General features: G+C 42.7%; 99 protein-coding genes and 2 tRNA genes (2 of these 101 cut by a window edge). 3 read left to right on the forward strand and 98 right to left on the reverse strand.

Annotation, left to right across the window (positions count from 1 at the left end; genetic code table 11):
* On the forward strand, positions 1 to 527 hold the 3' end of the coding sequence (locus HNQ46_RS06690) for a tyrosine-type recombinase/integrase (RefSeq protein WP_183684005.1). It extends 550 nt beyond the left edge of the window; the window shows 527 of its 1,077 coding nt (coding positions 551–1,077); its start codon lies beyond the left edge, outside the window; it ends in the stop codon at positions 525 to 527.
* A 27-nt stretch (positions 528 to 554) separates the two neighbouring features.
* On the opposite strand, the gene HNQ46_RS06695 is transcribed toward HNQ46_RS06690, so the two are convergent.
* The 71 genes from HNQ46_RS06695 to HNQ46_RS07045 all read right to left on the reverse strand — a co-directional run bounded on the left by HNQ46_RS06695 (position 555) and on the right by HNQ46_RS07045 (position 82,772).
* A complete protein-coding gene (locus HNQ46_RS06695; protein ID WP_183684006.1) occupies positions 555 to 962 on the reverse strand; it encodes a hypothetical protein in 408 nt (135 codons plus the stop codon).
* 50 nt (positions 963 to 1,012) lie between these two features.
* Positions 1,013 to 1,714 (reverse strand): transcriptional repressor LexA, encoded by a 702-nt coding sequence (lexA, locus tag HNQ46_RS06700; RefSeq protein WP_183684007.1) that lies wholly within the window; start codon positions 1,712 to 1,714, stop codon positions 1,013 to 1,015.
* Between the two features lie 256 nt (positions 1,715 to 1,970).
* Positions 1,971 to 3,392, reverse strand: coding sequence for a peptide MFS transporter (locus tag HNQ46_RS06705; RefSeq protein WP_007156128.1), 1,422 nt, complete (start codon positions 3,390 to 3,392; stop codon positions 1,971 to 1,973).
* 243 nt (positions 3,393 to 3,635) lie between these two features.
* Positions 3,636 to 5,432 (reverse strand): oligoendopeptidase F, encoded by a 1,797-nt coding sequence (pepF, locus tag HNQ46_RS06710; RefSeq protein WP_183684008.1) that lies wholly within the window; start codon positions 5,430 to 5,432, stop codon positions 3,636 to 3,638.
* A 13-nt stretch (positions 5,433 to 5,445) separates the two neighbouring features.
* On the reverse strand, positions 5,446 to 5,775 hold the full coding sequence (gene rsfS, locus HNQ46_RS06715) for a ribosome silencing factor (protein WP_183684009.1): 330 nt from the start codon (positions 5,773 to 5,775) through the stop codon (positions 5,446 to 5,448).
* On the reverse strand, positions 5,776 to 6,369 hold the full coding sequence (yqeK, locus tag HNQ46_RS06720; RefSeq protein ID WP_183684010.1) for a bis(5'-nucleosyl)-tetraphosphatase (symmetrical) YqeK: 594 nt from the start codon (positions 6,367 to 6,369) through the stop codon (positions 5,776 to 5,778).
* A 134-nt stretch (positions 6,370 to 6,503) separates the two neighbouring features.
* Positions 6,504 to 7,109, reverse strand: a complete 606-nt coding sequence (gene nadD, locus HNQ46_RS06725; RefSeq protein ID WP_183684011.1) for a nicotinate (nicotinamide) nucleotide adenylyltransferase — start codon at positions 7,107 to 7,109, stop codon at positions 6,504 to 6,506.
* Complete coding sequence (locus tag HNQ46_RS06730; RefSeq protein ID WP_007156121.1) at positions 7,106 to 7,411, reverse strand: YhbY family RNA-binding protein; 306 nt, start codon at positions 7,409 to 7,411, stop codon at positions 7,106 to 7,108. Before HNQ46_RS06730 ends, nadD begins: the two co-directional genes overlap by 4 nt.
* Positions 7,408 to 8,712 (reverse strand): GTPase ObgE, encoded by a 1,305-nt coding sequence (gene obgE / locus HNQ46_RS06735; protein WP_183684012.1) that lies wholly within the window; start codon positions 8,710 to 8,712, stop codon positions 7,408 to 7,410. The genes HNQ46_RS06730 and obgE overlap by 4 nt, the downstream gene beginning before the upstream one ends.
* A gap of 107 nt (positions 8,713 to 8,819) precedes the next feature.
* Positions 8,820 to 9,077 (reverse strand): 50S ribosomal protein L27, encoded by a 258-nt coding sequence (gene rpmA / locus HNQ46_RS06740; protein ID WP_007156119.1) that lies wholly within the window; start codon positions 9,075 to 9,077, stop codon positions 8,820 to 8,822.
* 26 nt (positions 9,078 to 9,103) lie between these two features.
* Positions 9,104 to 9,409, reverse strand: coding sequence for a 50S ribosomal protein L21 (gene rplU / locus HNQ46_RS06745; protein ID WP_007156118.1), 306 nt, complete (start codon positions 9,407 to 9,409; stop codon positions 9,104 to 9,106).
* A 113-nt stretch (positions 9,410 to 9,522) separates the two neighbouring features.
* On the reverse strand, positions 9,523 to 11,499 hold the full coding sequence (locus tag HNQ46_RS06750; protein WP_183684013.1) for a C40 family peptidase: 1,977 nt from the start codon (positions 11,497 to 11,499) through the stop codon (positions 9,523 to 9,525).
* A 34-nt stretch (positions 11,500 to 11,533) separates the two neighbouring features.
* Positions 11,534 to 12,445 carry an RluA family pseudouridine synthase gene (locus HNQ46_RS06755; RefSeq protein WP_183684014.1) on the reverse strand — a complete coding sequence of 304 codons (912 nt, stop codon included), beginning with the start codon at positions 12,443 to 12,445 and terminating at the stop codon, positions 11,534 to 11,536.
* Positions 12,442 to 12,945 (reverse strand): signal peptidase II, encoded by a 504-nt coding sequence (gene lspA, locus HNQ46_RS06760; protein ID WP_183684015.1) that lies wholly within the window; start codon positions 12,943 to 12,945, stop codon positions 12,442 to 12,444. Before lspA ends, HNQ46_RS06755 begins: the two co-directional genes overlap by 4 nt.
* Positions 12,942 to 14,030 (reverse strand): 3-dehydroquinate synthase, encoded by a 1,089-nt coding sequence (aroB, locus tag HNQ46_RS06765; protein ID WP_183684016.1) that lies wholly within the window; start codon positions 14,028 to 14,030, stop codon positions 12,942 to 12,944. The genes lspA and aroB overlap by 4 nt, the downstream gene beginning before the upstream one ends.
* A gap of 125 nt (positions 14,031 to 14,155) precedes the next feature.
* A complete protein-coding gene (locus HNQ46_RS06770) occupies positions 14,156 to 14,671 on the reverse strand; it encodes a cell division protein SepF (protein ID WP_243155874.1) in 516 nt (171 codons plus the stop codon).
* A 131-nt stretch (positions 14,672 to 14,802) separates the two neighbouring features.
* The gene (locus HNQ46_RS06775) at positions 14,803 to 16,179 is read right to left on the reverse strand and encodes an HlyD family efflux transporter periplasmic adaptor subunit (protein ID WP_183684017.1); all 1,377 of its coding nucleotides are present in this window, start codon (positions 16,177 to 16,179) and stop codon (positions 14,803 to 14,805) included.
* Positions 16,180 to 16,181: 2 nt separating this feature from the next.
* Positions 16,182 to 16,601 carry a twitching motility protein PilT gene (locus HNQ46_RS06780; protein ID WP_183684018.1) on the reverse strand — a complete coding sequence of 140 codons (420 nt, stop codon included), beginning with the start codon at positions 16,599 to 16,601 and terminating at the stop codon, positions 16,182 to 16,184.
* Between the two features lie 80 nt (positions 16,602 to 16,681).
* A complete protein-coding gene (locus HNQ46_RS06785) occupies positions 16,682 to 17,689 on the reverse strand; it encodes a D-alanyl-D-alanine carboxypeptidase family protein (protein ID WP_207719998.1) in 1,008 nt (335 codons plus the stop codon).
* Positions 17,682 to 18,074 (reverse strand): methylglyoxal synthase, encoded by a 393-nt coding sequence (locus tag HNQ46_RS06790; protein ID WP_040648314.1) that lies wholly within the window; start codon positions 18,072 to 18,074, stop codon positions 17,682 to 17,684. The genes HNQ46_RS06785 and HNQ46_RS06790 overlap by 8 nt, the downstream gene beginning before the upstream one ends.
* A 10-nt stretch (positions 18,075 to 18,084) precedes the next feature.
* Positions 18,085 to 19,224: an FtsW/RodA/SpoVE family cell cycle protein gene (locus HNQ46_RS06795; RefSeq protein WP_183684019.1), complete on the reverse strand. Its 1,140-nt coding sequence runs from the start codon at positions 19,222 to 19,224 to the stop codon at positions 18,085 to 18,087.
* A gap of 14 nt (positions 19,225 to 19,238) precedes the next feature.
* Entirely contained in the window at positions 19,239 to 22,109 is a 2,871-nt protein-coding gene (locus tag HNQ46_RS06800) for a penicillin-binding transpeptidase domain-containing protein (protein ID WP_183684020.1), read from the reverse strand.
* On the reverse strand, positions 22,106 to 22,597 hold the full coding sequence (gene mreD, locus HNQ46_RS06805) for a rod shape-determining protein MreD (protein WP_040648512.1): 492 nt from the start codon (positions 22,595 to 22,597) through the stop codon (positions 22,106 to 22,108). Before mreD ends, HNQ46_RS06800 begins: the two co-directional genes overlap by 4 nt.
* Before the next feature lie 31 nt (positions 22,598 to 22,628).
* Positions 22,629 to 23,489: a rod shape-determining protein MreC gene (mreC, locus tag HNQ46_RS06810; protein WP_183684021.1), complete on the reverse strand. Its 861-nt coding sequence runs from the start codon at positions 23,487 to 23,489 to the stop codon at positions 22,629 to 22,631.
* A complete protein-coding gene (radC, locus tag HNQ46_RS06815; RefSeq protein ID WP_183684022.1) occupies positions 23,489 to 24,178 on the reverse strand; it encodes a RadC family protein in 690 nt (229 codons plus the stop codon). The genes mreC and radC overlap by 1 nt, the downstream gene beginning before the upstream one ends.
* Positions 24,179 to 24,354: 176 nt before the next feature.
* Positions 24,355 to 25,644, reverse strand: coding sequence for a methionine gamma-lyase family protein (locus tag HNQ46_RS06820; RefSeq protein ID WP_183684023.1), 1,290 nt, complete (start codon positions 25,642 to 25,644; stop codon positions 24,355 to 24,357).
* A complete protein-coding gene (gene miaA, locus HNQ46_RS06825) occupies positions 25,596 to 26,570 on the reverse strand; it encodes a tRNA (adenosine(37)-N6)-dimethylallyltransferase MiaA (RefSeq protein WP_183684024.1) in 975 nt (324 codons plus the stop codon). The genes HNQ46_RS06820 and miaA overlap by 49 nt, the downstream gene beginning before the upstream one ends.
* The gene (gene mutL / locus HNQ46_RS06830) at positions 26,571 to 28,676 is read right to left on the reverse strand and encodes a DNA mismatch repair endonuclease MutL (protein WP_183684025.1); all 2,106 of its coding nucleotides are present in this window, start codon (positions 28,674 to 28,676) and stop codon (positions 26,571 to 26,573) included.
* A complete protein-coding gene (gene mutS, locus HNQ46_RS06835; protein ID WP_183684026.1) occupies positions 28,673 to 31,318 on the reverse strand; it encodes a DNA mismatch repair protein MutS in 2,646 nt (881 codons plus the stop codon). Before mutS ends, mutL begins: the two co-directional genes overlap by 4 nt.
* Positions 31,318 to 32,751, reverse strand: a complete 1,434-nt coding sequence (miaB, locus tag HNQ46_RS06840; RefSeq protein WP_183684027.1) for a tRNA (N6-isopentenyl adenosine(37)-C2)-methylthiotransferase MiaB — start codon at positions 32,749 to 32,751, stop codon at positions 31,318 to 31,320. Before miaB ends, mutS begins: the two co-directional genes overlap by 1 nt.
* An 83-nt stretch (positions 32,752 to 32,834) precedes the next feature.
* Positions 32,835 to 34,436, reverse strand: coding sequence for an NAD(P)/FAD-dependent oxidoreductase (locus HNQ46_RS06845; protein ID WP_183684028.1), 1,602 nt, complete (start codon positions 34,434 to 34,436; stop codon positions 32,835 to 32,837).
* On the reverse strand, positions 34,429 to 35,799 hold the full coding sequence (locus tag HNQ46_RS06850) for an aminoacetone oxidase family FAD-binding enzyme (protein ID WP_183684029.1): 1,371 nt from the start codon (positions 35,797 to 35,799) through the stop codon (positions 34,429 to 34,431). The genes HNQ46_RS06845 and HNQ46_RS06850 overlap by 8 nt, the downstream gene beginning before the upstream one ends.
* 76 nt (positions 35,800 to 35,875) lie before the next feature.
* On the reverse strand, positions 35,876 to 37,555 hold the full coding sequence (locus HNQ46_RS06855) for a putative polysaccharide biosynthesis protein (RefSeq protein WP_183684030.1): 1,680 nt from the start codon (positions 37,553 to 37,555) through the stop codon (positions 35,876 to 35,878).
* Positions 37,552 to 38,049: an rRNA maturation RNase YbeY gene (gene ybeY, locus HNQ46_RS06860; protein ID WP_183684031.1), complete on the reverse strand. Its 498-nt coding sequence runs from the start codon at positions 38,047 to 38,049 to the stop codon at positions 37,552 to 37,554. Before ybeY ends, HNQ46_RS06855 begins: the two co-directional genes overlap by 4 nt.
* Positions 37,961 to 39,022: a PhoH family protein gene (locus HNQ46_RS06865; RefSeq protein ID WP_007156090.1), complete on the reverse strand. Its 1,062-nt coding sequence runs from the start codon at positions 39,020 to 39,022 to the stop codon at positions 37,961 to 37,963. Before HNQ46_RS06865 ends, ybeY begins: the two co-directional genes overlap by 89 nt.
* Before the next feature lie 69 nt (positions 39,023 to 39,091).
* Positions 39,092 to 39,268: a 30S ribosomal protein S21 gene (gene rpsU / locus HNQ46_RS06870; RefSeq protein WP_005539624.1), complete on the reverse strand. Its 177-nt coding sequence runs from the start codon at positions 39,266 to 39,268 to the stop codon at positions 39,092 to 39,094.
* 113 nt (positions 39,269 to 39,381) lie between these two features.
* Positions 39,382 to 42,027: an alanine--tRNA ligase gene (alaS, locus tag HNQ46_RS06875; protein WP_183684032.1), complete on the reverse strand. Its 2,646-nt coding sequence runs from the start codon at positions 42,025 to 42,027 to the stop codon at positions 39,382 to 39,384.
* Positions 42,028 to 42,162: 135 nt separating this feature from the next.
* Entirely contained in the window at positions 42,163 to 43,077 is a 915-nt protein-coding gene (locus HNQ46_RS06880; RefSeq protein ID WP_183684033.1) for an alpha/beta hydrolase, read from the reverse strand.
* Positions 43,078 to 43,102: 25 nt separating this feature from the next.
* Positions 43,103 to 43,660: a hypothetical protein gene (locus tag HNQ46_RS06885; RefSeq protein ID WP_183684034.1), complete on the reverse strand. Its 558-nt coding sequence runs from the start codon at positions 43,658 to 43,660 to the stop codon at positions 43,103 to 43,105.
* A 2-nt stretch (positions 43,661 to 43,662) separates the two neighbouring features.
* Positions 43,663 to 44,376 carry an ABC transporter ATP-binding protein gene (locus tag HNQ46_RS06890; protein ID WP_183684035.1) on the reverse strand — a complete coding sequence of 238 codons (714 nt, stop codon included), beginning with the start codon at positions 44,374 to 44,376 and terminating at the stop codon, positions 43,663 to 43,665.
* 2 nt (positions 44,377 to 44,378) lie between these two features.
* Positions 44,379 to 45,137 (reverse strand): ABC transporter ATP-binding protein, encoded by a 759-nt coding sequence (locus HNQ46_RS06895; protein WP_183684036.1) that lies wholly within the window; start codon positions 45,135 to 45,137, stop codon positions 44,379 to 44,381.
* The gene (locus HNQ46_RS06900) at positions 45,134 to 46,192 is read right to left on the reverse strand and encodes a branched-chain amino acid ABC transporter permease (RefSeq protein WP_183684037.1); all 1,059 of its coding nucleotides are present in this window, start codon (positions 46,190 to 46,192) and stop codon (positions 45,134 to 45,136) included. The genes HNQ46_RS06895 and HNQ46_RS06900 overlap by 4 nt, the downstream gene beginning before the upstream one ends.
* A 1-nt stretch (position 46,193) precedes the next feature.
* Complete coding sequence (locus HNQ46_RS06905; protein ID WP_183684038.1) at positions 46,194 to 47,075, reverse strand: branched-chain amino acid ABC transporter permease; 882 nt, start codon at positions 47,073 to 47,075, stop codon at positions 46,194 to 46,196.
* 166 nt (positions 47,076 to 47,241) lie between these two features.
* Positions 47,242 to 48,447, reverse strand: a complete 1,206-nt coding sequence (locus tag HNQ46_RS06910; protein ID WP_183684039.1) for an ABC transporter substrate-binding protein — start codon at positions 48,445 to 48,447, stop codon at positions 47,242 to 47,244.
* 144 nt (positions 48,448 to 48,591) lie between these two features.
* A complete protein-coding gene (locus tag HNQ46_RS06915) occupies positions 48,592 to 49,596 on the reverse strand; it encodes an NAD(P)H-dependent glycerol-3-phosphate dehydrogenase (protein WP_183684040.1) in 1,005 nt (334 codons plus the stop codon).
* Positions 49,597 to 49,687: 91 nt separating this feature from the next.
* Positions 49,688 to 50,335 carry a glycerol-3-phosphate 1-O-acyltransferase PlsY gene (gene plsY / locus HNQ46_RS06920; protein WP_183684041.1) on the reverse strand — a complete coding sequence of 216 codons (648 nt, stop codon included), beginning with the start codon at positions 50,333 to 50,335 and terminating at the stop codon, positions 49,688 to 49,690.
* Positions 50,336 to 50,340: 5 nt separating this feature from the next.
* Positions 50,341 to 51,663: a ribosome biogenesis GTPase Der gene (der, locus tag HNQ46_RS06925; protein ID WP_007156078.1), complete on the reverse strand. Its 1,323-nt coding sequence runs from the start codon at positions 51,661 to 51,663 to the stop codon at positions 50,341 to 50,343.
* Positions 51,664 to 51,845: 182 nt separating this feature from the next.
* Complete coding sequence (gene nifJ / locus HNQ46_RS06930) at positions 51,846 to 55,382, reverse strand: pyruvate:ferredoxin (flavodoxin) oxidoreductase (protein ID WP_183684042.1); 3,537 nt, start codon at positions 55,380 to 55,382, stop codon at positions 51,846 to 51,848.
* 211 nt (positions 55,383 to 55,593) lie between these two features.
* On the reverse strand, positions 55,594 to 57,507 hold the full coding sequence (locus HNQ46_RS06935; RefSeq protein WP_183684043.1) for a VanW family protein: 1,914 nt from the start codon (positions 57,505 to 57,507) through the stop codon (positions 55,594 to 55,596).
* A gap of 229 nt (positions 57,508 to 57,736) precedes the next feature.
* Positions 57,737 to 60,151 (reverse strand): leucine--tRNA ligase, encoded by a 2,415-nt coding sequence (gene leuS, locus HNQ46_RS06940; RefSeq protein ID WP_183684044.1) that lies wholly within the window; start codon positions 60,149 to 60,151, stop codon positions 57,737 to 57,739.
* Between the two features lie 47 nt (positions 60,152 to 60,198).
* Entirely contained in the window at positions 60,199 to 62,196 is a 1,998-nt protein-coding gene (gene selB, locus HNQ46_RS06945) for a selenocysteine-specific translation elongation factor (protein ID WP_183684045.1), read from the reverse strand.
* 663 nt (positions 62,197 to 62,859) lie between these two features.
* Positions 62,860 to 63,330 carry a glycine/sarcosine/betaine reductase component B subunit gene (locus HNQ46_RS06950; protein WP_183684046.1) on the reverse strand — a complete coding sequence of 157 codons (471 nt, stop codon included), beginning with the start codon at positions 63,328 to 63,330 and terminating at the stop codon, positions 62,860 to 62,862.
* A gap of 12 nt (positions 63,331 to 63,342) precedes the next feature.
* Positions 63,343 to 64,119, reverse strand: a complete 777-nt coding sequence (gene prdD, locus HNQ46_RS06955) for a proline reductase cluster protein PrdD (RefSeq protein ID WP_243155876.1) — start codon at positions 64,117 to 64,119, stop codon at positions 63,343 to 63,345.
* Positions 64,120 to 64,184: 65 nt separating this feature from the next.
* Positions 64,185 to 64,910 (reverse strand): D-proline reductase (dithiol) protein PrdB, encoded by a 726-nt coding sequence (gene prdB / locus HNQ46_RS06960; protein ID WP_083793702.1) that lies wholly within the window; start codon positions 64,908 to 64,910, stop codon positions 64,185 to 64,187.
* A gap of 36 nt (positions 64,911 to 64,946) precedes the next feature.
* Positions 64,947 to 65,192, reverse strand: a complete 246-nt coding sequence (locus HNQ46_RS06965; RefSeq protein WP_007156068.1) for a CBO2463/CBO2479 domain-containing protein — start codon at positions 65,190 to 65,192, stop codon at positions 64,947 to 64,949.
* Between the two features lie 2 nt (positions 65,193 to 65,194).
* On the reverse strand, positions 65,195 to 67,060 hold the full coding sequence (gene prdA / locus HNQ46_RS06970) for a D-proline reductase (dithiol) proprotein PrdA (protein WP_183684047.1): 1,866 nt from the start codon (positions 67,058 to 67,060) through the stop codon (positions 65,195 to 65,197).
* Between the two features lie 15 nt (positions 67,061 to 67,075).
* The gene (gene prdC / locus HNQ46_RS06975) at positions 67,076 to 68,548 is read right to left on the reverse strand and encodes a proline reductase-associated electron transfer protein PrdC (RefSeq protein WP_183684090.1); all 1,473 of its coding nucleotides are present in this window, start codon (positions 68,546 to 68,548) and stop codon (positions 67,076 to 67,078) included.
* Positions 68,549 to 68,781: 233 nt separating this feature from the next.
* On the reverse strand, positions 68,782 to 70,695 hold the full coding sequence (gene uvrC / locus HNQ46_RS06980; protein WP_183684048.1) for an excinuclease ABC subunit UvrC: 1,914 nt from the start codon (positions 70,693 to 70,695) through the stop codon (positions 68,782 to 68,784).
* Positions 70,688 to 71,995 (reverse strand): putative glycoside hydrolase, encoded by a 1,308-nt coding sequence (locus HNQ46_RS06985; RefSeq protein WP_183684049.1) that lies wholly within the window; start codon positions 71,993 to 71,995, stop codon positions 70,688 to 70,690. Before HNQ46_RS06985 ends, uvrC begins: the two co-directional genes overlap by 8 nt.
* A gap of 425 nt (positions 71,996 to 72,420) precedes the next feature.
* Positions 72,421 to 73,632 carry an FprA family A-type flavoprotein gene (locus tag HNQ46_RS06990; protein ID WP_183684050.1) on the reverse strand — a complete coding sequence of 404 codons (1,212 nt, stop codon included), beginning with the start codon at positions 73,630 to 73,632 and terminating at the stop codon, positions 72,421 to 72,423.
* A gap of 3 nt (positions 73,633 to 73,635) precedes the next feature.
* Positions 73,636 to 73,800 carry a rubredoxin gene (rd, locus tag HNQ46_RS06995; protein ID WP_183684051.1) on the reverse strand — a complete coding sequence of 55 codons (165 nt, stop codon included), beginning with the start codon at positions 73,798 to 73,800 and terminating at the stop codon, positions 73,636 to 73,638.
* 233 nt (positions 73,801 to 74,033) lie between these two features.
* On the reverse strand, positions 74,034 to 74,216 hold the full coding sequence (gene rpmF, locus HNQ46_RS07000) for a 50S ribosomal protein L32 (protein WP_183684052.1): 183 nt from the start codon (positions 74,214 to 74,216) through the stop codon (positions 74,034 to 74,036).
* A 144-nt stretch (positions 74,217 to 74,360) separates the two neighbouring features.
* The gene (locus tag HNQ46_RS07005) at positions 74,361 to 75,557 is read right to left on the reverse strand and encodes an acetate kinase (RefSeq protein ID WP_183684053.1); all 1,197 of its coding nucleotides are present in this window, start codon (positions 75,555 to 75,557) and stop codon (positions 74,361 to 74,363) included.
* A 15-nt stretch (positions 75,558 to 75,572) separates the two neighbouring features.
* A complete protein-coding gene (gene pta, locus HNQ46_RS07010; protein WP_183684054.1) occupies positions 75,573 to 76,583 on the reverse strand; it encodes a phosphate acetyltransferase in 1,011 nt (336 codons plus the stop codon).
* A gap of 141 nt (positions 76,584 to 76,724) precedes the next feature.
* Positions 76,725 to 77,057 carry a cyclic-di-AMP receptor gene (locus tag HNQ46_RS07015; protein WP_007156056.1) on the reverse strand — a complete coding sequence of 111 codons (333 nt, stop codon included), beginning with the start codon at positions 77,055 to 77,057 and terminating at the stop codon, positions 76,725 to 76,727.
* Between the two features lie 30 nt (positions 77,058 to 77,087).
* Positions 77,088 to 78,224, reverse strand: coding sequence for a tRNA(Met) cytidine acetate ligase (locus HNQ46_RS07020; RefSeq protein ID WP_183684055.1), 1,137 nt, complete (start codon positions 78,222 to 78,224; stop codon positions 77,088 to 77,090).
* Between the two features lie 2 nt (positions 78,225 to 78,226).
* Positions 78,227 to 79,003, reverse strand: a complete 777-nt coding sequence (locus HNQ46_RS07025; protein ID WP_183684056.1) for an MBL fold metallo-hydrolase — start codon at positions 79,001 to 79,003, stop codon at positions 78,227 to 78,229.
* A complete protein-coding gene (gene coaE / locus HNQ46_RS07030) occupies positions 78,972 to 79,574 on the reverse strand; it encodes a dephospho-CoA kinase (RefSeq protein WP_183684057.1) in 603 nt (200 codons plus the stop codon). Before coaE ends, HNQ46_RS07025 begins: the two co-directional genes overlap by 32 nt.
* Complete coding sequence (locus HNQ46_RS07035; RefSeq protein ID WP_183684058.1) at positions 79,553 to 79,819, reverse strand: hypothetical protein; 267 nt, start codon at positions 79,817 to 79,819, stop codon at positions 79,553 to 79,555. The genes coaE and HNQ46_RS07035 overlap by 22 nt, the downstream gene beginning before the upstream one ends.
* On the reverse strand, positions 79,820 to 82,426 hold the full coding sequence (gene polA, locus HNQ46_RS07040; protein ID WP_183684059.1) for a DNA polymerase I: 2,607 nt from the start codon (positions 82,424 to 82,426) through the stop codon (positions 79,820 to 79,822).
* Positions 82,427 to 82,436: 10 nt separating this feature from the next.
* Positions 82,437 to 82,772, reverse strand: a complete 336-nt coding sequence (locus HNQ46_RS07045) for a zf-HC2 domain-containing protein (protein WP_007156050.1) — start codon at positions 82,770 to 82,772, stop codon at positions 82,437 to 82,439.
* Between the two features lie 69 nt (positions 82,773 to 82,841).
* On the opposite strand from HNQ46_RS07045, the gene HNQ46_RS07050 reads away from it, so the two are divergent.
* Positions 82,842 to 82,920, forward strand: a tRNA-Leu gene (locus HNQ46_RS07050).
* A 141-nt stretch (positions 82,921 to 83,061) separates the two neighbouring features.
* Here HNQ46_RS07050 and upp read toward each other — a convergent pair.
* From upp to rpsB, 27 genes are all read right to left on the reverse strand, one after another.
* Complete coding sequence (gene upp, locus HNQ46_RS07055) at positions 83,062 to 83,703, reverse strand: uracil phosphoribosyltransferase (RefSeq protein ID WP_183684060.1); 642 nt, start codon at positions 83,701 to 83,703, stop codon at positions 83,062 to 83,064.
* A 173-nt stretch (positions 83,704 to 83,876) separates the two neighbouring features.
* The gene (locus HNQ46_RS07060) at positions 83,877 to 84,551 is read right to left on the reverse strand and encodes an LbetaH domain-containing protein (protein ID WP_183684091.1); all 675 of its coding nucleotides are present in this window, start codon (positions 84,549 to 84,551) and stop codon (positions 83,877 to 83,879) included.
* A gap of 88 nt (positions 84,552 to 84,639) precedes the next feature.
* A complete protein-coding gene (locus tag HNQ46_RS07065; RefSeq protein WP_183684061.1) occupies positions 84,640 to 86,652 on the reverse strand; it encodes a DNA topoisomerase in 2,013 nt (670 codons plus the stop codon).
* 39 nt (positions 86,653 to 86,691) lie between these two features.
* Positions 86,692 to 87,744, reverse strand: a complete 1,053-nt coding sequence (locus HNQ46_RS07070; protein ID WP_183684062.1) for an aldose epimerase family protein — start codon at positions 87,742 to 87,744, stop codon at positions 86,692 to 86,694.
* A 68-nt stretch (positions 87,745 to 87,812) separates the two neighbouring features.
* Positions 87,813 to 88,895 (reverse strand): aspartate-semialdehyde dehydrogenase, encoded by a 1,083-nt coding sequence (gene asd / locus HNQ46_RS07075; protein ID WP_183684063.1) that lies wholly within the window; start codon positions 88,893 to 88,895, stop codon positions 87,813 to 87,815.
* Between the two features lie 70 nt (positions 88,896 to 88,965).
* On the reverse strand, positions 88,966 to 91,200 hold the full coding sequence (locus HNQ46_RS07080; RefSeq protein WP_183684064.1) for a DNA gyrase/topoisomerase IV subunit A: 2,235 nt from the start codon (positions 91,198 to 91,200) through the stop codon (positions 88,966 to 88,968).
* Positions 91,201 to 91,221: 21 nt separating this feature from the next.
* The gene (locus tag HNQ46_RS07085; protein ID WP_183684065.1) at positions 91,222 to 93,150 is read right to left on the reverse strand and encodes a DNA gyrase/topoisomerase IV subunit B; all 1,929 of its coding nucleotides are present in this window, start codon (positions 93,148 to 93,150) and stop codon (positions 91,222 to 91,224) included.
* Between the two features lie 82 nt (positions 93,151 to 93,232).
* Positions 93,233 to 94,774: a UDP-glucose--hexose-1-phosphate uridylyltransferase gene (locus tag HNQ46_RS07090; RefSeq protein WP_183684066.1), complete on the reverse strand. Its 1,542-nt coding sequence runs from the start codon at positions 94,772 to 94,774 to the stop codon at positions 93,233 to 93,235.
* A 6-nt stretch (positions 94,775 to 94,780) separates the two neighbouring features.
* Positions 94,781 to 95,800, reverse strand: coding sequence for a UDP-glucose 4-epimerase GalE (gene galE / locus HNQ46_RS07095; protein WP_183684067.1), 1,020 nt, complete (start codon positions 95,798 to 95,800; stop codon positions 94,781 to 94,783).
* Positions 95,801 to 95,809: 9 nt separating this feature from the next.
* Entirely contained in the window at positions 95,810 to 96,988 is a 1,179-nt protein-coding gene (locus HNQ46_RS07100; RefSeq protein ID WP_183684068.1) for a galactokinase, read from the reverse strand.
* Entirely contained in the window at positions 96,985 to 97,695 is a 711-nt protein-coding gene (locus HNQ46_RS07105; RefSeq protein ID WP_183684069.1) for a sce7726 family protein, read from the reverse strand. The genes HNQ46_RS07100 and HNQ46_RS07105 overlap by 4 nt, the downstream gene beginning before the upstream one ends.
* Positions 97,685 to 99,214: a hypothetical protein gene (locus HNQ46_RS07110; protein ID WP_183684070.1), complete on the reverse strand. Its 1,530-nt coding sequence runs from the start codon at positions 99,212 to 99,214 to the stop codon at positions 97,685 to 97,687. The genes HNQ46_RS07105 and HNQ46_RS07110 overlap by 11 nt, the downstream gene beginning before the upstream one ends.
* Positions 99,215 to 99,250: 36 nt before the next feature.
* Positions 99,251 to 100,591, reverse strand: coding sequence for a L,D-transpeptidase family protein (locus HNQ46_RS07115; protein WP_183684071.1), 1,341 nt, complete (start codon positions 100,589 to 100,591; stop codon positions 99,251 to 99,253).
* A 12-nt stretch (positions 100,592 to 100,603) separates the two neighbouring features.
* Positions 100,604 to 101,353, reverse strand: coding sequence for a tRNA pseudouridine(38-40) synthase TruA (gene truA / locus HNQ46_RS07120; RefSeq protein WP_183684072.1), 750 nt, complete (start codon positions 101,351 to 101,353; stop codon positions 100,604 to 100,606).
* A 9-nt stretch (positions 101,354 to 101,362) separates the two neighbouring features.
* Entirely contained in the window at positions 101,363 to 102,274 is a 912-nt protein-coding gene (locus tag HNQ46_RS07125; protein WP_183684073.1) for a selenium metabolism-associated LysR family transcriptional regulator, read from the reverse strand.
* A gap of 45 nt (positions 102,275 to 102,319) precedes the next feature.
* Positions 102,320 to 103,360, reverse strand: a complete 1,041-nt coding sequence (gene selD / locus HNQ46_RS07130; protein ID WP_183684074.1) for a selenide, water dikinase SelD — start codon at positions 103,358 to 103,360, stop codon at positions 102,320 to 102,322.
* Between the two features lie 88 nt (positions 103,361 to 103,448).
* A complete protein-coding gene (locus HNQ46_RS07135; RefSeq protein WP_183684075.1) occupies positions 103,449 to 104,714 on the reverse strand; it encodes a glycosyltransferase family 4 protein in 1,266 nt (421 codons plus the stop codon).
* 63 nt (positions 104,715 to 104,777) lie between these two features.
* Positions 104,778 to 104,875, reverse strand: a tRNA-Sec gene (locus tag HNQ46_RS07140).
* Between the two features lie 136 nt (positions 104,876 to 105,011).
* Entirely contained in the window at positions 105,012 to 105,248 is a 237-nt protein-coding gene (locus HNQ46_RS07145; RefSeq protein ID WP_007156031.1) for a DUF3343 domain-containing protein, read from the reverse strand.
* Positions 105,248 to 105,829: a sulfurtransferase-like selenium metabolism protein YedF gene (gene yedF, locus HNQ46_RS07150; protein ID WP_183684076.1), complete on the reverse strand. Its 582-nt coding sequence runs from the start codon at positions 105,827 to 105,829 to the stop codon at positions 105,248 to 105,250. The genes HNQ46_RS07145 and yedF overlap by 1 nt, the downstream gene beginning before the upstream one ends.
* Before the next feature lie 113 nt (positions 105,830 to 105,942).
* Entirely contained in the window at positions 105,943 to 107,082 is a 1,140-nt protein-coding gene (locus HNQ46_RS07155) for an aminotransferase class V-fold PLP-dependent enzyme (RefSeq protein ID WP_183684077.1), read from the reverse strand.
* Positions 107,079 to 108,164 (reverse strand): ABC transporter ATP-binding protein, encoded by a 1,086-nt coding sequence (locus HNQ46_RS07160; protein WP_183684078.1) that lies wholly within the window; start codon positions 108,162 to 108,164, stop codon positions 107,079 to 107,081. The genes HNQ46_RS07155 and HNQ46_RS07160 overlap by 4 nt, the downstream gene beginning before the upstream one ends.
* A 1-nt stretch (position 108,165) precedes the next feature.
* Entirely contained in the window at positions 108,166 to 109,677 is a 1,512-nt protein-coding gene (locus HNQ46_RS07165) for an ABC transporter permease (protein WP_330604559.1), read from the reverse strand.
* Positions 109,678 to 109,849: 172 nt separating this feature from the next.
* The gene (locus HNQ46_RS07170) at positions 109,850 to 110,956 is read right to left on the reverse strand and encodes an ABC transporter substrate-binding protein (RefSeq protein ID WP_183684080.1); all 1,107 of its coding nucleotides are present in this window, start codon (positions 110,954 to 110,956) and stop codon (positions 109,850 to 109,852) included.
* Between the two features lie 539 nt (positions 110,957 to 111,495).
* Positions 111,496 to 112,659, reverse strand: a complete 1,164-nt coding sequence (locus tag HNQ46_RS07175; protein WP_183684081.1) for a M20 family metallopeptidase — start codon at positions 112,657 to 112,659, stop codon at positions 111,496 to 111,498.
* Positions 112,660 to 112,889: 230 nt separating this feature from the next.
* Positions 112,890 to 113,822, reverse strand: a complete 933-nt coding sequence (tsf, locus tag HNQ46_RS07180) for a translation elongation factor Ts (protein ID WP_183684082.1) — start codon at positions 113,820 to 113,822, stop codon at positions 112,890 to 112,892.
* Between the two features lie 77 nt (positions 113,823 to 113,899).
* The gene (rpsB, locus tag HNQ46_RS07185; RefSeq protein ID WP_007156023.1) at positions 113,900 to 114,643 is read right to left on the reverse strand and encodes a 30S ribosomal protein S2; all 744 of its coding nucleotides are present in this window, start codon (positions 114,641 to 114,643) and stop codon (positions 113,900 to 113,902) included.
* A 370-nt stretch (positions 114,644 to 115,013) separates the two neighbouring features.
* Between rpsB and HNQ46_RS07190 the strand changes: the two genes are divergently transcribed.
* On the forward strand, positions 115,014 to 115,343 hold the 5' portion of the coding sequence (locus HNQ46_RS07190; protein WP_183684083.1) for a hypothetical protein. It continues 57 nt past the right edge of the window; only the first 330 of its 387 coding nucleotides appear in the window; its start codon is at positions 115,014 to 115,016; its stop codon lies off the right edge, out of view.

The following is a 115,343-nucleotide window of genomic DNA, read 5'->3' on the forward strand; positions in this document are numbered from 1 at the left end:
ATGAGAAGAATCAAGTCAGAGACCTGGCTATGATGCAGTTAATGCTGGGAACCGGAATCCGTGTGTCGGAATGCGTAGGTTTAAATTGCTCCGATGTAGATTTCCAAAATAATGCCATTCGTATCCATAGAAAGGGAGGCAAGGAGGTTTCCATCTACTTTTCCGACGAGGTGGAACAAGGCTTACGGGCTTATATGGAGGAAAGAAAGAGTAAAATTCCGGCTGCCGGACACGAAAATGCTTTATTCCTATCCTTACAAAATAAAAGAATGTCTGTTCGAACCGTAGAACTGATGGTAAAAAAATATGCGCAAAAGGTTACCCCTCTTAAGCATATTACTCCACATAAATTACGAAGTAGCTATGGTACCAATCTATACCAGGAAACCGGAGATATCTATCTTGTTGCGGATGTACTGGGACACAGTGACGTAAATACTACCAAGAAGCATTATGCAGCTTTGGAAGAAGAAAGACGCCGCAGTGTCAGAAACTTGGTAAGACTCAGAAAAGAAGAAGGGGAATAAGAACGGAGTAAGATTGAAAAGGGAAGGCTAAAAAAAAGCCTTCTCTTCTTCTGTCCAACGTCCTTCTTCTTTATACTTCTTCACTCTTCTTTGATAAGAACGTAGAGGGAGTCCGGAATACAAAGCTGTTTCTTTACTGTTATGCTCTTTACGATACAGATAAACGGCTCCTATGCTCTTATGAGTACCGTATTCCCGTTTTTTACCGGCATCTCTCTTCATATGCTTTAGAGATAATTCCAGGCTGCAGGAACATTGCTTGTCATCCTTTAAACTTCCCAGGCGCAGTTTAATCCCTTGTTTTTCCAGTTGGCCATTCAGCTGTGTGAATTCTTTCTGTAGTTTCTGAAACTCTTCTTCTCCGGCTTTACAGCTGATGGAAAAGCTTTCTTTTATAAATTGACCGATGCCCGGTTCGGACCATTTTTCCAGCATTTTATTCCTCAAAAACGACAATATTAATTTAGTCGCATCTATTTATCAGTTTATAGTCCAACACGAATCAGCCCAATCGCCTTTCCTAAAATCTGACAGTCATTTACAATAATATCTTCCATAGTATCATTCTCCGGCTGTAGACGAATATATCCTTTTTCTTTGTAGAAACGCTTAACCGTAGCACTATCTTCTACCAAAGCCACTACCACTTCACCGTCACTGCAGGTATTTTGCTTTGCAACCATCAGATAGTCTCCATCAAAAATTCCTACATTAATCATGGAGTCTCCCTTTACCTTCAGAATAAAGGTTTCCTGATTCGGTAAAATCTCTGTGGGCAGGGGGAAATGGTCGCTAACGTTCTCTTCGGCAAAGATAGGGGTACCGGCGGCTACGGTACCGATTACCGGTACAGACACCATCTCCTTCATCGTTTCTTCTACTTCCGGAGTTTTTGTAGCAGAGATATCCTTTGTCTTATTGCTTTTAGGAGCTTTTCCGCTATGGCTTTTGTCCAAGATCTCTATGGCTCTGGGATGCGAAGGATCCTTACGAATCAATCCTGCCTGCTCAAGATCATTTAAATAACTAAAAACACTGGAAGTGGACTTTAAGCCGACCTCTGTGCAAATATCTCTAACAGAAGGAGGATAGTTTCTAATCTGAACACATTCTTTTATGTAGTTGTAAATGGCTAATTGCTTCTCTGTTAAATTATCTTTATTTGGTACTTTTCTTGGTCTTCCCATCCTGGCCTCTTTTCTTAGAATTTAAAACTTAGAAAAAGTATAGCATATTCTTTCTTTTTATGCAAACATTTGTACGAAAAAATCTCCGATGTTTCTTGACTTATAGAAGTCTTTGAAATATCGGAGATTTCTTATTCTTAACGAGTATCGCACGCGTAGTGTGCGATATCTCGTTTCACACTATAGTATTCCATACAAGCATTAAGCTTGATACGAATGACGCTTCACTGAGAGATGAAAAGAGTCATTTTTAAAGCTATTCTGCAGTCTCTGTAGCTGTTTCCTCTGAACTTAACTTATCTACAGCAATAAGCTTCTCGATAAAGGGCATAATCACCAACATAACTACACCACTGATGAGAAGGGCTGCACCTAAGATATTCAGAATCTTTCCATATCCCCAAACCTTAGTTACAGCCACCAGATATCCGGAAGCAATACCGGAGAAGGTGTAGGTTAAATACCATACGCTCATAGCTAAGGAGGAGAAACGCTCCGGAGTCAGCTTATTAAATAAAGCCATACCTACAGGAGATACCAAAAGCTCTCCCACTGTTAATACGGTATAAGCCACAAGCATATACCAAAGATCCATCTTTACAGTCTTATCCAATACACCATGTAAGGTATTGAAACCGATTAAAATAATATAGAAAGCAAGACCTGTAATAATCATTCCCACAGCCATCTTTAAGCTTACAGGAGGATCCAATTTCTTCTGAGAAAGAGTCATCCAAAGATTTCCAAGAAGCGGAGCAAGAATGATACATAAAATTCCGTTAAAGGAAATCAACCATACTACAGGCACATGGAAGCCGCCTACATTAAGGTTAACATAATCATTTGCCAGGGTATTAATGGTATAAGAAGTCTGGAAGTACACTGTCCAGTAAACGGTTACCAGGATGAAAATAATACCCATTCCTACCAAACGTGTTTTCTCTACCGGACTAAACTTGAACTCTACCTTCTGCTTCTCTTCTTTGTTAGCGCCCTTTGCGTTTGCAGGGTGCTTTCCTACCTCTCCCAACCACTTTGGAATTAAAACAAGGAAAATCAGGAATACGATAAACATACCGATGGCAACCATCAGGTAAGCATACTTATAACCGTATTTAACAATATTCCCCTCTGCATCCTTAACAGCCATCCAGTGGTCTGTAAGAAGTCCTCCGAAAATCGGTCCAAAGAAGCTTCCGATATTTACCGCCATATAGAAGATACCGTAAGCTGCATCCTTTCGGGCATGCTCTTTATTAGAGTAGAGCATACCTACAATGGCTGTTAAGTTGTTGTTCATAAAAGCCATGGAGCACATGTTAATCACGATACCAACAATAATCATGGGAACATGGGGGGTAAAGAAGAAGAAAATGGCATAGGCAACACTCTGTAAGAAGAATGCCATAATCATCGCTTTCTGCATACCCAGAAAACGGTCTGTAATAATGGAGCCTAAGAGTGGCAGCACGGAACCGAAAGCTCCGGCGATGGAAATGATTAGTCCTGCTTGTTTATCGCTTAAACCAAGACCGCCCATTGCTACAGAATAGGTGTAGAAAAAAATAGTAATACCGGATACCGCATACTTCAAATAGCTGGAACCGGCCATACCAATGCAGGCTAACCAAAGCCCTTTAGGATGATGGAATTTCTCTTTCTTTTGAACTTCCTCCATACTGTCCTCCTTCAAAATAAAAATGTTTGTTACTTGTCAATTCTATAACAAAATTGGACAAATCGCAAGTAGAGCCTTAAATAGAAGCTTATTTATAGGTAATTATTATTGCAAAAATTTCCCACTATACAAAAAAAGGAGAAGAAACTGTAAAAATTAAAATAGTTTTCTAAGCAATATAGGTCTGAAAACTTCTATATTTTAATTTTTTACAGTAACTTCCCCTGTAAAGATCGTGGGAAATTATGCTTTATGATATAAGTCTCTCATTTCCTGAACGATGCTATGGAACATACTGATGGCATCCACCATGGGCTTTTCCGTGGAAAGATCCACTCCTGCAAGCTGTAATAAGGATACCGGATCATTGGTACAACCGCTGGACAGGAACTTCTTGTATTGCTCCAGTGCCCCCTCTTCCTTGGCTAAAATTCTTTTGGCAATAGCACAGGATACGGCAAAGCTTGTAGCATACTGGTATACGTAGAAGTTATAGTAAAAATGAGGGATTCTGCTCCACTCTACGGAAATCAGATCATCAATCTTCATATCCGGACCAAAGTAATAGCTATTCAAATCATGATAGACCTTCTCCAAGCTATCTGCAGTGATGGCCTCTCCTGCTTCTAACATAGAAGCGGCTTTGCGCTCAAACTCGGAAAGCATAGTTTGTCTAAAGAAGGTTCCTTTAAAGCTCTCCAGGAAATGGTTGTAAAGATAAAGCTTCTCTTCCTTGTTTTTTGCCTGTTCCATCAGATAATATAACAGCAGCACTTCATTGGTGGTGGAAGCTACTTCCGCAACAAAAAGCTTGTATTGAGAATTCAGGAATCCCTGCTTTTGCTCAGAATAATAGGAATGCATAGCATGTCCCAGCTCATGGGCTAAGGTAAAGAGATCATCCATGGTGCCTTGATAGCTCATAAGAATAAAGGGATGGACACCGAAAACAGGGTTACAATAAGCTCCCACACGTTTTCCGTCATTTTCCTTGGCATCAATCCAATATTCGGAATAAGCTTTTTTCAAAAGCTCCTGATAGTCCTCTCCCAAAGGCTTGAGACCCTTTAAAATCACTTCCTTGGCTTCCTCAAAATCAATATGGTATTCGTAATCCTTTACCATGGGAGCGTAGACGTCATACATGGAAAGGTCTTCTAAGCCAAGCATTTCCTTTCGAAGAGATACATAATCATGGAAGGCGGAAATCTTCTTGTGAACGGCAGAAATCAAATGCTCCCAAACCTTTTCCGAAACATCCACTTCTCCTACGGAAGCGGCAAAGGCTGTAGGATAATTTCTGGCTTTGGCAAAGAAATACTGTTGCTTCAGTTGTGCATCAAACAAAGCGGCAAAGGTGTTTCTATGCTCCTGATAAACCTTGTAAAAAGCTTCATAGACTGCTTTACGTAATGCTCGGTTATTGCCGGTCTGTAAGGGAACAAAACGGGCATTACTGACGGGAATTTCTTCCCCGTTCATTTCTACGGAAGGAAATTGAAGATCGGCATTTTGCAGCATGGAAAATGCCTGATAAGGACCACTGGCCATGGACTGAGCCGATGCCAAAAGCTTTTCGGCATTCTTATCCAAAGTATGCTCTTTTAATCTTCTAACGTCCTTAATATAAACGGAATACTTCTCCAGTTCCCTACATTCTGTAAATGCTCTATCTAGATATTCCGAAGACAAGGAAAGAATCTCCGGATCGAAAAATGCCAATTTCTCTCCGTTTCGAACCTCTACAGCCATTGCTCTTTGATTTAAGCTTAAGGCTTCCTGATCTTTGGTATCCACATCGCTTTTCATCATGCTGTAAGCCAAAAAGTGGCTGGATAATAAGGACAATGCCTCTTTCTTCTTCAAAGCCTTCAATAAAACTTCTGGAGAACTGCCGAGACGTCCCTCATAGGAAGCAATTTCTGTTGCTTTCTCTTCGGATTCCGCCAATGCCTTTAAAAATGTTTCGTCATTGGCATATAAATCATCAAAGTGCCAAACTTCTTCTCTACTTAGCTCCTGTCTTTTTACACTTTTCATGCTATAGCCTTTCTTATAATTCTACTCTCTTGGCATCAGACCAGATTTTTTCCAGGTTGTAAAAGGATCTGGTTTCCTTGTCAAAAAGATGCACGATAACGTCCTTATAATCTAAAAGAATCCAGCCGGAGCTGCTCTCTCCCTCTGCTTTACGGTTATCCAAATGAACGGTTTCTTCCAAAGCATCCTTCAGGGCGTCCAGCTGTCTTACATTATCTGCAGAAACTAGCACAAAATAATCCGATAACACGGAAATTTCGGAAATGTCCAGAATAATTATGTCACTTCCTTTTTTCTCGTCTAAAACAGATACAATTTTTTTACATAAGTCCAAAGATTCCATTTATACCTCCTTTTTCTCTTGATAGTATGCTAACGCATCCAGGGATAAAGAGCAACAATGCTGTCCTTTTTCTTTTACATAGGCAATACTTGCTTCCAAACAGAGCATTACCGCCAAATCCAAATCTTTAAAGGCAATTTCCCGAATAGCTGTTAAGTCCTCCCGATTCCCTCTTCTTACCTCAATATAATCAGCCAAATATACAATCTTTTCCAGAGTGGTCATCGCCGGTTTTCCCAGAGTATGGTAGTAAATGGCGGAGAGTATTTCTTCATTATCGATTTGAAAATGTTTTTTGGCATAACAGGCACCGTAAATACCGTGAAGAACCTGTGGCGCCTCCAAATACTCGGGAAGCAGAGGGATATGATCTCTTTGACAAGCTTCCAATAATTCTTTTTTACCCATGTATTTCGCGCAATCATGGCAAAGCCCTGCAAGCTCCGCCTTTTGGAGATCCACCCCGTGGGCCATAGCCAGACAAATGCTGGTAAAGGCAACACTTAGAGAATGTTCATATCGCTCCTTCTTTAAATGCTCCTGTAAATGCTTTCGAATTTCTTCGATTTTCTGCATAAATTCTTTTTCTTCCATGATTCCTCTTTGATATTGATATCCTCTTCGATAAAGATATCCTCTTCGATAAAGATATCCTCTTCGATAAAGATATCCTCTTCGATAAAAGATATCCTTTTCGATAGAGATATATCTCTATATGATCTCCTTCTTCAACGGTAGAAGCCCTTTTTTAATATGTACTCTTCCACCGACTTAGGAAGCATTCCATGGATGGACTTTCCTTCTTTCAGCCGATTCCGAATCTCCGTACTGGAAAGATCGATAGCCGGCATGGAAAACAACTTACAATGTAAAGAAAATTCTTTCTCCAAAGCTTCCTTTTCCTTTTGGAATGTTGATAACGCCATCTCCCCGTTTCGATTGGCAATATAAAAATCCACTAGTTTCCCAAGTTCTGCAATCTTATGCCAGGAACGAAGGGTTAAAAACTGATCGGTACCGATTAATAGACTATAAGATTCTGTCGGATTCTGTCGTAGCAGTTCTCTTACCGTATCGAAGGTGTAAGAATTTCCCTCCCGTTCCCCCTCAATGGGAGAGAAAGCAAAATCCGGACAATTTTCAATAGCCAGTTCCAAAAGCTTCAGCCTATCGGAAAAGGGAAGTAAAGACTTCTGCTCTTTGTGATAGGGGGTGCCGGTGGGAATAAAAAGAACCTTGGAAAAATGACTGCTTTCCATGGCGGCTTCCGCCATTTTTAAATGTCCGTAATGCACCGGATTAAAGCTTCCCCCTAAAATGGCTATGGGTTTCATAGAGAGAATTTCCTGTCTTTTTCTTCTTTTGCCGGCTTGTATAAAACAATCATACGACCGATAATCTGTACCAGCTCCGTTCCGGAACGCTCTGCAATGGTGTTTCCCAGTTCCCGTAAATCATCAATACAATTTTTTAAAACATGAATCTTCATTAACTCATGCTTTTCCATATATTCCCTTACCGCTTCAATAAATTCAGGAGTAATGGAATTCTTTCCCAAAGAAAGGGTTGGTTCTATCTTCTGTGCAGCTCCTTTTAAAGCGGAACGCATTTTACTGTCTTTGATGTAGGATTTCATTCCTCGTCCTCCGTGTCATAATATTCAAATTCGTGGGTATAAATCTTGATGGTATCTCCTTCTTTTAGGCCCATTTTCTTTAATTCTTTAATAATACCCTGCTCTACCATAAAACGCTGGAAGAAAAGGAAGCCCTTCTCCGCTTCCAGGTTGGTATAGCCCAGCATCTTCTCCATTTTTGGACCTTCCACGACAAAAACACCCTCTTCCGGATGATCATAGCTGATAGCCAGCATTTCTACCGCACCAAGATTGTCCAGATCAACTTCGCTTTCATAGACTACAGCCTGCTCTTTATTTTCCTCCAATAGCTCCCAGGTTTTCTCTAATATCGGTAAAATTCCTTGATTGGAAGCTGCGGAAAGACGGAAAAAGGGAAGCTTATGCTCTGTACAATACTTCTCCAAAAGGACCAGATTCTCTTCCTGCTCCTCGCTTTGTACCAGCTCTATCTTGTTAGCAGCCACAATCATAGGCTTACGGAGAATTTCCTCATCATATTCTTCACATTCCTTTTGAATTTGTAAAAAATCCTCCAGAGGCTTTCGGCCTTCCGTTCCTGCGGCATCCACCATATGAATTAAAACTCTGGAACGATGAATATGACGAAGGAATTGAAAACCCAGCCCGACACCGGAGGAGGCACCTTCTATAATGCCCGGAATATCCGCCATAACAAAGCTTCTGTCTCCCTTTAAATTCACCACACCAAGGTGGGGATTCAAGGTAGTGAAATGATAGTTGGCAATTTCCGGTCTGGCATTACTGCACATGGAAAGTAAGGTGGACTTTCCCACATTGGGATAGCCCACTAATCCCACATCCGCGATTACCCGTAATTCCATACGCAGAGTAATCTCTCTGGCTTCTTCTCCCGGCTGAGCAAACTTCGGTGCCTGCATGGCGGGGGTGGCAAAATGCATATTGCCCAGGCCTCCTTTACCGCCCTTTAATAAGATCATTCGCTGATTCTCTCCGCTCATATCCGCAATCAGCTTACCGGTCTCCTCATCCTTTAAGAGTGTTCCTTCCGGAACCTTTAAGATAAGATCCTTGCCGTTCTTTCCATGCATCTTTCTGCCGTCTCCCTCCTGTCCGGGTTCTGCGGCATATTTTGTTTTATGACGGAAGGGTTCCAGGCTGTTCAGCCCCTTGTCCACTTCTACAATAATGTCTCCACCCTTTCCGCCGTCTCCACCGTCCGGGCCTCCTGCAGGAACAAACAATTCTCTACGAAAGGATACATGGCCGTTGCCACCTTTTCCGCTTTTAACATAAATTTTTGCAATATCTGCAAACATGAATACTCCTTTTTCTAAAAAGAAGCAGGACGATTTCCTGCAAAATATTTTTTCCTTTACTATAGGAAAACCCCACGCCGGATAACCAGCATGGGGTTAATGTTTCCTTATGCCTTTGGAAGTACAGATACTTGCTTGCGATCTCTTCCTAGACGGCCAAATTTAACGACTCCGTCCACCTTTGCAAATAAGGTGAAATCATTTCCCAAGCCTACATTCAGACCTGGATGAATTCTGGTTCCGTTCTGCTTGTACAGAATGTTTCCAGCCTTAACGAACTGACCATCTGCTCTCTTTTGACCAAGTCTTTTCGACTCGGAATCTCTACCGTTTTTGGTAGAGCCCATACCCTTATGATGAGCCATGTAATTTACCTATCCTTTCCTAAAAATTAACCGATCTTGTCAATTTTTACTTCTGTAAAAAGCTGTCTGTGACCATTCTTCTTGTGGTATCCGGACTTTCTCTTGTAACGGTAAACGATAACCTTCTTACCCTTACCATTCTGAAGAACAGTTCCGCTAACCTTTGCATTGGCAACAGTAGGTGTACCAATCTTCAAAGAACCGTCATTGAGAAGAAGAACCTGATCAAAAGTAATCTTTGCTCCCTCTTCTACTTCCAACTTCTCCACACGGATTACATCGCCTTCACTGACTTTGTACTGCTTTCCGCCACTTACAATTACTGCGTACATTAGGAATCCTCCTATAAAAATTTACTCGCTAGCTATGGTGAGACATGCTTCTTAAACCTCGCTAGGCGGCATCTAGGTTACTTTACAGTAAACTGCCTTCTTCGTCAAGCTTTTTATGGCAAAATACTGCGATAATAAGGATAATTTGCCTGTACTTCATCTACGGAAATATTTCCGGCTGTACCGTTTTCATGGACTGCCAGCATCTTTCCGTCCTTTGTCCACTTAATAAAGACCACAACATGGCTTTCTCCGCTGGGTTGGATAATCAAATCACCCGCTTTTAATTCACTCCGTTTGATTTTCTGGCCTTTTCCGATTAATTCCTGGGTGCTGGAAGCAAAATCCAAGCTTCTGTCCACACTGGACCAGTAAGCCCATTGTACAAAGCCGGAGCAATCTAAGCCCTTTCGATTTCTTCCTTTATAGTCCGAAGAAGAAATGGTGGCTCCGAAGTGGTTTCCTTCCAAGCCCTTTACCCCGGCTTTCCCTCCGTAAAAATAGGGAACCTTTCCCACCGATGATAAGGCAAAATGAATCAAAGCCTTTCTTTCCTCACTAAGATCCTTCGGTAAATCCTTCATATAAGAAGATATTTCTTCCTCCGTAAGAGGAGACTTCTTTTCTACGGAAGAGATACTGAGACCGTAGTCTTTAAACCAGTCCTGTTCCTTCAAACGCTTTACAGCAGCAATGGTATAGTCATTCCAGCCATGCCAACGACTTCCCGGTTTTTGATCCTGTTCCTCCAAATCCTTAATAGAATCCAGTTGAATATTTCTGAGTCCGTTTTCATCATCGAAACCGACTACAGTGATTTTAATGGTTAAATCCACGTGTCCGGGACAATAATTTTTGGGTAATTTTTTCTGATCTTGAATACTGCTTGCTTTCTGCTCTGCCTTTGTTCCCGTTGTTTCTTTTGTGACTTTACTTTCCTTCGGCAGATTTGAGGCACTTAGTTCTGCATGTAGGGAGGTGCTGTTCTCCTTATTTTCACTAGACTTTTCTGCCTGCTCCGGCAGTGCTTTGGATTCGGAGCTACTCTCTCCCGCTTCTCCGGCAGTGCTCTTTTGGTTGTTCTCCTGATTTGATTTTGTTTCCTGGGTTTGCTTACTTTCTTGTGCTTGTTTACTTCCCTGTGCCTGTTTACTCTCCTTTGTAGCGTTTGTGTCCTGATTTGCTTTGCTGTCAGTCACTGTTTCGGAGGGCTTTTCTGAAGTACTTTCCGCCTTGCTTTCTTCGCTTGCTTTTGTTTCTCCGCCCGGGGGAGCATCGGTATTGGCGGCCTCTTCCGCCAGCATTTCCTCCTTGGCATCCTTATGAATACAGCCCTGGTCGTAATAGACCGGACCGATGCTTATGCTATAGGAATGAGACTTTGTATATAGCTCATTAACAATGGCACGAAAACGCTCTTCGTCCAGATAATTATGCTGATAGGTATAGACACTGGCCATAGCCAAAATATCCTTTACATTACTGGATTCCTGGATTTCCTTTCCGTCTCCGTTATAGTATCTATAATGGATATTTTTAAAATAAGGGATTGCCCAGCTATTTTTTTGCTCCGGAGATTGGCCGGCTGCCTGAGGATTGTAACTTCCCAGAATAGCGGAACGCTTCAGTCCCAAAAGCTTTGCAGTATGTTCCGGGGTGTCTCCTGTACTATCGTAGATTTTGGCCAGGTCCGCACTTTCCCTTTCCATCAGTTCCTGATAAATCCTCCCCCCAACAGAGTCCAGGGGATTTCCGTCCTGGCGGATATCCACAAGATTATACCGGTCAATAAAGGGACGAGGATTTATAAATTCGTCTTCCTTACGCTCCGTATGAATAGTATTGGTCCATTTTCCTTTCTGCATTACACTACTGCTGGTAATGTCGTCCCTTAGAAGGCTGTCACTGCTCTTGTGTAAAGCATTTTGTCTGTCATGCATTTTTGGGGCGTATACGATGGAGAGGCATAAGATCATAAACAAAGAAAGAAAGAAGAGCAAAAAACTTTCCTTCTTCTTGCTCTTCAAAAATATCTTAGCTTTTTCTATAGCCGGTTTCCATTTTCCTTTTTTCTTTCTACTCTTTGACAAGTGTTTTCCTCTACTTTTTCTTAAATTGAAGTTTTTATTTTTTTCTCAGCTTTTCCAATAAAGCTTGAAAATCCGCAGGATAAGGAGCCGAAAATTCCATATATTCCCCGGTTCTGGGATGCCGGAACCCCAGTATCATGGCATGTAAGGCCTGTCCGGAAATCCCATCCTTTCTGTTTTTCAGTCCGTATACCGGATCTCCCAAAAGGGGATGGCCTATGCTCTTCATGTGCACACGGATCTGATGGGTACGACCGGTTTCCAAACGGCACTCTACCAGAGTAGAGTCGGAAAAACGTTCCAAAACCTTATAATGGGTTACCGCCTCCTTACCGTGTTTGTATGATATGGCTTGTTTTTTTCTATCTTTTTCATCCCGACCTATAGGCGCGGAAATGATGCCATCTTCCTCTTTGATTTTTCCAAAAACCAAGGCATGATAGCGTCTTGTGATACTATGCTCCTCTAATTGCTTCGCAAGACTTTGGTGACTTAAGTCATTTTTACAGATTAAAAGGAGACCTGTGGTGTCCTTATCAATGCGATGGACGATTCCGGGACGATTCACGCCGTTAATGGAGGAAAGAGATGAGCCTGCATGGGCTAACACGGCATTTACCAATGTACCGCTGTAATGTCCCGCTGCAGGATGGACCACCATTCCCCTTTCTTTATTGACCACCAAAAGATCATCGTCTTCGTAGACGATATCCAAGGGAATAGCTTCCGGAAGGACCTCCGGATCCTTTTGTTCGGGAATATCAAAGTCTATCCGGTCTCCCGCCTTTACCTTTAGAGAGGCCTTGGCTTTTTCTCCGTTAACAGAAACACAGCCCTCCTGAATACATTTTCCCAGATAGGAACGACTGAAATCATGATCTTTCTGTTCAGACAAATATTTATCCAGACGTTGTCCTTCTTTTTCCTTTGCAACTTCCCAAATCATTTCTTCTCCTTCAAGAAGGAAAACTCCTCTTCTTTATAGTAAAAGAAGAATAAAAACAGAAGGAAAAAACAAGCCCCGGTTACATAGATGTCTGCAAGATTGAAGACGGGAAAATCAATGGGACGAAAATAAATGAAATCCACTACATAGGCTTGTCTTTGTCGATCAATACAATTTCCGATAGCTCCGGAAAAAACCAAGAGAAGGGAAAAAAGAAAGGGCAGATACCTTTTTTTTATCGGCGTTTTGTGAAAAATAATCAGGACGCCTGCCAGCACAATAATCGTAATAAGCAGGAAAATGATTTGTTGACCGTGAAGGATGCCAAAGGCTGCTCCGGCATTTTCCACATAGAGTAAGGAGAGAATATTGGGAATCAGTTGTATTTCTTTTCCGCTCTTTAAATATTCCACTGCCAATGCCTTGGTCCACTGGTCCAGAAAAATCAACAGGGCACTGCACAGGAAGAAAACAATCCATGATGTTCCTTTTTTACTCATACTTCCTCACTTCTCATATACTGCTTCAATACCGCTTCAATGCGCTCTTTACTGATATCCTCTTCAATATAAGGACTGCAAAGATGATGGAGCAAAACAAATTGGAGATGCTGATTTTTTTGTTTTTTATCCTTGGATAAGGCTTCAAAAATATCTTCATGCTTTAAAGCCTTGCAATGGGTTTCCAAGCCCATATCTTCCATCAGCTCCTGTACCTTTAAAATATCTTCTTTAGCAATATTTTTGCATAGAGACAGTGCCATAAGGCTTCCGAAGGCCACACATTGCCCATGACTATAGGAAAAATCCGCAACCTTTTCAATGGCATGTCCTAAGCTGTGTCCGAAGTTTAAAAACTTTCTGTCCCCATGCTCATAGGGATCTTTTTCTACAAAATATTTCTTGATACGATTACTTTGATAAATCGTCTCCAAGAGAATTTCAGGATTCCTCTCCTGCAAAGCTTCTTTATGCTCCAGGAGGTAAGGCAGATATTTTTCGTTATGAATTAAAGCATGCTTAATGATTTCTCCCATGCCGGAAGCATACTGTACCTTCGGTAAAGATAAAAGACAATGCATGGAGGAATACACCAGCTTAGGCATATGAAAGGCACCGATTAAATTCTTATAATGATAAAAATCAACACCGGTCTTTCCGCCGATGGAAGAATCCACCTGGGCTAAAAGCGTGGTGGGAATCTGAATAAAATCAATTCCCCGGAGATAGCTGGCAGAGGCGAAGCCGGTCATATCTCCTACCACTCCTCCACCCAGGGCAATCATCATGTCCTTTCTTTCCAATTCCATATCCAATGCAGCCTGATAGATTTTTTGGATATGCTCTAAATCTTTAAACTCTTCTCCTGCCGGAAGTACACATACGCTTATAGCGGAAAAAGAGTCCTCTATGGTATTTTTTAAATCCTCCAAAAAAAGTTTGGCAACCTGGTCGTCAGTAACAATCAGTGCTTTTTTCTTTTTGGAAGATACAGAGTTTAAACGCTCCGGTAATGCCGAAAAATCCTTTTCTAAAAAGATACTGTAGATTAATGAATCTTCCTGATAAATGTCTAACTTTCTCATGCCAATTCTTCCCCTTAATCTATTACTTAAAAACAAATAAGAATATTAAAGCTTTCCGAGCTTGACAGAAATCCCGGAAAGACAAAAAAAGGCATACCCCATAGGATATGCCTTAATAAACGAGATTACATATTCAGATGAATGCCGTTATACTCTGCGTTAGAGGAGAATACACTTCCTGCAAAGTCACCGGATAATTCCACATCCTCTGGGCCAGCGATGAAAATATAAGTGGAAATCTTCTTGATATCTCCGCCAATGGCATATACTGTTCCGGAAACAATATCAATAATTCGCTGAGCAATTTCAGTATGAAGGCCTTCCATATTCAATAAAACAGAGGTGCCATCCAAAAGATAATCACTGACGTTGATTGCATCTCCCAAAGAGCTGGGCTTCATCATAACAACCTGCATACTGGCTGATTTAGGCTCTACCTTTTCTTTGGACTTACCAAACAATCGAATCTTTGGTTCAGCCGACTCTTCCTCTTCTCTTCTAGAGAAGAAAGAGCTTCTCTTTGGTGCTGCTTCCTCTTCTTCCTCGTACTCGTCCTCAAAATCATAATCCTGATCTAAGTCATCGTACTCATCTTCACGATCCAAATTCATTTTCTTCATTAAATTGCTAAAAAAGCTCATATCGATCTCCCAATTTGGTCTAATTAAACAAGATTATTTTACTCAATTTTAAGATATTGTCAAGCTTAAAAAATATCAATTTTCCTGAATATTTTAAGACTGAAATTCAGTTCCCGGATAAAAGCGCAGGATCAATAGATAATCTGCCCATCCGTGACCATATTTCCCTGTAAAACAATATGGTCATAAACGGAAATGCCGTTTTTACTGTGGGAATCTACTATCAGATAATCATCATTTTTTTCTATCACCTGAATAGGATGGAAAATTGCATAGCCTCGATTAATATCATAGACACCTTCCAGTGCTTTCCTTGGTCCAACCACAAAGGAAGCATTTCCCGACTCCTTTACCAGAACATTTCCGCTTTGGATATCCTGGGCCGAGGGGTTGGTTTCAATTTTTAAATAGCAATATTGATCATCTGTCATATAAATATCGGTAGAAAGAAATTCTCTACTGCCATCAGCTTTTTGACGATAAAAACCGCTACTCTTATCCGGTCCCTGCCTTAAAAATTCCTTTGGGACAATATAAAAGTCTTTATTGACTACAGAAGAAAGCGGAATCTTTAATCCGCTTTCTTCCTTTTCCTGCATGGAGAAGGTCACAAAGCGGGAATCCAGAAAGTAGTCCAAATAATCGTCCAGCTTAATATCCCCATAGATTTTGCCGTCTTCTCCTCGATATAGAGAAAAGCTTCCCTGCAAATCCATGGAATTTACCGGAAAATGAATATTTACCGTAGTGGTATTTTCCATCTTCTTGGCATCTCCTTCCTCCAAAGGAAATAAAATTTCCCATTGGGAGGAGGTAATTATTTTATATAAAGGATTGCCGGCTTCTACACGAACGCCGTTTTGGGCATAGTTTACAGAGCTTTGGGCATTTTGCAGAATCTCCGCCGTAAGTTTTTCTTTTTGAAAGTCCTCATAACCGTCAATGGTATAAGAGACAATACCGGCTTCTTCCGCATCCATCACGGTATAGGAAATCCCTAACTGGGAAAGAGCCTTTTGTACCGTATTTTCTCCCTCTTCCGTATTAAATAAGAGAGTGTTTTGAAGACTGCCCTGAAGGGTATACAGCCCGGTAAACTGATTGTTTTGAAAGCTGCCTGCAAAGTCCTGAAGACGAAGGCGAATATCTTCTATCTGTTGCTGCGTAAATTCTCCTAAAAGTTCGGGGTGTTCCTGTAAATACTTCTCCAGATTTCCGGTTTCGTCAATAAAGTACAGCTCTCCTCCCTTACTGACTCTTCTTCCGTCCGCTACGGAAAAATGCACATAACCGGACTCTTTGGCGGAATAGCTTTTTTCTTCCCGAATGATCAATCCGGTATACTGTTTTTCTCTCACGAGACTACCCTCTCCCACTTCATAAAAACGAAGGCTTTGTCTTCGGCTGTAGGAAAATACACTAAAAAGAATATAGAGAGCAATAATCACAAAGATTATTCCCTCTATATTCCACATGCTATTCTTTTTGCTCTTTCTTGAACTTGGCATAGTTACAGTGCAATCGCAATATGGTCTCTTAATTCAAGTGGAACATCTTCTTTGTCCATGGACAAACTGCTGATGATGTTAATCTTGTATTTTTCGGACAAAGCATCCAATTTACGTACACAGTCTCCGATAGGCTTTCCTTCCAGACTGGCCAGCTTTAAAAAACTATCTAAAATCAAATATTCCAAATCATGATCCTGAGAAATAATTCCACTGATAAAGCCGACAAACTCATCCTCCGACTCCAACTGGAATTCATTGACATTAATCAAACGTACCTTGTTGTTAAGCTCATACATATGCTGAGAGGAGCGATCCAAAAAATCCACCGTTCCCTTTGCTTCCGTAACGGCTTTGTTCGCCCGATCAATGAGCTGTTTTGTCTTTCCTTTTCCTCTTTGTCCTACAATAAACTGAACCATATGCATTCCTCCTTTAATTCTGAACAAGAAACGATAGCCTATGCTACAATGCCCTGCTTTTTATAAAAAGTATAGACTATTCATGAAATCTTATCAAGTAAGTTTGTCATATTCTCATATAGATTCTCTTTATTTGTCCCCTTCATTACAACAGAATAATAGGGGATAGCAGTGGAAGCTTTGTCCACAGTTAAGGCTAAGCAATAGCCTGCTTTTTTGGTGGTTCCTGTTTTTGCCGCCAAGATTTCCAAACCGTCGGGAAGCTCCTTCTCTCCGGTAGAATATAAATTTGTTGCCTTCCATACCTGGGACTTGGAAATACCGTTTTTATCTTTGTATTGTACCTGAATTTCTTTTGTGGCCAGAATTTCCCGTAAGCTGTCATATTTCATGCATTCTTTTAAAATGAGGTAGATATCATAGGGAGAAGTATAATGATTATCATCCGGCAAACCGTGGGGATTGGTAAAATGGCTGGAAAGGCAACCTAGTTCCAAAGCTTTCTCATTCATCCTGTCTACAAAAGCGGAAACAGAACCTGCCGTAGCCTCTGCCACAGCGACAGCTGCATCATTTCCGGAGGGGAGAAGCATACCGTATAAGAGATTTCTGATGCTAAGACTCTCTCCAACCTGTAAAAATGCAGTGGAAGAACCTGCTTCTTTGATTACGGAGGAGCCGGAAACCACAAATTCCTGATCTAGATTTTCCACGGAAGATACACAAACCAGAGCAGTCATTAATTTGGTGATGCTGGCGGGATAAGTTCTGTCATAGGGATGATTAAAGGAGATAGCCCGATCCCCTTCCTTACCGTCTTCTTCCACCAAAAGAAAATATTCCGCGTCCATATCCTGGATTTGCGCGCTTGTATCTGAAGGAATAGCCAAATCCTTGGCAAAGCTTTTGGTGCTGTTCTGAATATCCTCTTCCACGGTAATGGAAGATAATCTTTGTATACTTTGTTCTTCCTGAAAGGCCTTTTCCAGCTTCGGTTTACAGGAGCTAAGGCAAAGAGGAAAAATACACAGCAAAAGAAAGGCTTTTTTCCTTCTTAAAAAAGTACTCAAAGCCTTTCTTCTAGCCAATATTCCTCCACTCTAACTCACCACGTTCCAGAGCGTGAATTAATAATTCTCCTGTTGCCAGATTTGTGGCAATAGGAATATTGTAAATATCGCATAATCTGACTACGGAATTTACTTCCGGTTCCGTATCCCTTACCGGAGAGGGATCTCTTAAGAAAATTACCATATCCAAATTTCCCTGTTCAATCTGAGATGCCAGTTGTCTGGCTCCTCCGGTTTCTCCCGGGAGAAACTTATGGATTTTCAGATTGGTAACTTCCTCTACCAAAGTGCCTGTAGTTCCGGTTGCATATAATTCATGTCTAGTCAGGATACCTCTGTAAGCAATACAGAAATTTTGCATGAGCTTCTTCTTGGAATCATGCGCAATTAAACCTACCTTCATCTCTACCCTCCTACGTCTTCCTTTGTAAAGCAACATTTAAGACTATTCCGAAACCAAAGTATACGGACAGCAGGGAACTAACGCCTCGCGAAAAAAAGGGAAGTGTAATTCCGGTATTCGGAAACAGTCCGGTTGCCACCGCGATATTTGTATAGGTCTGAAATCCGATCCAGGCCATAACGCCTACACATATTAGCCGACCACTTAAGGTTTTTGCTCTATAGGCTATTATAAGACATTCTAAGATAATCAACAAGAAGATTATAATAATTATTAAAGATCCTCGAAAGCCTAATTCTTCTCCGATTACCGCGAAAATGAAGTCATTATCCTCCTCAACCAGAAAGTTTCCGTTTTTCACGGAGAAGATGGAATTATTAAAAAGTCCCTTTCCGTTAAACATTCCGGAGCCTATGGCCATAATGGACCACATTTGTTGGTAATAATCATTGCTGTTTTCTGAAGGATTTAAAAAGGTCAAAATTCTTTGTACCTGATAGCCCTGTAAAATGGGAATCTTATCATAGAGCCCTGAGGAAAAAAGGTAGAAAAGAAGACCCAAAACTACCACTACCACTCCTAAAAAGGCAAAAATCCATTTTAATTTCAGGGGAGAAGCAAAGGTCATGGCGGCAACGATGACCGTCATAATAATGGTTGTGGATAGATTCGGCTGAATCATGACAAGTCCCACGGGAATGGAAAAGTAAAGTGCTTCCATTAATAAGGCATGAGGGTGATTGATATCCTCCTTCAGCTTCTGCAGGTAATCCGCAAAGAATAGAATCAATCCCACCTTTACGAACTCCGAGGGCTGTACCTTTCCCAAGACCGGAACGGTAATCCATCTGGTAGCACCGTGTCCGGAAGCTGTTCCGTAGATTTTAACACCGGCTAAAATCAGGACGGAGAGAACATAAATCCAGGGAGACCATTTACAAATCTTCCGGTAATCAATTAAAGAGATTCCCACACACATGGCCAGTCCTACAAAGGAGCCGAGAATCTGTCGTACCACAAGGGGATCCTTAAAGCTTTCCGCCGATGTTGCAGAGCGGACGATAAAGATTCCGATGGTATTTAAGGCAATCATGTATAGGACAAGCCGAAAATCATATTGCTTAAAGTCATAATCTAATTTCCACTTCATATCATCTCTTTCTCTTAGTCACTGACATTGACCAATAAAATGGAGCTGGCATCTCTTTGTAAAATGGTATCCATACTGAGTTTTCCGAAACAATAGTCATAAACCATATTGGCCAGACTGGCTGCGTTACCGGAGGAATATCCAAAGGGAATAGTTACCGTAACGGAGATTTGAGGATCTTCATAAGGAGCATAGGAAACGAACACCGCATGGTTACCTCTATCCTCTCTTTCCTGTGCAGTTCCGGTTTTACCGGCAACGGTGATGTTTTGTCCCAAGAATACATTCTTGGCCACACCCTCGGTAATGATCTTTCGGAGACCTTCATGGACCGCATTCCAGGTGCTGTCCGCATAATCCAAATGTCTCAATAGAGATGCGCCCACCTCTTCCACTGTCTTTCCCTTGGGGTCTGCAATCTTATCTACGATGGAAAGATTGTAAAGATTTCCTCCATTGGCAACAGCAGTGATGTACTTTGCCAGCTGTGCCGTGTTAAAGGCATGGTTTCCCTGTCCAATAGCGGAACGTTCCGGATCATAGTCGGAAATTCTGGGTTCAGCTTCATCCAATTCAATACCGGACTTTTCGTTTAAGCCAAAGTCGCTTGCATATTTCCGGATTCTTTCCATTCCCAGTTCCGCATTGTAATTTCCCTCTGCATCCGTTGCCAAACGATGTCCTAAATCCGCAAAGAAATAGTTACAGGAATTTTTGATACCATCCACCAAGGTTTCATTTCCGTGGTGGGAAGGCCAAATCCAGCAACGAATATTCGGTGTAACTTCCTCATATTTACCGGTACAGTCAATGACAGTGCTTAAATCCAATACCTTTTCTTCCAAGGAAGCAATGGAGCTAATGGGCTTAAAGGAGGAACCGGGAGCCAACTGGGTTTGGGTTGCACCGTTAAGCAGCGGTAAGGATAAGTCTTCATTACATTTTTTTAAATAAGCGGCATCATTAATCCGATTGTTGTCAAAGCCGGGATAGCTGACCAAAGCACGAACCTTTCCGGTCTTTACATCCGTCACCACCACGGAACCGTTACAGGGATCCAGAGCGAACTGTGCCGGAGTAAGCTGCAGCTTTCTGATTTTGTCAATCAGGAAGGTATAGGCAAAATGACTGTCTCCCCGGGCTAAAGCATCATAGGAAGCGGCATCCTGGGGCAATACGTTTTGTTCAAAAAGAGCCATCAAAAGAAGATTGCCTCTTATTTTTTGATTTGCGATAGCGTACTTGTATAGCAGCTTTTCGAATCCGGAATCCTCTCGTAAAAAGCTCATGATTTTGTTGACAAAGAGCTGATAAATCTGTGTACTGTCCGAATATTCTTCCGATAAGTCCAGCTTGGTCGTGTCAATCCATCCCTCTTCTATTCCTTTTTTAATAAAATCATGGAGGGATATGCTGTCGCTTTTCCAAGACGCCAGGGCCTGGGAGGCTTTAAATCGGGAGTCCTCAGGATTTACGATTCCGCCTTCTTTTCCTAATAGGTAATCGTAGATATAAACCATATAGCCCTGCATTTCCTGGGGAAGAGCGGATAATTCTCCGCCGCTATCCTGCATAAGGACAGCTTCCACTTGAGAAAGCACGGCCTCTTTATTTTCCTGAAAGAGAGACCCGATCTGCTTTTCTGCATTTCCGGCATCCTCTGCGGTAAAATGCTCTTTATTCAGGACATTGTTATTAATGAGCTGGTAATAAGCGTCCTTTACGGGAATCATCAGCTGGGACTGCTTCAAAGCACTTTGGTCCAGCTCATTCTGCTCCGTAATCTTGGATGCCAAAATTCCGGCTAATTCCTGTTCCAAAAGATGGTATATGGAAATCTGGTCGTTAGCGGAAATGGTGGTATAAATATCATTTCCCGCTCCGGGCTTTTCCTCGGAGATCACTTCCATAATACTTCCCACGTTGTTCAGATACATTTCCTTGTATCCTTTTTTTCCTTTTAAGACAAGATCCTCACTCTTTTCCAGTCCCCAAACGCCGACCACATCATTTACCGCATAGGAGCTGTCCAGCTTTTGTAAATCCGCCAGCTGATTTTCCTGTACCTGACCGGTATATCCTACGATATGGGAAAGGTAAGGGGCATAATTGTATTTTCGAACAGAGACATTTTCAATATCCACGCCGGGGAGATCATACTTGGATTCCAGAATCTCCGCCATACATTCCCGGGAAACATTGTCCACAATGGTGGTGCTCATATAACGCTGATAGGAGGTCAGTCTAAGGGTATAAATAATACCGATCATATCCAGGGTAGTTTCATCCGACAAAGTAATGGGCTTCCCGTCCTCATCCGTAAGCTTGCTAAAGTTATATAATTTTTTTGCCTGTAAGAAGCATTGCTCAGCGGTACTGTTGGCTTCCTTTTCACTTAATTTCTCCGGCGTTTTTCGGAAAACATTGGCAATGAGGCGTCGTCTGTCCTGATCGCTTGTGGTGGTATAGACAAAGCTTCCGTCTTCCTGCTTTTGTACTTTAAACTGACTTTTAACGGGATATTGATACTTTTCAATAATTTCCGCCAGCTTTTTTAACATTAAATTTCGTTTATTGATTCCGGCACTGGTTCCTGAGAAGCTTCCGGTTTCCGCAATCGTTATGTTGTATTGTAATTCATTGTAAGCCAAAAGCTTTCCGTCTTTATCGTAAATATTTCCTCTGGTTCCGGGAATCACCAAATCCTGTCTGGTGTTTTTTTGGTATTCCTGCAAATAATCATTTCCATGCAATATCTGCAGACGAAAAAGATGCAGTGTTAAAACGGAAAATAAAAGAAAAAAAACAATGGATAATGCAAAGAGTCTGGAGGAAAACAGGCGGTTTAGCATTTCTTTGAGAAAACCAAATAACTCTTTCATCATAAGACTTTTTCCTCCAATTTCTTGCTGGCACTAAAGAAAAAACGATATAAAACTACGGTAAGTAAAAAGGAAAATACAATAGAGGGAAGGACAATATGCAGGGCATAATAAGGAATGTTCCCCTTTCCCCGAACGGCAAAACGGAAAATATAAATATACAGATGATAAATAAGACCGCTGACTACACAAAGAAACAATGGTAGGGTAATGTACTCTTCGTAATAATAATGATGAAAATATCCATTACCATAACCGATTAAAACAAAAATCAGGGAATAGAAACCAAAGGGGCCGGAATAAAACAAATCCATTAAAAGTCCGGCACAAAGTCCATAAAACATTCCCGGTAAAGAGCCATAATAAAAACCGAAGGAAAAGCAGAGGATCAAAAGCAGGTTAGGGCTTGCGGACAAAAAGGGAAGCAGGGGAAATACACTGGTTTGCAATAAAAATGCCAGAATCAAAAGGGCAAAGTAAAACATTGCCATGATTCTTTTTGCGCTTGCCTTTCCTACTTTCTTATTCTGCAAGGTCCTTACTCTCCTTTTGAAAACGATCGTCTTTTCGCTCTTTCAGCACCAAGACTTCCCTTAAATCCGTAAAATCCGCGGCAGGAATCAGATAGCCGTTTTTCATTAAACGCTTTTCATCCTCTTCTATACCGATGGCATAGCCTACCAAAATGCCGGGAAGAAATTTAGAAGAAATATTGGAGGTGACAATACGATCTCCATCCTGAATTACCGCTTCTTTCTTCATATTGGTAATTCTGAGTCTTCCCTCTTCAAAAAGCTGTAAATCGCCGGCCACGATACAGGTATCACTGGACTGAATTCCCATGCAGGAAACTCTGGACTCATCATCTATGATGGAACGTACGGTGGCATAATTCAGGCCTACATCCGTAACAATCCCTACCAGGCCGCCCTTGGCCATAACATTTTGATCTACCATAATGCCGTCCTTGGAGCCCTTGTCAATACGGAAGACTTGGAACCAGTTTTCCGAGTCCTTGGCAATGACTCTGGCGGCTACTTTATCATATTGTAAATATTGCTGATCCAAAGAATATAAATCCCGCAGGCGTTTTAATTCTTCATCATTCTGCTTTAGGATATTGTTTTCTTCTGTTAATAAATCAATTTTTGCCGTAAGCTTCTCATTTTCCGCTTCAGCTTCCAAAAGGGTTTTATACTTTTCCCAACGGGAATATAGCTTATAGCCTACATAATTCACACCGGACTGTATAGGAACCAAAACGGTTCCTACAGCATTCCGAAGAGGATTCATAAAGCCATCCTTAACAGACGACAAGACGATCATCATAATGCATAAGACCGTTAAGAGTATAAAAATATATTGATTTTTCTTCTGCTCCACTATATTTTCCCCTGTTCCTTAAAACTGTAATATTGATTATCTCCGATAATAATGTGATCCATTAAGTGTATTCCCAGATACTCTCCCGCCTTATAGATTTCTTCCGTAGCCCGTTCATCCTCTCTGGAGGGGTGAGGATCCCCGGAGGGATGATTATGCACCAAAATAAAACAAACGGAAGCTGCCCTAAGAGCCTCCATAAAGATTTCCCTTCCGGAAAGAATGGATGCATTAGAGCTACCTTTGGACAAAAGAAAATCCTTTAGCAGTTGAGCTTTTGTGTCCAAAAATAAGACATGAACCTCCTCATGGGCCAAATGCCTTAATTCCTCTTTGAAATACTGAAGCACAGAGCCGGGAGCACGAAAGGAAAGTACTTCCTCCCGAATTTTTCTGTTCCAAATTCTTTTGGCCAGTTCTCCCACAGCCTGTAGCTCTATGGCCTTGCTTAGTCCTACTCCTTTAATGCTTTGCAGTTCTTCCAGACTATACTGCATAAGCCCCACCAAGCCGTCGTAAACCGGACTCAGATGCAAAACCTTATCAGCAAGCCTCAAAACACTTTCTTCCTTTGTTCCGGTTCGTAGAATTACAGCCAGTAGCTCCTCATCCCTTAAAGCGGAAACGCCTAAACGAAGCGCCTTTTCTCTGGGCAATTCCTGCCCGGATTCTTTTAGTGTTAAATGCATATTTTCCTCCTATCCGGAGGAGTCTACAGAGGATTCTATTTTAACACGCTTTCCCCTTTAGGAGCAAAAACTTTTCTTAAGCTTTGGCTATTTTTATTCTTTCAAAAGTAAAGCCTTTATTCTGAACAAGCGGCATAAGGGACACTTGAGATTTCTCGTAAGATTTACTTGGGTATTTATTCCTTTGGAATTTTTACAAGTCCTGCCTTAAAAATATTATCCAGAGCCTTGATCACACCGAATTTTCCGTGGGCAAAGGTCAGACCGCCCTGAAAATATACGGAATAGGGCTCTCTTAGGGGGGCATCTGCGGATAATTCAATGCTGGAGCCGGAAATAAAGGCCCCTGCAGCCATGACCACCGGATCTTCATAGCCCGGCATATCCCAGGGTTCCGGGCGAACAAAGGAATCTACCGGAGAAGCTTCTTGAATTCCTCTACAAAAAGCCAGCAAAGCTTCTCCATTGCCCATACGAATTTCCTGAATAATATCGTTTCTTGGACTGTCCGCTTTAGGGTGACAGGAATAGCCCAGGGATTCAAAAAGACTTGCAGCAAATATCGCACTTTTTTCCGCTGAAGCGGTAACAGTAGGTGCCAGGAAAAAGCCTTGGAAGAAATCCTTGTTACAGTGTAAGGAAGGGCCAAGCTCCTTTCCTAAGCCGGGAGCAGTCAGTCGCACCGCTGCCCTTTCAATACATTCTTTGCTTCCGGCAATATAGCCTCCGATGGGAGCCAGTCCTCCGCCGGGGTTTTTAATGAGGGATCCTACCACCATATCGGCTCCGTAGTCACTGGGCTCTTCCGTGCATACAAATTCACCATAGCAGTTATCCACCATGCAGATCAAATCCTTCTTACAGCCCTTGATAAAGCGAATCAAGTCTCCAATTTCCTTAGGACTGAAGCTCTTTCTATCGCTATAGCCCTTGGAACGTTGAATTTCCACCAATCTGGTTTTTTCGGAAATGGCATTTTTAATGCCCTCATAATCAAAGGAACCATCCGGCAGTAAAGCGACCTCTTTGTAGCTCACACCAAATTCCTTCAAGGAGCCTAGGGAGTCTCTGATTCCGATAACCTCGTCCAAGGTGTCGTAGGGCTTACCTACCGGAGATAAAATTTCATCTCCCGGACGAAGGTTTCCCTGCAGGGCTATAGCCAAAGCATGGGTTCCGCAGACAATCTGGGAACGAACCAAGGCATCCTCCGTATGAAAATAATTGGCATAAACCTCTTCCAAGGCATCTCTTCCAATATCGTTGTAGCCGTAGCCGGTGCTTCCTAGCAAATGGGCCTCTGAAACCTTTGCCTTTTGCAGAGCCTGTAAAACCTTTAATTGGTTGATTTCCGCAATTTCATCAATATCTTTGAAACGGCCCTCCAGATTTTTTAATATTTTTTCACTATAGGCAATTACTTCCGGAGAAATGCCCATTTCTTCATAGATTCTTTGATAATCCATTCTATTCTTTCCTCCTTACCCTCTGCAAATTCCTCCTCAGAGAGGAAAATGGTATTTTTCTCTCTTCTAAACCAGGTCATCTGCCTTTTGGCATAGTTTCTGGAATGCTGCTGAATTTTTTCGATACACTCATCTTCTGTGTATCGTCCCTCTAAATAAGCAAAAACCTCCTTATAGCCTATAGCATTACAGCCCGGCATATTTTCCCGATAGCCCTGCTCATAAAGCGCCTGAACCTCTTGAAACAAGCCCTCTTCCTTCATTTGCAGAACACGGTCATGGATACCCTGATACAATTTCTCCCGTTCTCTACACAATACTATAAATAGAGCATCATAGAGAGATTCTTTTTTTTGCTCTTCCTGATTATGTTGGGAAATGGGACTTTTATGCAGATAGTAATATTCCAAGGCACGGATGATTCTCTGCTTGTTGTTTTCATGGATAGCCTTTGCCGCTTCCGGATCTACTTGGGACAGCTCCTGGTGAAGAGGAATCGTCCCTTCTCTCTCCAGCCTGTCCGTAAGCTCCCTTCGGATTCTATCCTTTTCTTCCTGATTCTCCTCCTGAAAGTCTATATCATAGAGCATGGCTTGAATATAGAATCCGGTTCCCCCCACCAAAATGGGAAGTTTTTCTCTACTGTAAAGCTCGGCAATTTTTTCCCTTGCCATCCTTTGAAATAGGCTGGCATCATAATTCTCAGAAGGATTAAGGATATCCAGAAGATGGTGGGGAATTCCCTGCTTCTCTTCTTCTTTCACCTTACCGGAACCGATATCCAGTCCTTTGTAAACCTGAACAGAGTCAGCGGAAATACATTCTCCGTCCAAAGCCTTGGCTAAGGCGATGGAGGTACCGGTTTTTCCTACCGCAGTAGGACCTGCCAAAATCAATAAGGGTTTATGTTTTTCCCAAAGATTCATTTACACAATCCTCTTAAACATTTTTTCCAAATCCTGCTTTTTGAAGGCCACTATTGTAGGCCGGCCATGGGGGCAGGCATAAGGATTTTCCAAGGTAAAAAGCTTCTGTACCAAAGCCTCTGCCTCCTGAAAGCTAAGGAGCTGATTCCCCTTTACAGATGCCTTGCAGGACATGGACGCAATTTTATTATAGACGCTCTCCGCTTCGGAAAGATTCCCTTCTTCTGCAAGTGCATCCAGAATTTCATGGAAAAGCATTTCCGCATCCAAAGACGGAAAGTCCGCAGGGATTCCTTCTAAGGCATATCGCTTCTCTTCTTCCTTTCGGATTCTATAGCCAAGATGGGTAAAATAGTCCTTGGTCTTTTCATAGAGCTCTTCCTCTTTCGCATTAAAGACCATGGTTTTAGGAAGGATTCCCTGACTGATTCCCGGCTTTTCCAGGTAATTCTTTCGCATTTTTTCAAAGTTCACCTTCTCATGGGCAGCATGCTGGTCCATAATAAAGAGTTCCTTTTGAAATTCTATCAACCAGTAAGTCTGAAAAACCTGCCCAATCAGGCGGAATTCCCTTTCTCCCTCTTCGGAGAAAAAGGAAGTAGAAAATAGACTTTCCTGTTCTGCTGATGGGAGATTTTCCGATTCGGTGAAAAGCTGCTCTTCCTTTGGGATAGTATTCTCTTCCTTTGGGATAGTATTCTCTTCCTTTTCAGAAGCCTTTTCTTCTTCCTCTAAACGAATCCCCTTTGTTAAGTCAAACTCTTCATAAATAAGCTTCTCTTCCCTTGTTTCTGCTTTCTGCTGATTCAGCTCCGGAACTTCTATTCTAAACGGAGCCTTTTCTGAAGCCTCTCCTATAGGGTACCTTTGATTTACAGCTTCAGCTTTTTCTTTCTCTTGCTCTTTTATTGCAGAAATCTGTTCGGCACTTTGCTTATCGTTTTGATCACTTCTAACTGCTTCTTCGGGAATATCATTTTTATTCTCTTTTTTCTCCTCTTTTTTCTCCCAAAGCTGACTGGAAGGGGAAAGAAATGTCGTACTCTTCTCCTCCTTCTCCTTTTGGAAAAGGGAAAGGGGACTATGGTCAATCAAGTCTGCCTTGGATAAAGTCTTGCTTACACAGTCAAAGAGTGCCTGATAAATTTTTTCTCGATTCTGAAAACGCACCTCCAGCTTTTGTGGATGCACATTCACATCCACAAGATTGGGGCTTAGGTGTAAAAAGACGATGGCAAAGGGAAACTTATGCTGCATCAAAAAGGGTTTATAGGCGTCCTCCAAGGCTCTACTTAGTAAAGAATCCCGCACAAAACGACCATTCACGAAGAAAATTTCATATTGCCTGTTGGAACGGGTAAGGCTTGGCTTTCCCAAAAGCCCCTCAATATGCAGGGTAGCCAATCCTGTTAGGCTGGATGGATAATAGGATTCCTTTATTTCCAGGCTATCCTTGGCAAAGCTCTTTCCGTAAATACCGAATACCACATCGGAAAGCTTCCCTCCTCCCAGGGTTTGGAATCGACTTTTTCCATCCTTTACAAAATGAAAAGAAATGCCCGGATTGGCTAGAGCCAGCTTTTCCACCATTTCCTCAACCCTACTGGCTTCCGTGCTTTCACTTAATAAAAACTTTTTTCTGGCAGGCACATTGTAGAAAAGATCCCGCACTAATATACTGGTACCGTCCATTCCCCCTACTTCTTCTACCGGAGAGAAGCTACCTCCCTCCACAAGAATTCTGTGGGCAAGAAAATCTTCCTGCCTTTTGCTGATACATTCTACCTTAGCCACGGAGGCAATAGAAGCCAAGGCCTCTCCACGGAAGCCGAAGCTTAAAATCTCTTCCAAGTCTTTGGGATTTTGGATCTTACTGGTGGCATGGGGCATAAAGGCCCTCTCCAAATCCTCAGAAAAGATTCCCTCTCCGTTATCACTTACCCGAAGAAAGCTGATTCCGCCCCCCTTAATCTCTATGGATATTGCCGTAGCTTTAGCATCCAAAGCATTTTCCACCAGCTCTTTTACGATACTGCTGGGACGCTCCACCACTTCTCCTGCGGCAATTTGATTGATGCACTCCTGGCTTAATAGGTGAATTTTCAACGAAGTTTCTCCTTTAAACTAAACAACAGATTGATGGCTTCCAAGGGACTCATGCTTTCAAAGGAATCATTTCGAATACAGTCTAAAACTTCTTTTTCTTCCTTTCTTAGCTCTGAAGCAAAATTTTTCCTTCCTCTTTCTTCGAGTTTTAAGGTTTTTTCCGGAAAATCCTCTACAAATTTTTCTTCCGGGGCCTCTTCAAAATCTAAATGCTGAAGACGAAGGTCCTTTTCATTTAAGAAGCTGGAGATTTCTCTGGCTCTGTCCAATACGGGCGCCGGAACACCCGCTAGCTTGGCCACATCAATACCATAACTTTCGTCTGCCCCTCCCGGCATAATCTTACGAAGGAACTGTATTTCCCCCTGCTCCTTGGATACCGCTATACAGTAGTTCTTCACATTTTCCAGCTTCCCCTCTAGTACACTTAACTCATGATAGTGGGTGGCAAAGAGGGTTTTGGCTTTGATTTCCCTGGCAAGATATTCCACCACTGCCCAGGCTATGGAAAGGCCGTCAAAGGTGGAGGTACCTCTTCCGATTTCATCCAAAATCAACAGAGAATTTTCTGTAGCATTTCGTAAAATATTGGAAACCTCACTCATTTCCACCATAAAGGTGGATTGACCGGAGGCCAAATCATCGGAAGCTCCCACTCTGGTAAAGATTCTGTCGCAGATAGGAATATCCGCCTGCTTTGCCGGCACAAAGGAGCCGATGGAAGCCATCAGAACGATTAAGGCAACTTGTCGCATATAAGTGGATTTTCCTGCCATATTGGGACCGGTTATAATCGCTATTTTTTCCTCTTTGCCAAGACTTGCATCATTGGGGACAAAGCTTTGGTCCTGTAAAAGTTTTTCCACCACCGGATGACGACCATCCACAATTGTTAAATTACCTTCTTCATTGATTTTTGGACGAACATACTGCTCCTGCATAGCTACCTTGGAAAGAGAAAGGCAGGCATCCAAAAAGGCAATTTCCTTGGCGGTTTTTTGCATTCTCCCAAGCTCCCGGGAAAGCTCTTCCCGCAAATTTACAAAGAGACTGTATTCCAGCTGCTGTAAATTTTCAGCCGCTCCCAAGATTTTATTCTGTAAATCCTGTAATTCTACGGTTGTGTATCGTTCCGCCTGGGCCAAAGTCTGTCTTCTAATAAAATAGTCGGGGATTTCCCCCTGATAGGACTTGGAGATTTCAAAGCAGTAGCCGAAAATACGGTTATATTTGATTTTCAGATTTTTAATTCCGCTTTTTTCTCTTTCCTGCTCTTCCAGCCGGTTCAGCCATTCTTTCCCATGCTCCCCCGCTTCCCGGAAAAGTCGCACCTCTTCATGGAAGGAAGACTTAATGATTCCTCCCTCCTTAATGCTAAGGGGGGGATCCTCTTCAATACATTCATCAATCCTGGTATAAAGCTCCTCCAGTGCATCCATTTTCTGTCCTAAGCCCTGTAAAAGCTTTCCGGAAAAGGAGCTTAAAGTTCTTTTTATCACCGGCAGGAATTGTAAAGAGGATTTTAAAGCCAGCATATCTCTGGCATTGGCGGAGGAAATGCTGATTTTCCCAATCAGTCTTTCCATATCGTAGATGGAATCCAGATATTCTCTAAGCTCTTCTCCGTCAATATAACGCTGACAAAGCTCTTCTATACAATCTAAACGCTCCTCCATTTTCTTTCTTTCCCGAAGCGGTCGTTCCAGAAAATGGCGAAGCATACGACTTCCCATGGCGGTATGGGTTTTGTCCAGTACCCAAAGCAGGCTTCCTCGCTTTTTCTTGTCTCTAAGGGTTTCCCAAAGCTCCAGATTTCTCTGGGTGGAAAGGTCCAAAAGCATATAGTCTTCCCGATGAAAGCGCTCTATATGCCGAATATGGGATAAAATATTCTTCTGGGTATCATAAAGATAGCGTAGGCAGGCACCTAAAGCCCTTCTTTCCAAAGGGGCATGCTCTAGCCCTAAGCCGGGGATGGAAGAAGAAAAATGGGAAGAAAGAATCTTATCCGCCTCTTCCTTTCCAAAATAATCCTTCTCCTTTTCTGTAATGCTTAAGCTAAAGCGACTGTCCAAGGCAGAGCTTAATTCTTTATCCTCTAAAAAGCCTATGGGACAGAGAATCTCCTTTGGGGAAAAACGGGAGATTTCATCCAGAAACTCCTTGTTATCGGAAACACTTAAACTGTATAGCTCTCCGGTACTGATATCCACGGTAGCAAGACCGATGCCGCTGTTTCCCGGATAAATAGCGGAAAGATAGTTATTTTTTCCTTCCTCTAAAGCAGTTTCCTCGGTCTGGGTTCCGGGAGTAATCACTCGGATAATCTCCCGTTTTACCAGTCCTTTAGCAAGCTTTGGATCCTCTACCTGTTCTCCTATGGCGACCTTAAAGCCCTGGGAAACCAATTTACTGACATAGGAATCCGCCGCATGATAAGGAATTCCGCACATGGGGGCCCTTTCCTCCAGACCGCAATCCTTCCCTGTAAGCACCAAATCCAAAGCCTTGGAGGCTTTGATAGCATCCTCAAAGAACATTTCATAAAAATCTCCAATGCGGTAAAAGAGTAGGGCATCAGGTACCTCCTTCTTGCTCTCCAAATATTGCCGCATCATAGGGGATAATTTTGCTTCATCCATTAAAGAACACTCCCATAGTAATAAAAGCCCATAGATTTATCCAAACGAACCGGAACAATTTCTCCGATTAAGCGCTCTCCACCTTCAAAGTGAACCAGCACATTGTTGCTCAGTCTTCCGGTCAGCATATTCTCGGACTCTTTGTCCTTTTCTTCCACTAAAACTTCCATGACCTTACCCAGGTCTCTTCCTTCTCTCTCCTCGGAATGAAGACGAATATGCTCTAAAAGACGCTGGAAACGCTCCTTTACCACATCCTCAGGAACTGCCTCCCACTTAGCGGCCGGAGTTCCCGTACGCTTGGAATACTGGAAGGTAAAGGCGGAATCAAACTTGGAGTAGGCAACCACCTCCATGGTATCCTGAAAATCCTCTTCCGTCTCCCCGGGGAAACCTACAATAATGTCTGTCGTTAGGCTCACATCCGGCAAAACTTCTCTTATCTTTTTCACCAAAGCCATATAGGATTCTTTACTGTAATGCCGGTTCATCCTCTTTAAAATAGCCGTAGAGCCGGATTGTAGGGGCAGGTGAATATGATTGCAAATGTTTTCATTTTCCTTCATAACCTGTAAAAGCTCATCGGAAAAATCCTTGGGATTAGGGGTCATGAAACGGAGTCGCTTAAGACCGGGAAGCTTTGCAATTTTTGCCAAAAGCTCCGGAAAGGAACATTCCTCCTTCTTGTCCAAGCCATAGGAATTCACATTTTGCCCAAGGAGCATGATTTCTTTTACGCCGTCGGCAACCAATGCCTCACATTCTTTCAAAATTTCCTGAGAATCTCTGGACTTTTCTCTTCCTCTCACGTAGGGCACAATACAATAAGTACAGAAATTATTGCAGCCAAAGCTGATATTTACGGCTGCTCTAAAGCTATATTTCCTCTTGGAGGGAAGATTTTCCACGATTTCCGCACTATCCTCCAAAAGCTCTACCTTCTTCTCCTTGGAGAGCATGGTTTCTAAAAGATACTCTGCCAGCTTATAGATATTGTGGGTACCGAAAATCAGATGCACATAGGGATATTTTCTCTGAATGGTTTCCACCTCATCCTTTTCCTGCATCATACAACCGGTAATTCCAATGATTAAGTCCTTATTTCTTTGATAGAGATGCTTAAGCTGTCCGATACGACCATAAAGCTTTTGATTGGCATTCTCCCGGACGGTACAGGTGGTAAAGAGGATTACATCCGCTTCCTCTTCCTTCTCCGTAATGCTATAGCCTGCTTCCTGTAAAATTCCCTGAAGCTTTTCTCCGTCCTTGGCAGACATCTGGCAACCGATGACGGTCACCATGGCCTTGGCCTCATAGCCCTCTCCCTTTTTTACATCCAACAGGGCTTTGATTTGTTCTATAAAGTAAAACTGGCGCTCCGGCTCATTGGCAGGTGCGTTTTCCAATATTTCCGTAAATAACTTGTTTCCCACAATTCCCTCACATTTCTATTTTTGTAGCATAGCTAGATAGCTAGTTTTATATCTGTATAAGAATATAATATGGCAAGGCTATATTATTTCCCTAAGGAACGGATATAGGCCTCTGCCACCTTCATGCCGTCCATGGCGGCACTCATAATTCCTCCGGCATAGCCGGCGCCCTCTCCACAAGGGTAAATCTCCTTCTCCATACAGCGGAGTTCTTCATCCCTTAAAATTCTAAGGGGAGAAGAGGTTCTGCTCTCCACGCCGTAAATCAGGGTATTTCCCTTGGAAAAGCCCCTCATCTTTCCTTCAAAGGCTTCCATGGATTCAATAAAATCCTCCTTGATATTGCCAAGCTTTGGATAGTTTTCAAAGTGGAATAGAGGGCTTAAATCACATTCCTTGCTCTGCCCCTTCAGCATAAGTTCTAAATTCTCCGCATCACTAGCGACATTTTTAATTTTGTCGTATCTGCTGTAGGGCACTCTTCCCTTACCAAGTTGAAAAGCCTTCTCTTCCCAGTATTCCTGCAAAGCAATTCCGGCAAGGGGATTATTTACTCCCCCGTATTCCTCTTTTTTTATCGTGAATATGATGGCGGAGTTGGCATAGCCGCTGTCTCTTTTGCTATAGCTCATACCGTTCACACAAAGTCGTCCCTCCTCCGAAGAAGAGTTTACCACATATCCTCCCGGACACATACAGAAGCTGTAAAAAGAACGATGCTTTGCCTGATGACTGATTTTATAGGCGGAGGCTCCCAGCTTTTCTCTTAATTCCTCGGGAATCTCACCGTATAACGCGGCATCGATATCCCTTTGGCTATGCTGAACTCTAAAGCCCATGGCAAAATCCTTAGCCACAATGGGATAAGAAAGGGCGTAAAGCTCCCGAAAGCTGTCTCTTGCGCTATGGCCGATGGCGATAATTAAGGGGTGCCTTTCCTCCTTTTGAAAATGATACTGCTGTCCGAAGTGGATTTCTCCCCCAAGACTCTCTATTTCCTTTCTAATGGAGGAAACAATGGAAATCAGGGCATCCGTTCCCACATGGGGTTTGGCATCATAGAGGATTTCTTCCTTGGCACCATGCCGGATAAATTCCTGAAGAACAAAACGGGAGCGACCATGTTGATCCTTTACCAGGGTATTCAGCTTTCCGTCAGAAAAAGTTCCTGCTCCTCCTTCCCCAAATTGGGGATTAGATTCCTTGATTAAAATCCCCTTCTCCCATAGGGCTTCCACATCCTTTGCTCTTTCCTCCACAGCCTTTCCCCTTTCATAAACAATGGGGCGACAGCCGGCTTTGGCCAAGAGTAGACTTGCAAAGATTCCTGCCGGTCCAAAGCCCACCACGATGGGACGATGCTCTTCCGACTGAAAGAAATCCTCCACAGCCTTTCCTTGAATCCTATCAGGACACTTAGGCTCCTGATACAGAACAGGAGTAAAGCTTTGAATATCTTTATTTTTCAGTTTGGCAAGGAGCTTCTTCTCGGAAACTCCCCTTAGCTCCACTGAAACCGTATAAACATAAAAGAGCTGGGACTTTTTTCTGGCATCCAAAGAACGGCGAAGAATCTGATAGGAAGAAATCTCCTCCTTTTTCAGCTTTAGGCACTTCGCAATGGCCGGTAGAAGGGCATCCTCTTCCTTCTCTATAGCTAATTTCAACTGTCCGATTTTAATCATTTTTCTTCCCCATGGCTCTTCCCGCCAAAATTCCCGATCCAAAGGCAAAATGAAGATTATAGCCTCCACAAATGCCGTCCACATCCAAGACTTCCCCGGCAAAGTATAAATCCGGATTCTTTTTACTTTGAAATTCCGGAATGAAAATTTCCGATATATTCACCCCTCCTGCCGTACATTGGGCTCTTTGAAAATCTCCGATTCTTTCCGGATGAAAAGGAAAATGCAGGCAAAGCTGACATAGTTCCAATATTTTTTGATCCGAAATATCCTGAATCTTTTGCTTTAGAGGAAAGGCTGTCCTTTCGTAAAGCACTAGACTCAGTTTTTCCGGAAATAGTCCAAGCAAAAAGGCTTCTCCTCTCTCCTCTTCCAAAAGCTCTTTTCTTTTAAGAAAATAGTTTTTGGCCTCCTCCTCTTCAAATTTCGGAAGGAAGGACAGTTCCAAAGAAAACTTTGCTTTTTCTTCCAAAAGCCTATGCACCAGGCGACTCATTTGAAAAACAATAATACCGGATATCCCGTAATCCGTGCATTGCAGTTCTCCCTCATCCTGAAAAACTAAATCCTGCTCCTTATAAAGCCCGGCCCTCACATCCACTCTGACACCGGACCAAAGCTTAACATAGTCTTCCTTGGTATAGATGGGGACAAGGCTGGGGAAAAGAGGAGAAACCGTATGGGATAAAGTTTTCGCAAAACCATAGCCCTCACCGGAAGCTCCAAGAGCTTCCATGGCCAGTCCTCCGCTGGCAATTAAAAGCTTCCTCCCTTGTAGAGAAAACTCTTTTTCTTCCCATTCCATTTTTTCTTTTTTATTCTTTTCCTTTTTTCTGTTTTTTTCTTTACTTCCGGAGACAAGAGTATAGTCGGAAAAATGATCCTTGTGAAAGGAAGAATCATCTCCTCTCTTAGGCAGAAGCTTTTTTCCTTTTAAGAAAAAGCCCTCTTTCTCAGTCCAAGAAATTGCTTCAACCCTATGTTGCAGACAGATTTCTACGCCTAGCTTGTAAAGAGCGTTTTCCAGGCATTGCACCAGACTCTTTGCCTGGTCGGAATAGGGATAGACATAGTCGCCTCTGAATTTTGGGTATATTCCCAAGGATTTAAAATACTCTAAGGAATCCTTGCTATCAAACTGTGCTAAAAAGGGAGGAATGCATTCCGGATGATTGCTGCGATAGGCAGAAATCGGCATAGAAAGATTGGTAAAATTGGCTCTTCCGTTTCCGGTCTGACTTAACTTCTTACCAAGGCAAGATTGTTTTTCCACTAAAAGAACCGACTTTGCACCGGCTCTTTTTGCTTCTATGGCAGCCACCATACCGGCAGCTCCTCCTCCCACAATGATACAATCCTTCATATTGCCCCTATTCTTTTCTATATCCTTTGATTATATTTCATCTTTTTAATTTTAAGCTTATTTATAGTTTTCGATTTTAATCCTTGATAAATCTCTTTAAACGTCCCCCCATAGGCATTTCATCCAGGTCTTCTTTGGAAAAGGCATTCATCTTCAGAAGACTTCCAAAGTAGAGAACCACCGCAACGAAAATCGCCGGAAGTAAAGACAGGGCGGAACCGATTCTTCCCTTCCCAAGCTTCTCCGGAAGAAGGAAATGAATCAAGAAATAGCAGCCAAATGCAAAAATTCCCATAATGAGAGAAGCTAAAATAGGATATCCTATGGTTTTTCCCCAGTCTATTACGCATCTGGTATGGCGTTTTATAGCGGCCTGATTTAAGATGCACATCATGATGGCAAAAAGGATATTGGAAACAACTACTCCGTAGATGCCTGTTTTTCCATATAAGAGAAGTAACAAACTGGCCAAATGAAATACCAAAGAAATGACGGAATGCTTAAGAGGCAGATTCAGATGTCCCAATCCCTGTAAAATGGCATTACTGATGGTGGACAGAGAATAGAACAAGACCGCTAAGGCTCCGATTCTGGTCACATTAATCAAAAGCATTACATTTTTTCCGGGGAAAAGCATTCTGCATAGAGGCTCCGCCAAAATACACATCCCCACCGTACAGGGCACGGCAATCAGCATACTGAAGCGAATACTGGTCTGGATTTGTCCAAGGGTCTTTTTCCGATCATGGGAAGCAACTGCCGCAGTAAGACTGGGAATCAAAGAGGAGGATAAGGCATTGGCCAAGGCCACGGGAATATTAAAGAGAATATGATATTCCCCGAAAATTCCCCACTCCATTACAATCCGCTTGGTGGGAATCTGAAGCTTAGTCATAATGCTGGAATAAAAATAATCATCTAAAACGGAGGAAATATTGTATACCGTACTGGAAATCAGGATAGGAACCATAGTTGAAAACAACAATAAGGCGGAGCGCTCGTAGCTTTCCACCATACTGCTATCCTTCTTGGCTCTCTTTCTAAGTCTTGGTCTTTGATAGGAATAAAGCATCAAAAAGAACAGCAGGGCAATAAAAGCTCCCACACCGGTTCCGATAGCTCCTCCCATAGCACCGAATGCATAGGAATACTCCGTGTTATTGTATAGCAAATTGGCTTCTTTTCCCTTAGCGAAAAGAAGGTATGCCATTAAAACGGAAAAAACGGCATTGGCAATCTGTTCCAGGATTTGAGAAATAGCTGTAGGAATCATATTTCCCATGCCCTGAAAGTACCCGCGCAAAAGTCCGAGATAGGCCATAATCCAAACGGTTGGAGCCAAGGCCCTAAGGGCATAAGAAGCAAAGGGCTTTTTCAAGGCTCCGGCTATGGCATCCGCCCCGAAGAAGAGCACAAAAGCCATAACTGCTCCCATAATGGAAGCATAAACAAAAGAAACCCTTAAAACTCTTTCCGTATTTTTAAAACGTTTCGCCGCCAAATTCTGAGAAATCAGCTTGGAAATGGCAATGGGCATGGAATAACTGGATAAAATCAGGAGTAGGGTATAAATAGAAAAGGCTGAGGTATAATAACCATTTCCCTCATCGGAAATAATTGCGGAAAGTGGAATTCGGTAAACCATGCCGATAAGGCGAACCAGAATTCCGGCAACTGCAAGAAGAGATCCCTGCAGAACAAAATTATTTCCGCTTGATCTTCTTTTTGTGGAGACTTGTCTTCTGCCTTCTCTCATCGGTAATATCCTCTATTCTCTAATATCTCTTCCTGCTTCTGCTCCATCTCTTTACGTTCCTCTTCCTCCATGTGATCATAGGAGAAAAGGTGTAATAGGGAATGTGCAACTAAAAAGGCAAGCTCTCGCTCCAAAGAATGGCCGTAGCTCTCCGCCTGTTCCTTTACCTTGTCCCAGTTTAGGACAATATCTCCCAGCATCAGCTCTCCGGTTTCCGGATCAAAATTCCCCCATTCCTCTTCCAAGCTTTCAGGAAAGCTTCCCGGAGGATCTAAAGACAATAAAGGAAAAGACAGAACATCCGTTGCATAATCAATTCCTCTTTGGCTTAGATTTAATTCCCGCATCTCCTCTGACTCTATAAAGCTTACGGAGAGGGAAACATCATAGGGACAGGAAACATAATCAAGACTTTCCTCCACGATATCCTGAATGATTTTTTCGTAATCCAGACTTGTTTGTTCCTTCACTTCCCACTGAATGTCTATTTGCATATTTATCCTTCTTTTTTCTTTCTTCGTCCTTTTCGTAGGCATTAACGATTCTTTGCACTAAGGGGTGACGAACCACGTCTTCACTGGTAAGGGTGGAAAATGCTATTCCCTCCACATTTTTTAAAACATGGATAGCATCCTCCAAACCGGATTTCTTTCCTTCTTCCAAATCCTTCTGGGTTAAATCTCCGGTAACCACCACCTTGGAGCCGAAGCCTATTCTGGTTAAGAACATCTTCATCTGCGCAGGAGTGGTATTCTGGGCTTCATCCAGGATAATATAGGCATTATCCAAGGTTCTACCACGCATATAGGCCAAGGGAGCAACTTCGATAAGGCCCTTCTCCGCATTGGCCAGATATTGTTCCGGTCCCATAATCTGGTACAGAGCATCATATAAAGGACGAAGATAGGGATCCACCTTGGACTGTAAATCTCCCGGTAAAAATCCAAGCTTCTCTCCCGCCTCTATAGCAGGTCTTGTCAGGATAATTCGGGAAACCTCCTCTTCACGAAAGGCGGAAATAGCCATAGCCATGGCCAGATAGGTTTTTCCGGTTCCCGCAGGACCGATGCCAAAGGTAATCATATTTTTCCGTATGGCATCCACATAGGCCTTTTGCCCTAAAGTCTTAGGCTTTACAGGTTTTCCCAAAGCGGTTCTTGCCAGTAAATCCTCATCCAAATGCAGGAGAGCATCTCCCTTTCCTTCCTTAACCGTCAAGGAAATGGCATAGTTTACATTTTGCTCATTAATGGCAGTCCCCTTTTGAGATAACTTCAAAAGGGAAAGAAGCACTTCCTTAGCTTTATTTGCAGCGTCTTCTTCCCCTATGATTTTCAATAATCCGTCCCGGTCAATAATACTGACTTGAAACTGTTTTTGAATTTTATTTAAATTTTGATCCATCTGTCCCAGAATGTTCATTTCATGTTCCAGAGGAATATCTAATAGTAATTCTCTTTCCGCCATGGGACTCCTTTTTTGAAAGAAAATAGCCCTAATTCATTGCTGAATCAGGGCTAACATCTAAGCTATAAATTAGTTGAACTTACGCTTTCTAGCCGCTTCAGACTTCTTCTTACGTCTTACTGATGGCTTCTCGTAATGCTCTCTCTTACGAATTTCTTGCTGGATTCCTGCCTTAGCACAGTTTCTTTTGAATCTGCGTAAAGCACTGTCCAAAGACTCGTTTTCTTTTACGATGACATTTGACATGCGATACCCCAAACCTCCCTTCGGGCACAAACTAGTGTATATTATAGCACCAATATTTCATTCGTCAATGCTTTTTTTAGAACTATAGCTATTTTTTAACTATAGCTTTCTTCTTATCCAAGCTGTTTCTTCATGCTCTCCAAGGACTGCTTTAAAGCTTCCTCCAGCTTTGCGCTGTCCTTGCCGCCGGCCTGAGCCATCTGAGGCTTACCGCCTCCCCCACCCCCAAGGATAGGCGCAATCTCTTTAATCAGATTTCCGGCATGAGCACCAAGCTTTACTGCACCGTCACTGGCTGTGGCCATAAGAATCGGCTTTCCGTCTTCTACAGAGGCCAGGAGGATAAAGGCATTCTTATGCTTATCCTTTAAGCTGTCTCCCAGATTTCTCAGAGCATTTCTGTCCATACCCGGAATATTGGTGGCAATCAGAGAACAATCCTTGTATTCTACCACTGCCAAGTCTTCCACTTCCGCATTGGCCAGCTTCGCCTTTAACTGCTCGCACTGGGAACGGCTTTCCTTTAATTCTTTCTCTAAACTCTCTACCCTGGCCAATAAGTGCTCCGGATCTGCCTTTAATTTTCCGCTAAGACTCTTTAACAGTTCCTCCTCATGGTGGAAGTAATCAAAGAGGTTCTGGGAGGTAATGGCTTCAATTCTTCTGACTCCGGCAGCAACACCCTGCTCGGAAAGAATCTTAAAGGCCTGGATGGAGGAGGAATTCTCTACATGGGTTCCACCGCAAAGCTCAATAGAGAAATCGCCTACGGAAACCACTCTTACGGTGTCACCGTACTTTTCTCCGAATAATGCGGTAGCGCCGGATTTTTTAGCTTCCTCAATGGGCATTTCCCGTGTAAGCACCACGTCAGCTCTGGCAATTTCTTCATTAACCAAATTCTCAACCTTCTCAAGCTCTTCTTTGGTCAAGGCGGTAAAGTGGGTAAAGTCAAAACGAAGTCGCTTGTCATCATAGTAAGCTCCCGCCTGCTCCACATGACTGCCCAGAGTTTCCTTCAGAGCCTTTTGTAAAAGGTGGGTAGCGGTGTGGTTTCTTGCGGTCAGGGCACGCTTTTTAGCATCTACGACTAATCTTACGGAATCGCCTACGGAAAAACCTCCCTGCTCTACTGTTCCCAGGTGAGCCAGTTTTCCCCCCTGTAAGTGAATAGTCTCTTCCACTATGAATACGGATGTACCGGAACAAATCTTTCCCTGATCTCCCTGTTGTCCACCCATGGTTCCATAGAAGGGGCTACGGTCGGTGATTACTGCGGCACGGTTTCCTGCTTCCACGGAAGGACGAATTTCATCCTCATCTCCGTTATCTGCAAGATATACAAGAGCAGTAATCTTTCCTTCACATTCCAGCTGCTCATAGCCCACAAACTCTGTCTGTAAGGAAGCTTCAAGATTCTGATAAACGTCATCTCTTCCCATATAGTTGGTGCTTTTTCTTGCCGCCCTTGCGGTTTCTCTTTGCACCTTCATAGCCTGCTGGAAAGCCTCTTCATCTACGGTAATACCGCTGTCTTCCAGAATTTCCTTGGTTAAATCCAGAGGGAAACCGTAGGTGTCATAGAGACGGAAGGCATCTTCTCCGGAAAGAAGCTTCTCTCCATTTTTCTGTAAGTCTTCCTTTAAGCCCTGTAAAATAGCAAGACCGTTATCAATAGTCTTGTTGAAACGATCTTCTTCCTCAGAAATAACCCGAAGAATCATATCCTTCTTCTCGGAAAGCTCGGGATATCCGTCAGAGGACAAGGCAATAGCCTTTTCGGAAAGCTTGGATAAACTTCCTGCAGGAATTCCCAGAATACGTCCATGTCTTGCCGCTCTTCTTAAAAGTCTACGGAAAACATAGCCTCTTCCCTCATTGGAAGGCATAATACCGTCGGAAGCCATAAAGGTACAGCTCTTTACATGGTCTGCAATAATACGGAAGGAAACATCTGCTGTTTTATCTTCCAAATATTTTTTTCCGGAAAGACGCTCAATCTCTGTCATCATGGCCTGGTTGGTATCCACATCAAACAAAGAAGGTACATCCTGGCAAACTACCGCAAGACGCTCCAGTCCCATTCCGGTATCAATGTTCTTCTGAATGAGGTCGGTGTAATTTCCTTTGCCGTCATTGTTAAACTGAGAGAATACCACGTTCCATACCTCTAAGAAACGATCGCCCTCTCCTCCCATTACATCCTCAGGACCTGTACCGTACTTCTCTCCACGGTCGTAGTAAATCTCGGAACAGGGACCACAGGGTCCAACACCGTGCTCCCAGAAATTATCTTTCTTGCCAAAGCGGTAGATGCGATCCGCAGGAATGCCGATTTCCTCATTCCATACCTTGAAAGCCTCTTCGTCCTCCAAGTAAATACTGGGATAAAGACGATCCTTCTCAAGACCTACTCTCTCTGTCAAAAATTCCCAGGCAAAATGTAAGGCCTCGGACTTAAAGTAATCTCCGAAGGAGAAATTGCCCAGCATCTCAAAGAAGGTACCGTGTCTTGCGGTCTTTCCGATATTCTCAATATCTCCCGTACGGATACACTTCTGACAGGTAGCCACTCTTCTCTTAGGCGGAATTTCCTGACCGGTAAAATAAGGCTTTAAAGGTGCCATTCCTGAGTTGATTAACAATAAGCTATTATCATTATGGGGAACCAAGGAAAAGCTTTTCATTACCAAATGTTCCTTCTCCTGAAAATAGGCTAAAAACATTTTTCTTAATTCGTTAACACCATATTTCTTCATACAATCTCCCTTTATGCAGTATAGAAATTTTGAAATCCCCTTACTAAGCACGGCAAAATCAGTAAGGTACTCATAAAGCAAGAAGGCCTGCAATACCTTCTCCACACAATCTTCCAAATTATACAGTACTTAGGGCTAGGAGGCAAGGGAGGACAAAAAGTCTTTCAGCTTTTCTGTATAGAGGCTTTTGTTTACAAAAACCGATTCCGCATGACCTGCCTTTGGTACCAACAACAAATCTCTCTTTCCCTTGGTAGCTTCATACAATCTTTCACTATTTGCCGGCAAAATGTATTGGTCAGCTGCTCCATGGATAAAAAGGATAGGCACCTGATTTTTTGCCAAAGAGTCGATGGGGCGCATGGCGGAAATAGGAATACCGAAACGAAGCTTGGCATATTGGTTCATGACCGGGCCGATAGCTGTTGGAATGTGACTGTATCGCCAGATTACCTCCAAAACATTTTCAATATCGGAAAAACCGCAGTCAGCTACAGCGAAGGAAACATTTTGTACATCTTTCAATGAGGCAATTGTTGTGGCAGCTCCAAGAGATTCTCCATGCAAGCCAATCTCCGCATTCCTTCCCAGTTTTGCCTGAAAAAAATGTACTATTTCCGCCAAATCCTTTCCTTCCCTCACACTGTAGCTGCAAAAAGTCCTTCTATTTGCTCCATGCCCTCGTAAATCATAAATAATACAATTATAGCCTAAGGAAAGATAGATAGAGGCATACTTTAAACTTCCATATCGAGTATCATAATGACCATGACTTATAATAACATATTTAGAAGAAGGGGTCGGGTTCTTTAAAATTTCTCCATGGAGCACATAAGAATCATAGCTTTTAACAGTAAACTCTTCTTTTTGCAAACCATTATAAAAGGAAGTATCATAATGTTCGCTTTGCCATTCCATAGACTCTTCCAGGCTTTGTCCTTCACCGTAGAATATATTTTTGCCAAGCATAGAGACAAAAGCTAAAAATAAAATTAAAATACTGATAAAAATCACAGCAAGGATAGATATATTAATATTTTTAATTATCATAATTTGCTCCTTTTAATGAAAAGGACTAGCCGTCCTGATCTTCAAAAATCTTCTCCAATAAAACAGAACACCTAGCCTTTGTCAGCTGAATATATTTTTTTAAGTAGTCGATATTTTCCTCTACACCGGTTTTCTCCATGCTTAGCTCTTTTTTACTCTCCATGCTTCTTTGACTCAAAAACACACTTTGCTCGGCAAAAAAGTTTTCCCGCTCATTTCCGGTGATATTTCTGCTGTAATAGCTTACCAGACGCTGCATTTCTTTATCGTAGAGTTCTCCGATTTTTTCATATCGTCTTCGCAGAGAGAGGTTTTTCTGCCAGCTTTCATCCTCTTCTATCTGATTCAATAGCTGAAATTCATTTTGAAAACGAAGATAGCTGTCGGAATCCGGCTCCTCCTCATCCTCTTCACTGGGAAGCAGGGAAAGGGGCTCTTGAACTTCTTCTCTGCTATTCCTGTTCTCCTCATAGCTTTTTAGAGCATTTTTCCAATGCCTGTGCAGGCCAAAGCTGACAAGGCTCAGAAATAGGAAAAGAAGCAATAAAATCTTAAGATAAGCCATAAATTGTTTTCTGGGCATAATTATTCCGATAAATAAGCCGCTCTTACCTGAGGATCGGAAAGTAAGTCTCCGGCTTTTCCTTCTAATCGAATGTTTCCGGTTTCCAATACATAAGCTCTGTCTGCAATCATTAAAGCCTTGTTGGCATTTTGCTCTACCAGGAGTACGGTCACCCCTGACTCATGAATCTTTTGAATAATATCAAAGATTTCGTTTACGTAAATGGGAGAAAGGCCCATGGATGGTTCATCCAGTAAAATCATCTCCGGCTTGGACATCAGGGCTCTTCCCATGGCCAGCATCTGCTGTTCTCCTCCGGAAAGGGTTCCGGCTACCTGATTTTTTCTTTCCAAAAGACGGGGAAAATGATGATAGATCATATTCAGACTTTCTTCAATTTCCTTTGAGTCCTTTCTGGTGTAGGCACCCAGCATCAGATTTTGATATACCGTAAGACTGGCAAAAACTCTTCTCCCCTCCGGAACATGGGCAAGTCCCTTGGAAACCAGCTTATATCCGGGAAGCTTGCTGACATTTTCCCCTCTATAAATGATTTCTCCCTGGGAATGGGGAATTAAGCCGGTAATCGTTTGCAGGGTACTGGTCTTTCCGGCGCCGTTGGCCCCGATTAAGGTTACGATTTCTCCTTTGTTCACATGGAAATCCAAGCCTTTAATGGCATGGATCATCCCATAATGTACATGAAGATTCTTTACCTCTAAAATTTGTTCCATAATTACTCTCCTAAATAAGCCTTGATAACCTTTTCGTCATGCAACACTTCCTGGGTCTTCCCTTCTGTAAGGACTTGCCCGAAGTTCAGTACGGTAAGGCGATCACAGATGCCGGATACCAGCTTCATATCATGTTCAATCAATAAAATGGTCATATCAAAACGATCTCGAACCAGTCTTATAGTGTCCATCAGTTCTTCCGTTTCATTGGGATTCATTCCCGCTGCAGGCTCATCCAATAAAAGTAAGGAAGGATTGGTTGCCAAAGCTCTTGCAATTTCCAGCTTTCTTTGTTTTCCGTAGGGAAGATTTCCCGCTAAGTCCAAAGCATGCTCTTCCAGGTGAAAAACAGAAAGTAAATCCAGAGCTCTATCCGACATTTCTTTTTCTTTTTGAAAATACCGGGGCAGTCTAAAAATCCCTTCAATAAAAGAATAGGAATTTTCCTGGAAAAATCCTGCTTTTACATTGTCCAATACTGTCAGCTTATCGAATAATCGGATATTCTGAAAGGTTCTGGCAATTCCCTTTTTGTTAATCTCAATACAGGAGCTCCCTACAATATTTTCCCCATTTAAAAGAATTTCTCCTGTGTTGGGCTGGTAAACTCCGGTAAGCAGGTTAAATACTGTGGTTTTCCCTGCACCGTTAGGTCCGATTAAACCGTACAACTCTTTTTTCTCAATAGAGATATGGAACTGATCTACCGCCTTCAGACCTCCAAAGGAAATGCCTAAGGCATTCACTTCTAAAAGACTCATGCATTCACCTCCTTACGGAACAAACGATGAAGAATATTCTCCCGAAAAGCAATAAAGCCGGGGGCGGAAGTAAATAGCATCATCACAATCAAAACAACGGCATAAATCAACATTCTGTAGTCATTTAAGGAACGAAGAAGTTCAGGAAGCAGAGTAAGAACAACAGCGGCCAAGATAGAGCCGCGCATATTGCCTATTCCGCCTAAAACTACAAATACCAGAATCATAATAGACTGATTGTATCCAAAGTTTTTTGGCAAAGCTTGTAAAGAGCTTAAATTATGGGCATACAGTACTCCGGCAATTCCCGCGATGGCCGCAGAAATCGTAAAGCAAAGCAACTTCAGTTTTGAAGCGGGTAACGCAATACTCTCCGCCGCAATACGATTATCTCGAATTGCCATAACCGCTCTTCCCGTTCTGGAATGAATAAAATGCTGAATAAAGAGCATAGAAAGTAAAAGAAGAATTATCCCTACAGTAAAATTACTATATTTCGGCGTACCGGTAATTCCCTGTGCGCCTTTAATGATCCACTTTCCCCCTTCTCCCAAAGCAACAGCTGTACCGTCCTTTAAGGAAAAATGCCAACCATTCTTATCCACCCCAAAATACAGAGCATTAATAATGTTTTTGATAATTTCTCCGAAAGCCAAAGTTACGATGGCTAAATAGTCTCCTTTCAGTCTTAAAACCGGAATACCGATTAAAAAGCCGAAGAACCCGGCTGAAATAGCACCAATGCACAGGGCGATAAAGAAAATAAGCATAGGAGGAAGAGAGCTTCCCTTTAAAAGCATGGAACAGCTGGCGGAGAAGAAGGCTCCTACGCACATAAAGCCCGCATGTCCCAGAGACAATTCTCCGGAAATACCCACCACAAGGTTTAGGCTTATGGCCAAAATAGAATAAATACACAGAGGAACCAAAAGTCCCTTCATCAGGGAACTTACGGAACCGGATTTTAGGAATAGCTGAACAACAAAGTACAGGATAAGAATGACTCCGTAATTCAAAAAAATATCTTTGATTTTGTTCTTTTGTACATTCTTCATCTTACACCTTCTCCATAATCTTCTTTCCTAAAATTCCGCTTGGTTTAATGAGTAATACAATAATTAATACAGAAAAAACAATAGCATCCGACAATTTGGAAGAAATATAGGCCTTGGACAGATTTTCCAATACGCCAAGTAATATTCCGCCGATAAATGCTCCGGGAATAGAACCGATTCCTCCCAATACGGCAGCAACAAAGGCCTTAATGCCGGGCATGGCTCCTGTTGTTGGGGTAAGGGTAGGATAGGCAGAGCAAAGAAGGATTCCGGCCACACTGGCTAAAGCGGAACCAATAGCAAAGGTAAGGGCAATGGTACCATTTACATTTACTCCCATCAAAGTGGCTGCACCCTTGTCCTCGGATACCGCCAGCATAGCCTGTCCTGCCCTGGTTTTATGGATGAACAATAATAAAACAACGGCAACTAAAATTCCCACCAAAATGGTGACCATAGTTTCTCCGGAAATGACCAGCTGTCCTCCCGCCAGCTTTAATGCAGGAAGCTTTACAAAGGACTGAAAGCTTTTCGGATTTGCTCCGAAAAGCAATAAAGCAAGATTTTGTAAAAGATAAGACACACCGATGGCGGTAATCAGTACAGCCAAAGAATTCGCTGAACGAAGGGGCTTATAAGCTACCCTTTCCACTAAAACGCCAAGAGCGGTACAGATTGCCATACTAAAAAGAATAGATAAGGGAATACCAAGTCCCATCTGGTTAAAAGCGAGAAAAGCGGCATAGCCTCCCACCATCAAAATATCTCCATGGGCAAAATTCAGCATTTTTGCAATGCCGTAAACCATGGTATAACCTAGGGCAATGATGGCATACACCGAGCCCAAACTGATTCCGTTTAAAAGATAGGAAATAAAACTCATCTTTTTCTCACTTTCTCTTGATGTAAATAGAAAGGGCAAGCCTCAGCATTGCCCTTTCCATAATTCTTACCGGTGGCCCAGGCGAAGCCTTTGACTTCCGGTGTATAACGACTTCTTAACTAAAGATTCAGGCATGGCCTGTAATCTCCCATTTATAAGACAATCATTATTCGGCAGATACGTAAGCTCCGTCCTTGATAATGACAGCCTTAGGCTCCTTATCCACGTCTCCGGCCTCATTCCACTTCATGCCGGTACCGGTAAGTCCATCCAGGCTAATCTCTGTCATAGCCTTCTCCATTGCAGTACCTAAATCGGAAACACTCTGATCAGGAGTTAAGCCGGCCTTCTCTACAGCTGCCTTAATAGCATATACTGCGTCATAAGCATCCGCTGCGAACTGAATCGGAGTCTCCTTATACTTTTCTTTGTAGTTCTTTACAAAGTTAACGGTTAAATCATCCTTTGCATCGGCAGCAAAGGGAGTTAAAAGCATCAGACCTTCTGCCAGAGAAACATCAAAGTTCTCCACGTTTAAGATACCGTCCATACCGTCACATCCGAAGAAGGTCGGCTTGAAGCCCATGGTATTGGCCTGAGTAAGTACTAAAGCAGCCTCACTGTAGTAGAAGGGTAAGAATACCAGCTCAGCACCGGAATCCTTCATCTTCTGCAGCTGTGTGGAGAAGTCCTTGTTGGAATCAGCGGTAAACTGCTCATCCGCAACAACTTCCAATCCCTGCTTAGGCGCTTCTGCAACAAAGGAATCATGAATTCCGGAAGAATATACGTCAGAAGAATCATAAATAATTCCAATCTTCTTGCCTAAATTATGGCTTCCGATGTACTCTGCAGACTTTGTTCCCTGTGCAGGATCGGAAAAGCATACTCGGAATACATTCTTAGGAGCGGTAACCTCCACTGCGGATCCGGAGGGAGAAAGAAGAAACATATTGTCCCCTTCCGCTTCCGTTCCTACTGCGATAGCAGGAGCACTTGTGGTCGGTCCTACAAGGAACTGCATTCCCCAGTCCTTTAAGCTGTTGTATGCATTGATAGCCTTTTCCTGATCATGCTCATCGTCAGCCTTCTTGTATTCAATCTGGTATCCGTTGATTCCGCCATTTGCGTTAATCTCATCAATAGCAATTTCCGCACCGTTTACTACGGCATTACCATATACTGCAGCGCCGCCGGTTAAAGGTCCCTGTCCTCCGATTTTCCAAGTTAATCCGCTCTTCTCGGCTCCGGAGCTTTCTGCATTTGCCTTAGATTCCGCTTCTGTAGCTTTCTTCTCTCCGCTTGCGCCTCCGCAGGCTACTAAAGATGCTGCCATTAATGCGGCCAAAACCATAGATAATTGTTTTTTCATGTTAATCCTCCCTTATTTCACTATCAGTAAAATACTTTCCGTATTATAGGGAGAAGTTCTTTTCTTGTCAATTCTTTTTATAACAATTTAACATAAAAAAAGAGGTAGATATAACTAAAAGTAATACCTACCATGAATAATATACTATGGGAAGCTAACTCCCGGACTTTCCGCCCGACTATCCCTAAGCATAAGATCCATTACAGCCTGCTTCGGGTTCTTTCCCTCAAATAATACCCTGTTTACTTCATGGACTATGGGCAGGTCTACACCATACTTTGCGCCTAAAGCCAGAGCAGCCTTGGCTGCGTATACCCCTTCTACCACCTGTCCCACTTCCTTCATAGCTTCTTCATAGCTTAATCCTTCGCCAATCAAGAAGCCTGCCTTACGATTTCTGGAATGCTTGGAGGCACAGGTTACAATCAGATCGCCGATTCCGGAAAGCCCGGCAAAGGTCTCCAAATGCCCTCCCATAGCCTGTCCCAGCCTTGCAATCTCTGCTATACCTCTGGTAATCAGTGCAGCCTTGGTATTGTCTCCGTAGCCTAAACCGTCTGCAATTCCGGCCGCTAATGCAATGACATTCTTTAATGCGGCACCGATTTCCACTCCCAGAACATCCTTATTGATATAAACGCGAAAGCTGTCAGATTGGAAAGTTTTTTGTATGGTTTTCGCACAGCTTTCTTCTGCTGCAGCACATACAATAGTGGTAGGCAGGAAACGGGATACTTCCTCCGCATGGGAAGGGCCCGAAAGAACCGCCACAGGATTTTCCGGAAAAATCTCTTCCAATATCTGGGACATGGTCAGTAAGGTCTTTTCTTCTATCCCCTTGGATACCGTTAGAAGAATTTGATCTTTTTGAATATAGTCCTTTACCTGCTCTCCTACAGATCGGGTAAACAAAGAAGGCACCGCAAAAATGACCATTTCCTTATCCTTTAGTGCCCTTTCCAAAGAGGAGGTGATTTCGATATCTTCAGCAAAACTTGTACCCGGAAGATTCTTCGGTTCTCGGGTTTTTTTCAGTTCTGCTTCCTCCTCTTTAGAATAGGTCCATAAGCTTAAGCTGTGATTGTTTTTTCTTAGCGTTATGGCTAAGGCGGAACCCCAGGTTCCGATACCCAGAATAGCAATCTTCATGAAGACTCCTTTGTATGAAAATGAAATTTTATATTGAGAAATCCTTATTCAAGAAAAAAACTTAATCTTACAAGTTACTCTTTCCGCTTTTCTATTTATTCTTGCCAAATTTATTTTCCGTACCATTCATTAATCGTTTCATATTTTCCCTATGCTGAAACAAACAAAGTAAGGCCAAAAATAGACTTAATCCGCACATCGGCAGATAAATAGCTTCCGAAAACGGAAAAAGAATTCCTGATTTTCCCATAAGAAGCACGGATAAAAAGAAGACAAAAACGGAAAGAACAGAGCCTAAGCTGACATATTTCGTTGTTAAAACAATCAGGATAAAAAAGCATAAAAGTTCCAGGGTATATAAGGGAGCCAAAGCAATCAACAAAGCACCGGTGCAAGCCACACCTTTACCTCCCTTTACCCCGGGGAGGATAGGGAAATTATGTCCCAGAATGGCTCCAATACCGGTAAGCATTAAAATCAAGGTTTTCTGATCTTCATTTGCCGGCTTCCAAAATAAAATCATCAGAAATATAGGAACCATACATTTCGCAATATCCATTAAAAGAACCGTGATGCCGGCTCTTTTCCCCAAGGTTCGTAAAACATTGGTACTTCCCGGATTGCCTGAGCCCTGATGATAAATATCTACTCCCTGAGATTTCGCATAGAGATACCCATTGGGTATATTTCCGAAAATATAGCCCAGGATAAAGCAAACACAAAGTTGAACTATACTCATGACAATTAATCTTCTCCTCTTTCCCGGATAATAAAGCGAATAGGGGTTCCTCTAAAGCCGAAATTTTCCCGAATTTGATTTTCAATATATCTGGTATAGGAAAAATGCATCAACTCCCTGTCATTAACAAAGATTACAAAGGTGGGAGGCGCAACGGAAGCCTGGGTAATATAGAAAAGCTTTAATCTCTTTCCCTTATCGGAGGGGGGCTGTTTCATGGCTGTTGCTCTTGCCAGAATTTCATTTAAAACACCGGTTTTAATCCGCATTACCTGATTGTCGTGAATCATATTCACCAATTCATAAATCTTATGAATTCTCTGTCCGGTTTCCGCAGAAATAAAGAGATACTCCGCATAGTCCATGTAAGCAAATTTCTCTTTCAGTTGCTTTGTAAATTCCTGCATGGTTTTATCGTTCTTCTCCACCAAATCCCACTTATTAACGGCAATAATAACACCCTTTCCGGATTCATGGGCAATACCGGCAATGCGGGTATCCCCATCGGTAATTCCCTCTACGGCATCAATCAAAACTATACAAATATCAGCCCTGTCCACTGCGGCAACGGTTCGGATCACAGAATATCGCTCAATATCTTCCGTTACCTTACCCTTTCTTCTCAGACCGGCGGTATCAATAAAGATATAGGGTGTACCGTTATAGGTCACTTCCGTATCAATAGCATCTCTGGTGGTGCCGGCTATATCCGATACAATGACACGATTTTCCCCTAAAAGCTTATTGGTTAAAGAGCTTTTTCCCACATTGGGCTTTCCGATAAGCGCAATTTTTAAGGTACCGTCCTCTTCCTCTTCCAGTCCCTCCTTCGGAAAATGCTTTACGACCTCATCCAGAAGATCACCAAGACCTAAGTGGTTGGCGGCGGATACCGGGAATGGCTCTCCCAGTCCCAGCTGGTAGAACTCATAAATATCATTACCATACTTTTTGATGCTATCCACCTTGTTTACACAAAGAACAATAGGCTTCTTGGAACGGCGAAGCATCTCCGCCACCTCATAATCCGCATCCACCACACCGGACTTCACATCGGTAACAAAAATAATCACATCCGCAGTTTCAATAGCCAATTCCGCTTGAGAACGCATCTGCTTTAACAAGACATCATCGGAAATCGGCTCGATACCTCCGGTATCCACCATGGTAAAATAATAATTCAACCAGTTTCCCTCCGCATAAATACGGTCTCTGGTTACTCCCGGAGTATCCTGAACAATGGAAATCTGCTTTCCGGCAATCGTATTAAAAAGGGTGGACTTTCCCACATTCGGTCTTCCGACCACTGCTACTATAACTTTTCTCAATTTGCCCCTCCCATAAATTCCTACAACAAATGGAGATATTTTACCATTTTTTCTCCTATAAGAAAAGAGGAAAGGCCTAAGCCTCTCCTCTTTTTATACTTCCTCTATGCCGTATACAATAAACAACATTTTATTTCCGGCAAGCTTCTTCGGCAAAAGCTAAAATTCTTGCCTTCTGTACATTAGTTATTGTACAGATCAACCATCTTCTTCAGCTTCTCATAACGCTCTCTAGCTTCCTGCTCGTTCTGCAGATCTAAAGCCTTTGCGCGCTCCGGATTCTTAAGGGAAAGAGATAAGTAACGAACTTCGCCCTTTAAGAATTCCTGATAAGATTCGAAGTTAGGCTCCTTGGAATTCAAGGTAAACTTCTTGTCTCCACCAAGTGGGTTGTAAATGAAGTTGTTCCAATATCCGGCCTCTACAGCCAGCTTCTCTTCTGTCTGTGCCTTAGCCATGCCCTTCTTAATACCATGGTTGATACATGGAGAATAAGCGATGATTAAGGATGGTCCCGGATAAGCCTCAGCCTCGGAAATTGCCTTAACAGTCTGGGCCATATCAGCACCCATAGCAATATGTGCTACATATACATAGCCGTAGGACATAGCAATTCCTGCAAGATCCTTCTTCTTAGTCTCCTTACCGCCGGCAGCAAACTGTGCTACTGCACCGGTAGGAGTAGCCTTGGAAGACTGTCCACCTGTGTTGGAGTAAACCTCGGTATCGAATACCATTACGTTGATGTCCTTACCGGAAGCAAGAACGTGGTCAAGTCCACCGAAACCGATATCATAAGCCCAACCGTCTCCACCGAAGATCCACTGGCTCTTCTTGGAAAGGAAGTCTTTGTTCTTTAATAAATCTACAGCAACCGCATCTGTCTTACCGGACAATGCTGCCACTAACTTATCTGTAGCTGTTCCGTTTGTAGCACCGATGGAGAAGGTATCCAAATATTCCTTAGCTGCCTCTACAAGAGCGGCATCCTTATTTTCTTCTACAAGCTTCTCAACCTGCTTCTTTAATCTGTCACGGATAGCATTCTGTGCCAAAAGCATTCCGTATCCAAACTCCGCATTATCCTCAAAGAGAGAGTTATCCCATGCAGGACCCTGTCCCTTAGCATTTACGGTGTAAGGAGTGGATGGAGAAGAGTTACCCCAGATAGAAGAACATCCGGTTGCGTTACTGATGTACATTCTCTCTCCGAAGAGCTGGGTAATTAACTTCGCATAAGGAGTCTCTCCACATCCGGGACATGCGCCGGAGAACTCGAAGAGTGGCTTCTTAAACTGAGATCCCTTAACGGTAGTCTCCTTAAACTTCGCAATAACTTCCTGCTTCTCAGGAAGCTCAACAGCGTAATCGAAGTACTTCTGGCGATCCAGGTTATCCTCGATTGGGGACATTACAAGAGCCTTCTCGCCCTTCATTCCGGGACAAACGTTTGCGCAGGATCCGCAACCAACACAGTCTAATACGGAAACCTTAATACCGAACTTGTAGTTAGGCATTCCGTTCATAGCCTTCTGCTGATCTGCTTCCGGAGCCTTAGCTGCCTCATCCTCGGTGTATGCAAATGCACGAATTGCTGCGTGAGGACATACATAAGAACAGAAGTTACACTGGATACAGTTATCAGGGTTCCATGCAGGAACGTTTACGGCAATACCACGCTTCTCATAAGCAGCAGATCCTACAGGAGTAGAACCGTCTACATAATCAGCAAATGCGGAAACGGGAAGATTGTTTCCTTCCTGTGCGGAAACATAGTTCTGGATATTGTTTACGAAATCCAAAACATCCTTTCTTCCGGCCGTCTTGGTCTTGAACTCAAGTCCCTCATCGGCACAGTTGCTCCATTCCTTCTTTACTTCTACTTCTTCGAAGGCATTTGCACCGGCATCGATAGCTGCCCAGTTCTTCTTTACAACGTCCTCACCCTTACGACCGTAGGTCTTCTGAGCGGCATCCTTCATTAACTTGTTAGCCTGCTCCTTAGGGATGATTCCGGTTAAAGTAAAGAATGCGGACTGAAGGATGGTGTTGATACGGGTTGGTCCCATTCCTGTCTCAATACCAATCTTAACACCGTTGATGATGTAGAACTTGATATTGTGGTCAGCCATATACTTCTTAACCTGTCCGGGGATGTGATTCTCCACCTCATCCTTGGACCAAGTACAGTTCAATAAGAAGGTTCCGCCGTCTACAAGCTCCTGAACCATGTTGAACTTGGTCATGTAGGAAGGATTGTGACAAGCTACGAAGTTAGCTCTCTTAATCAGGTATGTGGACTTAATCGGCTGATCTCCAAAACGAAGGTGAGACATGGTAACACCGCCGGACTTCTTGGAGTCATAATCAAAGTAAGCCTGTGCGTACTTATCTGTGTTATCTCCGATAATCTTGATGGAGTTCTTATTCGCACCAACAGTACCGTCTGCTCCCAGTCCCCAGAACTTACAGTTTACAGTTCCCTTTGGAGTGGTAACGATGGATGGTCCTTCCTGTAAGGAAAGGTGAGTTACATCATCGTTGATACCGATGGTAAATCTCTTCTTATCGGTATTGTTGTATACAGCTACGATCTGTGCAGGAGTAGTATCCTTGGAACCTAAGCCGTAACGTCCGGAAAGAACGGTTACATTCTTAAACTCGCTGGTGGAAAGAGCAGCTACAACGTCTAAGTATAAAGGTTCACCGATAGATCCGGGCTCCTTTGTACGGTCCAATACGGAAATAGTCTTTACTGTCTTTGGAATAGCCTTTAAGAAAGCGTCAACAGCAAATGGACGATACAGTCTAACCTTGATAAGTCCAAGCTTTCTGCCTTCCTTCTCAGCCAAATAATCGATGGTCTCTTCAATGGTCTCGTTTACAGAACCCATAGCAATAATTACGTGCTCTGCATCCGGAGCTCCATAGTAGTTAAAGAGCTGATAATTGGTTCCGATCTTCTTATTAACCTTGTCCATGTACTCCTGAACGATAGCAGGAAGTGCATCATAATAAGGGTTGGAAGCCTCTCTTGCCTGGAAGAAAATATCAGGGTTCTGAGCGGAACCTCTCTCTACAGGGTGATTCGGGTTTAATGCGTTCTGACGGAATGCATCTACATACTCCCAATCCACCATATCCTTCAAGTCTTCGTAATCCCACTCTTCAATCTTCTGAATCTCATGGGAAGTACGGAATCCGTCAAAGAAGTTGATGAAAGGAATACGTCCCTTTAATGCTGCAAGGTGAGCTACAGGAGTTAAGTCCATAACTTCCTGAACGGAAGACTCACAAAGTAAAGCGGCACCGGTCTGACGACAAGCCATAACGTCGGAGTGATCACCGAAGATGGAAAGGGCGTGGCTGGCAACAGCTCTTGCAGAAACATCAAATACACCGGGAAGCTGCTCTCCGGCAACCTTATAAATATCAGGAATCATCAATAAAAGACCCTGAGATGCTGTAAATGTAGTAGTTAAAGCGCCGGCAGCTAAAGCACCATGCACAGCACCTGCAGCACCTGCCTCAGACTGCATCTCAGTAACCTGAACAGTCTCCCCTAAAATATTCTGTCTTCCCTCTGTTGCCCACTCATCCATATGCTCAGGCATAACGGAAGAAGGAGTAATTGGGAAAATCGCAGCGACCTCTGAGAACGCATAGGACGCATGAGCAGCAGCCTGATTACCGTCCATGGTCTTCATTTTTCTTGCCATAAGTTTCCTCCTAAACTGAAATAAACAAAACCTCTACCTTTCCCCTTTTAGGGAAATCATACAAGGGAATACTAATCTATCCCCATGCTAAAATCAAGGAAAACGCTTACCGTTTTTGATTTAGTACAATAGCTATTTTTTCGCTTTTTAAAGAAAAAAGCAGCCTTGAATTCCTTGACAATTGCCAAAAAATTCAAAGCTGCCGTAAACCTTAGGTTCCGGGACCGCCGGAAATAACATCCGCTTCCGTAGTGGGAACACTGTTATTCCCTACAGGTCCGTCATTGGAAACAACAGGATTCTCAGAAGTCTTTGTGGTACTCTGGGTTTTACTCTCCTGTGCCTTGGTCTCTGAAGCCTTACTTTCCGTGCTTGCCGCACTGCTTGCTGCCGTGCTTTCCGCTGCACTACTGCTTTCTACTGCATTTGCACTGTACTTCTTAGGAGTATGTCCCTTATAGCTGACATAATGATCTTTTACCTTCTCAGTCTTGCCGTCCTTAGTAATAATCTTATAGGCCTGCCATTCGGAACCGGCGGAACCGTTGCTCTCCTTACCCTGCTGTGGAGTAATTACCTGCACTGCCGGAACGGGAAGGTCTTTAATCTTCTCGGATTCCAATTCCCACTTCACTCCGCTGGGAAGTACAGGAATTCCGTAGATCTGTACTGTAGCGGTTTGGTTGGAATACCAGGCACGAATACCGATGGCATGCTTGGAATCATTCACAAACTTAAAATCCGGTCCGGGCCAAGATACCGTAGCATCCGTACCCGGAGTTACATAGTTAGGGGCAAAGGTGTGGGATCTGCGATAGGTCGTGGTTAATCCGGAGCGGAATACCGCATTGTATAGAGTGGAAGAAATCTGGCAGATTCCTCCTCCTACCTCTTCTACAACTTCTCCCTGATTATAAGCCGCAGCCGCCTTATAGCCCTTTTCTGCAGTTCTCTGCCCTACTACACCGTTAAAGGAAAACTCCTCTCCGGGCTGAAGAACAGTACCGTTTACCGCCTCTGCCGCAAGACGAACATTGGTATTTCTCAGTTCATTGGAAGTAGTTTTGGTGGTAAAGCTGGCAATAATCTTATACTGATCCTTAATGGATGCGGTGGATGCGGGAACCTTCTCTCCCTCAGTACTAATCTCGGAGGAAAATTCTTTATTGTTCAGGGCGTTCAGAATATCCTGCGCGGTAGCATCCACATTAATGGCATAACCGTCCTTGCTGCCGCCAAATTCAAATTCTCCGGTAGATTTATTGTACTTGGTAATGTCTCCATTTTTCGGAGCCATCTTCCAAACAATCGCAAGCTGATTCACATAGTCTTTAATTTTATCGCTAAAATCGGGAAGCTGCAGAATATAATCCGCCTGAATGGCAGTTGAACTTTCCGCAGTGGTTTCTTCCGCCTTTTTCTTCTTCTTTTTCTTCTCTGTGGAGCTCTCCTCCGTACTGCTTTCCGAAGCCTTCTCTTCCTGATACTTGGTATAAATCTGGTCTACAAAATCTGTAATGCTGTCGGATAAGATATCCGGAATTTCATAGTCACTCTTATTGGGACGAATGGTTACATCGGAAAGGGTATTCTTAACCTTTACCACTTCCTCCGTTCCTTGATCATCAATACCGTCTTCGCTTTTATTGTCTTCCGCCTTTGGAAATTCCGGCATGGAAAAATAATCAATATTAGGATTGGCGTTTTTTACCACAAGATGCCAAGTGTAAGATTTCTTCAAGACATCAATTACCTGCTCCTTGGTCATTCCCTTTAGATTTAAAAGCTCCGCTCCCGGTTTAAAGGCGGAATAATCCAAATACAAATCCTCATGAATTGCATTGGGATCTATGTACTCCGTTTCCGTAGCAGTGGTCTCCGCTTCATGAAAAAAGCCGGCATTCCGGCTTAAAGCAAAGACTGCAGCTGCACTTCCGAACAGGGCTACTGCGGCTATAATGATAGGAAGATGACCATTGTTCTTGGGGCGTCGTCCACCGCTTCTACCATTACTTCGTCCACTACGTGCCCCTTTATCGCCATAGCTGTACTGGGCACTTCTGCTTCTTGAACCACCCTTTGCTCTACTGATTCCTTGAGATAATCTTCTTTCGCTGGCTATCATATTCCATCCTTTGTATATGTTTATTAACTGATAATCCGGATAGGACAGGCTTTGCCTATACCATCGGCTCATAAGAAGATACCGCTCATTTTGCAGGCGATATTCTTCAAGAATAAAAGGTGCTGAAACACAGCACCTTTTTATCATACCATAATCTTTTCATTTGTATAGAAAAGAATCCTAAAAAAAATCTATAGGGCTTTACAAAAATGTAAGAAAAATTCTTCTGTTATTTGACAACAAAGTTCACGATTTTTCCGGGAATATACACTTCCTTTACGAGAGTGCCGCCCAACTTATCCCCTAAACATTCCTTAGCCTTAGCAAGAATTTCTTCTTTGCTTAAATCCTTGGGAAGCTCCAGTACCGCCTTTACTTTTCCGTTTACCTGTAAAGGAAGCTTAATTTCATCCGCCTCCATAGCTTTATCATCGTACTCAGGCCAGCCGGCGGCAAATACACTGCCTTCTCCCTTTGCCAAATGATAACACTCCTCTGCAATATGGGGAGCAAATGGAGCCAAAAGCACGGAGAAGCTGCGAAGGGTTTCCAAATCTACGCCCCCTTCTTTCTTTGCCAGATCCAAGAGGCTGTTATTGTACTCCATAAAGCCGGAAACAACAGTATTTAAGTTGAAGCTGTCAAAACGAAGCTGAATATCATGAATTAAGTTATGCCGTACACGAATCATTTCTTTTGTAGGACTGATGTTCTTATCCTTGGATTCTTCCACAAGATTATAGAAACGATTCAGGAAACGATAAACTCCATCAATTCCTCTGTCATCCCATTCCGCATCCAACTCGGGAGGACCTACAAAAAGCTCATAAAGTCTAAGAGCATCACAACCGTAATCCCTAACCAGATCATCGGGAGAAACTACATTTCCCATGGACTTGGACATCTTAATACCGTTTTGTCCTAAAATCATTCCCTGATTAAAGAGCTTTACAAAGGGCTCCTTAAATCCTACCACACCGATATCATAGAGGAATTTGGTCCAGAAACGGGAATACAGAAGGTGTAATACTGCATGCTCCACGCCTCCGATATACATATCCACCGGCAAATATTTATCAGCCTTCTCTCTGCTGACCAAAGCCTTGTCATCATGATTATCAACATAACGCAAGAAATACCAGGAAGATCCTGCCCACTGAGGCATTGTATTAGTCTCCCGCTTTGCCGGACCTCCACACTTTGGACAAGTGCAGTTTACCCAGTCAGTAATGCCGGCCAAGGGAGATTCTCCCGTTCCGGTAGGCTCATAGTTTTCTACCTCAGGCAGCTTTAAAGGAAGCTCTTCCACCGGTACCGCTACATTTCCGCATTTCTCACAATGTACGATAGGAATCGGCTCTCCCCAGTATCTTTGTCTGGAGAAAACCCAGTCTCTGAGCTTAAAGCTTACGGTCTTCCGGCCGAAGCCTCTTTTCTCCACTTCATTAGCCGCTTCCACCTTTAATTCGGAGGACTCTCTTCCATTCCATTCTCCGGAGTTAATCATAATACCGGAGGCTTCTGTATATGCCTCTTCCAATACCTCTTCCTTCCCGTCCTTGGAAATAACCTGAACAATGGGAAGGTCAAACTTCTTGGCAAAAGCAAAGTCCCTGGCATCATGAGCAGGTACACACATAATGGCTCCGGTTCCGTGATCTGCCAATACATAGTCGGAAATCCAAATAGCACACTTCTCCCCGTTTAAAGGATTAATGGCATAGGCTCCGGTAAACTCTCCGGTTTTATCCTTGTCATTCACCGCCATTCTTTCCACGTTGGACTTATTGGCTGCCATGGAAATATATGCTTCTACCTTTTCTCTTTGGGCATCCGTACAAATCTTCTGAACCATAGGATGCTCCGGTGCAAGAACAAGGAAGGTGGCTCCGTAAAGCGTGTCAGGTCTTGTGGTGAAAACAGTAATCTTATCTTCTCTTCCCTCTAAGGCAAAGTCCACCTCCGCTCCGTAGGAACGACCAATCCACTCTGCCTGCATCTTCTTAACCTTTTCCGGCCAATCCAATTCCTGCAAATCATCCAATAAGCGATCTGCATATTCGGTAATCTTCAGCATCCACTGTCTTAAATTCTTCTTGGTAACTGCCGTACCGCAACGTTCACACTTACCATCCACTACTTCCTCATTGGCAAGTCCTGTTTTACAGCTTGGACACCAGTTAATAGGGAACTCCTTTTCATAAGCCAGTCCCTTCTCAAACATTTTCACAAAAATCCACTGGGTCCACTTATAGAAGTTGGGATCAGTAGTATTCACTTCCATATCCCAATCGTAAATGGCATTAATCTGCTGTAACTGTCGCTTAATGTTCTCCACATTTTTCTTTGTGGTGATAGAAGGATGAATTCCCATCTTAATGGCATAGTTTTCAGCAGGCAAGCCGAAGGCATCCCAGCCCATGGGATGAATCACATACTTTCCCTTAATGACCTGATAACGTGACCAAGCATCGGAAATCACGTAGCCTCTCCAGTGTCCTACATGCAGTCCGGAACCGGAGGGATAAGGGAACATATCTAAGCAATAGTATTTTTCTTTCTTCTCGTCCTTTGGGTTAATGGGATTTTTCTCCCAAAATTCCTGCCACTTCTTCTCTACGGCAGCATGATTATATCTAGCCATTTTTTCACCTCGAACTTTCTATGATAACGAATGCCATTTTATAACCCCTACTCTGTCTCGTCAAGCTTAGGATAGGGCTTCCTTGCACTTTCAAAGCCGTTGTCCTTGGTAATATGCAATCGATCACAAGCTTTAAAAAATAGTTTACTGTTTTTTCTGGATAAGGAAAATTCTTCTCTCAAGTCCTCTACAGTGATTTCTCCCTTGCTCTGTAATTTTTCCAAAGTAAATTCTTTTAACTTGGAAAATAAATTACCCAAAGTATAATATTCCCCTTCCAGTTGCACCAGGGTTCCCTTCTCTTCCAAACAAGCAACGATATCCAACAGGATTTTTTCTTCCTCCTTGCTCCATAAGGGCTCCGTAATTTTCGGGAAAGAAAATTTAGACTTTTGCATTAGAGTAATCAAGGTATTGGCAATATTGGTGTATTTTTCATCCTTTTTCATCTTATAATCTTTTATGGCTAGAATATCATGAGATATTCTGAAAATTTCCTTTTCACGCCAATATTCCAGAAGTGCTTTATAAATGTTTCTGTTGTAAGAGCTAAAAAAACGACTGTACAATACCGATGTTTTTTCTCCAATTTTATAAGGATTTCTTTGATAAAAATCCTTCATATAGTATTGAATTTGCTTTTCCTTCTCTTCCAAATCTTCCCCGGGAATCAGATACTTTTCTCCTTGCAAAAGGATGCTGATAAGTTCTCCCTTTTCTTCCTTATCTCTTAAGGCATTTTCGATATTGCCATATCCGGGAAAAGCTTTTCGAATAGCGGAGAGAGCCAAAAAAATGCCTTTTTTCTTGTGAAAAAAATTCTGAAGCAAACTTCCTTCATCCGCATCTTCCAGGCTTCTCAGTCGTTCCGTTTGAAAACGCCCTCTTCTATGCCTCCCCCTTGGTAAAGGATCTATCACTTTTCCCCCGCCAATGCTTAGCTTTTGGGATTCGTCTCTTAGAATAAATCGGTCTCCGCTTAAGGCTACAACAGGCTCTTCACACTGCAACTGAACCAAGGCTGAGCTCTTATTGGGGATTTCCTCCCCCTCCAAGCAGACAAGCTTGCAGAGCACATGTCTTGTCCCTAAAAGAAGTTCCAGCTTTCTGTTGTTTTTTATGGATTGTTCTAAGGCATTGTCTACTTGAACTCTGCAATCCAATAAAGAACTGGGATAAAGTAAGTCCTTCTCCGCCAGCACATCTCCTTTTTGACAAAGAGACTTATCTATTGAGGATAAATTCACGGCAACTCTCTCTCCGCCCACCGCAAAGTCACTGTCTTTGCCATGAACCTGAAGATTTCTGACTTTTATCGGTAAATTCTTCGGATAGAGGGCATACTCTTTTTTTAACTCTATTCTTCCGGACATTGCCGTTCCGGTAAGAACGGTTCCTGCCCCGGCAATGGAAAACACCCGATCCACAAACATTCTGAAAATTCCTTGTTCCGGCTTCCCTTGAATAAATTCATGTAAAGTAGATAGATATTTTATTAAATCCGGAATCCCTTCTTTGCTAAAAGAAGAAAGGGGAAAAATCGGTACGGTAAAAGAAAATTGCTTCTCCAGATACTCGGTAATTTCCATTTTTCTTTGTTCCACTTCTTCCGGAGAAACAAGATCAATCATAGTTAGACAGATAATAAAATTCTTGATTCCAAGAAGAGACAGAATGCTTAGATGCTCTCTGGTTTGGGGCATAATCCCTTCCTTGGCGGAGATAACCACCATAACCAAATCCATTCCCACAGCTCCGGCTACCATGGTTTTTACAAATTTTTCATGTCCGGGAGTATCAACGATTCCAATTTTCTGCCCGTCCGGAAGAGATAATGAGGTAAAGCCCAGCTCAATGGTCATACCTCTCTTTTTTTCTTCTTCCAGTCGATCCGCATCATATCCGGTTAATGCCTTAATTAAGGCGGTTTTTCCATGATCAATATGCCCTGCAGTTCCGATAATCAGATGCTTCGATTCTTTCTTTTCCTCAGGCTTTTCTACTTTGAAGGATTGGTGAAAATCAAGATTCTGCGTACTCTCCATAAGTTAATTCACTCCATAGCATTTCCAAAAACTTTGTTCCGAATATAAGTTAATCAGTTTTTTACTAAATCTTTCTACTGTAATATAATATCCATTTGTATCTGCTTCCGATATCTTTTATACATGTCTTTATGATACCTGTTTATCATACAAGATAATCATTGGAAAATCGATAGAATGCTTAAAAAAGGGAAAAAGAAAAATCCCCATAGGAACTTTCTATGTTCCATTGGGAATTTATTCTAAAAGGCAGTAAATAATCAAAATAATAAAGAAATTTTCGGCAATATAGGTCTGAATATGGGGTAGTCTAAGCCCGATACTTGCCAAAATCCGGCGAAGTGAAGAACTGTGAAAATCAATAAATGAAGCGAATAATGCAGTATAGGTCTATAATAGGGGCAATCTGAGCCCGTCAGTACTTACTGAAAGCGAGCAAGGCGAAGCTTGAAGTTAGTACTGTTACGAAGGCGAGGTTAGCGGGAGCGTGCCCCAATTATAGACCTATACTGCATTAGAGCGCATTTTTATAATTAATATAGTCCTTCAATACATAGGATTAAGCTAACGAGAGCTTGCCCTGATTTCAGACTTATATTAATTAGAAAATTATTTTGATTTACATCCTCTTTTTATAGATCTTCATATGTTCTTACAAGGCGATTATCTTTTCACTGCCCTCATTTTCAGCTTCAAAAGTGCCTTTGCCTTCTTTGCATCTTGAGCAACGATATTATTTTCTCCGACAACGTTGGTTTCAATGCCTTCTTCACTCTTGTTAAAATCCACAATAGTGTTCATATATTGATTCGTAACCACAAAGGCACCCTGGGTTCCCACAAAGGAAACTCCTACAACCGCAATATCTCTTTTACCGATTTCTTCAATGGCTTGAGCAAAATCCACGTTGCTGTTTCCCCAGCTGTCCTCACTGACAATTGCCCCTTTTACACGAAGGGCTTCAGCCCAGGCACCTACACGACTACCGGTAAAAAGTTTATTAACGTTATCCTGTGGAATTCCGGCAATTATAATACCTACAAAGTCCAAGTCAGTATCATCGCAAAGCTCTTCTACCAGAGGGTCACGAAAATGATGCAAGGTGGTTTCTTTGGTTGATGGTCCAATTCCCATAAGCTCCTCCTCTTAATATAATGCTCGAATAGCGCCATCACGATATTCATTGGGAGAAATAATCATCGGCGCACCGGTAATATCAATAATTGAATGAGATCCTATAAATCCGGAAGGTTCATCCGGAAGAAATCTGGTATCATACATAGCTCCTTGACCGGAAACCATCTTCACCAAAACCACTTTATCCTTACCCGGACGTTCTACATCCTTAAAATCATGACGCTCCGTACAGAAGGAACCATTGGTTTTCTTCAATACTTCGCGAATTTCCTGACAGAAATGATCACATAGTCTATGGCAGGCATCAGGCCCCGGTCTGGAATATCCGGCCTTCGCTTGTAATACCACATCCATTAGAATGATGATATCCTCAGGTCCCGGAGTCCCGGCACGGCCAAATACCACCTGCTCATCTAAAAATCCGTCGGAATTACCAAAAGCGGAGACATAATTTCCTTCCGTATCCGTAGCAGTAAGGATTACATACACTCCGGTTAAAGTATGGCTAATTCCTTCTCCTATTTTACCCAATACTTTGGTAGAAATAGGCATTATATCCATAATAGAATTAATGGGAATGTGTCTTTCATTTTTATGAATGATTTTTAGACTGCAATCTTCAATCAGCTCTTCCTGCTTAGCGAAGTCCTTTAAACGATTGGGATTAATCACCAAGCTATATTCTTTATTTTCCTCTTTTTTTAAGGAGACTTTCTCTCCCTCTGAAACAGCACGAACATGAAAAGCTTTAATCGCTAACTGTCTCAATACTCTTTCTTCACTCATTCTATCCTCCAAGGAAATTTTAGAAAAAAATGGAAGCATGAAGATCATGCTTCCATTTCTTGGCATTATACCTTCGCAACGTATTCATATGGCAAAGGAACAATCTTACCGGCAGACTCGATTTCCTCAAGCTGCTCTAAGGTATCCTTTACGATATTGTATTGCATTTCTCTGTTGTTTGGCTCTCCGGCATTTGCACCCATCGGAACGAGAGGAGCAACTGCTCTGGGGGAACCGGTCTGTCTTACGACAGGAGGTAACGCAGCAATGATAATTGTAGGAATTCCTGCGGCCTCAATAGCTCTCTGCACAAGCACGGCAGAACGATGGCAAGTTCCTCAGCCAGCGGTGAGGATTACGGCGTCTACGCCCTCCTCTTTCAGCTGTCTGGCAATTTCAGGACCTGTCTCGTTTTTGAACTTTTCCTGGTTTCCACCACCGCCCATGAATCCGAAGTGTACAGGAGCTACCCCCTTAATTACACCATCTTTAGCCAACTCATGAAGACGATCAATTGGGAACATACAGTTGATATCTTTGTTAACGTCACCGTTATCGTAACCACCATGTGATACCATTAGTTCGCTAGAAGGCATTGTATCCTTGATAACTCTAAAGGTAAAATCACCAGCCAGGTTAAAACGCTTGTCATCTTTATGGTGCACACCTGCGGCCGTTGCAATGGCAATAACCATATCCTTTAACGGCTTTGTGACAGGAGCCCATACAGGTGGAGGAGTAACAGGTACGAAGATTTCAGACTGCATCCCTTTTACTACAGTATTACCCATGTCTTTCTCCTTTCATAAATTTTTTATGTAATTATTCTACGGCTCTTGGCGCTTTTGAATATTACTAATGTATTTTTCATTTACATCCGGACTTAATTGCTCAATAAAACTCATATTGAAACCAACCTCCTGACCGACTTTAATTTCATAATCGGAAATGAGCATCCGCATGGGAATTTTTAAAAAGCCCAAACGACCTTTTAAGTCAATCCCCACGGCACCATCATGAACCTCCACGATAATGCCTTCCATGTAAATAATCTTATCTGTGTATTTAGCCATAATTATGCGTTCATGTACTTCTCTTTGAACTTATCACTCATTGGAAGAGAAGTTTCATTCTCAACAAGCTCAATGGGCTTTCCGGTAACATTGGAAACCAACTCAATGTTCTGGGTCTTTACGTTTGGATTCCACTTACGTTCAGCCTTCTTCACCTCTTCGCCTGCCATCTCAGCCTTCAACATGCTTAATGCACGGATAGCGTCCTCAGTACAAAGGGTGTTGTTAGCAAGAATCTCGTTCTCAATTCCGCCTTCAGATTTGTTGTTATCTACCATGCTGGTCATGTACTTGTTACCTACAACCAGAGCACCCTGGTTAGCACAGAAGGACATACCTACAACCTTGATTCCTCTCTTACCGATCTGCTCGATGTGAGAAGCAAAGTCAATGTGGTTGTTTCCGAATCCCTCAGTGGTTACAAATGCACCATCCGGTCCGATAGCCTCTAAGGTCATACCTACACGACGGGATACATAGAACTTCTCAGCGTTAATCTGTGGAGATCCAACCAATACAACACCGGTTAAATCCACTTCATGATCATGAAGAACCTCTAATACCAACGGCTCTCTCCAGTAGTGACGAGACATCTCCTTAGATGCAGGTCCGATACAGGTTAATGCATGGATACATCCATCAAGAATCTCTAATGGAGAAACTACTACCGGAACGTTTCCGATATCAACGTTAGGCTTAGCACCAAGTACACCAACAGGCTCAACAGGAAGGAGTAAGTTATCATGCATCGCTCCCTGTCCCATGATTTCCTTAACGATAACAACCTTCTTCTTACCCGGTCTTCTTACCTGGTTAAAGGTCTCAGTATCAACAACCAAGCTCTCATCAGCCTTCTTTAATACCTTACGAATTTCATCGGTGATTAAGTCAGTTGCTGTGTGAGCAGCCAATGGTCCCGGACGCTCCATGTTAGTCTTCTCTTTGATGGTTACATTGGTCTTAATGAAGATATCTCCCTTGTCAGGACAACCGGGACGTCCCCACATAATATTCTCATCAAGGTATCCTTCGGAGGATCCGAACTCACCAATCTGAACACCATTCTCATCAGTTCCGGAAACCACCATAACAACGCCGTCTAATACACGGGTTGTTCCGGTTCCAACTTCATCATCACCCTCTTTGGTTGCGATAGGCTGAACATCCATGATGGTGTTGGAGTAGGTATGATATTGATCCGGAGTAATGATATCAATCTTCAGATCCACTACAAGCTTCTGAGAATCAACACATTCCTTTTCAATGCCTTCGCGAATGGTAAGAACGGTACCCTCTAACTTGGTTTCAGGACCTCTCTTAACTTCAGTAATCTTGAAGTGCTTTCTGGTAAGACTGCGAACTACCACTTCCTCATCTGTAGCAACCGCTCCGGGAGCTGCAACACCTGCATTACCTGCTACAGCCTGTGCTGCATTAGATACTACAGGAACGCCGGATGTGCCGCCTAAAGCACCTACAGGAATCTGAATGTCGATTCCCTTACCTTCACCAATGTGAATCTTCAAGCTTCCTCCTAAGGCAGGTGCTGCTACTGCTCCTACTGAAGCTGCCGGGGCTACTACTGCCGGAGCCTCTTCTTTAGCTGCCTCTGCAGGCTTATCGGCAAGCGCTACTAAATCTTTTGTAAGAGGTGTGAGAGAATCACAGGTCTTTAAAAGCTTAGCCCCTAAAACATCGCCAATGGTTAAACAACCATCCAACTTCAACAATCCCTGATCTACCAAATCATCAAAGATTTCAGGATCCTCCAAGTTGTGGCTGGAGAGAACTACTCCCTCCTCAGCCCTACAGCATAACACCGCCGGACTGCTCTTGTGCTCTTCTGCATACTCTGCTGAAATAGACATATTTTGCTTCCTTTCTTATGAAAATTCTATATGAATATCTTGGCCTTCCTCCACATGGATATGGAATAATCCATCATCCAGCATGGTAGAAAAGCTGAATTCCTGCTCCACTGCCTGCTCTGTCTTTTCCTCTTCCTTCGGGAAAGGAAGCTGGCGACCCTTATCATCTACCGGTAGCTGCTCTACAACCTTGGACTTGGTTAAGTAACGCATAGGCTCCATACCCACGGTTTCAAAGATATGATCAGTCTGATGATGAACATTCAGATTCATCTTCGGTGCAGATCCCATAACCGTGTTGGTACAGTCACTACAGTTTCCGATAATGACATCGGTACATCCTGCATTCTTGAAGTGTAAAATCTTCTGTGCCTGTCCGGGGCAGTTTCCGGGGTTCTGGCACTTCAGTGTTCCTCGAACATCTTCAGCCTGCTTACAAGCCTGTACATCCGTAACCACGGCATTGTACTTCTTGCACAAATCTTCCATTCTCTCCAGATTTCCGCCACAGGCACAAAGAAGAATACCCATCTTTGCTCCCTTTAAATCCTTAAAGGGTTCTGTAACCAGGATTCCACCGCTGGTTTTGGTAATCGGTGTAGAAAGATCAACAGCATGTCCGGTGAAAGGACCTCCTAAAACGATTTCTCCGTATTCCCCGTCAATACCGCCGGCCATCTCGATAAGCTCACCTACGGTAGTGCCTACAGGAACATCCATAAAGACCTGAGTCTTAGTTCCCTTCTTTAGCTTTCCGCCAACGGAAATATTCTTTAAGAAGCAAGGCTTCTTATCCTCAATTGCCTCTGCTATGCGAAGACAGGTCTCTACGTTAATAACAACGGAGTCAGCTTCTGAAGGAAGGGAAGTGGGAGGAAGTAATTTACCAAGAACCTCACGAACAACAGCTCTTTCTTCTCCCATCGGGTAGATATCCGGTAGTAGATGAATGGAAATATTCGGGAATTTGTCCTGTAAAGAAAGAAGAACTTTAATTTCTTCCTCATGCTTCTTTTTAATGGCGATTACACCCTTAGCAGCATTGGTCACCTTCATACAGTAATCAATACCCCGCATGGTTTTTTCAGGCTGTTCCATAATCTGCTTCATGTTATGCTCCAGCAAAGGTTCACACTCCGCTGCATTCACCAGAATATATCCGCCCTTCAAGTCGATATTCAACTTCACAGCTGTAGGGAATCCTGCACCGCCCATTCCCACAATTCCTGCGGCTTTAATCAAGTCAAGAGTATTCTCGCCCTCAATCTTTACGTAATCATCGCTCTGCTTTTCGGAAGCCTCGACGATGACCGCCTCCTCGGTAATTTCTTTTACCACACCATCCACACTGGAATGCACATTGGCGCCAAGTTTCTCCGGTGCGGCAAGCAAGCTTCCTCTTTTAACGGAATCCCCTACTTTTACGACCGGTGTAGCAGGTGCACCGATGTGCTGTCTGAGTAAAATTGTTTTAACCACTTTTCCCATCTCCTTCTTCAACTTACTGATATTATGGATTATTATCGCCTGACACGATAAAGTGTTACTCATCCTTCCTCTACAAAAGATTGTTAATTCTTTAGTAATATTACGGCGAAAATTCGGTTTTTACAAGTATTTATTATCATACGATATAAATCCTTGCTATTTCTTTAGCTTGGCAAAAAGCAAGAAAAAGCGCTAAAACACTGGGAATATCTGGCAATTTCGTAAGAATTAATTTAGACTATTTCATCGTCCATTCTATTTCTGTTCTTAAAAAAATGCAATACCGATTGGGCGCTTTTTTCATCCATTCCCGGACAGGAAAGCAGCTCTTCGAAATCGGCTTTAGCCACGCCTTCCAAGTCTCTAAATTTTCTCATCAATGCTTTTCTTCTCACCGGACCGATTCCCGGAATATCCTCCAGAAGAGAATGGATCTGCTCTTTTCCTCGTAAGGAGCGATGATAGCTAATGGCAAAGCGATGTACCTCATCCTGAATTCTGGTAAGAAGTTTAAAGCATTCACTTCTTTCCGATAAGGGGTATTCTTGATTTCCAACCAACAATGCTCTGGTACGATGATGCTCATCCTTAACCATTCCGCAAACAGGAATGGAGATTCCCAGACTATCCAGTACTGATTCACAAATACTGACCTGTCCCTTGCCTCCATCCATTAAAATCAAATCGGGAAATTGCGAAAAACGGCCCAGATGATTTTCTTTTCCTCCGGCCTTATTTTCCTCCTGCTCCTTTAAGCCGTGAGAAAAGCGGCGACTGAGCATCTCCTTCATCGCTCCGTAATCATCCTGTCCTACTATACTTTGTATTCTAAATTTTCTATATTCGTTGGGCTTTTCTTTTCCATCCTGATAAACCACCATAGAGCCTACCGTTAGAGCACCGGAGGTATTGGAAATGTCATAGGATTCGATTCTTTTAGGAATATCCGGAAGCCCACAGGCATTTTTCAGTTCCTCCAAAGCTTCTTTTCGCTTCTTTTCCTCCATTCTGTATTTTTCTACATAGCGAAGCATCAAAATGCCTGCATTCTTTCCTGCCAGCTCCACCAGCTTCTCTTTATCTCCCTGCTTGGGAACCAGAATATAAACCTTCTTTCCCTTCACATAGCTTAACCATTCTTCCAAAATCTTTTGATCCGGAAGCTCAACGGGTAAATGGATTTCCTTCGGAATAAAAGGTGTACCGTTATAAAACTGTTGTAAAAAGCTGGCTAAGATTTCTCCATCACTTTGTTCTTCGTCGATTCGCAAAAACTGGTGATCTCTGCCAATAATTTTTCCGTCACGAACGAAGAAAATCTGCACGATACAGTCACTGTGGTCTCTTCGTAATCCTATAATGTCCCTGTCCTCACCGTCCAAAGCAGTAATCTTTTGTTTGTTTTGTAAACTTTGAATTGCCTGAATCAAATCTCGAAATTCCATAGCTTTTTCAAAGTCCAAACAATCCGATGCTTCCAACATCTTCTCTTCCAATTCATTAAGGGTTGCTTCGGTTTTTCCGGATAAAAACTCTGTAAGTTTCGGAATGGAGGCTCTATATTCCTCCTTGGTCTGCTTTAAAACACAAGGTCCCAGGCATTGTCCCATATCATAGTAAATGCAAGGGCGGGCTAAAGGATTATCCTCCGAAAATACTTTATTACAATTCCGAATATGCATGGTTTTTCTGAGTAACTCAATCACCTCATTGACCCGCTCCATAGAAGCGTAGGGGCCGTAATATTTTGAACTCTTAATCTTCTTATTACGGGAGGCAAAAAGCCTGGGATATGGCTCTTCCACACTTAATCGAATATAGGGATAGGCTTTGTCATCCTTTAACAGAGTGTTATAGCGGGGCTTATATTCTTTAATCAGATTGGATTCCAGCACCAAAGCCTCTATCTCTGAATCCACAACAATATATTCAAAACGTCGGATTTGAGCGACCATCTGTTGAATTTTCACGGATTTTTTCGTTGATTTTTGAAAATATTGTTTGACTCTGTTTTTCAGAATTTTCGCTTTTCCAACGTAAATCACTTCATCCATATCGCCATGCATTAAATAAACTCCCGGCATAGCCGGGAGTTTTTTCAACTCTTCTTCAATAATAAACTCTTTATCAAAGTTTTTCTTATCCATTATTTCCTTCCTGATCCGTCTTAGCTTCGGATTGTACCGATGCTCCCTCTTCCTTGGTATAGAAATAGGAAAAATCATAATTACTTCCCGCATTCCAAAACAGCCATTCATCATATCCGCTATCGTATACAGCCTGAATTTGTGCCCGGAATTGTTCCTTTTCATAAGGAATATAATGCTGTAGATAGGATGCGGTAAAGCCCTGTAGCCAGGGACGAACCGTTGCCTGATAGTTGTCTCCACTTTTCACCAAAGCCAGTTCCTTCTGAGATGACCTTAAAGCAGAGTAAATCGTTTTGTAGGGATCCGTATCCGGATGTTCTATACCGAAATTTCCGTCTCCATAGTGAGAGGGATAAATCATAGGACACATATAGTCCACGGAAGCTGCCATATCCGAATAATCCTGTCCAACAGCGGTACTGTCCACATAGGAACCTATAATGGTTCCAAAAACATCCGTAGAAAAAAAGACTTGTTTATTCGCTAAACGATCTGACATATACTGTACAAATTCTGTAATAATTTGGGTTTTATTAGTCTCTGCTTCTTCCGGGTACTGCACTTCCTTCATACCCTTCTCTGTACAAAATCGAACGTAATCCAACTGAATTTCATCAAATCCGTCATCAGCACAACGTTCCGCCACAGAAGCAATATAATCCCAATAATCTTTTTTATAAGGATTAATCCAGGTCATCCCGCTATTATCTTTAAATAAGCTTCCATCCGCCTTCTGATTCATCCATTCCGGATGAACTTCTCCCATGGCAGGGTCGCGAAAGCAAACTAAACGAGCAATTAAATACAGTCCCTGGTCATGGCATTTTTTTAGCAATGCCGGTAAGTCTTTAACGATATTCGTCGTATTATAAAACTCCTGCTGTCCGCCATTATTCATCTGATATACGATTTGTCCGTTATCATTTTTAATATCAATGACTAAAGCATTCAGCTCAGTATCCTTCATTTTCGATAAGATATCCTCCATTTTTGGAGAACCTGCGGTAAGGTCTGTAATATAAATTCCCTTTACCTTTACCCTGTCCTTCTGAATATCTTTTTTCTTCCAAATCAAGGCCTCTTTTGCTTTCTCCTCCTCTTCCGCCTTTTCCTTAGCCAACAAGCTTTCCTGTGCCAGGGATTCTTTATACAAAGATTCCGCTTGTAATTCAGATTCGTACTGTTTCAGCTCCGGGGTTTTGTTTACATTGTACTGTAAAGGCTCCGGAGTCTTACAGGAACTTAATAAGCTGAAGGTAAGAAGAAAAAGGAAAAGAAAAGAAATATATTTTCTCATAATCCTCCCACTTTTTGCCTAAAATACAGGATAATTATATCACTTTACCCCTATATTACAAGAAAAATTGGGATTGGATGATTTTTCCGCTGTTGGATAAGTCTGAAATTCTCTCGAAGATATTCCTTAAATAAAAAAAGTTTTAAAAATCAAAATAATTTTCTAATCAATATAGGCCTGAAACGAGGCACGCTCTCGCTAGCTTCGCCACGAAGCGGATACTAAGCGAAAAACTGCGTTTCTCTTGTTTTTCGCAAGTACCGTCGGGCTCAGACTGCCTCGTATTCAGACCTATATTGCCGAAAATTTCTATTTTTGATTTTAAAAACCCTTTTTTCCGCGTTAAAGCTTAATGAATACACTCCGGAAACAGATGATATATCCGGCTTTGCCGATTCATCAGAAAACTCGGTATTGTGCAAGTTTTATTCTTTTCCTAATACGGAATCAGCTACCTCATCGGCCAATTTCTCTAAAGCGCTGCGATCCACGGATGCGGACTTTACAGTAAGAATGTCGCCGATATAGCTCATATTTTTCATCTCATCAAAGGCTTTCTTCATCAGCTTACCGCTTTGAGGAGCCCAGCTTCCATTTTCCAAAATAGCAATCTTTCGATTCTGCACATTCAGATTCTTCATGTCGGTAATGAGATTTTCCATCTTCGGAAAAAGGTTATTGTTATAGGTTGTTCCCGCAAATACCAGATGACTGGCACGGAAACATTCTGCAATGCAATAGGATACATCCGTCTTGGATACATCGTAGGCTTTGATGTTCTTAACTCCACGAATACCAAGCTCTAATGCAAAATGGTCTACGACGGTTTCTGTATTGCCATAAACGGAATTATACAGAATCACAACGGCCTTCTCTTCCGGAAGATAACGGGACCATTTGTCATATTTATCAATGATAAAAGAAAGATCTTCCGTCCAAATCGGTCCATGTAAAGGACAAAGCATCTCTACTTCCAGACTTAAAGCCTTTTTTAAAGCCGCCTGGGTTTGAGGGCCGTACTTTCCAACAATATTGGAATAATAACGTCTGGCATCATCCAGAAAGTCCTTATCCTTGTATCTTTGCTCGTGGGCAAGGATATTGCCGTTGTTGCAACCGAAAACGCCAAAGGCGTCCGCAGAGAATAAGGTCTTGTCCGTCATATCATAGGTAAACATAACCTCAGGCCAGTGTACCATAGGTGCAAAGACAAACTTAAGGGTATGTCTTCCTACAGAAAACTCATCGCCTTCCTTTACTTCCACCTTTCTGTCTGCAGGAATCGTCATCTGATAAAACTGATCCAGCATCTGAAAAGTTTTAGCATTGGAAATAATGGAAAGCTTTGGATATTTTTCGTACAAGTCCTGAATGCTCCCGCAATGGTCCGGCTCCATATGATTAATTACCAGATAATCCAAGGTCTTTCCCCCAAGGGCAAACTCTATATTCTCAATGAAATGGCGAGAAACGGTTTGGTCGCAGGTATCCAACAAAACGGTCTTTTCATCCAGTAAAAGATAGGAATTATAGCTTACGCCTCTGTCCAAAGGAAACAAATTCTCAAACAGGTGCAGTCTTCTATCTTCTACTCCAACATATACTAAATCATCTCTAAGTTTTCTGCATGAATACATCTTTTACTCCTCTGATGGCTCGAACTGATCCTTTCCTACACCGCATAAGGGGCAAAGAAAATCTTCAGGAACATCTTCCCAAGCTGTTCCCGCTGCAACATTTGCACTTTCCTCTCCTACTTCAGGATCATAGATATAACCACATACTGTACATACATATTTCTTCATGATATTCTCTCCTTTTTCTTTAAACTTAAGTGTTAAGCTTACGCTCGAAAGGTAGTTTATCATTAGATTGTGCACAAGTCTAGTGATTTTAGGAATTATTTTTGTTTTTCCCTAAAAACAGAAAAGAGAGCTCAAACCATTCTACTATTTCTATACGAAAGTACCATAAATTCAGTTGTTACATAACTGTAAGCCATAAGAAAAGGAGCTTCTTATGAAGCTCCCTTTAATTCTTAGTCCTCTACAGTAATAATCTCGCGCTTATTATAAGAACCACAAGCCTTACAAACTCTGTGAGGCATAACCAATGCACCACACTTAGAGCACTTTACAAGGTTTGTTGCACCTATCTTCCAATTTGCTCTTCTGCTATCTCTGCGGGCTTTGGATGATTTATTCTTTGGACAAATAGACATATTTACACCTCCTGTCTTAACCGAGTTTGAATCGGTGAATTTGGGCTATGCTTTACATTAGAAAAACACACTCGTGTAAAGATACACTAGTTTTCAGTAAAATGCAAGCAAAATCTAAAGGAAAGCGAAAAAATTATGCCTAATTTAAGCTTCAATCAAACGCTTTGTATCTCTTGCGATAGCCAACTCTTCATTGGTAGGAATCAAGAAAATCTTAACCTTGGAATCATCAGTGGAAATTAAACGCTCTTTTCCGCGAACATTGTTTCTTTCCGGATCAATCTTAGCACCAAGATAAGAGAAATACTCATCAATAACAATCTGTCTTGTTACCTTATCATTCTCTCCCACACCTGCTGTAAAGGAAATGGCATCCACACCGTTCATAGCCGCCACATAAGAACCGATATACTTGGCAACTCTGTAACGAAATGCATCAAGAGCCACTTTTGCCATATGATTTCCTTCTTCAGCAGCATTCTCAATGTCACGGAAATCGGAAGAAATACCGGTCATTCCCAACACACCGGACTTCTTATTCAAAATATTCAAAACTTCATCAACAGTTTTATTCTCGTGGTTGGCAATAAACTGGATTACTCCTCCATCGATATCTCCGGAACGGGTACCCATAATCAGACCTTCCAACGGGGTAAGTCCCATGGAAGTATCTACAGCCTTGCCGCCGATAGATGCGGAGATGGAAGCACCGTTACCTAAATGACATACGATAACCTTTGCCTTCTCCGGATCCAAACCGCCGAAACGAATGGTTTCCTGAGAAACGTAGGCATGGCTGGTACCATGGAAGCCGTAACGACGAATCGCGTACTTATCATAGTATTCCTTAGGAATAGCATAGTAATATGCCTTCTCCGGAAGGGTCATACCGAAGGTAGTATCGAAAACCGCTACATTCTTCTTACCGGGAACAACTTTTTCACAAGCCTCAATTCCCATTAAGTTTGCCGGGTTATGTAAGGGGCCTAAGTCAAAGCACTCCCGGATAACTTTCTTTACTTCATCATTTACAATAATACTTTCCGTGAAACGATTGGAGCCATGCAGTACACGATGTCCGATTGCACCGATTTCATCAACGGACTTAACCACACCATACTCTCCTGTCAGTGCATCAAAAACCAGCTTCACTGCCACAGAATGGTCCGGAAGATCTGTTTCAACCACATAATCTTCTTTTCCGGGAACCTCGTGCTTTAATCTGGAACCGGGAATACCGATTCTTTCGCAAAGTCCCTTGGCCATTACGGTCTCTCCCTCCATATCAATAAGCTGATACTTCAAAGAAGATGATCCACAGTTAATTACTAAAATTTTCATAGTTCCTCCCAATAATTAGTTATTATCGTAAAGTTGACACTGCACTGCAGTAATCGCAACAACACCTACAATATCGGCAAAATTACATCCACGGGATAAGTCATTAACCGGTCTTGCAATTCCCTGAGTCATAGGTCCATAAGCTTCAGCCTTTGCCAATCTCTGCACAAGCTTATAGCCGATGTTTCCTGCATCTAAATCCGGGAAAATCAAGGTATTGGCATGACCTGCCACCTTGGAGCCGGGAGCTTTTAACTTGGCTACGGATTCAACCAAAGCGGCATCCAACTGTAATTCTCCATCCACTAAAAGATTCGGATTATTCTCTTTCACAATCTTGGTAGCATCCTGTACCTTGGTAACCTCTTCATGCTTTGCAGATCCCATGGTGGAGTAAGACAGCATAGCCACCTTAGGCTCAGCCCCTACCAAGAAACGGAAGGACTCTGCGGAAGACTCTGCAATTGCTGCCAGCTCTTCAGAAGTCGGGTTTTGATTTAAACCGCAATCAGAGAAGACAAAGGTTCCCTTCTCTCCGTATTCACAATCAGGAACAACCATAACAAAGAAAGCGGAAACAAGCTTTGTGCCCGGCTTGGTCTTTAAGATCTGAAGAGATGGACGGAGGGTATCCGCGGTAGAGTGGTTCGCTCCGGAAACCAAACCGTCAGCCTCTCCCTTCTTAACCATCATAACACCAAAATAGGTGTTGCTTTCTGTCAGCAGCTTTCTTGCCTCTTCTTCCGTCATCCCCTTTGACTTTCTAAGTTCTACCAGAGTAGAAACATATTCGTCTAACTTGGCATAAGTCTTCGGGTTCACAATTTCAATACCGGAAAGGTCTACTCCCCAAGCTTTGGCATCCTTCTCCACCTGCTCCTTCTCTCCAAGAAGAATCAAGCGGGAAAATCCCTCTTTCTGAATCTGTTCTGCCGCCTGAAGAACTCTCTTGTCTTCAGATTCCGGTAATACGATGGTCTTCTGCTTTGCCTTTGCTTTTGCTTTTACATCCTCAATAAATGACATATTCTCTCCTTTTTCTGACATGATAAAACTCTTCCTTGCCATTATAGCAAAGGAAGAGAGAGTAAAAAAGGGAAGTTCTAAAGAACATTGCATATTTTTGTATACTATATCCAATATCCTTCCCTTTTAATTAAACATATTTTAGTATTTTTCGAAACGTTCCAGAGGAACAACCATAATGGTTGCGCCGCCAATCTCCACATTCATGGGCATGGTGGTGTAATTCATCAGACTGGAACCGGAAACATAGGGCATGTTTACAGTGATTTCCTGACGACTTCCACTTTGCTGTTTAATGATATCAATACACTGCTCCAGCTGTTCGTCCTGAAGGGCAATCATTAAAGTAGTACTTCCCTTTCTTAAAAAGCCACCAGTCGTAGATAGCCTGGTTACCGTAAAGCCTTCCTGCATTAAAGCGGAAGTTACATCATCTTCATTGTCATTCCGTATTATGGCATAAACCAGCTTCATTCTTACTACCTCCTTCTTGTCTTTATACTATCACAATTTTATGAACTTTTCACGTCGTTCTTCTCTTCCTGTCAGGTAGATTTCCTGAAATAATTGTCCCGCAAATAAATCCCACTTCATCAGCCTTATATTTTCCCATTCAGGATGCTCCTTCAGAGCATTTCCTAATCGAAAAATGCTGTTTGGAGGAAGGTGAGACAACAAATCTCTCCCTAAGCTGCTTGCGGCTAAAATTCTGTAATAGGGAGAGCTGTTTTCCAATTCTTTCCTTGCCTCCTCTTCTCTTATATCCAAAAGAATATGGAGTAGAGACCTGCTTACTCTGCTATAAGTATAATTTTTCCCTTTAAGATATTGAATCCACTGCGTAAAAGGAAGTTTTTTCGCAAAAGAAGCTTCTATTCTATTTGCCAGATCAGAAGATACATCCCAAAAAGAATCCAAAGCAATCTTATCTCTTTTTAATTCCATTAAACGATAGCGAAGAAAAGGATAGAGCTTCTCCGCTTCTGTATAGCAAGGGTGATCACAATCCTTTCCGCAGCTTTCCCGAATATCCTTTCGGATACTGTGGGCGGAAGCAAGGTGCAAGTTTCTCCGAATTATTCCCACCTCCATAGAAGAATGAAGTCTCTCTAAAGCCATTAAGTAGGAAATTCCCAAACCGTCATTGGCCAAAACTTTCCCCGGAAAAAAAGCTTCCAAAGCCATTTCTCTCGCTCTGGGATAGGAATTTCCCTTTGCCATAAATTCTTTTAATTGTTTTTGATATTCCTTTTCCTGCCCCTCTTTCTCTCGAAGAAAAAACTTTGCAAGGCTTCTAAGCCTATTTAAATCATAGGATTCCGAGCCGAAAACCAATATATCCACAAAGGATAGCTCTTCCAAAATCTTAATGGCTCCGTAAGCAAAATATTCACTGGAAGCTAAAGAATACAGAACCGGCAGTTGGATAACAAGGTCTATTCCCTTGTTTACCGCCTTCTCCGCCCTTTCGAATTTTGAAAAAAAAGCAGGTTCTCCCCTTTGTACAAAGTCTCCAGACATTACCGTTACAATATACTCCGCCTGAAAATCCTGCCGAATTCCCAGGAGTAAGTATTCATGTCCCTTATGAAAGGGGTTAAACTCACTGACTACACCGGCTACTTTTTTCCCATTGATCATGATTACCACTCCACACAATCCGATAAAGCGGAACGTTTTGCCAAAGCTATCTCCAAATCCGGCTCCTTTACCTCTTTTTTCACGGTAGCCAAAGCCAGGTCCGGATCATTGTTTTCCGCACTGAGATGTCCCAGAAATACTTTTTTCAAGCCCGGATGTACCAGTTCCTTTAACAACTCTCCACTATGAAGATTGGAAAGGTGGCCTACATTGGATAGAATTCTTCTTTTTAATGCCATAGGATAGGGTCCTTTTTCCACCATAGTAACATCATGATTGGCCTCCAGAAGCAGAACATCCAGCTTTTGTAAATGAGAGATTGTGTACTCATCATAACAACCTAAATCCGTAACCACCGCCACAGATTTTTCTCCACAGCTCACCCGATAAGCCACAGGATCTCTGGTATCATGAGAAACACTGAAGGGTAAGACGGAAAGATCTCCGATTTGAAAGCTTTCATCCTTTAGAATAGGTCGTAAAAGCTCCTTGGGAAACTCCTTCATGGCATCACAAAGTAAAATTCCCTGTAATGTTCCCAGGGTGGCATAAACGGGGATAGTGTATTTTCTGCAAAGGCTTCCTATGGCCTTAATATGATCGATATGTTCATGGGTAACACAGATTCCCTCAATATCTTTACAGGATATATCCAGGCCTCTTAATGCCGACTCTATACTCCGAATTCCTACCCCCGCATCCAAAAGGATATGGTGTGCTCCGGAGGAAATAAAACTTACATTTCCGCTAGAGCCGCTGGAAATACTGGCAAATCTCATCTCTTACTCTTTCTATACTCTCTTCCGTATTGATTACTAGCTGGGCCTTCTCTCGAAAACATTCAAGGTTTTGGCTTTGAATGATTCGTAAGGCTTCTTCTTTCTCCAGTCCCCGACTTTCTATTAGCCGTTTACAACGTGTTTCCTCCGAAGCATCCAGATAAAAAATCAGGTCACATTGAGAAAGAAAATCCTGATTAGGCAAAGCCGTCTCCACTGCAAGCTTTTCTCCCAGCAATCTTACCCGCTCTATTTCTTTAGATACTTCTTGAAAAACCAAAGGATGAATCAATTCTTCCAAATGCTTCTTTCTCTCCGGCTCAGTAAACAAAAGAGTTCTAAGTCTTGAAAAGGATAAAGCCCCCTCCTTTGTAAATACCGAAGCGGGCAAAAGCTTTTTTATTTCTCTTAAAACAGCTTCTTCTTGATATAATGCTTTAGCCAACTCGTCCATTCGTAAAATACGATAGGAAAAGTCTCCTTGGAGAATGGAAAGTACGGTGGATTTTCCGCTGGCAATCCCTCCGATTACCCCAATGATTTCCTTCTTCACCCTTTCCGCCTTTCCCATTCTTCCATTAAATAAGCCCTGGCTTCTTCCAAGCCTTCCTCCGTAAAGGGAAAGCTTTTATAGCTTTTCTCCTCTTCTTTCGTATAAGCAAAGGCAAAGGGCTCCGGCCAGCAGGCTACCAACAAATGATTCTCCCCTTCTTCTTCCTTTTTTTCCATAAAATACCGCATTCCCTGAAAGGAAGCAGTATATCTTTCCTTTTTTAAAAAGCTAAGGGGCATTAAATCCTTCTTCTCGATTTCCATTTAGTGAGCCTCATCCCAGTTATTTCCTACAGTAGCCTCTACAATCAAGGGAACCGGCAAAGAAACTACATGTTCCATAGCGGAAACCAGAATATCCTTTACGGTCTCCAGCTCATCCTTTACAACTTCCAATAAGAGCTCATCATGGATTTGAAGAACAATACGGCTTTGACAGTTCTTTTCTGATAGCTTTTGATCTACAATCACCATGGCCTTTTTGATAATATCCGCAGCAGTTCCCTGAATAGGAGCGTTCATGGCTACACGCTCACTAAAGCTTCTTCTCATAAAGTTGGAGGCATGAATCTCCGGTAAAGGTCTGCGTCTGCCAAAAAGAGTCTTCACAAAGGAATGTTCTCTGGCAAAGACTACTTCTCCGTCTAAATATTCCTTAACTTTGGGATAGCTTGTAAAATATCGCTCAATATACTCCTTGGCCTCCTGCCGAGAGATGCTTAAGCCTTCGGAAAGCCCGAAGGCGGAAATGCCGTAGACAATACCGAAGTTCACCGCCTTGGCATTTCTTCTAAGCTCCGGCGTTACCTCTTCCAAAGGCACGTGGAACACTTCGGAGGCGGTTACTCTATGAATATCCGCATCCTTCCTGTAGGCTTCAATCAGTTTTTCATCCTTGGACAAAGAAGCTAAGAGTCTAAGCTCTACCTGGGAATAGTCCGCATCCAGAAAAACAGATCCCTCCTTAGGAATAAAAACGGAACGGAATACCCTTCCCATCTCCGTACGAATCGGAATGTTCTGTAAATTCGGTTCAGTAGAAGAAAGCCTTCCTGTGGCTGTTACCATCTGCTGGAAGCTTCCGTGAATTCTTTGGTCCTCTCCCACATAATTGCTTAATCCTTCCGCATAGGTGGAGTTTAGCTTGGAATAGGTTCTGTATTCTAAGATTTTACCTACAATAGGATAGTCTTCCTGTAATTTTTCTAAAACATCCACCGCAGTGGAATATCCGGTCTTCGTCTTCTTTCCTCCGGGAAGCTGCATTTTCTCAAAAAGGATTCCCCCCAGCTGTTGAGGAGAATTAATATTAAATTCTTCCCCTGCCATAGCATAGATTTCTTCCTGCAACATGGCAATATTCTTCTTAAGCTCTTCTCCGTAGGACAGAAGAGCCTCCTTATCTACTAAAATTCCTGCCTTCTCCATACGGTAAAGTACAGGCACCAAAGGTTCCTCCACATCCCGATACAATTCCCACTGCTCTGTATCCTTCAGCTCCTGAAAAATTCTATCCTTAGCCTGCCAAGAAACAAAGGCGGAATATAGCCCCTCTTCAACGGTATTTTGAAGCTCCTTCTTTCCCGGCAGTACAAGGTCCATATAATCTCTGGCTAAGTCATCATAGGCATAGGAATCCTTTAAAGGGTTCAAAAGGTAAGCTCCTAGAGATAAATCATGAATTTCACCCGCTAAAAGCTCCTCCCAAAGATGGTACTGATCCTTTAACTGCAGGGTGAAATATTCTCCCTCCTTCAGAAGCTCTGTTAGCTCCTCTTCACAAAGGGACAAAGGGATACGATAGAGTCTTGTGTCAGAAAGACAGAGATAAACATACAGCTTTCCCCCATCGGATGGATCTACTTGCAGAAAAATTCCAGCCGATTTTTGTTTTTTTGCATCCTTAAAGGCGATTTTGGCAAGATAAGGATCTTCCACATCCTTCCATGCAGGAAGACTAAGTTTTTTCTCCGCTGTACTCTCCGCCTCTTCAAAACGGGAATAAAGGGAACGGAATTCCCACTTTCGAATCAATTCCTTACTTTCGGAATTGGCATAGTTTTCCCACTTACAATCGGAAAAATTTAAGCTGATAGGCACATGAATATTGATGGTGGCAAGCTCCTTGGAGAGCTTCGCCAGTTCAAAATGCTCCTTAAGGTCCTTTCCGGCACTTGGTTTTCTGGGCACTTTAAATTCAGAATCCTCTGCATGGGCATAGGCTTCCTCGATACTTTTATACTTTTGAATAATCCAGGTGGCGGTTTTTTCTCCCATTCCCGGAACCCCCGGTATATTGTCGGAGCTGTCTCCCATAAGAGCCTTCAAATCAATAAACTCTATAGGACTTACCCCCCATTCCTCCTCCACATCCTTGGGATAATAGGAGTAAACCTTGGTCTCTCCCTTGGAGGTTTTGGGAATGCTGATTTTGATATGTTCATCGGACAGCTGTAACAGATCCCGGTCTCCGGAAACCACCACTACTTCCTTCCCCTCTGCCTGCATTTGCTTGGCAACGGTTCCCAGAATGTCATCCGCTTCAAAGCCCTCCATCATCAGGAGAGGCATATGCATTTTCCGTAAAAGCTCCTGCAATAAAGGAACCTGTTCCTTCAGTTCCTCCGGCATTCCCTTTCTGGTACCCTTATATTTCGGAAATAGCTTATGGCGAAAAGTGGGCTTTGGAACATCAAAGGCCACAGCCACATATTCTGTCTCTTCAAGCTCTATCTCTTTAAACAAAATGTTTAAAAAGCCATAGATTCCGTTGGTGGGAATTCCCTCTTTGTTGTTTAAAAAAGGAACCCCATAGAAGGCTCTGCTTAATATACTATGACCATCAATTAATAAGATTTTCTCTCTTTTCAATGCCTTACTCCTATCCTATAAATCCGTACAAACTATACCAGGCAGAAAAGAAAACTGCCCAAAAAAGAAGGGAATGTACCACAATTCTCAGTCCTCTGAAAAAATGGTTTTGGAAGATAAAAAAATTGGCTTCTTCTATTAAGTTTTGATAGGATTTTTCCAGCTGCAGCTCTTCCTGTTCTCCCTCCAAGCTCTGCAATCCCTCATAGATCATATGGGTAATTCTAAGCTCTTCCCGGCAATCTTTACAGGATTCCATATGCTCCAAAAAGGACTCACATTGTTCCTCTTCCCAGTTGCCCTGGATAAAATCATTAATATATTTTCTGGCCTCTAAACAATTCATTTTTCTCCCATTTTCTTGATAAAGGACTTGCAAAGAAAAGAAAAAAGTGGTAACCTAGGTTCTGTTCTTGCCGCCGTGGCGGAATGGCAGACGCACTTGACTCAAAATCAAGCGGGAAACCGTGCCGGTTCGAGTCCGGCTGGCGGCATGAAGGAGAGAGAAATCTCTCCTTTTTTTATGCCATTTTCCAGTCCTATATAATTCTATAGCCTATTTACAATCCGCTTATTTACAATATGTTTATTCAACTAGCTTATTATAATTCGCTTCTTGCGATTTTCTCTTATTCCTATTTTGTACCGAAAATTCTATCTCCGGCATCTCCCAAGCCCGGGCAGATATAGGCATTTTCATTTAACTCCCGATCCAGATTACCCACATAAATTTGTACGTCCGGATGGGCTTCGTGAAGCTTCTTTACGCCTTCAGGAGCGGCAATAATACAAACAAATTTGATTTTCTTTCCTCCGTGCTTTTTAATCTGACTAATGGCATCCACTCCGGAACCGCCGGTAGCCAGCATGGGATCGCAAACCACAATGATTCTTTCTTCGATGGGGTTTGGCAATTTACAGAAATATTCCACCGGCTTATGGGTTGTTTCATCTCTGTACAAACCGATATGTCCAATCTTTGCGGAAGGAACCAGTGCCGTAAGTCCTGAAACCATTCCCAGTCCCGCTCTTAAGATAGGAACAATGGCCAGCTTTCGTCCGGCAATAACCAAAGTCTCTGTCTTTTCGATAGGGGTCTCCACCGGCATTTTCGTCATGGGAAGGTCGGACAAAGCCACAAATCCCATCAACATAGCAATCTCTTCCACCAACTGACGAAATTCATTGGTTCCGGTGTTCTTATCCCTTAAAATGGAAATTTTGTGGGTGATTAAGGGATGATCTAAAATAATTACATTCTCTCCAAATTCGTTCATGGCTTTTCCTTTCCTATTGTTCTAATTCAGGGTGCTAGTAATCTTTACTCCGTTAAGACGATAGTACAGAGTATTTTCTTTTTCAAGTCTTTTCTAATTCTTTTATGCTTTCAAGAAAGAAGACACCTTCTTTATCAACGCCCCAATACGATGCATTTTTTCTGTTCTTAATTCTATCTCTCTTCTTTTTGTACAATATTGTTCTTATCTTTATAAATGTGTTTAGGAGGAACAATACCCCGTACCGGAGATAAGGGATAAATATTGGAATGAGAGCAAAGAATGGTTCCCGGATTCAGTACGGACTGACAGCCTACTTCCACCTGTTCTCCCACAATGGCTCCAAATTTCTTTAAGCCTGTTTCAAGCTCTCCGTCTTCTGCATGAATCTTAACCAGGGTCTTGTCGGATTTTACATTGGAGGTTAATGTCCCTGCTCCCAGATGAGAGTATTCTCCTAAAATGGAATCCCCCACATAGTTGTAATGAGGAGTTTGCACATGGGAAAAAAGAACCGCATTTTTAAATTCACAGCTATTTCCCAAGACACAGCCCTCTCCGGCAAATACATTTTCCCGTAAAAAGGCTCCCGGACGGACTTCACAGTTCGCCATAATAATAATATTCTCCCCCAGATATACATTGGGATAAAGCTTTACACTCTCATGGACAAAAACTCCTTTTTTCACTTCTTGAAAGCCTGAAGGAAGCTTTCCCTGCATAGCGGAAATCCAGGTTTTAATCTTCGGTAAGGCCTCCCAGGGATATTGACATCCTTCAAAAAGGGATTGGTAAGGTTCCTCTAAGGATGGATAAAAAGCTTTACATTCCAAGTCCTTCTTTTTCATCATTGCTCCTCTCTTTGTCGCAAAATCACAAGTCGATACTTCTATAAACTCTTTACTCTTTAAATTATTGGATGTCCGGCATTTTACTTTATAAACTCTTTACCTTGTTGGTATTCTTTTCTACAAAAGCTTCCAGCTTCCGCATATATTCTTCTTCCGAAATTTCTCCTCCCTCCACATAGGAAAGCCCCTTCTCCCAAGAGGCGGTAAGGGTGGGATTCAATAAAGCCGGTATGGATTTGGCAAGAATCTGTACAATCTTTTCTCCCAGTTCGCTGGGGCTCAATTGTTGATTCTTTTTTTCCAAATGAATATATTCATTTTTCTCAAGCTTGCTTAAAATTCCGGCTCTGGTAGCGGATGTTCCTATACCGGAACCCTTTATCTGGGCACGAAGCTCTTCATCTTCTATCAGCTTTCCCGCATTTTCCATGGCCAGAATCATACTTCCGGAGGTATATCGCTTAGGGGGCTGGGTTTCTCCCTCCTTTAGCTTAAGCTCCTGCAAATAAAGCTTGGCTCCTTTTTTCAGTTCGGAAAGCTTGGGATTGCCGATTTCCGTGACCGCTTCCTCTGATTCCGTTTCCTCAGCCCCCTGGCCATTGCCACTACCGGAGAAATCCGCCGGAGAAGCCTCTTTATCCTTGTCTTTCTTTTGATAAAGGCAAAGATAACCATCCTTCGTCAATACTTTTTCGTTGGCAACAAAGCATTCTCCCGAAACTTCAATTTCTAAAGCTATCTTTTTGTACTCTGCGGCAGGATAAAAAATGGACAAGAAACGACGAATAATAAAGTCCAGCACCCTCTTTCCCTGATAGGAAAGGGAATTATATTGTCCTGATCCCTGTCCCGTAGGAATAATGGCATAGTGATCCGTTATCTTTTTGTCGTCTGTATAGCGGGAACGGGCAATGGATTTCACACTGTCCATAGCAAGAACCTCTTTGGCATACTTTGCATAGGGGGGAAAAGACAAAAGTCCCTGAATATTTTTCTCGATCTCCTTAGCTACCGCAGTGGATAATACTCTGGCATCCGTACGGGGATAGGTACACATTTTCTTCTCATAAAGCTCCTGTACAAGCTTTAAACACTCGTCAGGACTGATTTTTAAAGACTTGGAACATTCGTTTTGGAGCTCCGCCAAATTATAGAGCAATGGAGGATTTTTACTTTCCTTCTTTTTTTCCAGAGCAGTCACTCTTCCTTCCCTGGGTAGTGGAGAAAATACCTCCAAAAATTCCTCTCCCTTTTCCTTTAGCAGAAAGCCGATATTTTTATATAAATCCTTCTCCTTATAATAAGGGCTTTCCTCTCTGCTTCGTAACTCACAAAGGAGACCGGCTTCCCCTCCCTCTTCCAGGGAAAAATCCCCCAGAGGTTTATAGAAGACAGTCTTTTGAAAACGGCGGATTTCCCACTCTCTTTGGACAATCATAGCCAAAACGCAGCTCATCACTCGTCCCACGGCAATCAGGGCACTTTTTTCCTTGCCAAGGCTTTTTGCCAAAGCTCTGCCATACCTTAAGGTCAATACTCTGGAAAAATTAATTCCCATAAGATAATCTTCCTTGGCTCGTAAATAGGCGGCTTTGGCTAAAGAATCATAGGCGGATTCTAGTTTTGCTTCCCGAATTCCTCGAAGAATCTCTTCCTTAGTTTGTGAATCAATCCAAACTCGTCTTTCCTCCGCCTTTAAATTCTTGCAAAAGGAGGCTACCAAACGGTAAATGTATTCACCCTCCCGTCCGGAGTCGGTACAGACATAAATGCAGCCGATATCTTCCCGCTCCATCAGGCCTGTAACCTGTTGAAATTGCTCTTTAACGGAAGGAATCACCTCATAAAGAAATTCCTTGGGAAGGAAGGGAAGGGTTTCCATACGCCAACTCTTGTACTTCTCATCATAAACCTCCGGATAGCTCATACTGACCAGATGTCCTACACACCAGGTAAAGATATGCTCTCCTGCCTCAATATAGCCTCTTCTTCCGGAGGAGTTGGTATTTACCCCCAAGGCTTCCGCAAATTGCTTGGCTACAGAAGGTTTCTCCGCAATATATAAATTTTTTTTCTTTCCTACATCTGTATTTGACATGAAATCTCTATATTTTCTATAAATTCCTTCTTAGCATATTTAAATCAATCTTTGCCGAAAACGATAGATAGTTTCAGAATGGTAGGTGGAGCCTGCAGCTACAATAGGAGCAAGAAAGTTAGGAACATTGATGGCATCCGGATAGTACTGCGTTTCAAAGCAATATCCGCTATGGGGCTCATAGCTCACTCCGCCCTTTCCCATATCCTCCGCCATTAAAAAATTGGCGGTATAGAACTGAATTCCCGGACAATCCGTTTCTACCAACATTTCAATGGCTGTTTTCTTGGAGTAAGCTATAGCTGCCTTTCGAAGGCTTCCCGCTTCCCCGTCTACACAAAAGTTATGATCATAGCCCCCTGCCGCCAAAAGCTCCTTATCTTTCTTAAAGGCTTTCTCAAAAATCGGTCTTTCCTCTCGGAAATCAAAGGCTGTTCCCGTAACAGGACGAATCTCTCCCGTAGGAATCAAAAATTCATCGGAGGGAGTATAGTGGGAAGCGAAAATCCGAACACTTTGTTCCGCTATATTTCCCTGGTCATGACCGGATAGATTAAAATAGGCATGATTAGTAAAATTCATCAGGGTATCCTTATCCGAATTTCCCTTATAGCGAATATGCAAAGCATTATCCTCCGTCAACTCATATGTCACGGAAAAATCCATATTTCCGGGAAAGCCCTGGTCCATATCTTTGGAAAAAAGGGAAAAACAAATGGAATTTTCTCCCTTTTGCTTTGCCTGAAATAATCTTCTGCCAAAATATTCCGGACCGGAATGGCAGTTGCTATGCTGCTTGTCATTTAAAAACAAATGGTATTCTTTCCCCTGTAGCTGAAAACATCCCCCACTGATACGGTTGGCATTTCTTCCGACCACCTCTCCCATATGTCCCGGGTTTTCCATTAAATCTTCCCAGTTTTCAACGGACAAAAGCACATCCACCAATTTCCCGCTACGATCCGGAAAAAGAAAGGATAGCCAGACAGCGCCAAGGTCGGTGAAAACCGCTTGAACCCCATTCTTATTTTCCAAAATATAACGATGTACTTCTCTTTCATCTACAAAATGACCACATTTTTCAATACGCATAGCAAGCCTCCTGAAAAAAAGGAGTGTGAAAAAGAAAGTAAATCCCCCTCGTTCACACCCCCTACACTTTATCTTTTTTGAATATATCCAAGCTCTACCAAAGTTTCCGCGGAAAGCACTCCACCGCCGGCTGCCCCTCTTAGGGTGTTGTGGCTCAGTCCCACAAACTTGAAATCGAAAAGATTATCTTCCCGTAATCTTCCGATGGAGATTCCCATTCCCTTTTCAAAATTCACATCCGTAAGAACAGATGGTCTGTTGTCCTCTTCCAAATACTGAATAAACTGCTTCGGTGCAGAGGGTAAATTCTTCTCCTGGGGTAAGCCCTTGTAATTTCTAAGAGCGGAAATCAACTCATCCTTAGTAACCTTCTTCCGGAAACGAATGGAAACTGTAGCAGTGTGTCCGTTTAAAACAGGAACGCGGATACACTGAGCACTTAAAACCAATCCCTCCTTCAGCTTAATGCCATCCTCTGTATAAGTTCCCAACACACGAAGAGGCTCCTTCTCGGACTTTTCTTCCTCTCCGCCGATATAAGGAATGATATTTCCTACCATCTCAGGCCAAGTCTCAAAGTTCTTTCCTGCACCGGATATCGCCTGATAGGTGGAAATTACACACTCATAGGGCTCATATTCTGCCCATGCTGCTAAAGCAGGAGCATAGGACTGGATGGAACAGTTAGGCTTAACTGCAATAAAGCCTCTCTTGGTTCCTAAACGCTTTCTCTGCTTTTCAATCAGCTGATAATGCTCCGGATTAATCTCAGGAACTACCATGGGAACATCCTCTGTCCAGCGATGTGCAGAGTTGTTGGAAACCACCGGAACCTCTGCCTTGGCATAGGCCTCCTCGATGGCTTTGATTTCCTCCTTCTTCATATCCACTGCGGAGAAAACGAAATCCAGTCCCTCTACCACATCTTCTACCTTGGATACATCCTTAACCACCATCTTCTTTAATTTCTCAGGCATAGGTTCTTCCAGCTTCCAACGATCCCCTACCGCTTCTTCATATGTTAAGCCGCTGGATCTTGGAGAGGCGGCAAGGCAAGCCACCTCAAACCATGGGTGTTCTGCCAGTAAAGTGGCAAAACGCTGTCCCACCATTCCTGTTGCTCCCAAAATACCTACTTTAAATTTTTCCATATCTTTTCCCTCTATTCCTCATTAACGCCTCTATTGTAGCATGGCAGGGTGATGAAAAAAAGTATTTTCCCTAACTATGCTTTACACCCTTTCCGCCTCTTTTTCCCTGCTTTAATCTTTGCAGGTTCAGGGTTTTACTTTCCAGCTCCACATTTTCCTCTGCAGCAAGAGAATATACCTTTTTAACATAATCCTTAGGCCGCAAACTCATAGCCAGTACACCCTTCGCTGTCTTTTTCTGTAAAGGTACTTCCGATAAAGAGAATCTTAGGAAGTAGGAATCCTCCGTTTCCAAAACAATATCCTCTTCTTCCACAGGCACCACGCTAAGGAGTCTATCCTCTTCTCCCAGCTTGGTGGCCTGGACAAGACGGTTCTGGGTGGAAAATTCTTCTCCCTTTACCCTCTTAATCTGAGCCTGTTCCGTCACAAAGAGAAGGGTTTCTTCCTCTAATACCTTTCGAATAAAGACTGCCACCACTCTTTCCTGCTCTGCAGAGAACTTACTCAGATTATCCAGAGGAACGCCTTTATCCTTAAACTTCGTAACCGGAACATCCAAGATCTTAATCTGGTGCATATTTCCTAAATCCGTAAAGAAGAGGAGACGATCCGTATTCTTACAGGGGAGTACATAGGCATAGTCCGCCTCAATACTTTCCTTATTTCTCTGGAAGGTACCCGGGTCTACACACTTTACATAACCAAAGCGATCTTGCAAATAATATAAATCCATCTCTTCAATGGCAGTATCGTCATATACCGCTTCCTTGGCATCACAGATTTTCGTTTTTCTTTCCTTCCCGTAATCCTTTTGGATTTGCAGAAGCTCCTGCTCCAAATGAGCATAAAGCACCTTTTTGGAACCCAAAAGCTCCTTATAGTTTTTAATGTTTTTCAGGCTTTCTCTATGGGACTTTTGCAGAGACAAAATCTCCAAGCCGATAAGCTTGGACAGGCGCATATCCAGGATGGCCTGAGCCTGTAAATCTGTAAATCGGAAACCCTCTATGGTCTTTCGAAAAACTTCATCCCTTTCCTTTAGTTGGATTAAAGATAAATCTCCCTGCATCAAAGCGGTTTTCGCATCCTTATGATTCTTGGCTCCCCGAAGCAGTGCAATGATGGCATCAATACAGTCCACCGCGGAAATCAAACCTTCCTCGATTTCCCGCTTTCTTTCTTCCTTTTCCAGTAATTTGGAAAACTTCGCCTCCAGTCTTTCTACCTGGAAGCCAAGATATTCTTCTAAAATTCTCTTTAAAGAAAGAGTTTCCGGTCTTCCATGGGCAATGGCCAACATATTGACCGGGAAGCTATCCTCCAGCTTGGTCTTCTTATAAAGAATATTTTCTATCTTTTCAATATCCGCTCCGGACTTTAACTCTAAAACGATACGAATTCCCTGTTCATTGGACTGGTTGGAAATATCCAGAATATCATTAATCTTTTTTTCCTCGCAAAGATTCGCCACATCCTGCATGAACTTACTGATCCCCTGTCCCACCATGGTATAGGGGATCTCCGTTACCACCAGCTTATCTCTGTCGGAACGGCCTTCTTTTTTCTCAAAGGAGAGCTTACCTCTTAACCGCAGTCTACCCTGCCCTGTCCTGTAGATCTCTTCTAACTCCGATTGATTGGCTACAATTCCACCGGTAGGAAAATCCGGTCCCGGCATGATTTCCAGCATTTCCGATAAGGAAAGCTCCGGATTCTTAAGATAACGGAGAATTAAAGAAATCACTTCGGACAAATTATGAGAAGGTGTAGAAGTAGTCATTCCCACCGCAATTCCCTCAGAACCATTTAAAAGAAAATAAGGAATCTTTGCGGGAAGCACCACCGGCTCCTCTAATTTTCCATCATAGTTAGGCTGGAAGGGAACGGAAAGAGCCAGATCTTGCAGTAAGACCTCCTCTGTAAATTTCTCCAAACGAGCCTCCGTATATCGGGGAGCCGCCGCAGAGTCTCCTTCAATGGAGCCGAAGTTTCCCTGTCCCTCCACCAAGGCCTGATTCTTCTTAAAGCCCTGAGCCAAAACCACTAAGGTTTCATAGATGGAGCTGTCTCCGTGGGGGTGATATTTACCCATGGTATCACCGCAGATTCTGGCAGACTTTAAGGTAGGTCTGTCATGGAAAACCCTAAGCTCTCCCATATCAAAAAGGACTCTTCTTTGCACAGGCTTTAAACCGTCCCGAATATCCGGCACGGCTCTACTGGTTATGACACTCATGGAATAGTCCAAATAGGACTTTTGCATTTCCTCAGAAAATTCCGTGGTTAAGATTTGTTCTGGCATACTTTCTTTTCCTCAGCCTTTCTATGCATCGATTTCCGCTTCCATGGCATGGGTAAAAATAAACTCTCTTCTGGGAGCCACCTCCGTACCCATTAACATACTGGTGACTTGAGAAGCCAGCTTGGCATCCTCAATTTCTACCCTCTTCAGCACTCGGTTTTCCGGATTGAGAGTCGTTTCCCAAAGCTCCTTGGGATTCATTTCTCCAAGCCCCTTAAATCGCTTTAACTCATAGCAGGAACTGCCATGCTTCTTCTGATAAGCAAGTAATGCCTTTTCATCATATAAATACTGGGGCTTTTCTTTTTTATTGTCCGGAATGACCAGATACAGGGGGGGCATGGAAACATAGATATGCCCTTCCTGAATCAGTTCCGGCATAAAGCGATAAAAGAAAGTAAGTAATAAAGTATCAATATGGCTTCCGTCCACATCCGCATCCGTCATTAGTATAATTTTATGATAACGAAGCTTGGAAATATCAAAGTCATTTCCAAATCCCTCGGAAAAACCGCAACCAAAGGCATTGATCATGGTCTTAATTTCCGCATTAGCCAATACCTTATCCATGGAAGCCTTCTCCACATTTAAGATCTTTCCTCTTAAAGGAAGGATAGCTTGAGTGTGGCGGTTTCTGCTGGTTTTGGCAGAGCCTCCAGCACTGTCTCCCTCCACGATAAAAATTTCACATTCCTCCGGCTTTTTGGAAATGCAATTAGCCAGCTTTCCGTTGGAATCAAAGCTGTACTTGGACTTAGATAAAAGGTTTACCTTGGCCTTTTCTTCCTGCTTTCGAATCTTGGCGGATTTTTCCGCACAGGAAAGAATGGCTTTCACGATTTCCAGGTTTCTGTCAAAGTATCGCTCCAGCTCTTCCCCTACCACTGAGGAAACATCCTTAGCCGCCTCTAAAGAAGCTAACTTGGTTTTGGTCTGCCCCTCAAAAACCGGCTCCGGATACTTTACGGAAAGCACAGCCACCATACCATTTCTGGTATCCGCTCCGGTAAAGTTCGGATCCTTCTCCTTTAAAATGCCCAGTTGCCTTGCATAGCTATTCATCATTTGGGCAAATTTTGTCTTTAAGCCCACAATGTGGGTTCCCCCCTCCTGGGTATAGATGCCGTTACAAAAGCCCAGAAGATTTTCTTCAAAGCTGTCGGTAAACTGGAAGGCACACTCCACCTCTGTCTTTCCGCTCTTTCCCTGAAAGGATATGATGGGGGAAACGATCTTACTTTGATCCTTCACAAGCTCCGCCACAAAGGCATGAAGTCCTTCCGGCTCATAGTAATCTCTGCTGACAACTTCCTCTCCCCGTTCATCACGGAAATGAAGGTGAAGGGTAGGATTTAAGTAGGCGGTCTCATGGAGGCGGGACATCAGCCACTCCTCCTTAAAACGAGTCTTTTCGAAAATGCTGTCATCCGGAATAAAGGTGGTTTCCGTACCTGTCTCCTTGGTTTTTCCCACCACAGGTAAAAGGCCGTCAATCAACTCGGTCTTTGGAATCCCTTTTTCATACTCATCTTCGTAAATTTTTCCATTCTGATAAACCCTGACCCGCATATAGTTGGACAGGGCGTTCACCACGGAGGAACCTACACCATGTAAGCCTCCGGAGGTTTTATAGGAGCTATCATCAAACTTTCCTCCGGCATGTAGGGTGGTCATTACGATTCTTTCCGCAGAAATGCCCTTCTTATGCCGGTCAACGGGGATTCCACGTCCATTATCCCGTACCGTACAGGAGCCGTCCTTATGGAGAGTTACGGAAATTTCTGTACAATATCCGGCTAGATGCTCGTCCACGGAATTATCCACAATTTCATAAATCAAATGATTTAAGCCCTTGCTTCCGATGGATCCGATATACATTCCCGGCCTTCTTCGTACCGCTTCCAATCCCTCTAAAACAGTAATACTGTCTGCATTATAGCTCTTTGCCATTTTTCTCCTTTTTGTTTTCCGGGCTTTTCCTTACTGCCCATATTGAGCATATCCTTACCGCCCTATTTTTTTATTTTGAAAATTATGCTCTGGAAATCACTTCCGTAAAACGACGGAAGGCTGCCTTTCCTTCCGCATCCCTTTTAAAGATTCCCGCGCAGGAAAGAACCTCCATGAAAACCTTGGCCACTTCCTCCTGCACAATTTCATGGACATTTTCCGAAGAAAGCTTCGGATATTTTCTTAAAATCTCCTCGGCCCAATCCGCATGTTTCTGAAGGCTTTCTTTTTTCCTTAAATCTTCTCCGGAAACCAGGGCCCCTTCCAACTCCTCCAGCTCCTGCTTAAGTCTTGCAGGAAGAACTGCAAGGCCCATCACTTCGATAAGACCGATATTTTCCTTCTTAATATGGTGATACTCCTCATGGGGATGGAACAATCCCAAAGGATGTTCCTCTGTGCAAAGGTTGTTTCTCAGCACCAAATCCAGCTCAAAATCCTCTCCCCGTCTTCTGGCAATGGGAGTAATGGTATTATGGGGAGTTTCCTCCGTAAAGGCATAGAGGGAAACCGCCGGATCGGAATAAGAGCGGAAACGCTCCAAAATCATAGTCGCACAAGAGGAAAGCTCAGATGAATTCTTTCCTCGTAAGCGAATCACGGACATGGGCCAGTTCACGATACCTGCCTGAATATCCGGATAGCCTTCCAATGTAAAGTATTCCTCAACTTCCGCCTTTTCCATAGGAAAGCTATAGTTACCTCCCTGAAAATGCTCATGGGAAAGGATGGAGCCTCCCACAATGGGAAGATCCGCATTGGAGCCCACAAAATAATGGGGAAATTGCTCCACAAAGGAGAAGAGCTTGGGGAAGATCTCCGCGGAAATCCGCATGGGCTTATGCTCCCTGTGAAAGACGATACAATGCTCCGGATAATATACATAGGGAGAATACTGGAAATAAAACGCCTCTCCTGCCAGGTTTAGAGGAATGATTCTATGATTTTCTCTTGCCGGAAAATCCAGCCTTCCCCCGTAACCCTCACTCTCCTTACAAAGCATACAGGCCGGATAGGAAGAGGACTGCATCTTCCCAAGGAGGGCAATCATCTTCGGATCCTTCTCCGGTTTACTTAAGTTAATGCTGATTTCCACAGGACCGTAGTCTGTTTCCTTATGAAAATGAATATCCTTCCGAATACGATAACGGCGGATATAGTCATTGTTTTGGCTAAACGCATAAAAATACTCTGTAGCCTTTTGAGGAGATTCCTGATAATATTTCCGGAACTTTTCTTGCACATGGCTAGGACGGTCTGTAAGAATTCCCATGATTCTGGTATCCAAAAGATCCCGCTCCACCACATTGTCCTCTTTTAAAACGCCTTTTTCCAAGGCCAGGGATAAGAGTTTCGCCAGTAAACTTTCCAAATAAGAACCGTCTTCAATACTTTCCTTGGACATCCCCTGAAGCTTTTCCCGGATCTTCTCATAAGAATAATCCTTAGGCTCTACCCTAAGTAAAGTAGCCAAACTGTTGTAGATATAAACAAAGTCTGCCTCTTCAATCAGCTTACAATATGCCCCGTAGGCCACAAAGTCCTGTAATAGTTCCTCTACCATCTTTTCTTACTCTCCATATCCGTTGGGATTTTGAGACTGCCATCTCCAGCTATCCTGACACATTTCCAGAATATCCTTCTCCGCCTTCCAGCCTAGAACTTCTTCCGCCTTCTTGGGACTGGAATAACAGGTAGCCACATCTCCTGCTCTTCTTTCCTCAATCACATAGGGAAGAGTCTTTCCGCAGGCTTTTTCAAAGGCATGAATAATTTCAAGAACGGAATAGCCCTTTCCGGTTCCTAAATTACATACCAGAACGCCGTCGTTTTTCGATAATCTCTCCACCGCCTTCACATGCCCCTTAGCCAGGTCTACCACATGAATATAATCTCTTACGCCTGTGCCGTCCTTGGTGGGATAGTCCTGTCCGAAAACATGGATTTTTTCCAAAGCACCGGAGGCTACCTTGGCCACATAGGGAAGAAGATTGTTGGGGATTCCCTTGGGATCCTCTCCAATCTTTCCGGAAATATGGGCACCGATAGGATTAAAATACCGAAGTAAAATCACATTCCAATCCGGATTGGCCTTTTGCACATCACAAAGCATCTGCTCCTGCATCCACTTCGTCCAGCCATAGGGATTTGTGCAGGTTCCCTTGGGACAGTTTTCCGTAATGGGAATCTCCGCCGGATCTCCGTAAACCGTTGCGGAGGAAGAGAAAATAAAGTTTTTGCAGCCGTATTTTTTCATACACTCCAGAATATTCAGGGTTCCTAAAAGATTATCATGATAATACAGAAGAGGTTTCACAACAGACTCTCCCACCGCCTTTAAGCCGGCAAAATGAATTACCGCGGAAATATCCGGGTGCTCAGAGAAAATTTTTTCCATATCCTCTTTTTTCAGCATGTCCGCCTCATAGAAGGGAAAATCCTTTCCGCTGATTTCCTTTACCCGCTCAATAGCCTTTTTGCTGGAGTTATAGAAGTTGTCGAAAACCACCACATCATAGTTTTCCGCCAACAGCTCAATTACGGTATGAGAACCGATATAGCCTGCACCACCAGTGACCAAAATCTTCATATTGCCTCCTTATAATTCTCTGGGACCGTCAGAAACCTCTGCCTCATAGAAGCTACAGGGGTAACCAATCTTTCTTTCATAGCTTTCCGCCACTTTTCTCTTGAATTCCTCTTTCTTGTCCTTTTCCAAAAGAGTAACGGTACATCCGCCGAAACCGCCTCCTGTCATACGGGAGCCATAGACATAGGGAAGAGCTCTTGCTGCGTCCACCAAGGTATCCAGTTCTTCACAGGAAACCTCGTAATCATCCCGAAGGGAATCGTGGGAAAGATTCATTAATTCTCCAAAACGATGCAAATCTCCCTCTTCCAAAGCTTTCTTTGCCGCAATGGTTCTGTTATTTTCCAATACCGCATGCTTTGCTCTCATCCGAATAATCGGATTGGAAATTTCCTTTTCCAAGGCAAAGAAATCCTCATCGGAAAGCTCTCCCAGACTTTTAATAGGCCGGAACTTTTGCAAAATTTTTAAAGCTTCTTCCGACTCTCTTCTTCTATCATTGTAGGCAGAGCCGATGAGCTTATGCTTTTTATTTGTATTACTGATAATGATGCAATGATCCTTTAAAACAATGGGAGCATAGGAAAACTGCAGTGTAGCGGTATCCAGGAAAATAGCATGATCCTTCTTTCCCATGGCGCTGGCAAACTGATCCATGATTCCACAGTTCATTCCATTGTAATTATTTTCACTGTACTGCCCGATTAAAGCCAGTTCCGGGAAGCTCACGGAAAGACCGTATAGCTCCTTACAAATGCTTCCCATCAAGACCTCTAAGGAAGCCGAAGAAGAAAGACCGGAGCCATTGGGAATATTTCCGTAAAGCACCAAATCTAAACCGCAGGGAATCTCCAGGCCTCTTTTTTCCATAGCCCAAATAACACCCTTTAAGTAAGCTGCCCACTGCTTATCCTCTAGAGGGGTAAAATCATGTTCCCCGGCAGAAATCACCCCTGCCCCTTCCACATTCAAAGAGTAAAATCGAAAGTTTTTATCTTCTCTCTTCTTTACTGCAGCATAGCTTCCCATACTTAAAGCACAAGGAAAGACATGACCTCCGTTGTAATCCGTGTGCTCTCCGATCAGATTTACTCTTCCCGGAGCAAAGAAATAACGAATCCCTTCTGTATTTCCATAAAGCTCGGAAAACTTCTCTTCTAATGCCTTTTTGATTTCTTCCTCTCTCATTTTTTCACCGTCCTCTTACTTCCTTTACGAATCAAATGGGTAACTCCCAACTTCGTTTTTGTTAATGATTTTTTTCTTCTTTTATATTTTTTCTTTCTGATTTTCTTTCCTTTTTTAACTTCCTCCGTTCCTTCTTCCTCAGTGCCATTTCCTTCTACAGAAAATACCGTATAATCTCTCTCCAGCAATAAATACGAAAAATCTTTTTGCAGTTCCTCCTCCGCAATTCTTTCTAAAAGGTAATTCACTAAAAAACTTTTGGATTTATTCTGATACTTGGGAAAGCCGTATTTTTTCTGTATTTCCTGTAATTCTGATTTCCAAAGTAAACTTGCCTTTCTTTTTATATCACAAAACGGATTTTTTTGCTCCTGTCGAAGTATATAAAAATCACATTTTCCTTCTACCTCTTCCACCGTAATAATCCCCCAAAAATAGGGAACGTGATTTTCTATGCTGTGGGCATGTTTACTGCCCACCACCACCATATTGTAATCAAAATATTGATTATAGTTTTTTATCTGTCCTTCCAGGCGAGAGTAGCTATCATGATCCGACTTTATTTCAATCCCCATAAAGCTGTCTTCCTGAATCAGAACACAGTCCGCCCGGGCTCTTCCTATGACCTTTTCTTCCAGTATTCTGGACTTTCCGTAGCTTTCTTCCAAAAAGAAAAATAGACTTTCCCGAATCTCTTTATCGTACATCTCCGGGCCCCTGGTCGGAAATAATATATTCTTCCGAACTGCTTTCCTCTTGCTTTTGTGTCTCTGTCTTCTTCTCTTCCTGTTTTACCGCAGACTTCTCTTCCGTTTTTGCAGCTCCGGCATTTTCCGAAGAAGGGAGCTGACTTGCCGCCGGAGATTCCGCTACCGCTTCTGCAGATGCTTCCGCTACAGCAGTTTCTTCAACCGGCATCTCCGGAATTGGAAGAGCCGTTCCATTTTCCAGGCCTCTTTCCAAGGGAACGCCGGAAAGCATATAAAGCTCATGAAAATTCTCCCGTTCCTCTTTAGAGGCAAAAAGCAAAAGAATCTGTCCTTTGGGAAGAATTTCCTTCGTGTATATGCCTAAATAACTGCTTCCTTCCATACTGTAGCTGGCGGTAAGAATCCCGTCCACAAGACAATTCCCCTGATTCGCTCCGGGAACCAAGGAAAGAGACTGGGCCAAAATGCCATTTTTTTCTAACATACCTAAAGCTTCCATTTTTTCCCTTGGAAGCAGTAAGCCTGTATCTCCGATTTCATGAAATTCTTCTTTAGAAATCTTTATGCAATAGGGCTCCTGCTCCAATAAACTATTTAAGGGAGTTTTTAAGCTATCCTGCGCGTTTTCTTCGCTTTTCGCCACATCTTCCTGCCCTTCCATCCCGGGCTTTTCAATAGCCTCTATAAAGGCATTAGGGTAAAAACGCTGAACAAAGCCGGAGTAGGCCTCCCTTTCCGTCAAAAAGGCTTTGGGGTCAGTTTGCTTTTTTGCCATAAGCTCTGCAAGATTCATGACTTCCATGCCATAATATTCTGCAAGATTCTTCACCACAAAAGCATTGTCCTTGGTATGCCTATCCTCCGCAAATGCCCGGTCTCCAATCAGGCACAAAATCTCTGCCTGTGGAAATTTCCTTTGGCAATCCCGCAGCAATAGCTCGTAATAATAAGGAAAAGTATAAGGATTGTCATAATCCGAAAAGGAAAGAAAAATCACATCTCCGGAAAGCTCTTCCTCCTGTAGTTTCAGATATCCGGATAAGGCAGTAGCATTTCCGGGAAGCTCCGGAATATTCCATTCTACCTTTCCGCCGTATTTTTCTTCCAGTGCTCCCTGAACAGTAGTGAAAAAGTCATTCTCCGACTTTAAATAGTCATTTCCAAGAAAAAGAAGCTTAAGCTCCCCTTTTGTCTTTAATTTGTTGATACTGTTGGAAATCTTATTCTCTTTTTGATCTCCCGACTTTTCATCCTGCTCAGCAACTACCGTTTCTCCGTTATGCCGATTCCTTTCCGCTATCACATTTTTCCCATAACGATATACCCCATAGAGAAAAATTCCTGAAAGTAAAAATGGTAAAAGAACGAAAAAGAGGAGAAAAGGACTTTTCCCCTTTCTCCCATAGGATTTTCTCTCTTTTTCTTCTGAACCCTCTTCCTTGGCTTCATGAACAAAAGCTTCTCCGGACTTTTGCATGCTCAGTACTTCCTGCTTTTGCTTTTCTTCCCCTTGCACTTCTCATCCTTCTTTCTACTATACTTTTCTTTTCCCTTAATGATGACAAATAATCGGCATACCCTGATAAACAAACTGGTACAAATCCTTTGCAATCTGAGGAGGAAGATTCACGCATCCATGAGACCCGCCTCTTAGGTAAATATTTCCTCCGAACCGGTTTCTCCACCAAGCATCATGAAAACCGATTCCTCGATTAAAGGGCATCCAATAGCTCACCTTAGTTTCGTAATCTTCACCCTTCAAAGTAGCATTCTTTGTCTTATAGGTAAGGGGATAAATACCATCCGGTGTTCCGTTGTTTCTGGATACGTTTCCGGTCACACAGTCAGAGCTAAGCTTGATTTCTCCATTTTCTACATAAAACATTTTTTGTTTTGCAATATCCACTTCCACATAGGTATTTCCTAAATCGGAGGCTCCTCTTCCCGTTGCCACCGTGTCATACTCCGCTTCTCTGGATACCGCTTCATTGGACTTTAAATTTGTAAGAAGTGCCGCTTCTTCTTTTTTTACGGAAAGAGAAAAACCGTATTTTCCCTTCAACAAAAGTACTCTTCCGTCTTCTGTATGAAAAGCTCTTTCTTTCCCTGCGGTGTCGGTAAGCGCCTTTAGCTCTTTTACATAGTCCTTTAATGCCTTTTTATTGAATTCTCCGTTTTCCATCCATTGGTGGTATCGGTCCGGGGTCAGTTCAACTGTCTCACCGGAAAAGTTGTAACGAAGAAGAGCTTGCAAGCTTTTATTTTTTTCCTCTGCCACCGGTTTTAGCTCTTCCGTTTTCGCCTCGGGCTTTTGATAAAAATCTCCCTCTCGAAGATCAATTCGGGAACTTCCTTCCGAAATGGCCTGAATCAGCATAGTCCGAAATTTATCCCGATCGATTTTCCCGCTCCACTGCTCATCTCCCACCGCATAGCCTTTTCCGGGAATATAGGCAGTAAGAAAGGCAGCCCTTGCTTCTTCATCACTGTCATGCTTTTCAAGATACTTTGTAATAAAAGCATTCAGAGCAGCTTCATCATAGTGCAGGCTTCCTTCTAAATCATAATTCTTTTTCTTTCCCAAAGAAAACAAGAGATAGAAGGAATCCGGTTTTGGAATATGAGAAAAGTCGGAATCATAACGAAGCTGAATATCCTTTCCATAAAGATCCTCCTGATGACCGTTTTTATCGATGATAACAAGATGATAGGCATCCTGTCTTTTCTGTGAGAATAATTCCTGAGCTTCTTCCCTCTTTAAAAGAGAAACATCGACATTCTCAATGTAGGTTCCGGGAAAAAAACGACCGGACAGCAGACTTAAGCCTATTAAAACAATGCATACTATGGATAAAATGCTTATTCCCAAGGAGCATAACAACGCTTTTTTCAATTTCAATCCTTTCTAATCGTAAAGAACCTTCATAAGACAAAGTCCCTTTGCCGGTACCGTGTAACCGGCTTGCTGCCTATCCTTTGCATCAATAATCCCGGGTATATCCCCGGCTTTTCTTTTATGATAGCCTACTTCCAGAAGTGTCCCTACCATAATCCGAATCTGGTACTGCAAAAATCCGCTGCCTTCAAAGTAAAATCGAAGCAGATTTTGACTTTTTTGAATACGAATACTGCTTATGGAACGAATGGTGGATTTCTTCATCTTAGGATTACCGCAGAAAGATTTAAAATCCTGTTTTCCGATCAAAAACTTTGCCGCCTCCTGCATAGCCTCCAAATCAGGCTCTTCCTCCAAATGGAGCAAAATCTTTCGATCAAAAACCGGTTTTGTTCTTCCGATATAGCAGGAATAGCGATAGATTTTCCCCAGGGCATTGTATCTGGCATGAAAGCGGGGGCTGACCTTCTTTACAGAGACAATGGCAATATCTTCCGGAAGATAACGATTTCCGTAATCCTGAATCTCTTCCTCGGAAAGCTCCGTATCCAAAAATACATTGGCACACATCCCTCTGGCATGCACCCCTGCATCGGTTCTGGAGGCACCGATAATCTCTACTCCCTCTTCATTTCCCGGAATTCTGGAAAATACCCCTTCCAGCTTGCCCTGAATGGTCGCTTCCTGATCCTTCTGTTTTTCAAATCCAAAATATCGGGAGCCGTCATAGGCAACGATAAGCTTATAATTTTCCTTCATGAATATCCTTTATAAAATCTTCTGCTTTTCAACATGATTCTGCATCATCTGTAAGAATAGCTTCACTCGATTGCTCATGGGATAATGATTGTTGCTAACCAAATAAATTTTACGAAAATATCCGTCCTCCTGCAGCGGAAAATCCAAAAGCTCCTTATTCTTTATAGCATTTCTTGCTGCAAGACGGGAAACTATGGCTACCCCAATGCCTTCCTTAACGGAAAGCAAGATGGCACCGGTATTGGCAAAACGAGCCACCACCTTTAACTCCTCCGGTTTTAAGCCCATCTGTGTTAAAAGATTTATCGCCTCTTTTTTCGTGCCGGAACCATTCTCCCGCATAACAAAATCTGCCTTTCGCAAGAAAGAAAGATCTCCTTCCTTCTGCTTATTCTGGTAAAATTCCGTATTGGGTGTGACCAAAATTAATTCATCTTCATAGAAAGGCAGAAAATTGCAGTTAGACATGGGAACGATGGATCCGGAAAAAGCCAAATCCGACCGATGCTCTGCCACATCGGTAACAGCTCCCTTGCTGTCTGTCTCATGAATACGAAACTCTGTATTTGGGTATCGTTTGCTAAAGTTTGCCAAAATGCCCGGAAGCAGGTATTGCGCCGGAATGGAGGATGCGGAAATAATAATTTCATTTACCTCTTCCTTCTCTTCATCTTTAAAAGCATTCCGAATCTTATTGGAAAGATTCACAATGTCCTTGGCATAGAGATAAATCTGCTCTCCTTCATTGGTGGTATGCACTTCTTTTGTAGTTCTGTTAAAAAGCTGTACCCCCAAGTCCTCTTCCAAACTACTGATATAAGAGCTCACTGTAGGTTGGGTAAGATATAATTCCTTGGCCGTTTGTGAAAAACTTTTGTTTTTAACGATACGAACAAATGCTTCTAGCTGTTTAATATTCATGCTACGTCTCCTTGTTGCCTTATTTGCTATTGCTTTGCAAGTTTTTTAGTAGAGAATAATATTTTTCTCTTCTAATTCCCTTACTTCTCCTATACAGGATACCGTCGTATCTAAATCTGCCTTTTCAAAAGCTTCCAGTGCTCTTTCCTTTTCTTCCATGGGAATACTGTAAAGCAATCCTCCGGAGGACTGGGGATCAAAAAGTAAATCCTGAAATGCCGTGGAAATTCTGCTGACATCCACTTTTGCCTCCTGGAACTTCCGGTTAGCGTAAGCCCCTGCCGGAATCATACCCAATTCCGCATAATCCAAGCTTTCCGGTATATAAGGTATAGAGGATGAATGCAAGTGAAAAGTCACCTTGCTGGCCTCTGCCATCTCCAGAGCATGTCCCATCAAACCGAAGCCGGTAATATCCGTGCAGGCATGGACCGTAAATTGATCCATTACTTCCTTTCCCTTTCGGTTTAGGGAAGCCATGACACGATAGGACTCCTCTTTTGCTCTCTCACTGGCAAATTCCACCTTGGCGGCGGTATTAATAATTCCTGTACCAATCTGTTTCGTTAAAAGAATACAGTCACCGGGTTTGGCTCCGTAGTTTTTCTGAATTTTCTTAGGATGTACAAGACCGGATACGGTAAGGCCGTAGAAGGGCTCATCGTTTTGAATGGAATGTCCTCCAATCAAGATGGCTCCGGCTTCTTTTACCTTATCCGCTCCTCCCTTCATGATTTCGGATAAAACATCAGGAGAAAGGCAATTCGGAAAACCGACTATATTCAAGGCTACCTTGGGAATGCCTCCCATCGCATAAACATCGGAAAGGGCATTCGCCGCTGCAATCTGTCCAAACAGATACGGGTCATCCACTACAGGGGTGAAAAAATCCACTGTTTGAATCATTGCCAAATCCTCTGTAAGCTGGTAAACCGCTGCGTCATCAGAAGTATCCAACCCTACCAATACATGAGGATCAAAATCAAATTTTGGAAGCTTGCTCACAACCTGAGCAAGGGTCTCCGGACCTATTTTCGCGGCTCAGCCGGAAAGTTTGGTCATCTGGGTTAACCTAAGTTTACTCATATCGTCTCCCTTACTTAACAAAGCAGGGAAAGGTACAGAAAACCCCTTCCCTGTTATTTCTATATCAGTTTTCTATTGTACGGTTTATCTATAAAAAGTCAAGATAAGACAGGACTTTCTCAGCAATTCCATCCCAGGAGAGATTCCCCATGGAAATCATTTTAGAATACTCGCTATCCATACATTGAGCAATCTGCTTTTCCAACCGTTCCTCAAATATCGGAAGAACTTCCTCCGGTATTTCATCTGCATTTTTTCGGGGGGGCAGCTCTACGAAAAAGATAGGCGCGGTGGGAAGATTTTCCGTAAAGAAATCTTCCAGGCCTTCCAAAGCAGTAAGAACAACCTTGTTTCCACAGGCTAAAGACTCAATCACCGTCATGGGCACTGCATCAAAGAAAGAAGGCAGAAGGAAACAATCGGAAAATTCATACCAGGGTATCAAGTCGGAATAATCCAAACGACCTAAAAAGTGAATGGGATAACTGCAGGTCTTAGCCAGGGCATAGACCGCCTCCTTTTCTTCCTGATTTCCGTTATCCCCAACCATAAATAGGCGAAAATTCTTCCTTCCCTTTTGATAGAGCGCTTCCAAGCTTCTTAAAAGGGAAAATACTCCCTTTTTCTCTCCCAGCTTTCCGGCAAAAAGCAAGTCCCAATACTCTCCTTTAACATATTTCTCTCCTGAAGCGGTTCGAATCTCTCTTCTTCTGGGAATACCGTGGGGACTGAGCACATCTCCTGTAGGCAGCCCCAATACTTCTGCATTGTATCCGATTCCTATATTTATCACTTTTTCAGGCTCCACTCCGTAGAGGCGGAGAACCTCTTGCCGCTGGGCTTCCTTAGGAGTGAAAATCTTATCCAGCTTTTGAATGTTTCGGACAATTCTCTCCTTTTCCAAATCATGCTTTTCCATTTGTCGAAGATCTGTATTATGACAAAAAGCAAAGATAGGAATTTGGGGACATTTTTCCCTCACCAATGCGGTAAGCAAATAAAGATGATGGCAAAGAATCAAATCCGGAGAAAAAACGGACATGACTTCTTCCAGCTTTTTAGAAAAAGCCCTTTCAAACTGTTCCAACATTTCCTCTGTTAAATCCTTATATCTGGTGCTGTTATAAGGCATTTCATCACTCATTCCCAAAACCGGATAGGGCAATTCCTCCGATTCATAATACACCGGAAAAAAATCCACGGAGGGAATATCCGGAAGCCTGTCCTCCTTTGTGACCCCGCAAATCACAGCCTGTTCTTCTCCCAAATGCTGATAGGATTTAAGAATCTCTGTCAGGTAAATACCGGAGCCTGTACTGCTGGGTTTTTGTGTAATGATACTAAGTATTTTCATCTTCCCCCCTACAAAAAAGACTGCCCGATAAAGGGCAGTCTAAACGGCAAAAGCCGGAATATTTGGCGAAGGCGTGTGAGAATCGAACTCACCTAGGATGTTCTACACATCCAACACTGGTTTTGAAGACCAGGAGGCTCACCAGGTACCTATCCACCTCCAAATGAACACTGCACACTATACCATAGAAAAAAATACTCTGTCAAATTTCGAAGGGATTCATAGGGAATCACAATAAATTTCTATAGAAAATTCCTATAGAAAACTCAAAAGTGACAAAGCTAAATTCGGAAGCTTTTAAAAAAGAATTTCATGCACGGCACTGGGTTCAAGACCGGCTTCCTTACAAGCCGCCAAAGTGCTTTCCTTGTTTTCCAAAGCCGTACTCCAGGCAAGTCCGCAGCCTGCAGAAATCACGGAAGGAAGGGGAATCAGTCTTCCCGATAAATCCTTCTCCTTTCCCAGCTTCTCCATCTGCAGGGCATCCACCGTATTATGAAAGCTTAAAATGCATTGTAAAGTTTTCTCTCTCATTATGGTTTGATTATCTTATCGGACTGCATCTCTGTTTCCACAATCTCATACATGTTGGAAATGATTCCCACAGCCAACTTCTCCTTGATTTTATAGTAGTCTGCACAAAGCCCGCAGGTCATAATCTTCACACCGGCTTTCTCCAGAGTTTTTAAGTCGGAAAGTACCGGAGAATCCTGTGAAGTTAAATAAGCTCCGCTGTTGTAGAAAACCATTGCAGTTGGCAAAGGATCCACATTGCTTAAAGCGAAAACAAAGGACTTAATCAAAGTATGTCCAAGCTCCTCTGCACCCTCTCCCATCTTATTGGAAGAAAATACCACGGTACAAGTAGCTTCTTTCTCCTTGGATACACCATCCTGCTTCTTCACTTCAATACGAACTTCAAATTCTTTCTCTGAAAGCTTTTGGGAGGCTACCGCGTACTGGAATTTCTGTCCCAGCCTCTGTAAATTCTGTACAGCGGTCTCATTATCTACCAATACGGTAAGAATTCCTTCCTGCATTTCTTCCATAGCCTTCTTTGCTTCCACCACGGGAAGAGGACAAGCCAAGCCTTTACAATCTAAATTTTTATCCATTTTGCTTCTCCTTTCAATAATGATTCTCCTAAACTATAAAAAATTCAGGAGAAAAAGTCTAATAAGAAATTATTATAAAAGCAACATTTATATTGCAAATTAATATAAATGCTCTAGCCTTCCTCCGAAAGAATCCGAATGGCCTCCACCGCCTTTGCCACTTCCTCCTCTGTATTAAAATGAGAAAAGCTGAAGCGGACACAGCCCTGCTCCACATTATTTAACGCCTTATGCATAAGGGGCGCACAATGCCCTCCTGCTCTGGTGGCAATATTGAAGCGGGTAAAGAGTTCATCACTGACCATGGCGGAATCGTAGGCATAGAGATTCATGCTGACAATAGGGCAGCGTTTCTTTTCCTGGAAATTTCCGTAGAGCTTTACCCCGGGAAGGGACTCAATTCCCTTTTTAAACTGCTCCATTAGGCTAAGCTCTTTCTCTCGGATAGTTGTAATACCTTCTCTTTGAATATAGGCCACCCCCTCATGAAGTCCTGCAATGCCATGGGCATTTAAGGTTCCTGCCTCCAAATGATTTGGATACTCTAAAGGCATATCTTCATTATAGGTTTCCACCCCGGTTCCCCCATAAGATAATGAGCGTAAAGAAATTCCTTCCTTAATCAGCATTCCTCCGGTGCCCTGAGGCCCCAATAAGGATTTATGGCCTGTAAAGCAGAGGATGTCTATACCCAGCTTTTCCATATCAATATCATAAACTCCGGCAGTTTGAGAAGCATCCACAATCCAAAGCAGAGACTTTTCTTTCACAAAGGTGGAGATTTTTTCCAAATCCACCAGATCCCCTGTCAGGTTGGAGGCATGGGTGTGAACGATGGCTTTGGTATTTTTCTTCCATAACTTTTCTAAAGAAGCATAATCCAGAATCCCATGCTCATCCAAAGCACAAAAGGACAGCTCTACCCCCTGCCTTTCCATGGCATAAAGAGGACGAAGAACGGAATTATGCTCCATCACCGTGGTAATCACATGATCTCCCGGCTTTAAACTGCCCAGAATTGCCATATTCAAGCTTTCCGTTGAATTTTTCGTAAAGATACAATGACTGGGATTCTTTCCATGAAAGAACTCCGTCAGTAAAACTCTTGTGTCAAAAACCGTCTTTGTAGAGCTGTGAGCCGCCTCATGGGTAGAACGCCCCGCATTTCCCATACTTTCCATGGCATGAAGAACAGCCTCCAAAACCTCCTTCGGCTTCTTTTGGCTGGTTGCCGCATTATCCAAGTAAATCATTGTTCTTCCTCCTTCTCATAGAAAAATACCCAAACTTCCTCTCCCTCCCGGAAAGGAGCATTGGCCTGCAGCTTAATATGAACTTCTTCTCCGGCAAGACTTACCCTATACAAGCGATATGTTGCTAAAAACACCTCGAAAAGTACTCTCCCTTCTTTTCGAAGTTCTCTTCTTCCCTCCTGTCTTCCCGATAAAGGCTCTACTCGGGCCTTTTCCGAGGAAATTCCAAAATCCTCCGGACGAAGAAAATGTTTTTTCCCTTCCAGAAAAAGCACGAAATACTCTCCGAAAAAGCGTCGAATATAATCATTTTTCGGATGCAAATACAGCTCTTCGCCGCTACCGATTTGTAAAATCTTGCCTTTTTCCATAATGCCGATTCTGTGCCCCAGTTCCATGGCCTCTTCCTGGTCATGAGTCACAAATAGCATGGAAAGTCCGATTTTACGCTGTACATCCGCCAGCTCTTCCCGAATATCCTTTCGAAGCCCTGCATCCAAATTGCTTAAGGGCTCATCCATTAACAAAAGCTTTGGTTCCACCGCCAAGGATCTGGCCAAAGCCACCCTTTGCTGCTGTCCGCCGCTAAGCTCCGTCACCATTCTATCTCGAAAGGACCATAATTTCATCATATCCAGGTATTTTTCCGCCCTATCCCGTTGTTCTTTCTTATGAAAGCCCTTCCATTTTAGGCCATAACAAACATTTTCCAAAACCGTCATATGAGGAAAAAGAGCATAGGACTGAAAAACCGTGGATACAGGTCGTTTTTCCGGGGGAAAGGAGCTATAATCCTTTCCCTCTATCAAAATCTTTCCCTTTTCCGGAAAGAGGAAGCCTCCCAGAAGCTGTAAACAAGTCGTTTTTCCGCAGCCCGATTCACCCAGGAGACAAAAAATCTCTCCCGCTTCTATTGATAAAGAAAAATCTTCTAAAACCAAATCCTCCTTCGGATCATAGCGAAAGGATATTCCCTCCAAAGTAGCTAAAGTATTGCTTGGACGCGGATGATTTAGCTTTCCCTGAGGGTACTCCTGAAAGTCTCCCTGCATTCCGTTGCTCCTGTATAACTCTCTTTGCATATTACTTCCCTACTCCCCTTCTGCTTACAAGACTTTTAACCCTTCCCAGTAAAAGCGAAAAGGCTAAAGATAGTAGTATCATGATTCCCGATATCAAGGAAGCCACAGCATAGTCCCCCCGGTTAATGGCATCGAACAAGGTATAAACCAAAACCTTGTACTTTGCACTGATTAGGAAAATGATGGCTCCCGCAGTGGTTAAGCCCTGGCTAAACTGTAAATACACAGAAGAGAAAAAGCTGGGCAAAATCCCCGGCAAAATAATTTGAAAAAATACCATGGAAGGCTTTGCCCCCAAATCTCTTGCTGCAAGCTCCAAATTCTTAGGACTCTGACTTAAGGCAGTACCGGCCAGCCTACTGCCTAAGGGCATTTGCCTAAAAAGCAGAGAGAACAGCATAATCCATACGGTTCCGGTAAGCTTCAAGGGCGCCTTATTAAAAGCCAGGATATAAGCAAGACCGAAGCAAGTTCCGGGAAGCAAATAAGGTAAAGAAAGCGCAAAGTCCAAAAGTTTTTTGCCTCTTTTCATCTTTCTTTCCATAAAGTAAGTCAAAAGAAAAGCGAAAAAACTGCCTAATACGGAGGCGGTAAAAGCCAACAGCAAGCTTAATCCCATGGTGGAAAGATTATACTGAAAAAGACTGCCCATATTTTCCCAAGTAAAAAAGATTTGCTTTTTGTTAAACCGCAGAAATCCATAGAGGAATATGGAGGCATATTGCAGTGCCTGGAACAGCAAAAAGAAAAACAAAAGGAATTGAATCGGAAGATTCATCCAATGCTTGCTATCCAGTCTTAATCCGGTTTTTCCTTTCTGTTCCTTATTTCGATCATCCGCTTTTTTCATGGACATCCGATAAAGAAGAAAACTGAAAAAAGCAGGAAACAAAAGCAGAATATTCATGGCTGCAGCTTTAGAAAAGTCGGAAAAACCGATAATTTGCAGATAAATCTCCGTTGCCAGCGTACTGTATCTTCCTCCAATAATAATCGGGGTTCCGAAATCGGATAGCCCTCTTAAAAAGCTTAAAAAGAAGGAAGCCAAAATAGCCGGAGACAACAAAGGAAGTAAAATATCCTTTAGCACGAAGAAAGCATTTGCCCCCAAGTCCCGTCCGCTGTCATAGAGCTTTCCGTCAAAATCCTCTAAGGCATTGGTAAAAAACAGGGTATTCATACAGGCAAAGTGAATGCTTTGCATAAGAATTACCCCCCATTTATGGTAGGGATCAAAGGATAATCCCAGTAAACGATAGGTAATCAGTCCTCTTCTGCCATACAAGGTAATAAAGGACAGGGAAGAAATAAAGGGCGGAGAAACCATACTCATGGATAAAAGGAGTAAAGCAATTCTTTTCTGCCATTTTCCGGTAGAACGAATGCCATAGGAAAGAAAAAAAGCCAAGCCGGTAGAAATCAACGCCGAGTAAAAGGAGCTTTCCATACTATGGAAAAATGCAGTTTTATATCGCAGACTGATTTCCTGAAATAATTGTCCCGGATTCTCCACCTGAAAGGCTTTCCAAAAAAGCAGAAAAATCGGATATACAATAAAAAGAAAAATGGGAAAAGTCAAAAAAATAATAGAGAGCGAAAAAAATACAGCAGAAAAAAGAGTGGAATGCTCCACTCTCTTTCCTGCATTTTCCTCTATTGATTTTAGGGAAAAGAACGACTTCATCTTAAGCCTCGTTCTTAGAACCTGCTAAAGTCTCCCACTTACTGAGAATACTGTCTCTCTGAGAACCGAATAAGGATAAGTCTTCCTTCATTAATAGACCGGTATCGAAAGATAAGTCAACATTGGACAGCTTTGGTAAAACAACCTTAATGGTGTTCTTTCCGTCAATTTCAGCCAATTCCTTTAAGTGATCCTCACTGTTGTATAACCAGTTTAAGAACTGCTTTGCAGCCTCTGCATTGGCAGCGCCCTTAAATACGGCAACGCCCTCCGGTACATAAGGAATTCCATCTTCAGGATAAACCAAAGAACATCCCTGCTCTGTAGCAAGTTTCTCTGTCTTCTTATCCATCGGGGTGATTCCGATAGCAACCTCTCCCTGAGCGGTCTTCTCTCTTGGGTCTCCTCCACGCTTGGAGTAATACTTTACATTATCATTTAATGCGGTAAAGTACTTCCATCCCTCTTCTTCACCCTTCTTCTGTAAAAGAGCATTTACAACACCGTAGTTGGTTCCGGATACTGCAGGATTGGACATCAAAATCTCATCCTTGTATGCGGAGTTAAGTAAATCGTCCCAGCTCTTAGGTGCTTCCGCATTCTTAGTCTTCAGCATCTCATCATTCACAATAAAGCCTACAACGGTAACGCCCTTGGTGTACCAATAGTGATCAGGATCAACATAGCCGGAAGCAAAATCATTTGCAGCGTCTAAATCAATCTTCTCCAGTAAGTCACTATCCTTAGCGCTCATGAAAGCATCAATTCCGCCGCCAAACCAAAGATCAGCGGTAGGTGTGCCTCCCTCAGCCTTTAACTTACTGAGAACCTCTCCGGAGGACATGGAAAGGAGTTCGGTCTCAATGCCGGTGTCCTTTGTAAACTCATCAAATAACTTCTTGTAATCTTCGGAAGTTGCCACGATAGCCAACTTTCCTTCAGCCTTAGTCTCGTTGGCTTTCTCTGTAGCCTTCTCGGTCTCAGCGGAGGACTCCTCCGCCTTAGCACTGGTTGCCGCTACAGAACTTTCCTTTGTCTTCTGTCCGCAAGAGGCAAGAACAGCTAATGCCAGTAAGGACAATGTGGTTAATGCAAGCTTTCTCTTCATAATGCTCCTTTTCAACTAGTAATTTTTACACTCCCGTTTGCCATATATCGCGCTGCAAACAGGCATTAGTATACCATATTAAAAAGAGAAGTTATATTTTGATTTTAAATAGATTATTAGTGTTTATTTGAATATTCTATAGTACGATTACGCTTTTCAATGATACTGTCTCTGGGCGGGGAAGGTTTACGCTTTTCAATGATACTGTCTCTGACCGGGGCACGCTCTCGCTAACCTCGCCTTCGCAGGGGTACTAAGCGAAAAGCTGCGGTTCCCTCGCTTTCCGCAAGTACCCGCGGGCTCAGATTGCCCCGGACCATAGACAGTATCATGAAAAGCTGTTCCCCGGAATAATCACATTAATTTCATAATAGAATAAGCAAAACAGTGTGGATCAACCGCTTGTCTTAATCAACACTCCGGTATCCACACTGTCAAAAATTTTGGGATTTATCTTTTCAAGCCCTTAGAATTAGAATAAATCTCCCCTACACAGAGCTTATGCTCTTATACCATGGACTATAAAGCATCTAAATGAATTAAATACCATTCATATAAAAATCTCTTAGAAGTTCAAAATAAACCTTCTCGCACCGGAGCACATCATCTTTCTCCACATATTCATCTCTTTGGTGAGCCATGTCTAGTGAGCCGGGGCCGTAGGAAAGGGTGGTATGATTATCGCATTTTCCGGCAACCACTGCGGTATCGGTATAGCCCGGGAAAGGGCAGACCTTGGCTTTTTGGTATCCGGCTGCTTCAATGGCTTTTTTACATTTTGCCAAAAGCAGGCTTTCTTCATAATGGGGTATGGCCGGTCGATTTCCTGTAATTAAAATGGTAGATTGAAGACCGGGGTAAATTTTTTGTACCTTTTCCACCGCTTTCTCCAAAATTTCTTTTCCTGTTTCAGCAGTATAGGGGGGAACCAAACGCATATCCACAGATACCTTGGCTTCTGCAGGAACCTGATAGGGGTGAATTCCTCCGCTACATTGTCCGAAGCAAATTTTGGAATCTCCCAAAAAGCTATCTTTTTCTAAAGCAGCCACTCCTTTTTTCGCCTCCGGAATCGCCATAGCCATAGAGAGAATGGCATCAATTCCGGTTTCAGGCTCACTGGCATGAGCCGCCTTTCCGTGAAACTGCCATTCGTACCAGAATCTACCCTTATGAGCGGTTTGTATGGTGCCGTCAGTAGGCTCCGTGTCCATCAGTAAGGTATTTTTATCCAGCCATCCTTCTTGAATAGCTTTTTCTACCCCCTTCATATCCCCCTCTTCATCACAGGTGAAGACCATCTGGAGGGAAATCTTAGGCTTTTGTTTCTCCTTCTTTGCCATAGCTAAGATTTGTAAAAATGCAGAGATTGCCGCAGCGGTTCCACCTTTCATATCACAGGAGCCTCTACCGTACAGTCGGCTTCCCTCCCACTCTCCGAAAGGATTTTTCTCCCAATGCAGGCCGATAGGTACCGTATCCATATGGCAGATAAAACTGAAGCATTCCTTCGTTTCTCCCGGAAGTAAAACCCGAAGTATGGGGCGGTGAGCTTCTACCTCCACCTTTTCCACAGTACCGGATAGCTCCAATACCGCATCCTTAAGAAGAGCCAAAATATCCTCGGCTACCCCTTCTTCCAAAACTCCCGGATTCGTACTTTCCCTAGCCACCAATTTTTCCAAAATCTCTATGCAGTTCATTTTCTTTAAGCCTTTCTGATGATTTCAACAAGATAGCGCATACTACACCGGCAATACTCTTTAAGATTGAGATATTGCACACTGCATCGGCGATACTCTTTAAGATTGAGATATTGCACACTACATTGACGATACTCTTTAAGAATGAGAAATCTCACGCTTCCCAAGCCTACTCGTTAAAAAAACGGTAAAAAAATCCCTCTCGCAAAACAGCAAGAGGGATTTCTTTATTATTTAATCTGTGCAGCTACTTCTGCAGCAAAATCTTCATTCTTCTTCTCAAGTCCCTCTCCTGTCTCGTAACGAACGAAACGAACAAGGGAAATTTCTGCATTCTGAGCCTTAGCAACGCTCTCAAGGTACTGTCCAACCTTCTGCTTTCCGTCCTCAGCACGAACATAAACCTGGTCTACAAGACATACTTCCTGTAATTCCTTGTTTAATCTTCCCTCAACCATACCAAGAAGAACCTTCTCAGGAGCATTTGGCTTCTCATTCTTAGCTGCAGCCAAAAGGATTTCCTTCTCATTCTTTAAGTATTCCTGGTCAACTTCTGCACGAGTGATGTACTTTGGATTTAATGCGGCAATCTGCATAGCAAGGTTCTTAGCCATATCCTTGATTGCATCATTTACCACAGTGGACTTAACCTGTAAAAGAACACCGATTCTTCCGCCGGAGTGAATATAATCCTGAACGAAACCGTTTTCCTCGGTAATCTTGGTAAAACGACGGATGTTCATGTTTTCCCCAATTACGGAAATGGTAGCGGAAAGCTGCTCGGAAACGGTCTTGGAAGGATCCAAGTCCCACTTCTCCTGTAAGAAGCTGTCGATATCCGTTGCAGATGTCTTTAATGCCTGATCTGCTACTTCCTTTACGAAGTTCTGGAACTTTTCATTCTTAGCAACGAAGTCGGTCTCAGCGTTTACTTCTACTACAACGCCGGTCTTTCCGTCATCGGAAATCTTTGTGAAGGAAACACCCTCTGCCGCAATTCTTCCTGCCTTCTTCTCTGCTCCTGCAAGACCCTGCTCTCTCAAGTACTCAACAGCCTTATCCATATCTCCGGCTGTCTCTGTAAGAGCCTTCTTACAAGCCATCATTCCTGCTCCGGTAATCTCTCTTAATTCCTTCACCAGTGCTGCGGTAATCTCTGCCATTTTCTTTCCTCCTTTTAAACGATAACATTAGGGAAATAGTCCCTTCTACTCAAAGAGCAAAAGGGACCTGATTTATCTTATGCCTCTTGTGTAAAATCTTCTTCACTGCTTGCTAGAGCTGCTTCTTCCTCGGTCATATCACCCTGCTTAGCCTCGATAACGGCATCAGCCATCTTAGCAACGATTAACTTGATTGCACGGATAGCATCGTCGTTACCCGGGATGATGTAATCCAACTCTTCAGGATCTGCATTGGTATCTGCAATTCCGAAAAGAGTAATTCCAAGAGAATGAGCCTCCTGTACGCAAATCTTCTCTTTCTTGGGATCGATTACGAAGATTGCATCGGGAATAGACTTCATATCCTTGATTCCGCCAAGGTTAGCCTCAAGCTTAGCCCACTCCTTCTTCAAAAGAGTAACTTCCTTCTTTGGCAATACATCAAAGGTTCCGTCTTCAGCCATCTTCTCAATGTCCTTTAATCTCTGGATACGGGAACGGATGGTCTTGAAGTTGGTAAGCATTCCGCCAAGCCAACGCTCATTTACATAGAACTCTCCGCAACGAAGTGCTTCAGCCTTAACAGCATCCTGAGCCTGCTTCTTTGTTCCAACGAAAAGAATGGTTCCACCGTTAGCAACGATCTGAGACAATGCGTTGTAAGAATCATCTACAAGCTTTACAGTCTTCTGTAAGTCGATGATGTGAATACCGTTTCTCTCGGTGTAGATATATGGAGCCATCTTAGGGTTCCATCTTCTGGTCTGGTGTCCAAAATGTACACCTGCTTCTAAAAGTTGCTTCATTCCAATTGCACTCATTTTTCTACCTCCTTGGTTATACTTCCTCTATATGCTTTGTGCGTACCGGATTCATCAGTGACACCGCCGGTTTTCCATATAGAGTGATCATTTGCCTAAACTTAGGCAGGATAAAAGTCGCCTTTAAAAGACGCGACTCCTACTATAACAAATCCTATTCTTTTTGGCAAGAAAATTATCAGGAGCAAAACTTGTTTTAATTCATTTTCCAGTATACAGGAATCAATTTTTATCCTAGGCACAAATTCGTTTTTCCTTAAAGCTATGGTATGATATTGTTGGTAAAAATAATGATTAGCGCAGGCTACAGGATTTTTGCAGCAATGCTTCTCATAATTTTCAGTTAAAGCTTACGAAAAAGGAGGCTTTCATGCTAAGCACTTCAATAAGTCTAGTTGTCAATGCCGCTTTAAACAAAGCAGGACTCAAGGAAGAGCCCTGCCATATCCATTTTTCAAAGGAGGACATCTCCTTTCCTCTCGTCATCTCCTTTCGTATCGAGGAAAATGACTATACTCTCCATATTTTTTATGAGCTTATAGAGGAACTGTCTTCCACTATAAGTTACGCCTTATATACGAAGGACAAGGAACTTCTTTGTCAGGGCAAAACGGAATTCTACTCTTCTCTGAACCCCTTTGCCACGAAGCCTTATCAGCACCTCATTCCGGAAAAGATGTCCTGTGATCTTTGTCAGAAA

Origin of the sequence: Oribacterium sinus, assembly GCF_014202695.1 — a bacterium.
In the GTDB taxonomy this organism is placed as follows: domain Bacteria; phylum Bacillota; class Clostridia; order Lachnospirales; family Lachnospiraceae; genus Oribacterium; species Oribacterium sinus.

Bases quoted from the DNA above. Each gene is read 5' to 3' on its own strand.
- rsfS (WP_183684009.1), bottom strand. From the start codon at position 5,775: ATGGAATCTTTGGACTTATGTAAAAAAATTGTATCTGTTTTAGACGAG.
- truA (WP_183684072.1), bottom strand. From the start codon at position 101,353: ATGAAGGAAAATTATAAGCTTATCGTTGCCTATGACGGCTCCCGATAT.
- leuS (WP_183684044.1), bottom strand. From the start codon at position 60,151: ATGGCTAGATATAATCATGCTGCCGTAGAGAAGAAGTGGCAGGAATTT.
- nifJ (WP_183684042.1), bottom strand. From the start codon at position 55,382: ATGGCAAGAAAAATGAAGACCATGGACGGTAATCAGGCTGCTGCTCAT.
- lspA (WP_183684015.1), bottom strand. From the start codon at position 12,945: ATGAGTAAAAAAGGAACATCATGGATTGTTTTCTTCCTGTGCAGTGCC.
- HNQ46_RS07065 (WP_183684061.1), bottom strand. From the start codon at position 86,652: ATGTCAAATACAGATGTAGGAAAGAAAAAAAATTTATATATTGCGGAG.
- uvrC (WP_183684048.1), bottom strand. From the start codon at position 70,695: ATGGATAAGAAAAACTTTGATAAAGAGTTTATTATTGAAGAAGAGTTG.
- HNQ46_RS06950 (WP_183684046.1), bottom strand. From the start codon at position 63,330: ATGGGAATTGGACCATCAACCAAAGAAACCACCTTGCATCATTTTCGT.
- HNQ46_RS07035 (WP_183684058.1), bottom strand. From the start codon at position 79,819: ATGGAAATCGAGAAGAAGGATTTAATGCCCCTTAGCTTTTTAAAAAAG.
- HNQ46_RS06695 (WP_183684006.1), bottom strand. From the start codon at position 962: ATGCTGGAAAAATGGTCCGAACCGGGCATCGGTCAATTTATAAAAGAA.
- rplU (WP_007156118.1), bottom strand. From the start codon at position 9,409: ATGTACGCAGTAATTGTAAGTGGCGGAAAGCAGTACAAAGTCAGTGAA.
- HNQ46_RS06905 (WP_183684038.1), bottom strand. From the start codon at position 47,075: ATGAGTTTTATTTCCTATCTTTTAAACGGAATCAGTTTGGGCTCGGTG.
- HNQ46_RS06885 (WP_183684034.1), bottom strand. From the start codon at position 43,660: ATGCCCAGAAAACAATTTATGGCTTATCTTAAGATTTTATTGCTTCTT.
- HNQ46_RS07125 (WP_183684073.1), bottom strand. From the start codon at position 102,274: ATGAATATTAAACAGCTAGAAGCATTTGTTCGTATCGTTAAAAACAAA.
- HNQ46_RS06855 (WP_183684030.1), bottom strand. From the start codon at position 37,555: ATGAGAGAAGGCAGAAGACAAGTCTCCACAAAAAGAAGATCAAGCGGA.
- HNQ46_RS06915 (WP_183684040.1), bottom strand. From the start codon at position 49,596: ATGAAGATTGCTATTCTGGGTATCGGAACCTGGGGTTCCGCCTTAGCC.
- selB (WP_183684045.1), bottom strand. From the start codon at position 62,196: ATGGAGAGTACGCAGAATCTTGATTTTCACCAATCCTTCAAAGTAGAA.
- pepF (WP_183684008.1), bottom strand. From the start codon at position 5,432: ATGAAAAGTGTAAAAAGACAGGAGCTAAGTAGAGAAGAAGTTTGGCAC.
- HNQ46_RS06795 (WP_183684019.1), bottom strand. From the start codon at position 19,224: ATGAAGTGGAAATTAGATTATGACTTTAAGCAATATGATTTTCGGCTT.
- plsY (WP_183684041.1), bottom strand. From the start codon at position 50,335: ATGAGTATAGTTCAACTTTGTGTTTGCTTTATCCTGGGCTATATTTTC.
- rpmF (WP_183684052.1), bottom strand. From the start codon at position 74,216: ATGTCTATTTGTCCAAAGAATAAATCATCCAAAGCCCGCAGAGATAGC.
- rpsU (WP_005539624.1), bottom strand. From the start codon at position 39,268: ATGTCAAATGTCATCGTAAAAGAAAACGAGTCTTTGGACAGTGCTTTA.
- HNQ46_RS06775 (WP_183684017.1), bottom strand. From the start codon at position 16,179: ATGCCAAGTTCAAGAAAGAGCAAAAAGAATAGCATGTGGAATATAGAG.
- rpsB (WP_007156023.1), bottom strand. From the start codon at position 114,643: ATGAGTGCAATTGGAATGAAGCAACTTTTAGAAGCAGGTGTACATTTT.
- obgE (WP_183684012.1), bottom strand. From the start codon at position 8,712: ATGTTTGCAGATATTGCAAAAATTTATGTTAAAAGCGGAAAAGGTGGC.
- HNQ46_RS06965 (WP_007156068.1), bottom strand. From the start codon at position 65,192: ATGGCTAAATACACAGATAAGATTATTTACATGGAAGGCATTATCGTG.
- HNQ46_RS07145 (WP_007156031.1), bottom strand. From the start codon at position 105,248: ATGAGAGAGAAAACTTTACAATGCATTTTAAGCTTTCATAATACGGTG.
- HNQ46_RS06985 (WP_183684049.1), bottom strand. From the start codon at position 71,995: ATGAGAAAATATATTTCTTTTCTTTTCCTTTTTCTTCTTACCTTCAGC.
- HNQ46_RS06880 (WP_183684033.1), bottom strand. From the start codon at position 43,077: ATGATAATTAAAAATATTAATATATCTATCCTTGCTGTGATTTTTATC.
- asd (WP_183684063.1), bottom strand. From the start codon at position 88,895: ATGGAAAAATTTAAAGTAGGTATTTTGGGAGCAACAGGAATGGTGGGA.
- HNQ46_RS06770 (WP_243155874.1), bottom strand. From the start codon at position 14,671: ATGAGCTTTTTTAGCAATTTAATGAAGAAAATGAATTTGGATCGTGAA.
- HNQ46_RS07020 (WP_183684055.1), bottom strand. From the start codon at position 78,224: ATGATCAATGGGAAAAAAGTAGCCGGTGTAGTCAGTGAGTTTAACCCC.
- yedF (WP_183684076.1), bottom strand. From the start codon at position 105,829: ATGGATAAAAATTTAGATTGTAAAGGCTTGGCTTGTCCTCTTCCCGTG.
- aroB (WP_183684016.1), bottom strand. From the start codon at position 14,030: ATGAGAAAGTTAGACATTTATCAGGAAGATTCATTAATCTACAGTATC.
- HNQ46_RS07135 (WP_183684075.1), bottom strand. From the start codon at position 104,714: ATGAAAATACTTAGTATCATTACACAAAAACCCAGCAGTACAGGCTCC.
- tsf (WP_183684082.1), bottom strand. From the start codon at position 113,822: ATGGCAGAGATTACCGCAGCACTGGTGAAGGAATTAAGAGAGATTACC.
- HNQ46_RS06990 (WP_183684050.1), bottom strand. From the start codon at position 73,632: ATGTATTCATGCAGAAAACTTAGAGATGATTTAGTATATGTTGGAGTA.
- nadD (WP_183684011.1), bottom strand. From the start codon at position 7,109: ATGAAACCCATAGCCATTTTAGGGGGAAGCTTTAATCCGGTGCATTAC.
- yqeK (WP_183684010.1), bottom strand. From the start codon at position 6,369: ATGGAAGAAAAAGAATTTATGCAGAAAATCGAAGAAATTCGAAAGCAT.
- HNQ46_RS07070 (WP_183684062.1), bottom strand. From the start codon at position 87,744: ATGCGTATTGAAAAATGTGGTCATTTTGTAGATGAAAGAGAAGTACAT.
- HNQ46_RS07045 (WP_007156050.1), bottom strand. From the start codon at position 82,772: ATGAATTGTTTAGAGGCCAGAAAATATATTAATGATTTTATCCAGGGC.
- HNQ46_RS07090 (WP_183684066.1), bottom strand. From the start codon at position 94,774: ATGGTAGAGGAACTATTACAGGACTTTGTGGCCTACGGGGCATATTGT.
- coaE (WP_183684057.1), bottom strand. From the start codon at position 79,574: ATGGGAAAGGCGGAAAGGGTGAAGAAGGAAATCATTGGGGTAATCGGA.
- HNQ46_RS07005 (WP_183684053.1), bottom strand. From the start codon at position 75,557: ATGAAAATTTTAGTAATTAACTGTGGATCATCTTCTTTGAAGTATCAG.
- HNQ46_RS07105 (WP_183684069.1), bottom strand. From the start codon at position 97,695: ATGTACGATAAAGAGATTCGGGAAAGTCTATTTTTCTTTTTGGAAGAA.
- HNQ46_RS07175 (WP_183684081.1), bottom strand. From the start codon at position 112,659: ATGAACTGCATAGAGATTTTGGAAAAATTGGTGGCTAGGGAAAGTACG.
- HNQ46_RS06895 (WP_183684036.1), bottom strand. From the start codon at position 45,137: ATGAGTCTTTTAGAAGTGAATGCCTTAGGCATTTCCTTTGGAGGTCTG.
- lexA (WP_183684007.1), bottom strand. From the start codon at position 1,714: ATGGGAAGACCAAGAAAAGTACCAAATAAAGATAATTTAACAGAGAAG.
- alaS (WP_183684032.1), bottom strand. From the start codon at position 42,027: ATGAAGAAATATGGTGTTAACGAATTAAGAAAAATGTTTTTAGCCTAT.
- HNQ46_RS06790 (WP_040648314.1), bottom strand. From the start codon at position 18,074: ATGAAGGTAGGTTTAATTGCGCATGATTCCAAGAAGAAGCTCATGCAA.
- rpmA (WP_007156119.1), bottom strand. From the start codon at position 9,077: ATGGCTCATCATAAGGGTATGGGCTCTACCAAAAACGGTAGAGATTCC.
- HNQ46_RS06890 (WP_183684035.1), bottom strand. From the start codon at position 44,376: ATGGAACAAATTTTAGAGGTAAAGAATCTTCATGTACATTATGGGATG.
- HNQ46_RS07015 (WP_007156056.1), bottom strand. From the start codon at position 77,057: ATGAAGCTGGTTTATGCCATAATACGGAATGACAATGAAGATGATGTA.
- HNQ46_RS06800 (WP_183684020.1), bottom strand. From the start codon at position 22,109: ATGATGAAAGAGTTATTTGGTTTTCTCAAAGAAATGCTAAACCGCCTG.
- upp (WP_183684060.1), bottom strand. From the start codon at position 83,703: ATGAACGAATTTGGAGAGAATGTAATTATTTTAGATCATCCCTTAATC.
- HNQ46_RS06705 (WP_007156128.1), bottom strand. From the start codon at position 3,392: ATGGAGGAAGTTCAAAAGAAAGAGAAATTCCATCATCCTAAAGGGCTT.
- HNQ46_RS06730 (WP_007156121.1), bottom strand. From the start codon at position 7,411: ATGAAATCCTACATCAAAGACAGTAAAATGCGTTCCGCTTTAAAAGGA.
- prdC (WP_183684090.1), bottom strand. From the start codon at position 68,548: ATGGGAAAAGTGGTTAAAACAATTTTACTCAGACAGCACATCGGTGCA.
- rd (WP_183684051.1), bottom strand. From the start codon at position 73,800: ATGAAGAAATATGTATGTACAGTATGTGGTTATATCTATGATCCTGAA.
- radC (WP_183684022.1), bottom strand. From the start codon at position 24,178: ATGCATTTAACACTAAAAGAATCCGGGCAGGAATTGCCCAGAGAAAAG.
- mreD (WP_040648512.1), bottom strand. From the start codon at position 22,597: ATGGCAATGTTTTACTTTGCCCTTTTGATTCTGGCATTTTTATTGCAA.
- pta (WP_183684054.1), bottom strand. From the start codon at position 76,583: ATGTCATTTATTGAGGATGTAAAAGCAAAAGCAAAGGCAAAGCAGAAG.
- HNQ46_RS07170 (WP_183684080.1), bottom strand. From the start codon at position 110,956: ATGAAGAGAAAGCTTGCATTAACCACATTGTCCTTACTGGCATTAGCT.
- HNQ46_RS07155 (WP_183684077.1), bottom strand. From the start codon at position 107,082: ATGATTTACTTGGATAATGCGGCAACCAGCCAAAAGAAGCCGAAGGAG.
- HNQ46_RS06780 (WP_183684018.1), bottom strand. From the start codon at position 16,601: ATGGTTCAGTTTATTGTAGGACAAAGAGGAAAAGGAAAGACAAAACAG.
- HNQ46_RS06820 (WP_183684023.1), bottom strand. From the start codon at position 25,644: ATGGATTATCAAAGAATCTATGAAGAAATGGGCATTTCTCCGGAAGTA.
- galE (WP_183684067.1), bottom strand. From the start codon at position 95,800: ATGAAGATTTTGGTCACTGGTGGTGCAGGCTATATCGGTTCTCATACC.
- HNQ46_RS07080 (WP_183684064.1), bottom strand. From the start codon at position 91,200: ATGCCAGAACAAATCTTAACCACGGAATTTTCTGAGGAAATGCAAAAG.
- HNQ46_RS06910 (WP_183684039.1), bottom strand. From the start codon at position 48,447: ATGAAAAAACAATTATCTATGGTTTTGGCCGCATTAATGGCAGCATCT.
- prdA (WP_183684047.1), bottom strand. From the start codon at position 67,060: ATGTCTATTTCAGCAGAGTATGCAGAAGAGCACAAGAGCAGTCCGGCG.
- mutS (WP_183684026.1), bottom strand. From the start codon at position 31,318: ATGGATGAAGCAAAATTATCCCCTATGATGCGGCAATATTTGGAGAGC.
- HNQ46_RS06900 (WP_183684037.1), bottom strand. From the start codon at position 46,192: ATGAAGAATGTACAAAAGAACAAAATCAAAGATATTTTTTTGAATTAC.
- miaA (WP_183684024.1), bottom strand. From the start codon at position 26,570: ATGAATCTTTGGGAAAAACATAAACCCTTATTGATTTTGGCAGGTCCT.
- HNQ46_RS06850 (WP_183684029.1), bottom strand. From the start codon at position 35,799: ATGAAGGATTGTATCATTGTGGGAGGAGGAGCTGCCGGTATGGTGGCT.
- HNQ46_RS06755 (WP_183684014.1), bottom strand. From the start codon at position 12,445: ATGATTTGGGAAGTTGCAAAGGAAAAAGAAGGACAACGTCTGGATAAA.
- HNQ46_RS06935 (WP_183684043.1), bottom strand. From the start codon at position 57,507: ATGATAGCCAGCGAAAGAAGATTATCTCAAGGAATCAGTAGAGCAAAG.
- HNQ46_RS06845 (WP_183684028.1), bottom strand. From the start codon at position 34,436: ATGATTAAAATCGGACAGTTGAAATTAGCTATAGAGAAGGAAGAGGAT.
- HNQ46_RS07085 (WP_183684065.1), bottom strand. From the start codon at position 93,150: ATGGCAAAGAGCTATAATGCAGACAGTATTACTGTTTTAGAGGGATTG.
- HNQ46_RS07060 (WP_183684091.1), bottom strand. From the start codon at position 84,551: ATGAAAAAGAAGGACTTGGAATGTAAAGCTTTTTATCCATCCTTAGAG.
- HNQ46_RS07025 (WP_183684056.1), bottom strand. From the start codon at position 79,003: ATGAGATTTGCCAGTATTTCCAGCGGCTCTAGCGGAAATGTAAGTTTT.
- HNQ46_RS07100 (WP_183684068.1), bottom strand. From the start codon at position 96,988: ATGAGAGAGGAAGAAATCAAAAAGGCATTAGAAGAGAAGTTTTCCGAG.
- HNQ46_RS07160 (WP_183684078.1), bottom strand. From the start codon at position 108,164: ATGCAAAGAGAGTTATACAGGAGCAACGGAATGCAGGGAGACTTTCAG.
- ybeY (WP_183684031.1), bottom strand. From the start codon at position 38,049: ATGCAAATAGACATTCAGTGGGAAGTGAAGGAACAAACAAGTCTGGAT.
- HNQ46_RS06865 (WP_007156090.1), bottom strand. From the start codon at position 39,022: ATGGCGGAAAGAGAATTACTATTAGATATTCCTCTGGAACATGAAATG.
- prdD (WP_243155876.1), bottom strand. From the start codon at position 64,119: ATGAGTGAAGAAAGAGTATTGAGACAGTTAGCGATTAAAGCTTTTCAT.